The 115343-nt window shown below is 56.8% G+C and carries 97 protein-coding genes and 2 pseudogenes (1 of these 99 running past the window's edge); 83 read left to right on the top strand and 16 right to left on the bottom strand.

Translation table 11 applies throughout. From position 1 onward, the window contains the following. On the bottom strand, window positions 1-811 hold the 5' portion of the coding sequence (locus tag ACFO3S_RS21480) for an MBL fold metallo-hydrolase (RefSeq protein WP_378100267.1). It extends 269 nt beyond the left edge of the window; only the first 811 of its 1080 coding nucleotides appear in the window; it begins with the start codon at window positions 809-811; its stop codon lies off the left edge, out of view. A 64-nt stretch (window positions 812-875) separates the two neighbouring features. Next, the gene (locus ACFO3S_RS21475) at window positions 876-1571 is read right to left on the bottom strand and encodes an SDR family oxidoreductase (protein WP_378100266.1); all 696 of its coding nucleotides are present in this window, start codon (window positions 1569-1571) and stop codon (window positions 876-878) included. A 118-nt stretch (window positions 1572-1689) separates the two neighbouring features. On the opposite strand from ACFO3S_RS21475, the gene ACFO3S_RS21470 reads away from it, so the two are divergent. The 5 genes and pseudogenes from ACFO3S_RS21470 (at window position 1690) to ACFO3S_RS21450 (ending at window position 5620) form a co-directional block, all read left to right on the top strand. Further along, window positions 1690-2304: a TetR/AcrR family transcriptional regulator gene (locus ACFO3S_RS21470; protein ID WP_378100264.1), complete on the top strand. Its 615-nt coding sequence runs from the start codon at window positions 1690-1692 to the stop codon at window positions 2302-2304. A gap of 175 nt (window positions 2305-2479) precedes the next feature. Further along, window positions 2480-2767 carry a DUF1572 family protein gene (locus ACFO3S_RS21465; RefSeq protein WP_378100262.1) on the top strand — a complete coding sequence of 96 codons (288 nt, stop codon included), beginning with the start codon at window positions 2480-2482 and terminating at the stop codon, window positions 2765-2767. 109 nt (window positions 2768-2876) lie between these two features. After that, window positions 2877-3407, top strand: coding sequence for an AAA family ATPase (locus tag ACFO3S_RS21460; RefSeq protein WP_378100261.1), 531 nt, complete (start codon window positions 2877-2879; stop codon window positions 3405-3407). Window positions 3408-3686: 279 nt separating this feature from the next. After that, window positions 3687-4798 (top strand): annotated as a pseudogene (locus ACFO3S_RS21455) (DDE-type integrase/transposase/recombinase); the annotation flags it as partial. A 66-nt stretch (window positions 4799-4864) separates the two neighbouring features. Next, window positions 4865-5620: an ExeA family protein gene (locus ACFO3S_RS21450; RefSeq protein ID WP_378100257.1), complete on the top strand. Its 756-nt coding sequence runs from the start codon at window positions 4865-4867 to the stop codon at window positions 5618-5620. Window positions 5621-5719: 99 nt separating this feature from the next. Here the strand turns inward: ACFO3S_RS21450 and ACFO3S_RS21445 are convergent, their stop codons facing one another. After that, window positions 5720-6025, bottom strand: a complete 306-nt coding sequence (locus ACFO3S_RS21445; protein WP_378100255.1) for a type II toxin-antitoxin system RelE/ParE family toxin — start codon at window positions 6023-6025, stop codon at window positions 5720-5722. After that, the gene (locus ACFO3S_RS21440) at window positions 6009-6284 is read right to left on the bottom strand and encodes a type II toxin-antitoxin system prevent-host-death family antitoxin (RefSeq protein ID WP_378100253.1); all 276 of its coding nucleotides are present in this window, start codon (window positions 6282-6284) and stop codon (window positions 6009-6011) included. Before ACFO3S_RS21440 ends, ACFO3S_RS21445 begins: the two co-directional genes overlap by 17 nt. A gap of 384 nt (window positions 6285-6668) precedes the next feature. Between ACFO3S_RS21440 and ACFO3S_RS21435 the strand changes: the two genes are divergently transcribed. From ACFO3S_RS21435 to ACFO3S_RS21410, 6 genes and pseudogenes are all read left to right on the top strand, one after another. Next, window positions 6669-8063, top strand: a complete 1395-nt coding sequence (locus ACFO3S_RS21435; RefSeq protein WP_378100251.1) for a winged helix-turn-helix domain-containing protein — start codon at window positions 6669-6671, stop codon at window positions 8061-8063. Window positions 8064-8078: 15 nt separating this feature from the next. Further along, a pseudogene (locus ACFO3S_RS21430) lies at window positions 8079-8135 on the top strand (hypothetical protein); the annotation flags it as partial. 174 nt (window positions 8136-8309) lie between these two features. After that, window positions 8310-8624, top strand: coding sequence for an S-layer homology domain-containing protein (locus ACFO3S_RS21425; protein ID WP_378100249.1), 315 nt, complete (start codon window positions 8310-8312; stop codon window positions 8622-8624). 106 nt (window positions 8625-8730) lie between these two features. Further along, window positions 8731-9951: an S-layer homology domain-containing protein gene (locus ACFO3S_RS21420; protein WP_378100247.1), complete on the top strand. Its 1221-nt coding sequence runs from the start codon at window positions 8731-8733 to the stop codon at window positions 9949-9951. Window positions 9952-10355: 404 nt separating this feature from the next. After that, entirely contained in the window at window positions 10356-11015 is a 660-nt protein-coding gene (locus ACFO3S_RS21415) for an AAA family ATPase (protein WP_378100245.1), read from the top strand. A gap of 251 nt (window positions 11016-11266) precedes the next feature. Then, a complete protein-coding gene (locus ACFO3S_RS21410) occupies window positions 11267-11653 on the top strand; it encodes a hypothetical protein (protein WP_378100243.1) in 387 nt (128 codons plus the stop codon). Window positions 11654-11666: 13 nt separating this feature from the next. Here the strand turns inward: ACFO3S_RS21410 and ACFO3S_RS21405 are convergent, their stop codons facing one another. Next, window positions 11667-12377, bottom strand: a complete 711-nt coding sequence (locus ACFO3S_RS21405) for a MerR family transcriptional regulator (protein WP_378100242.1) — start codon at window positions 12375-12377, stop codon at window positions 11667-11669. Between the two features lie 188 nt (window positions 12378-12565). Between ACFO3S_RS21405 and ACFO3S_RS21400 the strand changes: the two genes are divergently transcribed. The 3 genes from ACFO3S_RS21400 to uvrA are packed head-to-tail and all read left to right on the top strand — an operon-like array spanning window position 12566 to window position 16889. After that, window positions 12566-13540, top strand: a complete 975-nt coding sequence (locus ACFO3S_RS21400) for an ATP-binding cassette domain-containing protein (protein WP_378100240.1) — start codon at window positions 12566-12568, stop codon at window positions 13538-13540. Next, the gene (locus tag ACFO3S_RS21395; RefSeq protein WP_378100238.1) at window positions 13537-14364 is read left to right on the top strand and encodes an ABC transporter permease; all 828 of its coding nucleotides are present in this window, start codon (window positions 13537-13539) and stop codon (window positions 14362-14364) included. Before ACFO3S_RS21400 ends, ACFO3S_RS21395 begins: the two co-directional genes overlap by 4 nt. Before the next feature lie 23 nt (window positions 14365-14387). Beyond that, entirely contained in the window at window positions 14388-16889 is a 2502-nt protein-coding gene (gene uvrA, locus ACFO3S_RS21390; protein WP_378100236.1) for an excinuclease ABC subunit UvrA, read from the top strand. 96 nt (window positions 16890-16985) lie between these two features. On the opposite strand, the gene ACFO3S_RS21385 is transcribed toward uvrA, so the two are convergent. Continuing rightward, window positions 16986-17285, bottom strand: a complete 300-nt coding sequence (locus ACFO3S_RS21385) for a hypothetical protein (RefSeq protein ID WP_378100234.1) — start codon at window positions 17283-17285, stop codon at window positions 16986-16988. Window positions 17286-17688: 403 nt separating this feature from the next. Between ACFO3S_RS21385 and ACFO3S_RS21380 the strand changes: the two genes are divergently transcribed. From ACFO3S_RS21380 to ACFO3S_RS21225, 32 genes are all read left to right on the top strand, one after another. After that, a complete protein-coding gene (locus tag ACFO3S_RS21380; protein WP_378100232.1) occupies window positions 17689-18138 on the top strand; it encodes a GNAT family N-acetyltransferase in 450 nt (149 codons plus the stop codon). 192 nt (window positions 18139-18330) lie between these two features. Next, a complete protein-coding gene (locus ACFO3S_RS21375; protein ID WP_378100230.1) occupies window positions 18331-18951 on the top strand; it encodes a histidine phosphatase family protein in 621 nt (206 codons plus the stop codon). A gap of 269 nt (window positions 18952-19220) precedes the next feature. After that, window positions 19221-20036, top strand: a complete 816-nt coding sequence (locus tag ACFO3S_RS21370; protein ID WP_378100229.1) for a DNA alkylation repair protein — start codon at window positions 19221-19223, stop codon at window positions 20034-20036. An 88-nt stretch (window positions 20037-20124) separates the two neighbouring features. Next, complete coding sequence (locus tag ACFO3S_RS21365; RefSeq protein WP_378100227.1) at window positions 20125-20604, top strand: SRPBCC family protein; 480 nt, start codon at window positions 20125-20127, stop codon at window positions 20602-20604. A gap of 160 nt (window positions 20605-20764) precedes the next feature. Next, window positions 20765-21352 (top strand): TetR/AcrR family transcriptional regulator, encoded by a 588-nt coding sequence (locus tag ACFO3S_RS21360; RefSeq protein ID WP_378100225.1) that lies wholly within the window; start codon window positions 20765-20767, stop codon window positions 21350-21352. A gap of 106 nt (window positions 21353-21458) precedes the next feature. After that, a complete protein-coding gene (locus tag ACFO3S_RS21355) occupies window positions 21459-21806 on the top strand; it encodes a DMT family transporter (protein WP_378100223.1) in 348 nt (115 codons plus the stop codon). A gap of 1 nt (window position 21807) precedes the next feature. Beyond that, window positions 21808-22122, top strand: coding sequence for a DMT family transporter (locus ACFO3S_RS21350; RefSeq protein ID WP_378100222.1), 315 nt, complete (start codon window positions 21808-21810; stop codon window positions 22120-22122). Window positions 22123-22522: 400 nt separating this feature from the next. After that, on the top strand, window positions 22523-24580 hold the full coding sequence (locus ACFO3S_RS21345) for a right-handed parallel beta-helix repeat-containing protein (protein ID WP_378100220.1): 2058 nt from the start codon (window positions 22523-22525) through the stop codon (window positions 24578-24580). Further along, on the top strand, window positions 24577-26460 hold the full coding sequence (locus tag ACFO3S_RS21340; RefSeq protein ID WP_378100218.1) for a glycoside hydrolase family 20 zincin-like fold domain-containing protein: 1884 nt from the start codon (window positions 24577-24579) through the stop codon (window positions 26458-26460). The genes ACFO3S_RS21345 and ACFO3S_RS21340 overlap by 4 nt, the downstream gene beginning before the upstream one ends. Further along, complete coding sequence (locus ACFO3S_RS21335; protein WP_378100216.1) at window positions 26457-27626, top strand: GNAT family N-acetyltransferase; 1170 nt, start codon at window positions 26457-26459, stop codon at window positions 27624-27626. The genes ACFO3S_RS21340 and ACFO3S_RS21335 overlap by 4 nt, the downstream gene beginning before the upstream one ends. An 11-nt stretch (window positions 27627-27637) precedes the next feature. Continuing rightward, a complete protein-coding gene (locus ACFO3S_RS21330) occupies window positions 27638-28786 on the top strand; it encodes a Gfo/Idh/MocA family protein (protein WP_378100214.1) in 1149 nt (382 codons plus the stop codon). 17 nt (window positions 28787-28803) lie between these two features. Then, window positions 28804-29802 carry an aldo/keto reductase gene (locus ACFO3S_RS21325; RefSeq protein ID WP_378100212.1) on the top strand — a complete coding sequence of 333 codons (999 nt, stop codon included), beginning with the start codon at window positions 28804-28806 and terminating at the stop codon, window positions 29800-29802. A gap of 46 nt (window positions 29803-29848) precedes the next feature. Next, window positions 29849-32206 (top strand): helix-turn-helix transcriptional regulator, encoded by a 2358-nt coding sequence (locus tag ACFO3S_RS21320; protein WP_378100210.1) that lies wholly within the window; start codon window positions 29849-29851, stop codon window positions 32204-32206. Window positions 32207-32366: 160 nt separating this feature from the next. Then, the gene (locus ACFO3S_RS21315; RefSeq protein WP_378100208.1) at window positions 32367-35609 is read left to right on the top strand and encodes a right-handed parallel beta-helix repeat-containing protein; all 3243 of its coding nucleotides are present in this window, start codon (window positions 32367-32369) and stop codon (window positions 35607-35609) included. Further along, window positions 35602-35799, top strand: a complete 198-nt coding sequence (locus ACFO3S_RS21310; RefSeq protein WP_378100206.1) for a hypothetical protein — start codon at window positions 35602-35604, stop codon at window positions 35797-35799. Before ACFO3S_RS21315 ends, ACFO3S_RS21310 begins: the two co-directional genes overlap by 8 nt. Before the next feature lie 6 nt (window positions 35800-35805). Then, window positions 35806-36723, top strand: a complete 918-nt coding sequence (locus ACFO3S_RS21305) for an ABC transporter permease subunit (protein WP_378100204.1) — start codon at window positions 35806-35808, stop codon at window positions 36721-36723. A gap of 15 nt (window positions 36724-36738) precedes the next feature. Next, the gene (locus tag ACFO3S_RS21300; RefSeq protein WP_378100202.1) at window positions 36739-37644 is read left to right on the top strand and encodes a carbohydrate ABC transporter permease; all 906 of its coding nucleotides are present in this window, start codon (window positions 36739-36741) and stop codon (window positions 37642-37644) included. Between the two features lie 102 nt (window positions 37645-37746). Beyond that, entirely contained in the window at window positions 37747-39282 is a 1536-nt protein-coding gene (locus ACFO3S_RS21295; protein ID WP_378100200.1) for an ABC transporter substrate-binding protein, read from the top strand. Window positions 39283-39399: 117 nt separating this feature from the next. After that, window positions 39400-43491 carry a fibronectin type III domain-containing protein gene (locus tag ACFO3S_RS21290; protein ID WP_378100198.1) on the top strand — a complete coding sequence of 1364 codons (4092 nt, stop codon included), beginning with the start codon at window positions 39400-39402 and terminating at the stop codon, window positions 43489-43491. Between the two features lie 462 nt (window positions 43492-43953). Then, window positions 43954-45900 carry an ABC transporter substrate-binding protein gene (locus ACFO3S_RS21285; protein WP_378100196.1) on the top strand — a complete coding sequence of 649 codons (1947 nt, stop codon included), beginning with the start codon at window positions 43954-43956 and terminating at the stop codon, window positions 45898-45900. A 236-nt stretch (window positions 45901-46136) separates the two neighbouring features. Continuing rightward, window positions 46137-47741: a helix-turn-helix domain-containing protein gene (locus ACFO3S_RS21280; protein ID WP_378100297.1), complete on the top strand. Its 1605-nt coding sequence runs from the start codon at window positions 46137-46139 to the stop codon at window positions 47739-47741. After that, on the top strand, window positions 47738-49549 hold the full coding sequence (locus tag ACFO3S_RS21275) for a cache domain-containing sensor histidine kinase (protein ID WP_378100194.1): 1812 nt from the start codon (window positions 47738-47740) through the stop codon (window positions 49547-49549). The genes ACFO3S_RS21280 and ACFO3S_RS21275 overlap by 4 nt, the downstream gene beginning before the upstream one ends. A 49-nt stretch (window positions 49550-49598) precedes the next feature. After that, window positions 49599-51362 carry an extracellular solute-binding protein gene (locus ACFO3S_RS21270; RefSeq protein WP_378100192.1) on the top strand — a complete coding sequence of 588 codons (1764 nt, stop codon included), beginning with the start codon at window positions 49599-49601 and terminating at the stop codon, window positions 51360-51362. Between the two features lie 248 nt (window positions 51363-51610). Further along, window positions 51611-53008 (top strand): ABC transporter substrate-binding protein, encoded by a 1398-nt coding sequence (locus ACFO3S_RS21265; protein WP_378100190.1) that lies wholly within the window; start codon window positions 51611-51613, stop codon window positions 53006-53008. An 86-nt stretch (window positions 53009-53094) separates the two neighbouring features. Next, on the top strand, window positions 53095-56001 hold the full coding sequence (locus tag ACFO3S_RS21260; protein WP_378100188.1) for an extracellular solute-binding protein: 2907 nt from the start codon (window positions 53095-53097) through the stop codon (window positions 55999-56001). A 104-nt stretch (window positions 56002-56105) separates the two neighbouring features. After that, window positions 56106-56978 carry a carbohydrate ABC transporter permease gene (locus ACFO3S_RS21255; RefSeq protein ID WP_378100295.1) on the top strand — a complete coding sequence of 291 codons (873 nt, stop codon included), beginning with the start codon at window positions 56106-56108 and terminating at the stop codon, window positions 56976-56978. Between the two features lie 3 nt (window positions 56979-56981). After that, on the top strand, window positions 56982-57851 hold the full coding sequence (locus tag ACFO3S_RS21250) for a carbohydrate ABC transporter permease (RefSeq protein ID WP_378100186.1): 870 nt from the start codon (window positions 56982-56984) through the stop codon (window positions 57849-57851). A gap of 14 nt (window positions 57852-57865) precedes the next feature. Beyond that, window positions 57866-59947: a YIP1 family protein gene (locus ACFO3S_RS21245; RefSeq protein WP_378100184.1), complete on the top strand. Its 2082-nt coding sequence runs from the start codon at window positions 57866-57868 to the stop codon at window positions 59945-59947. Between the two features lie 17 nt (window positions 59948-59964). Further along, window positions 59965-62565 (top strand): DUF5696 domain-containing protein, encoded by a 2601-nt coding sequence (locus ACFO3S_RS21240; RefSeq protein WP_378100182.1) that lies wholly within the window; start codon window positions 59965-59967, stop codon window positions 62563-62565. Then, window positions 62562-63467, top strand: coding sequence for a carbohydrate ABC transporter permease (locus tag ACFO3S_RS21235; protein WP_378100180.1), 906 nt, complete (start codon window positions 62562-62564; stop codon window positions 63465-63467). Before ACFO3S_RS21240 ends, ACFO3S_RS21235 begins: the two co-directional genes overlap by 4 nt. A gap of 17 nt (window positions 63468-63484) precedes the next feature. Then, window positions 63485-64435 carry a carbohydrate ABC transporter permease gene (locus ACFO3S_RS21230; protein ID WP_378100178.1) on the top strand — a complete coding sequence of 317 codons (951 nt, stop codon included), beginning with the start codon at window positions 63485-63487 and terminating at the stop codon, window positions 64433-64435. A gap of 78 nt (window positions 64436-64513) precedes the next feature. Further along, window positions 64514-65167: a helix-turn-helix transcriptional regulator gene (locus tag ACFO3S_RS21225; protein ID WP_378100176.1), complete on the top strand. Its 654-nt coding sequence runs from the start codon at window positions 64514-64516 to the stop codon at window positions 65165-65167. A gap of 76 nt (window positions 65168-65243) precedes the next feature. Here the strand turns inward: ACFO3S_RS21225 and ACFO3S_RS21220 are convergent, their stop codons facing one another. Continuing rightward, the gene (locus ACFO3S_RS21220; RefSeq protein WP_378100174.1) at window positions 65244-69698 is read right to left on the bottom strand and encodes an OmpL47-type beta-barrel domain-containing protein; all 4455 of its coding nucleotides are present in this window, start codon (window positions 69696-69698) and stop codon (window positions 65244-65246) included. 204 nt (window positions 69699-69902) lie between these two features. Next, the gene (locus ACFO3S_RS21215) at window positions 69903-72827 is read right to left on the bottom strand and encodes a carbohydrate-binding protein (RefSeq protein ID WP_378100172.1); all 2925 of its coding nucleotides are present in this window, start codon (window positions 72825-72827) and stop codon (window positions 69903-69905) included. A gap of 309 nt (window positions 72828-73136) precedes the next feature. On the opposite strand from ACFO3S_RS21215, the gene ACFO3S_RS21210 reads away from it, so the two are divergent. The 6 genes from ACFO3S_RS21210 (at window position 73137) to ACFO3S_RS21185 (ending at window position 79907) form a co-directional block, all read left to right on the top strand. Continuing rightward, complete coding sequence (locus ACFO3S_RS21210; protein ID WP_378100170.1) at window positions 73137-73820, top strand: Crp/Fnr family transcriptional regulator; 684 nt, start codon at window positions 73137-73139, stop codon at window positions 73818-73820. A gap of 100 nt (window positions 73821-73920) precedes the next feature. Next, window positions 73921-74742: a DNA alkylation repair protein gene (locus ACFO3S_RS21205; protein ID WP_378100168.1), complete on the top strand. Its 822-nt coding sequence runs from the start codon at window positions 73921-73923 to the stop codon at window positions 74740-74742. Window positions 74743-74901: 159 nt separating this feature from the next. Further along, the gene (locus ACFO3S_RS21200; RefSeq protein ID WP_378100166.1) at window positions 74902-75444 is read left to right on the top strand and encodes a hypothetical protein; all 543 of its coding nucleotides are present in this window, start codon (window positions 74902-74904) and stop codon (window positions 75442-75444) included. A gap of 284 nt (window positions 75445-75728) precedes the next feature. Next, the gene (helD, locus tag ACFO3S_RS21195; protein ID WP_378100164.1) at window positions 75729-78158 is read left to right on the top strand and encodes an RNA polymerase recycling motor HelD; all 2430 of its coding nucleotides are present in this window, start codon (window positions 75729-75731) and stop codon (window positions 78156-78158) included. A 322-nt stretch (window positions 78159-78480) separates the two neighbouring features. Then, entirely contained in the window at window positions 78481-78861 is a 381-nt protein-coding gene (locus ACFO3S_RS21190) for a BlaI/MecI/CopY family transcriptional regulator (RefSeq protein ID WP_378100162.1), read from the top strand. Continuing rightward, the gene (locus tag ACFO3S_RS21185) at window positions 78858-79907 is read left to right on the top strand and encodes a M56 family metallopeptidase (protein WP_378100161.1); all 1050 of its coding nucleotides are present in this window, start codon (window positions 78858-78860) and stop codon (window positions 79905-79907) included. Before ACFO3S_RS21190 ends, ACFO3S_RS21185 begins: the two co-directional genes overlap by 4 nt. A 133-nt stretch (window positions 79908-80040) precedes the next feature. Here ACFO3S_RS21185 and ACFO3S_RS21180 read toward each other — a convergent pair whose 3' ends face one another. Continuing rightward, a complete protein-coding gene (locus tag ACFO3S_RS21180; RefSeq protein ID WP_378100159.1) occupies window positions 80041-80289 on the bottom strand; it encodes a hypothetical protein in 249 nt (82 codons plus the stop codon). Window positions 80290-80495: 206 nt separating this feature from the next. Here ACFO3S_RS21180 and ACFO3S_RS21175 point away from each other — a divergent pair, with 206 nt between their 5' ends. Beyond that, window positions 80496-80954: an SRPBCC family protein gene (locus tag ACFO3S_RS21175; RefSeq protein ID WP_378100157.1), complete on the top strand. Its 459-nt coding sequence runs from the start codon at window positions 80496-80498 to the stop codon at window positions 80952-80954. 148 nt (window positions 80955-81102) lie between these two features. Then, window positions 81103-81303: a hypothetical protein gene (locus ACFO3S_RS21170; protein ID WP_378100155.1), complete on the top strand. Its 201-nt coding sequence runs from the start codon at window positions 81103-81105 to the stop codon at window positions 81301-81303. A 79-nt stretch (window positions 81304-81382) separates the two neighbouring features. Here the strand turns inward: ACFO3S_RS21170 and ACFO3S_RS21165 are convergent, their stop codons facing one another. Then, window positions 81383-82288, bottom strand: coding sequence for a LysR family transcriptional regulator (locus ACFO3S_RS21165; RefSeq protein WP_378100153.1), 906 nt, complete (start codon window positions 82286-82288; stop codon window positions 81383-81385). A 172-nt stretch (window positions 82289-82460) separates the two neighbouring features. Between ACFO3S_RS21165 and ACFO3S_RS21160 the strand changes: the two genes are divergently transcribed. The 16 genes from ACFO3S_RS21160 (at window position 82461) to ACFO3S_RS21085 (ending at window position 96245) form a co-directional block, all read left to right on the top strand. Further along, window positions 82461-83570, top strand: a complete 1110-nt coding sequence (locus ACFO3S_RS21160; protein WP_378100151.1) for an extracellular solute-binding protein — start codon at window positions 82461-82463, stop codon at window positions 83568-83570. A gap of 4 nt (window positions 83571-83574) precedes the next feature. Continuing rightward, a complete protein-coding gene (locus ACFO3S_RS21155; protein ID WP_378100149.1) occupies window positions 83575-85257 on the top strand; it encodes an ABC transporter permease in 1683 nt (560 codons plus the stop codon). Next, window positions 85254-86417: an ABC transporter ATP-binding protein gene (locus tag ACFO3S_RS21150; protein ID WP_378100148.1), complete on the top strand. Its 1164-nt coding sequence runs from the start codon at window positions 85254-85256 to the stop codon at window positions 86415-86417. The genes ACFO3S_RS21155 and ACFO3S_RS21150 overlap by 4 nt, the downstream gene beginning before the upstream one ends. After that, a complete protein-coding gene (locus ACFO3S_RS21145) occupies window positions 86414-87061 on the top strand; it encodes a metallophosphoesterase (RefSeq protein WP_378100146.1) in 648 nt (215 codons plus the stop codon). Before ACFO3S_RS21150 ends, ACFO3S_RS21145 begins: the two co-directional genes overlap by 4 nt. A 118-nt stretch (window positions 87062-87179) precedes the next feature. After that, complete coding sequence (locus tag ACFO3S_RS21140; RefSeq protein ID WP_378100144.1) at window positions 87180-87647, top strand: hypothetical protein; 468 nt, start codon at window positions 87180-87182, stop codon at window positions 87645-87647. A 118-nt stretch (window positions 87648-87765) separates the two neighbouring features. Further along, entirely contained in the window at window positions 87766-88287 is a 522-nt protein-coding gene (locus ACFO3S_RS21135) for a hypothetical protein (RefSeq protein WP_378100142.1), read from the top strand. 16 nt (window positions 88288-88303) lie between these two features. Further along, on the top strand, window positions 88304-88552 hold the full coding sequence (locus ACFO3S_RS21130) for a helix-hairpin-helix domain-containing protein (RefSeq protein ID WP_378100140.1): 249 nt from the start codon (window positions 88304-88306) through the stop codon (window positions 88550-88552). Further along, window positions 88540-89046 (top strand): hypothetical protein, encoded by a 507-nt coding sequence (locus tag ACFO3S_RS21125; protein WP_378100138.1) that lies wholly within the window; start codon window positions 88540-88542, stop codon window positions 89044-89046. The genes ACFO3S_RS21130 and ACFO3S_RS21125 overlap by 13 nt, the downstream gene beginning before the upstream one ends. Before the next feature lie 98 nt (window positions 89047-89144). Continuing rightward, window positions 89145-89570 (top strand): GNAT family N-acetyltransferase, encoded by a 426-nt coding sequence (locus ACFO3S_RS21120; RefSeq protein ID WP_378100136.1) that lies wholly within the window; start codon window positions 89145-89147, stop codon window positions 89568-89570. 191 nt (window positions 89571-89761) lie between these two features. Then, window positions 89762-91720 carry a heavy metal translocating P-type ATPase gene (locus ACFO3S_RS21115; protein ID WP_378100134.1) on the top strand — a complete coding sequence of 653 codons (1959 nt, stop codon included), beginning with the start codon at window positions 89762-89764 and terminating at the stop codon, window positions 91718-91720. A 107-nt stretch (window positions 91721-91827) separates the two neighbouring features. Continuing rightward, window positions 91828-92004 (top strand): hypothetical protein, encoded by a 177-nt coding sequence (locus tag ACFO3S_RS21110; protein ID WP_378100132.1) that lies wholly within the window; start codon window positions 91828-91830, stop codon window positions 92002-92004. Window positions 92005-92149: 145 nt separating this feature from the next. Next, window positions 92150-92449, top strand: coding sequence for an ATP-binding cassette domain-containing protein (locus ACFO3S_RS21105; RefSeq protein WP_378100130.1), 300 nt, complete (start codon window positions 92150-92152; stop codon window positions 92447-92449). A gap of 63 nt (window positions 92450-92512) precedes the next feature. Further along, the gene (locus ACFO3S_RS21100) at window positions 92513-92824 is read left to right on the top strand and encodes a DUF4870 domain-containing protein (RefSeq protein WP_378100128.1); all 312 of its coding nucleotides are present in this window, start codon (window positions 92513-92515) and stop codon (window positions 92822-92824) included. A 103-nt stretch (window positions 92825-92927) separates the two neighbouring features. Beyond that, complete coding sequence (locus ACFO3S_RS21095; protein WP_378100126.1) at window positions 92928-93743, top strand: GNAT family N-acetyltransferase; 816 nt, start codon at window positions 92928-92930, stop codon at window positions 93741-93743. A gap of 229 nt (window positions 93744-93972) precedes the next feature. Further along, on the top strand, window positions 93973-94485 hold the full coding sequence (locus ACFO3S_RS21090) for a hypothetical protein (RefSeq protein WP_378100124.1): 513 nt from the start codon (window positions 93973-93975) through the stop codon (window positions 94483-94485). 185 nt (window positions 94486-94670) lie between these two features. Beyond that, complete coding sequence (locus ACFO3S_RS21085; protein ID WP_378100122.1) at window positions 94671-96245, top strand: family 10 glycosylhydrolase; 1575 nt, start codon at window positions 94671-94673, stop codon at window positions 96243-96245. Window positions 96246-96614: 369 nt separating this feature from the next. Here the strand turns inward: ACFO3S_RS21085 and ACFO3S_RS21080 are convergent, their stop codons facing one another. Beyond that, a complete protein-coding gene (locus ACFO3S_RS21080) occupies window positions 96615-97460 on the bottom strand; it encodes an alpha/beta hydrolase (protein ID WP_378100120.1) in 846 nt (281 codons plus the stop codon). Between the two features lie 173 nt (window positions 97461-97633). Here ACFO3S_RS21080 and msrB point away from each other — a divergent pair, with 173 nt between their 5' ends. Beyond that, entirely contained in the window at window positions 97634-98611 is a 978-nt protein-coding gene (gene msrB / locus ACFO3S_RS21075) for a peptide-methionine (R)-S-oxide reductase MsrB (protein ID WP_378100118.1), read from the top strand. Window positions 98612-98640: 29 nt separating this feature from the next. Here msrB and ACFO3S_RS21070 read toward each other — a convergent pair whose 3' ends face one another. Further along, entirely contained in the window at window positions 98641-99531 is an 891-nt protein-coding gene (locus ACFO3S_RS21070) for a DNA-3-methyladenine glycosylase family protein (protein ID WP_378100116.1), read from the bottom strand. Window positions 99532-99726: 195 nt separating this feature from the next. Between ACFO3S_RS21070 and ACFO3S_RS21065 the strand changes: the two genes are divergently transcribed. Further along, window positions 99727-100659: a manganese-dependent inorganic pyrophosphatase gene (locus ACFO3S_RS21065; protein ID WP_378100114.1), complete on the top strand. Its 933-nt coding sequence runs from the start codon at window positions 99727-99729 to the stop codon at window positions 100657-100659. Window positions 100660-100833: 174 nt separating this feature from the next. Further along, entirely contained in the window at window positions 100834-101829 is a 996-nt protein-coding gene (locus tag ACFO3S_RS21060) for an LLM class flavin-dependent oxidoreductase (protein ID WP_378100112.1), read from the top strand. Between the two features lie 45 nt (window positions 101830-101874). On the opposite strand, the gene ACFO3S_RS21055 is transcribed toward ACFO3S_RS21060, so the two are convergent. Genes ACFO3S_RS21055 through ACFO3S_RS21045 form a run of 3 tightly spaced genes read right to left on the bottom strand, consistent with a single transcriptional unit; the run spans window position 101875 to window position 103770 of the window. Continuing rightward, entirely contained in the window at window positions 101875-102666 is a 792-nt protein-coding gene (locus ACFO3S_RS21055) for a GGDEF domain-containing protein (protein WP_378100110.1), read from the bottom strand. Further along, on the bottom strand, window positions 102663-103016 hold the full coding sequence (locus ACFO3S_RS21050) for a hypothetical protein (protein WP_378100108.1): 354 nt from the start codon (window positions 103014-103016) through the stop codon (window positions 102663-102665). Before ACFO3S_RS21050 ends, ACFO3S_RS21055 begins: the two co-directional genes overlap by 4 nt. A gap of 25 nt (window positions 103017-103041) precedes the next feature. Further along, window positions 103042-103770 carry an EAL domain-containing protein gene (locus tag ACFO3S_RS21045; RefSeq protein WP_378100106.1) on the bottom strand — a complete coding sequence of 243 codons (729 nt, stop codon included), beginning with the start codon at window positions 103768-103770 and terminating at the stop codon, window positions 103042-103044. A 389-nt stretch (window positions 103771-104159) separates the two neighbouring features. Between ACFO3S_RS21045 and pxpB the strand changes: the two genes are divergently transcribed. The 10 genes from pxpB to ACFO3S_RS20995 all read left to right on the top strand — a co-directional run bounded on the left by pxpB (window position 104160) and on the right by ACFO3S_RS20995 (window position 114103). After that, window positions 104160-104930: a 5-oxoprolinase subunit PxpB gene (gene pxpB, locus ACFO3S_RS21040; protein ID WP_378100104.1), complete on the top strand. Its 771-nt coding sequence runs from the start codon at window positions 104160-104162 to the stop codon at window positions 104928-104930. Next, complete coding sequence (locus ACFO3S_RS21035; protein WP_378100102.1) at window positions 104927-105952, top strand: 5-oxoprolinase subunit C family protein; 1026 nt, start codon at window positions 104927-104929, stop codon at window positions 105950-105952. The genes pxpB and ACFO3S_RS21035 overlap by 4 nt, the downstream gene beginning before the upstream one ends. Next, entirely contained in the window at window positions 105949-106749 is an 801-nt protein-coding gene (locus ACFO3S_RS21030; protein WP_378100100.1) for a LamB/YcsF family protein, read from the top strand. The genes ACFO3S_RS21035 and ACFO3S_RS21030 overlap by 4 nt, the downstream gene beginning before the upstream one ends. Beyond that, window positions 106742-106882 carry a hypothetical protein gene (locus ACFO3S_RS21025; RefSeq protein ID WP_378100098.1) on the top strand — a complete coding sequence of 47 codons (141 nt, stop codon included), beginning with the start codon at window positions 106742-106744 and terminating at the stop codon, window positions 106880-106882. The genes ACFO3S_RS21030 and ACFO3S_RS21025 overlap by 8 nt, the downstream gene beginning before the upstream one ends. Window positions 106883-107869: 987 nt before the next feature. Beyond that, entirely contained in the window at window positions 107870-108376 is a 507-nt protein-coding gene (locus ACFO3S_RS21020; protein WP_378100096.1) for a metallophosphoesterase family protein, read from the top strand. A 68-nt stretch (window positions 108377-108444) separates the two neighbouring features. Further along, window positions 108445-109323 (top strand): radical SAM/SPASM domain-containing protein, encoded by an 879-nt coding sequence (locus ACFO3S_RS21015; RefSeq protein WP_378100094.1) that lies wholly within the window; start codon window positions 108445-108447, stop codon window positions 109321-109323. Between the two features lie 55 nt (window positions 109324-109378). Further along, window positions 109379-110452 (top strand): M42 family metallopeptidase, encoded by a 1074-nt coding sequence (locus tag ACFO3S_RS21010; protein WP_378100093.1) that lies wholly within the window; start codon window positions 109379-109381, stop codon window positions 110450-110452. A gap of 8 nt (window positions 110453-110460) precedes the next feature. Further along, the gene (locus ACFO3S_RS21005; protein WP_378100293.1) at window positions 110461-110976 is read left to right on the top strand and encodes a DinB family protein; all 516 of its coding nucleotides are present in this window, start codon (window positions 110461-110463) and stop codon (window positions 110974-110976) included. Window positions 110977-111216: 240 nt separating this feature from the next. After that, window positions 111217-112698, top strand: a complete 1482-nt coding sequence (locus ACFO3S_RS21000) for an MDR family MFS transporter (RefSeq protein WP_378100091.1) — start codon at window positions 111217-111219, stop codon at window positions 112696-112698. 151 nt (window positions 112699-112849) lie between these two features. Then, window positions 112850-114103, top strand: a complete 1254-nt coding sequence (locus ACFO3S_RS20995; RefSeq protein WP_378100089.1) for a DUF445 domain-containing protein — start codon at window positions 112850-112852, stop codon at window positions 114101-114103. On the opposite strand, the gene ACFO3S_RS20990 is transcribed toward ACFO3S_RS20995, so the two are convergent. Continuing rightward, window positions 114088-114966 (bottom strand): alpha/beta fold hydrolase, encoded by an 879-nt coding sequence (locus ACFO3S_RS20990; protein WP_378100087.1) that lies wholly within the window; start codon window positions 114964-114966, stop codon window positions 114088-114090. The genes ACFO3S_RS20995 and ACFO3S_RS20990 overlap by 16 nt on opposite strands. Between the last annotated feature and the right edge of the window lie 377 nt (window positions 114967-115343).

The following is a 115343-nucleotide window of genomic DNA, read 5'->3' as shown; positions in this document are numbered from 1 at the left end:
AAAGAGTAAGTTGAAAGGGTCCGTATTTTTCCCCGATTTGACGAAAGTGAGGGCCATACCCGCTGTCTCCGCTAAAAAACACGCTTCCCGATAAGCCGATGATTGACCATGAACACCACAAAGTTCGATTTTTATGCAAGAAGCTCCGCCCCGACACGTGACGCGCAGGCGTGCAGGCGATCTTCAACCCTTCCCACTCTAGTTCATCCCACCAGTCCATCTGGGTGATATTGGAGCGGGGGACCCCCCAGCGTTCAAGATGGCCCGCAACTCCCAGCGGGACAAAAAAATGACCAACCTTATCTTTTAAATGTTTTATTGAATAATAATCCAGGTGATCATAGTGATCATGGGAAAGAAATACGGCATCAATGGCAGGCATATTTTTGACATCTATCGGCAGGTTGTCGTTAAATCGTTTGCTTCCCAGCTTGGGAAAAGGGAATGGAGACCGTCCAAACATCGGGTCGAATAGTAATCGCTCGCCGTCTAAATCAATGAGTACGCTTGAATGACCGAACCAGATCGCCTGATTGAAATCAGACAATGGTTTCGTATTCCCGATATCCGTCATAACCAGCTCAATTGGCGTGGAAGGCCTGCCATCGGCAGGCTTCCCGCGAGCAAAATCCCAAAGTACAGATAATTGGTTGTGCATAGACATTCTGGTTGAAGTAGGGATAGCATTGACAAACTTGTTATTTTTGTAATGAACAGATCCTTTTATGCGTGCTTGCGTTTTTCTGTCCGGCTTTCTGCCGAACGCCGGGTTAAAGAGCATCAGGAGCATTGCCGCAATAAAGCTACTCACATCATAGTCTCCTCTCCTAATACGAAAATACAGGGTACCTTTTCTATACATATAGGTTGATTATTTACCAAGGAACTATTCCATTCCGATCCATAAAAGTACCCGTAGGTCCATTGTCGTCAAGAGTTGCAAGCTTCACAATCACATCTGTACCCTCACTGACGGTTTGGTAGCCGCGATGTCCATTAAGGTCGGTTGCTGTCGGGCCGGGATCTGCGGCATTAATACGGAATTCGGGCAAAGCCTTGGCATATTGCACAGTCAGCATCGTGACGGCCGCTTTGGATGACGAGTAAATCAAATCGTTTACTCGGGACTCAATCTTTTCAGGATTCGTCACGCGAGCAAAGGAACCTAATCCACTGCTGACATTGACGATAACAGGCATCTTCGATTTGTGCAGCAGAGGAAGAAAGGCTTGTGTCACACGAACAATACCGAAGACATTGGTGTCATAAACGGTACGGAAGTCATCTGCGGCCACATCATGAGTGCCCAGGAGTCCCCTTGTTATTCCCGCATTATTGATAAGGACATCCAAATGCCCTTCATTTTGCTTCATTTCGGCAACTGCTTCATGTATGGATGCATGATCGGTCACATCAAGCCGTACAAACTTGGCGCCAAGCTTGTCAGCCGATTCTTTGCCGCGTTCTACACTGCGAGCACCAAGATACACAATGTGACCATATGCGATCAATCGTCGTGCCGTTTCGAAGCCCAGACCTTTGTTTCCACCTGTAATCAATGTAACGGTCAATTCAAACAACTCCTTCTTTGTTGATGTGATATACCTATCACATAATAACACGGCCAATGTGATATGTCTATCACATTTATCGATGTTGTGATACAATGATGAAAAAGGGGATGTAAACATGCAGAATGACAAGCGAAATTATCATCATGGAAACTTAAAAGAAACGCTAATTCGAACCTCGCTTGAAATGATCTCAGAACATGGCATTCAAGGTTTTTCAGTGGCCAAGGTCGCCAAAAAAGCAGGAGTTGCGATCAGTGCTCCCTATCGTCATTTCCCTAATCGAGAAAGTTTGCTTGCGGAAACGGGGATCGTTTTTCTTACGGAGCTCACATCGAGAATGCGGTCTGCAGCAACCGAAGCAGGTGATGATCGAATTGAGCGTGTGGCTTCTGTTGCTGGCGCCTATGTGCAGTATGCACTTGAACATAATGTCAGTTTTCATTTGTTTGCTGCAGCCAGAGAGTCCCAGCTAGCCGCATTCCATGAACGAAGTCGCGAGATGATCCATTTTCTTTTTACATTAATGCAGGAAGCCGTTCCGAATGCGACTTGGAATGAACTGCTCGAGCTTATGGAAGCGCTGCTCGCTCTCGTTCAGGGATTTGCGGATATGTTCTATGAAGGTTATTTTTCTCAGCTGAATTTGTCAAAGGAACAGATTTCCAAGCGTTCAGCCGCTGCTGCCAAACTGCTTATCAACGGGTGGAATCAATGCAGCAGAAGGGCATGAGTAAGCTCAATGCTGGGCCCGTGCAAAGGGAGGTATACTCCGGAGTAGAAACGCCAATGTGGGGACATATCGGGGAGCGAGCTGGCCTCCGCTCCATTTTATATTTGAACTGCTTATGGCAGAAATTGAATTGCCACAAATAATTGTTATCTAATCGCTAGCAGGAGGTTTGCCCATGGATATTGCAAATGAAGTAATCGAGAGTATGTTGACTAAGTTTAACTCCGAAAGGAAATGGACTCTTCAAGCGATTGCCCAATTGTCAGAAGAAGATCTAACATGGACGCCTGATCTTGAAAGTAATAGTATTACAAACCTAGTCGCTCATATAAGGGGTTGCGTTCATTCGAGAATAGAGACAATCTTTTTTGATATACCAGACACCAGGGACAGAGACAAGGAATTTGAACATGGACTTAAATACTCTAAATACCGGACAAATAATATATGCAGCAAAGATTAGAAGGGGGCAGCTTGTATGGAATTATGACTAATATTAATGTGCTTGAAAAAAATAATTGCATGCCAAAATTATGCTAATCGAGGACTAAATCCAAATCAAGAGGACCAATATGAAAAATACAGTATACATAATCTCAGGACCTGCCGGTGTTGGGAAATCTACAACATCTCAAAGACTGGTCAACGAATTGAGTAGAAGTGCTTATATATCAGGAGATGATGTAAGTCATATTCCAGTTAATGGACGAGGGAAACCTTGGCTTGACAAAGATACATTAGACTTGACATGGAAGAATATTCTGTGCATAACAAAGAATTTGTTAGACTATGAATATGATGTAGTGATCGACTATGTGGCGTTTCCCAAAGAAGTGCAGCGGCTATCACAGGAATTGATGGATCGAAATATCAGAATTGTATATGTCGTATTGTTGGCAGATAAAGAAACAATAATGTTCAGGGATCAATTAAGACCAGAAGAAGTTCGGATGGGAGAGCGAAGTTTGATTTTGTTAGCAGAGTTTGAGAACGAAGTAGAATTAATGGACAGATACAAGCTTTACACACATCTATTTAAAGAAGAACAAATACCAGAAATTATTGAGGAAATCATGAAGAACGAAAAGTACATTCTTAGGTAATTCGAAGAAGAGGTTCCGTGGGGATGTCTCAATGAAGAAAATAAAATCATATCTAATACGTTAGGAAGAATTTTAGCGATCCCTGCGATTGTAATTCTCAATTCATTAATTATTGTGGGTTCCTTCGTTATTCCTTATAAAGGATTACGGCGCTCCATCTTAAAAATAGAAAAGGAAAAGGAGGCCTCCCTTAGATATACACTTGCTGGAACAAGTGTACGGAAGCATCCCCCCTAACAACATGGTCATTGTGTCAGACTATGCGCTGGTTGAGAAGAAGTGCTGGAGCAGGCCATCCTACTTCGCCGAGAAGTGCCGGGACGTAGCGTCGCACAGCTTATCCGGATTCTCGAATGGGAAGGCCGCATTCAGCGCGGAGAAATATCAAGCGCAGTACACTGCAAGAGCGTCTTTCCGCCCGCGGCTACAGTACGCGCCATATGCGCATGTACGCGGAATCGGGCGTTGCCGCTAGACGCTTCCAGCAACGACATCGTAATCGCCTGTGGCATTCGGACATCAAGTATGGGCCGTACTTGCCCATCGGTCCCGGCGGCGCCATGAAGCAAGTGTTCCTGGTGACGTTCATCGACGACGCAACAAGGTATGTGCTGCATGGCGCGTTCTACCCCGTCATGGATCAGACCATCGTCGAGGATTGCTTTCGCCGGGCTATTCAGAAGTTCGGCTTGCCAGAGTCGGTGTACTTCGACAACGGCAAGCAATACCGTACGAAATGGATGACGAGGGCCTGTTCCAAGCTTGGTATTCGCCTCCTGTTCGCCAAGCCCTACTCGCCAGAGGCAACCGGGAAGATCGAGCGATTTAATCGTGTAGTGGATTCCTTCTTAAGCGAAGCTGCGCTCGAGAAACCAAAGACGGTCGAGCGGCTGAATGAATTATTCGAGGTGTGGCTCTCTGAATGTTATCAGATCAAAGCACACTCGGCACTGGCGGATCGCTGTAGTCCGGAAACCGCCTATCGCAGCGACAAGAAGGCACTCCGCTTCGTAGATCCGAACGATTTGGCCACGGCCTTCGTTCACTGCGAGACGCGCAAGGTGGACAAGTCCGGCTGCATCAGCTTCATGGATCGCAAGTACGAAGTGGGCCTGGCATTCATCGGCCGCACGGTCGGCGTCGTCTACGACCCCGTAGACATCGTCGAGCTTACCATTGAGTATGAGGGACATGCGCCATGGCGCGTTCGTGAGCTCATCATTGGTGAAAGAGCAGGCAAACGCCCGCCGTTGCCGGAGCATCTCGGCAAAGCACCGGCAGATGAATCGCGGTTGCTCGCGGCAGCTGAGGAACAAAGCGCTTCGCGCAGGGCACAGCAGGCGCAGGCCGTCGCCTATCGCCAGGTAAGCAGGGAGGGCGGCCATGTTTGAGACGTTCTATGGATTAAATCGTTCGCCCTCTCTAGAGACATGCCGACAGGCGAATTGTACGAATCGGTGATTCTGGAAGAGACGCTTGGGCGGTTGACCTACGCCGCACAGCGGCAGTGGTTCGCCGTCGTCACCGGCGATTGTGGAACAGGCAAGACGACAACCATCCGTCGTTTCGCAGATCGGCTGGACAGCGCGACGTACAAGGTGCTCTATCTATCGGACTCGAAGCTCACGCCGCGGCATTTCTACAAAGGACTGCTTGAGCAGTTGGGCTGCGAGTCGAAGTTCTACCGCGGTGATGCCAAACGTCAGTTGCACCGCGAGATTGAGCTCATGCGAGGCATTCATCGACTGCAGCCAGTTGTCGTCGTGGACGAAGCGCATTTACTGGATCGGGAGATGCTCGAGGAAGTCCGTTTCCTGCTCAACTTCAAGATGGACGCGCAAAGCCCAATGGCGCTCATTCTGGTTGGGCAGAGTGAGCTATGGGATCGCCTCGGGCTACAGGCATATGCGGCGATAAGGCAGCGAATTGACCTGCAATGCAAGCTGCCGCACTTTGATCGAGAACAGACCGGAGCCTATATTCAACGTCACATGGCATACGCCGGTGCTGATCATGATATCTTTTCAGAGGGCGCGATCGACGACATTTATCGCTTCTCAAGCGGTGCTGCAAGGTTGATCAATAAGGCATGTACGCACAGCTTGATCTACGTTGCGCAGAACAAACATCGCATTATCGACGATCATATGATCATAACACCGTATTTACGCATAGGGGCGTTGGCCACTCGGTCCGGCAGAAGTATGAAGTAGACTCGATGTTACAATTGGCAGTAACAGAGGGGGAGATTCAGCCAGACACATCCGCACCACTGGTGGGACGTTGTGAAAATGGGGGATTCTAACAAGAAGCTAAAACAGGAAGTTGTATTTTCGCTTTCCGTGAAGAATTCTGCGGATTTCCACAGTATCATTCAAAACTACATAAAAAACTAAATACGGATCAACAACTAACATTCTGTAATTCAAGGTTTGCAGTCTGATATCATTCGGAATAGCACCGCTATTTGGAAACATCTCTAATACAGAGATAGATTGATCTAACTTGTTTGCCATCGATAAAGCCGCATCCGGATTGTCAAGCATGATATAATGGATGATATTGGATAAGTCTTCTTCAGCAATTGGCAGGTATTCGATTTTATATTTCTTTTCCATGGATTTGTCTCCGCAGATTTTCCATTACTTCTTCATGGCTCTTTCTTGGAGCACCCTCGTTACTTTGTTTTTCAGCTACAGCGAGCTTCTGGTACAGTTCAATTAACGCCATTTGCTTTTCATATGTTGCATGACTCATCACGACAAGATCGCTTACCCCGTTTTTTGTGATAAAAATTGGTTCTCCATCTTGATGTGCAATTTCGGAAATCAAATTGAAGTTGTTTCTTAAATCAGAGATAGGACGAATCGTAGGCATGATCATCACCTCAATTGTTTTGTTGGTATTAATTATATCATAATTATGATAATTAATACATGAAGGAAGGGTACTTATGTAAGTTAATTCAGAAGCTCCTGACTTCATATATAATCGCATTAATGAAAGACAAAGGCTTCAAAGCCGTTTTTGGCCTTGCAGTCGAGAATAAAATATTGAAACAACTCGTCGAAGCTTCGTAAATACAAGAAACTCGGCGCCTGAAGTCCCTCCAAAAAGCAACTCCTCAGCGGCCGAGCGCCACTGGCGTTCCTTTCAAATCAGGGGAGAAAGAGCGAATGATGAGAGAAGAACATGCGACAATGCTTTAGCACAAACACCGGTAGTAGCCGCCAAACTCACCGTTCCCCGTATGGCTGCTCGATGCTTGACATCGATCGGATCCAAGAAGGCCTTCGGAACAAGGCCGTTTTGCTATGCGCTCCCGCCGGCTTCGGCAAGTCCGTCTTGTTGCAGCAGTGGGCGGAACAAGCCGCGGAGCAGCCGGCCTGGTTTTCCGTCGACCGATCGGATAACGATATCGCGCGGTTCTGGCATCATACGATTCGCGCGATCGATTTCGTTCATCCAGGCTTTAAGGAAAGAGCCGGCGACATCGTCCGGCCCATTCGGCTTCATCCTTCCCGGCCGGAAGCGGTATTATCACCGCTGCTAAGCGAGCTTCGGCAGTTGCAACGCCCGCTCGTATTCGTACTGGACGATTTCCACGCGATCACGGATTCCGCGCTGTTAACCTCCTTCGCTTATTTCCTTGAACATTTGCCCAACCGTGTGCGTCTCATTCTCTCCGGCAGGACGTGGCCTGCCATACCTTGCCTGCCCGACTGCGGAACGGTCGAACGGATCGGCGCCGAGGAACTCCGGTTCACCGCGCGGGAGAGCGGCGATTTCTTTTCGACAGTTATGGAGATTCAATTGTCTCGGGAAGAGAAGGACCGATGGGTTCGGCGCACGGAGGGTTGGGAGGCGACGATGAAGCTGGCTGCGCTGCACGTGCGGCTAGAACCGCCGGCCGCCGCTCCGCCGATTCGTCCGTTCTCCGGCGGTTCCCATCTGCTGGAGCAATATATCCTGGAGGAAGTGTTTGGCCCGCAAAGCGAGCCAATCCAACGATTTCTACTGGACTGTTCCATCCTGAAGCGAATGAATGCGTCGTTGTGCGAGGCAGTGAGCGGGAATGCGGCCAGCGGGGCAATTCTGGAGCAGTTGGAGCGTGGACAGCTTTTTATCATGGCGTTGGATCCGCGGAAGGAATGGTTTCGTTTCGGCCATTTGTTCGCGGAGTTTTTGCGTCAACGGCTGGAACGGCTGGAGCCGGAGCGGGCCTCCAAACTGCTTGAAGCCGCCGGCAGGTGGTGCGAACAGGAAGGCTGGAAGGAAGAGGCGCTGGACTATTATTTGGCCGGCAAGCATGATGATCGGGCGATTCGCTTGCTCGAAGGGATCTTACTGAACAACGGCAGAGTCATCGCTTGGGGAGCCAACGTGTCCGGGCAATCGATCGTGCCTCCCCAAGCGGAACACGGCGTCATCGCCATTGCTGCCGGGGAGGCTCAATCTCTGGCTCTGAAGGCCGATGGAAGCGTACTCGCGTGGGGATGGAACGATTCGGGGCAAACGATCGTTCCGGCAGAGGCGCAATCCGGGGTTACCGCTATCGCGGCAGGCAGGGAGCATTCGCTGGCTTTAAAAGACGGCGGCGTCATCGCTTGGGGAAGCAGTTCCGGCGGAAAAACCAGCGTTCCCGTCGCCGCGTAAAGCGGAGTAACCGCAATTGCGGCAGGCGACGCCCACTCCCTCGCTTTGAAAACGGACGGCACCGTTGTAGCCTGGGGGAATCGGGAGAGGCTGGTCAGCCGGGCCATTCGGCTTGTGACGGATCGGGAATCGGAGCTTCTGAAACAGATCACCGTAAGCTTGTTTCTTCATAACGGGACGATCGAACAGGAGCGATATCATCTCGGTTTGTATGGGTTCAACGATGAAACATCGGATTGGACAGAGATGAACAACATTACCGTTAATCGGGACGAAGGCGTCATTAGCGGTACGATCGGCCGATTTGCCGCAATTGCGGCAAATCGGCCGATAGAGGAAACGGAAGAAGAGCAACAAAACCCGCAGCCTGATGTTCGTCTGAACGATATCGCCGGTCATTGGGCGGAAGCCGGCATACGGCAGGCCGTGGAAAAAGGAAATGTTGCCGGCTATCCTGACGGCTCCTTCCGGCCGAATCGGACGGTGACGCGCGCAGAATTTGTGGTTATGCTAATGGGGGCGTTGAAATGGAATGGAGAAGAAGATGAGCTTGCTTATTGATAGAGGATGTTTCTTAAATAGCCGATATATATTTAGGGGGTGCAAAATTCGCGCTCCTTAGTTGAATTGGTTATGATAAAAAAAATCATCTTTAGGAGGAAAAAATATGAAAAAAGCATTATTGGTAGGTATGGCCGTATTAACTCTCATATCGGCTCAAGCGTCTATTGGGCCACAATCCGCAAAGGCTGCACTCTCCGACGATATCAAGAACACAACCGAAACAGGTAATGATGCGGTAAAAGGGGCGATCGATAAGGTCGTGCAGAAGTTCAAAGACATCACGGGGCACTGGGCAGAATCCAGTATCATTCAAGCCATAAAGCGGGGATACGTCGATGGTTTTCCAGACGGTAACTTCCTCCCTAACAACAACGTAACTCGAGCAGAATTCGTTAAAATGACAGTATCTGCTTTGGAGCTGAAGGTCGGATCAGCCTCAGGAAGTTGGTATACGCCGTATGTAACAGCTGCCGAAACAGCAGGTATCTATAAATCCGGAGACTTTAATGATGCGGATTGGACAAAGCCGATGACCCGTGAGGAAATGTCCAAAGTCGCGGTTCGAGCACTCGGAATCACAGGTGTTGAAGATAAGCAGTGGATGTACATGGCTACAAAGAATGGAATTATCTCCGGCACCGCTCCTGGCGTTATTTCCCCAGAGGGGACGACAACTCGCGCTCAGGCAATTACTGTTATTGAACGTGTTTTGTCAGTGAAAGATGGTAAGACACTAGAGGCCGATAAGTATGCTGTCGCGGCTGCTGAATTGTACTGGCACAAAACCAATATCTTTTCAGTTGCAGAAGAAATCTTTAATGGTCCGAAAAACACTAATAACAACTTTGGCATTCGTTCCTGGAAAGAATCAAATCTAACTGTTTCAGCACCGAATGGCTCTGTTCAAGGTCGTGTAAATAGCTTGATCGCAATTGATTGGAACGACCCTAAAGATCCAAACCGCAAGTTGCTTCCTGCTAAAGATAAATTGTTCTGGCCCTATGGTGGGGAAGAAGTACCATTCACAGACAACCTGGAAGTCTATATCTTGGTACTTGATTCCGAGCTAACAGTTAATAAGAATCCTCAAGGATATAGAACGAACAGACTCGCTCTCTCAGTTTACGGATACGATGGACCATCAAGCAAAGACAAACTCACCGAAGCAATGCCTATTCGCTCGAAGGATTCCAACAAGGAAGTATACGGCTTAGTGATACCAAAAAGCGGATTTTCCCATGATGGATCATTGCGGGTTGGGGTAGAAACAATTACTGCTGGAGCTCCTGTCTACCAAAGCAGATTAGCACAATCCAAGCTTTAATTAAGTAAGGAAGTGGTCCTATGAAAGAGATTATAGAATATAAAATGAAGGGGACTGGATATGAATACGGCGGACTTCTTTTCTCAGATAAGTCTTCACTATGACAAAACCAATTGAAATCCCCGAAAAACCGGGCAAAATCATAAAAAAACTTGAATGGTTGAATAAGTCTGGTGAGGTACTCCGAACAGCTGCAATTCCTTCTGGGAAACTGTGTCCGCACAGATGCAAAAAAACCGGTTTTGTTCACAATTAGCGGATTCTCTGTCCGAACAGTTCGGGGCGAAAGGGCAAGAGGATAGGCCTCACACTAGTTGTACGAAATACAATTATACGCCGATCTCCGTAAGCTTCTTCAGCAATAGAATGCCGAAGGCGTTTTTCTTATGGTTCAGGGGGAACTGGTGAATAAGAGAGCGATAGGCAAGACGGCGCTTGTCCGCCGCTTCGGGCATCTCATCCGCGGGGAAGGCGCATTCATCTCCAGCGGGTTCGGCCCGCATCGGTCGGATGAACCGTATGAGCCGCTCGTGCGGGCGCTCCGGCAGTTGGTTCAGCGAATGCTTGGAGAAAGCGAGCGGCAGCTGAACCGATGGAGGCGCAAGCTGCGAAGGACGCTAGGGGCAGGCAGCTCCTGGCTGCTGCAGCGTATTCCGGAGCTGCGCGTGCTCCTTGGCCAAGCCCGGACGTCTGCGGTCGGCACGGCCTTATCCGAAGCTGAGGGGGCGCGGCAGTTCAAGGCTGCTTTTCTCCAACTGATCCGCATTTGCTGCAGCGGCAAGCAGCCCCTGATTCTATTCTTCGACGATATTCATCGGGCGGATGCAGCCATGCGGGAGCTGCTCGCCGCCGTTGCAGCGGACCCGAGAGGGCGCGGACTGCTGATCATTGCCGCCTGGCGCGATGAGGAGCAGGACAACCAGCCGGATGATGACTCGTCGAACGCGATGCGGCTTGCCCCCGATACGGTTCTGATCGGGCTTGAGCCATTGTCGCCTGGTTTCCCTTACGCCAGAGATTATGATGTGAGCAGGTTTCGAGTGGAAAGGACGAGAGGCGAGTGAACGACCGCCGGGTACGAAAAGATTGAAATCGGAGATGTCGGATTCGTCGACTGGACGCAGAAAATGCTCGGTAACAAAAAAGAACGCTGTTTGATTAGCGGGATCGGCATCGACAGATTGTTGATGATGTAAGCAACAAACTCTTTCGGAAAGGAGCGTCTAGATGGGGAACATCGACAAAAGAAATAGGCTCGGCGACGAGAAGATGGCCAAGAGGAGTAACCTATGATCGAACTCGAGGAGGCAGCAGATTGAAGACATCGTTGAAGGTTGCGTTTCTTCTCCTTATCTGCGCGCTGCTCATGTTGGGCTGCCAGAACGGAAACAAGGAGCCGTTTTTGTTTTTCAATGACGATCAGGGCGAGACGATCTTAACGAATCGGGATCTGACCACGATGAAAGTGATTTCCCTTATACATGAGAAAGGAAGCCGCGGGTTCTATATCGTTTTTAAGGATGATAATCGATTGGAAGAACTGACGAGACAACAATTAAATCGAACGATCGATGCTTATTACCATGAGGAGTTGATTTTCTCTTCGGAAATTACACAGATTATTCGCGGAGATAATGTTACCTTTAATGAGTTATCGGATGAAGTATTGGCAACAATCGAAACCATCCTCCAAGAAATCTGAGGGAGCATCCCTGCTACGATTTCTCCGAAAGCTCGATCAGACGATAGAGATAGCCAACCCCGCGCATACGCAGCCGGTTGATCCCGTTGAGATACGACAGCGAATTCTTGGCGACCCGGCGCGCCTGCTCAAGATTGTTATGGTCCAGCTCCTCGATGACTTTTTTAATAATATCCAACGACCAGATCGCCGATCTTAACGTTCTGATGATCAGAATTTGCCGGATTTGCGTTGGACTGAACGTCCGGTATCCGTTGTCCGCGTTACGCCGAACCGTAATCAGTCCCATTTTCTCCCAATGTCGAATCGCGGACGTCGGAATCGACGTCTCCCTCGATACTTCTCCGATCGACATCCATCTCCGCCTTCCCCTGGCGTCCAAGTTTTCCAATTGCTTCGTGTCCAAGACGCTGATCGTTTTCTCGGCCATAAGCTTATCCTTCTGGAGCGAAGCCTGCGCTTCGTTGACCGTCCATAACGCTTCGTCGATTTCGTCGTTGATGATCTTGCGCAGCACGTTGCTCGTTAAGTCCATGCCGAAGCCTGGACTCATCGCCCGAATGCATTCGAAATACGCGACATGGCGCTCGGTATAGATCCGATAACCGTTCGCGCCTCGCTCCACGGGCGGGATGATTCCCCAGTCTTCGTAGTGTCTTAAAGCGCTCGTGCTGATGTTCAGTTTCTTGGCGATATCGATCGGTCTCAGGGCCAGACGGGACACCTCCGCGATAAAAGGATAAGATCACGCTAGCCTATTGTAGACGAAGTCGGAAACTTTGAGAAGATTCTTTAAACTGCACGTGGAAACCTTGAGACTATAGAATGTTGAAATTCAAGGCCGCATATTCCCCAACCTTCTCATTTGCATCAATGTAATAAGATGGAGTTATCTCAATTGGAGGTGGGGCAATGCCACAAGCCGGTTATGCCATTGAAGTGAAAGGTTTGAAAAAATCGTTCGGAAAGGTGGACGTGCTGAAAGGAATCGATCTGCAAGTCGAACGAGGGGCCGTCTATGCGATGCTGGGGCCTAACGGAGCAGGCAAGACGACGCTGGTCAACATCTTGTCCACTTTGCTGCGTCCCGATTCGGGCTGCGCTCGAGTGTTCGGGCTCGACGTTGTCGGAGACGCGGACACGGTCCGCAGCCGCGTCGGCTTGACCGGTCAATTCGCATCCGTAGACGAAGGACTAAGCGGACGCGACAATCTCATGCTGTTCGGACGATTATCGGGTTATTCCGTTAAACAAGCCAGAGCAAGAGCGTCCGAGCTGCTGGACGCCTTCGACTTGACGGAAGCGGGCGATCGGCCTGCAGGCCGATATTCCGGAGGCATGCGAAGAAGATTGGATATCGCTTCGGCCATGCTGACGACGCCCGATCTGCTGTTCCTGGACGAACCGACGACGGGCCTCGATCCTCGAAGCCGGAACGGCGTATGGGACATCGTCCGAACGTTGGCGTCGCGGGGAACGACCGTCCTGCTCACGACGCAGTATCTGGAAGAAGCGGATCAATTGGCCGATCGTCTCGCCGTCGTCGACGGGGGAACGGTCATCGCCGAAGGGACCGCGGGCGAACTGAAGGCATCGGTCGGCTCGGGCACGATTCACATCCGGCTCGCACGTCCCGATCAGCGCGCAGAGGCGGAACAAGTGCTTCATCGTACGGTTGCCGGCGCCGTTCGTCTGCATTCGGATCCGGCTGCCTTATCGGTTTCGATCTCGGACCCGGAGCTGGCGGCGAACGCGTTGACCGGACTGAACCGGGCCGGTATTCAGACGGTTCAATTCTCGCTGGGTCAGCCGAGCCTGGACGAAGTTTTCCTGGCCTTGACCGGCCATCCGGCAGAAGAAGGAAACGAGGGGGAGATCGAGCGATGAATACCGGCGCGAATTCGAAGCTGTTGCAGGCGCTGTCAATGGGCAATCGTCCGGACAGGCCGAGCGCGCTCCAAGCCGTTCGGACGTTTACGTGGCGGTCTATGCGCAGTACGGTCAATCAGCTTCCGTACCTGGCGATCGACGTGGTGATCTTTCCGGTCATCTTTTTGCTGATCTTCACTTTCATGTTCGGGGGCGCGATCTCCGGTTCGACCGGCAATTACTTGCAGTTCCTGCTGCCGGGCATGCTCGTCTACACGGTGACGACGATGACGGTCTATATCGGCATTACGATCAAGACCGATATGGAACGCGGCGTATTCAACCGGTTTCGCACGCTGCCGTTCTGGCAGCCCGCCGCGATCATCGGTTCGATGCTGACCAATCTGCTGTCCTATGCGGCGGCGCTGGCGACGACGATCGCCATCGGCCTCTTGCTCGGCTTTCGGCCGGAAGCGGGATGGCTCGGCTCGTTGCTGGCGATGCTGTTCGTTATGCTGTACGCGTTCAGCGTCAGCTGGATCTTCGCCTGCATCGGCATCGTCGCCAGGAAAACCGAATCGATCACGAGCATGACCTACATCGTGCTGTATCCGCTCATGTTCACGAGCAACGTGTTCGCCGATACGTCGACGATGCCGGAGTGGCTCGGACGAATCGTCGCGTACAATCCGATCAGCCTCGCATCCGCAGCCGCCCGGGGACTCATGCACGGCGCCGCATCGTTTCAAGACCTTTTCGCGGCGCTAGCGGGAATGCTCTTGATCGGCGTCGTATTCGCACCGCTCGCCTTCCATCTGTACCGGCGGAAGACCGCCCAATAAAACCCATTTCAAGGAGGCAACCATTGAACGATTATATCGAAATCCGGGGCGCCCGGGAAAACAATTTGCAGAACATTGCCCTTCGCATCCCCAAGCATAAGCTCGTCGTCCTGACCGGACCTTCCGGTTCGGGAAAGTCGACGCTTGCCATGGACACGCTGCAGCGCGAGTGCCAGCGGCAATATATGGAGTCGATGGGGATGACGTCGGAGGCATTGCCGAAGCCGAAGGTCGACGCGATCGTCGGCCTTTCCCCTTCGATCAGCGTCGGACAGCACGTCACGAACCGCAATCCGAGATCCACGGTCGGCACCATCACCGACATCCACACGTATTTGAGGGTGATCTACGAGAAGCTGGGCGAGCGGCCTTGCCCGCATTGCGGAACCCGTTTCGTGCCCGGACCGCTCACCGGGGAGGACGCCGCGCATGGCGACGAAGAGGATTCGGGGGGATCTGCCGTGCGCTGCCCTCATTGCCGTCAAGGGATGACGCGATGGACGCGCAGGCATTTCTCGTACAACACGCCCGATGGCGCGTGCGATACGTGCGGCGGTCTCGGCCACACCGTCAGTCTCAATGTCGAAGCCGTATTCGACGAAGAGAAGAGCTTGATGGAAGGATGCGTCACCTTCTGGTATGCGATGGTTAACCAATATCAGGCACCTGTACTGCAAGCCGCGGCGAAGCATTACGGCTTTGAATTCGATCCGAACAAGCCGCTCAAGGCATACGGCGAGGTCGAACGCGATTTGTTGTACTACGGCGTCGAGAGCGAGGCGTTCGGCAAGCATTTTCCGGATGTCAAGCCGCCCAAATCGGTGAACGGAGGCAAATTCGAAGGCGTCGTTACGGGAATTTGGCGAAGGTACAAGGAAAAGGGCGGAGAATCGGGAGAAGCGGCGTTATTTCAAGAGACGACCTGCGAATCGTGCCGGGGCGCCAGACTGAAAGAAGAAATCCGTCAAGTGACGGTAGGAGGCATGTCGATTACCGATTTGTCCGGGAGATCGCTGCAGGACGCGCACGACTGGCTGGAGCGGTTGATGGGCGAGCTGAGGGCGGACGAGAAGGAGCAGGTCGAGACGCTGCTGCACGACTTGACGGTTCGGATGAAACGGATCGTGGACGTCGGGCTGAGCTACCTTTCGCTGAATCGCCAGTCGGTGACGCTCTCCGGCGGAGAAGCCCAGCGTCTTCGGCTCGCCTCTATTCTCGGCTCCGGGCTTACCGGCGTGCTCTATATTCTCGACGAGCCGACCGCGGGGCTTCATCCCCGGGATACGGCGGGCTTGATCGAGGTATTGAAGCAGCTGCGGGATCTGGGCAATACGGTGCTCGTCATCGAGCACGACGTCGAGATGATGCGCGCGGCCGACCATGTAATCGACATGGGTCCCGGAGCGGGAAGCTTCGGCGGACGCGTCGTCGGAGAAGGAACCCTTGAAGATTTAATGAAGGACGAACGATCGGTGACCGGCGCATTTTTGCGGGAATCCGCCCAGGCGAGCCATCCTCGGTACAGGCGACCGGGCAACGGACAGCGGCTGACGATCCGGGACGCGCGCCACCGCAACTTGAAGCATATCGACGTCTCGTTCCCGCTCGGCTGTCTCATCGCGTTGACCGGCGTATCCGGCTCCGGCAAATCGACGCTGCTGTTCGATTTGTTGGCCGCGGGAGGTCAGGACGATCAGAAGCGAAGCGGCTGCGAGAGCATAGCCGGCTTCGGCAATATCGACAACATCGTCACGGTCGACCAGTCGCCGATCGGGAGAATGAGCCGTTCCAACGTCGCGACGTACACCGACGTATTCACCGCCATTCGCAACCTGTATGCGGGACTGCCTGAGGCGAAGCGAGCCGGGCTGACCTCGAAGCATTTCTCGTTCAACACGCCCGGCGGACGCTGCGAGCATTGCCAAGGGCTCGGGGTCGTGCCGATGGATATGTTTTTCCTGCCGGGTCTCGAAGTGCGGTGCCCGGTCTGCCGGGGCAAACGGTTCAAGGAAGAAGTGCTTCGCGTCGCTTACAAGGGGAAGACGATATCCGACATTCTCGATATGACCGTTCAAGAGAGCCTGCCGCTTCTCGACGGGCTGGGCAAGATGGACAGGCAGATCGCGCTGCTGAACGAGGTCGGACTTGGCTACTTGTATTGGGGGCAGTCGATTCCGACGCTGTCGGGAGGAGAAGGTCAACGAATCCAGCTTGCGAAGGAGTTAAGCGGGAAAACGAAACGCCACACGCTCTACCTGCTGGACGAGCCGTCGACCGGACTGCACCCCCGCGACACGCGCCAATTGGTGCTGCTGCTGAACAAGCTCGTCGATGCGGGCAATACCGTCATCGTCGTTGAGCATAACCTCGACGTCATTCGCGAATGCGACTGGATCGTCGATATCGGTCCCGAAGGCGGAGAGGAGGGAGGCCAAATCGTAGCAGAGGGCACGCCGGAAGCGGTTGCCGCGGTCGCCGCCTCCCATACCGGGCGATTTCTGCGAAGAGAGCTGGCGATGTCTTAAAGGATAGCGAAAGGGGGTGCGCGCGCTTCCTCCAGTGAAATGGGATGTCCCTCAAGGTCCGAGACGACCTGGGGGCATCCTTTTTTTTGGCATAAGCTATTCCAAGTCCTGAATTCTCATGATGTCTATCTGCTTTTTCCTTTTGTGGGTTATGCGACAAGCGATGTAGATGGCAAGTAAAATAAGGGTTGGAATATTGGATATTAAAAATATGGAAACAAGCTGCATAACAATGGAAGCAGTTGATCCATCGGGCACACTGTACAAAAGCAAAGTAAAGATAATGGATATTAGCAGGCTGATGGCAGGCAATATTAAGCCAAGCCGTTTGTTTTCCCGTCTACACAAATAGATTTGCAAGATAATTGCTGCTACTGTAATTAGAATGATCGTCATTTTTAATTTCACTCCTTATGAAGTTATGCGAACTAAAGCGGATATACGAAGTAGGAGGCAGGGATTCGTATAACAATGGGATATACGGTTTCATATAACTTTCACGAAAAACCAGGATATTTGCAGTCGGTTGGGACTTTTCTACAAATCTTGAATTCCTTGATACATAAGGGTTTGTCGGCAATTCAGAGGGCTGGATTCACCTCCTTCCGGCTCGTATAACAACTGATTCCCGCTGCGGGGTGACGCCATTGGTTGTTAGATGTATAATCATGGAAGGAGCTCAGTCAACACACGACCCGGCCTAGGATAAGAGCTATTTAAGGCTGGAACGCGTCGTGAATACGAGAGACGTAAGATGAATAACGGCAAGAGCTAGATGATAATCAAAGGTGTGATTTTCATGGAACTCAATTTTAAACATACTACTCAAGAATTAATAAACCACATTAAGATTTGGCATGAGGATGAGGAAACAAAAAAGAGAATTGCAATTGAGGATATTGACAAATTTTATTCATATGTGAAGAGTAGACTGGATTATTTTATCTGGATTGTAAACGAAGATGGTGAGCTAATCGGTGAACTCTGTGTGGAACTTATTAGTTATAGGAGAGCTGCTATCTCCTATATCATTAATCCAAGTAAGAGAAAACAGGGTTATTGTATAAGAATGTTGAAAGAAATGATAAATTTGAAAGAACTGTCGTATATAGAATACTTCGAGGCATGGGTTGATTCAGATAACCATCCTAGCATTAAGTGTTTGGAACAGTCAGGATTTACTAGACAAAATCAAGATCAGGAAGATAATAATTTACTTCATTATGTCCTTAAGATACCAAGTAACTAAAGAGAATTTGAAAGCATAGTCAAAGAAGGCAGAGACTCCACATAACACCATATTCAAGCATCGAGCCATTCGGCCCTCGGTCCGGCAGGAGTTAGAAGTGATCCAGAGGGGCATTTCAGGGAAGCGGGATCAGCCGGACACATCCGCACCACCTAACCGCATCGCGGCCTTAATAAAGGAGGAGGAAAATTCGTGAGCATAAATTTGTATATTGTAAGGCATGCAATAAAAGAAAGAGCCATCGGTGATGTGCCACTAACTAGTGATGGTATTTTACAAGCTAAATTAACTTCTCAATACTTTAGTAGAATCTCTTTATCCATGATTTTGTCTAGTCCACTTAGAAGAGCCCAGGAAACCGCAGAATATACTGCAAGTGTGCATAATCTTTCAATAAAAATTGATAATCGTTTACGTGAAAGAGCTAATTGGGGGGATTTACCTGGTCAAACATTTCAAGAATTCGTAGAGATGTGGGATAAATGTACTAAAGATCCTGACTACATCCCACCTTTTGGTGATTCAGCTCGTCAAGCATGTGAAAGAATGTCTTCGTTACTAAACGAATTAGTTAAGAATCTTACTTCAAACACGAATATATTAATTGTAACTCACGGAGGGTTAATTACTGATTATTTAGTGAATACGTTTCCAGAGAATGTTCTTAATAATCTTCATCCCCGATTTATTGCTGAACAGAGTAATCTGATTCCGGAATGTTCAATTACAAAACTGAGGTTTGATAAACAGAGTTTTATAATTGAACAATTTGCAGATATAGAACATTTAAAAACAAAGAATTTTAGGCGATGACTTCCTAATAACATCGCAATTCACGCATCGCAGCCTGAAGGCTGCTCGGTCCGCCCGAGGCATTTCGAGGAATTTGGATCAGGCGGACACACCTACGAACCAAACCACGTCGCGGTCGCCCCTGTGGAGCTTAAGGTTCTTGGGTTCGTGAATAAGAGAGACAATATCGGAAGGGCCGGCTCCTTTATGGGCCTTAAGTGGTGGGACGTCGTGAACACATGAACGTTAAGAGAAAGTCATGCAAAATCTTTTATTCGGAGGTATCCATATTGACCTGGGAAGAAAGATTTTTAAAATCATTAGATTCTCCAGATATTCAAGCTATGTTGAATATATTAGAAGGGCTATCCACAAGCCATGGAAGCACCCCTACTCAAGTAATCAAGAATAAAGCATTAAAGATGCTTCAAACAAAGTATAAAGGTTTACCAATTGATTTATATAAAACCGGAATAGGTTTAGCTAACTCTTCTAGTGTTGTGGGGGAAGAGCTAGGGGCTATATTAATTGCTCAGAATTATCATATTAATCCTAAAGAAGTTACCGAAGTACTCTATAGTTTAGCCGACAGTACAAATTGGGAAGTGCGGGAATGGGTTGCCAGTGCATGTAGTATTGTTTTGAATAATTACTTCGATCAGTTTTATTCTATTTTGTTAGACTGGACGGCAAGCCCATCTCCAAATGTCCGTAGAGCAGTAGCGGTGGCTGTAAAGTATTCAGGGAAATCGAAGGAGGATAATAAAGCGGAACAATTACTGGATTTAATTGAACCTCTATTGTTTGACCCAGATCCCTATGTTAAGAAAAATTTAGGGGCTTTTGCAATAGGAGACGGTTTGCTGAGGTACTTTCCATCTCATGTAATTGATCGAATCAAAACATGGATTAAAATTGACAATGAACATGTTAGATGGAACATAGCAAAAATATTTACATCAGCCGAGGGGACGAAGTATGTAGAGCAATTAAAAAAAGAAGTCATTGCTGTGCTAATTTCCGATCAAAGATCAACAGTAAAAAGGGCAGTCAAGAGTATGGAAAATAATATTAAGAAACGAAGACCGGATGTGAGTATTTCATAGTAGTCTTGTCTAAAGAAACCAAGTATGAGATATATTTACGTCTAGTGATCGAGAATTAGCTTTGACATGAAACTAGGAGAGAATAAAGATGAATGAATATGGAACTTTGTATGAAGTTGACGGCCGATATGCATTAAAGTTTGAGCGTGTTTTCACGCAGCATCCTGAACGTGTTTTCCGTGACATTACGAATCCTGACTACTTCTCTCAATGGTACCCGTTTGCGACAGGAGAAATGGAACTCAAACGGGGCGGTAAGATTGCTTTTGATGATGGTGAAGGTTCAGCCTACGAAGGAATCATTATTAAGTTTGAACCGCCTTTAGCCTTTGCTTTCCGTGAGTATGATGATTTGCTGAACATTGAATTGCAATTGGAAGGCGAAGGTTGCAGGATGCTTTTTACGCACACGTTCGATGATCGATCTATGGCTGTCATGACCGCTGCTGGGTGGCACAGATGCCTGGATGCACTTCGCCAGATCGTCAACGGGCATCCAGTTGAATGGAAAGATAATTCAGCTGAGTTAAGGGAGTTTTATAAGGAAGCATTCAATTTGAATGATTGAAAACGATGAAACAACATCTACAGAGGGCTCATGGATCCGTTCGACATCATCTAGCGCAGAAGTTACCGCCGTATTCATAAGGAGGGATTTCAGCTTGACAATAATATCGGACTTTCTTAGAATGAATGACAGTCATTCACGTTCGGGGAGGTCATTACGATTGGCAAACCTATCTGATGGGAAATACACTCTTATCCTAAAGGCAGCTATGGAAGTCATAACGGAAAAAGGTTACGATAATACGGTCGTTTCCGATATTGTTAAAAAGGCTGGCGTTGCCCAAGGTACGTTTTATTTGTACTTTCCTTCCAAAAAGGCGTTAATTCCTGCGATTGCCGATCATCTTCTGACCATTACTTTTGGCAAAATCAAAGAAGAAGCACAGGATAAAGAAAGCTTTTGGGAAGTGTTGGAGGTTGTCATCGATGAAACCTTCAGCATCACCGATTCCTACAAAGAAATTCTTGTCCTTTGTTACTCCGGTCTAGCGATCGAACATTCCATGGAAAAATGGGAAGCCATCTATTCGCCTTATTATGATTGGCTTGAGGATATTCTGGTGAAAGCAGCCGACAACAAAGAGATCGCTCATGATCTTCATGCCAGATGGACGGCCAGGCTGCTTATCAATATGATTGAAAATGCTGCCGAACGGTTTTATATTGGCCATGAACAGGAAGAACTTCTGGATGTATATAAGTCTCGGGTTTTTCATTTCATCCAAAGATCATTACGGGGAACAACGTGAAAAAAAACCGGAAAACCGGTATGTTTTTTAACCTTTTATAATGACTGACAATCATTCATTATTGACGCGATAATTTTTAAGAACATTCGGAAAGGAACAATGATCTATGAATAAGGGCTGGATTTTTGTCATTTTAACTTCTCTAACCGAATTGCTTTGGATCTTTGGCTTTAATGTTGCCGCCGCCTGGTGGCACTGGATTCTCATTACTGTCATTATTTTCGCCGATTTTCTGTTTCTCTCAAAGGCATGCGAGTTATTGCCGACAGGCACCGTTTACGCGATCTTTGCAGCAGCCGGTACTGTAGGGACGGCTCTTATGGACATTCTGATTTTCAATGCTGAATTTAACGTTGCCAAGGGGTTGTTTATGGGCATGTTAGTCGTCGGGGTTATTGCTTTAAAATTATTTGATCATAAACCAGAATCCGGGCCGGCGAAAGGAGTTCGTTAATATGGGCTGGCTATTCGTATTTATGGCTGCTCTATTCGAATTGATTGGTGTCATCGGTTTAAAAAAATTCAGTCAAAGGAAATCCTTTTTGAATAGGCTGATGTTCATGGGCGGATTTGGATGCTCGTTTGGACTTCTTTACGCATCCTTTAACTATCTTCAAGTCAGCATTGCCTATGCGGTTTGGATTGGAATGGGAACAGCGGCTGCCGTTCTGGTGAATATGATCTTTTTTAATGAATCCAGAAGCGTCTGGCGTATCATAAGTCTTACCATTATTGTCGTTGGAGTTATTGGGTTAAAGGCAGTTTCGTAACCTCAGAATGACAAAATTCTCGATTACAATGACAGGGGTTGTCCAGTAAGTCGGCGACCGGATTTCGAAGTCATGCGAAGGGCAGCGTTCAGGTGCATGCGTTCTTCCATCCCTTGGTTGACAGATGTATAATCATGGAAGAAACTCAGACAACACACGACCCAGCTTAAGATAGGAGCTATCTAAGGCTGGGTCGCGTCGTAATCGTGATCGTTTGACCTTATGATTTATGGGTCGCTCGTAATTCCTGTGATGTGGATGCCTGTCGAGTGCATAAAAATATAAATCGTGCAGTCGAGAATGGAGAAAAGTGCAACGATTGCAGTTTATATCGATTTCATATCTGTTAAAGTTTGGATAGAACGGCTCGGCGCGATCACGATACGGAAGGAGGCATTGCATGAAATTCTACATATCCACGGAAGGGTCCGACGCTTGGTCCGGCTTGATGGCGCAGCCGAATGCCGGATATACGGATGGTCCGTTCCGCTCGCTGGAGCGAGCTAAGCTGGCCGTGCGCGAATACAAGCGAAATGCCGCCATCTCAGCGCCCGTGACCGTGGAGCTGCGCGGCGGCACGTACCGGATCGGGAAGCCGATCGTATTCGAACCGGAAGATTCCGCCCCCGTGACCTACACATCCTATCCGGGAGAGACGGCCGCGCTGGACGGCGGCAGGCGCATCGAAGGCTGGCGCGAGGAACGGCTCGGCTCGCTGACGGTCTGGACGGTCGATGTGCCGGAGGCGGCCGACGGATCGTGGTACTTCCGGCAATTGTTCGTGAACGGGGAGCGCAGGCCGCGTCCCCGGCTCCCCAAGCGGGGGTATTATTGGATGGAGGACGTGCCGGGCATGACGTTCGAAGACGAGCTGTTCCAGGGAGGCCGTACGTTCCAATATGCGGAAGGCGATCTGCAAGGCGTTCACGCCTGGACTCAGCTGGCGGATATCGAAGTGATCGTGCCGCATTTCTGGACCGATGAGCATATGCCGATTCAATCGGTCGATCCGGAGAAGCGGCAGATAACGTCTACGCGCCGGAGCGTCTTCGTGCTGAAGGACGACTTCGTTCCCCGCTTCCCGAAGTATGCGGTGGATAATGTATTCGAAGCGCTGAGCGAGCCGGGCGAATGGTACTTGAACCGTGCGACGGGACGGCTGACCTACGTTCCGATGCCGGGGGAGACGATCGGCGAGTGCGAGATCGTCGCGCCGGTCGCCTGCCAGCTGCTGCAGCTAAGGGGTAATCCGCTCGCCGGTGCCTGCGTGGAAGGGTTGAAGTTCGTCAACCTTGTTTTCCAGCATACCGATTGGGAGTGGGTTGACCGCTACGAGGATTACCGGTGGATGGATTCTGCGGAAGCTTATGCGGCCGGTCCCCAGGGAGCCGTTCACTTGCCGGGCGTCATCGAGATGACGGGCGCCAGGCATTGCGCGATCGAAGGATGCACCGTCCGTCATATCGGCTGGTACGGCATCGAGCTCGGCGACGGCTGCAGGAACGTACAAATCGTCGGCAACGAATTGTACGATCTGGGCGCGGGCGGCATCAAGGTTCGGGGAGCCGATGCGGAAGGCGAACCGGCAAGCCGCAACGGCTGTCATCGGATCACCGACAACCTCATTCACGGCGGCGGACGCGTCTTCCTGAGCGGCATCGGCATCGTGCTGACCCACTCCTATGGCAACGAAGTGTCGCATAACCGCATCCACGACTTGTACTATTCGGGCATCTCTTGCGGCTGGGAATGGGGGTACGCGGACAGCGTCTCGCGGGACAACCGGTTCGAGAAAAACCATATTTACGATCTCGGCCACGGCGTCTTGAGCGATATGGGGGGCATCTATTTGCTCGGCGTGCAGCCGGGAACCGTCGTAACGGGCAATCTGATCTACGGTATCGAGAAGAGCAATTACGGAGGCTGGGCGATCTATACCGATGAGGGCAGCTCTCATATCGTGATCGAGAACAATATTTGCTCGGATACGAGCAGCCACGGATTCCATCAGCATTACGGCAGGGAGAATATCGTCCGGAACAACATTTTCGCAATGAATCGGGACGGCCAGATCGCGCTGACCCGTCCGGAGGAGCACGTGTCGTTCACGTTCATGCGCAACATCGTCGTCACGGACGGCCAGCCGATCTTCCAGATGGAAGCGGAGAAGGGCAAGCATCTGGTCAGCGACGCCAATCTTTATTGGGACATAAGCGGGAAAACCCGTATATTCAACGGCGACGGTCCGGACAGGGGCGGCGAGGCCGGCATGCTGGAGGCGTGGAGAAAGGCGACGGGCAACGATTGGAGCAGTCTGGTCGAGAACCCCGGATTCGAGCCTTTCGAACGGTATCCGCTGAAGCTCGCTCCCGATTCGCCGGCATTCCGGCTCGGCTTCCGGCCGATCGACATGAGCGACGTCGGTCCGAGAAAAGAAAGGAGCAATCCCGACCTATGACCCTACCGGTTATTCTTCCGCATCCGCTGCGATACGAGCGCGGCGAAGGAACGTTTGCACTTGCCGAAGGAGACGGCATCCGGATTACCCTTCGGGACAGGGACGAATTATTCGATACCGCCGGGAGATTGCAGGAGATCGTGCAGGAGGCATGCAATCTGAAGCTCTCGATTCTGGTCGAGCATTCCGGCATGCTCAAGGACACGATCCGTTTCGAACGGACGGCCGGACTCGCGCACGAGGCGTATCGGATCGGCATCGACGCAGATCGGATCCGCATCGAATACGGAAGCGGGACGGGCGCCTTCCACGCGGTCAGTACGCTGAAGCAGCTGTTCGTCCAATGCGGCAAGACGCTGCCTTGTCTGACGATCGAGGACGCGCCGGATTACCGGGCTCGAGGAGTGATGCTGGACATCAGCCGGAACAAAATCCCGACGATGGAGACGCTCTATGCATTCGTCGACAAGATGGCCGACCTGAAGATGAACGAACTGCAGCTGTATATCGAGGGTTTCTCGTTCGCCTACCCGAGCTACCCGGCCGTATGGCTCGACGGAACGCCGATCACCGGCGAAGAGATCGTGTCGCTGGACCGCTACTGCAAGCAGCGGCATATCGATCTGGTCCCGAACCAGAACAGCTTCGGACATATGGGAGACTGGCTGGCCAAAAAAGAATTCCAGGCGCTTGCAGAACGTCCGGAAGGCTATGAGTTCGACTGGCAGCCGGGCGTCCGTCACCGGGCGGACACGCTCGATCCGACGGATCCCGGCTCGCTTGCGCTCGTCGGCCGGATGACGGCGGATCTGCTCCCGTATTTCTCCTCGCCGTTTTTTAACGTAGGCTGTGACGAGACCGAGCTGGGCGGCGGGAAGTCCAAGGAAGCGTGCGAAGCGAGGGGGAAAGGCCAGGTTTACCTGGATTACTTGCTGGCCGTATACGACATCGTGAAAGCGCACGGCAAACGGATGATGTTCTGGGGCGATATCATTATCAAGAGTCCGGAGCTGATCGACCGGCTGCCGCGAGACGTCATCGCCCTGGAATGGGGGTACGAAGCGAATCACCGGTTCAAGGAAGACGGCGCCCGCTTCAGGGAGGTCGGCATCGACTTCTACGTCTGTCCGGGGACGAGCAGCTGGTGCTCGATTACCGGGCGGACCGACAACATGAAGGCGAACCTGCTGAACGCGGCCGCAAGTGGCAAGCAGCACGGCGCCGCCGGTTACCTGATTACCGACTGGGGCGACAACGGTCACTGGCAATATCCGCTGTTCAGCGACCCTGGGTTCGTCTACGGCGCGGCGCTAAGCTGGGGCGTCGAACGGAACGCCGATGCGGACGTCGCGGGTTATCTGGACCGGTACGTGTTCCAGGACAAGAGCGGGCGGATGGGCAAGCTGGTTATGAATCTGGGCAACTACTATTTGCTGGAGAAAGGCGGCAGGGACAACGGCACGGCCATCGCCAGGACGCTGTTCGCCGAGCTGGACGACGACAGCGTCGCGGAAGGGTTCTCGTTATCGGATTACGACGCGATCGAGCGCTGCTTGCTCGACTTGGAGGATGAGCTGAAGCTCGTGCGGATGGAGGGGGACCTGGCCGGTTTAATCGAAGCCGAGACTCGCCATGCGATCCGGTTCCTGCTGCACGGCTGCGAGCTCGGCAAGCTGAAGCTTCTGCACAGGGAAGGTGCCGAGGCAGATGCTCTCGCACTGGCGGAGCGGCTGTCGGACGATATCGCGTATGTCATTCGCAGGCACGAGCAGCTCTGGCTGGAGCGCAATCGGCACGGGGGGCTGACCGATAGCGTGAAGCGCCTTCGGCGCTTGCAAGAAAGCTACGAGCGGCTATGCGGAAGGGGGAGTGCGCCATGACAGTAGACATTCGCCGCATTCGTCCGGAGGAATACCCGGAAGCGGTCAAGCTCGCGGATGAAGTGTTCCGCGACGGCGGGGGCAAGTCGATGGGCGCGACGTACCCGATGGCGTTCAGCGGCGCTTACCGGCAGTCGTACGGCGCATTCGAGGCCGATCGGCTTGTCTCTTTCATCGGACTCGTGCCGAACATCATCCGGATCGGAGCCGCGGAGCTGCGCGTCTGCTCGATCGGAGCCGTCTGCACCCGCAGCGAAGACCGCGGCAGAGGGTATGCGAGCATGATTCTGGAACGGGTACTCGCGCATATGCGCGCCGCAGACGCTCCACTGCTGCTCGTATCCGGAGGGAGGCCGCTCTACCGGCGAATAGGCTGCGAGGAATTCGGCGTCTTCTACCGCTATCGCATCGGCATGTCTCAAGCCGGCCGATTGGCAGCGGCGGATACGTCTGGATCAGCCGTTACGATTCGCGAGCTGCAGCCCGAAGACGGGTTCGAGCTGCGGCGCTTGTCCCGCACGCGAGTGGCGCGGTACGAGCAGAGCCTATGGGACTTGGCCACGCTGATCGAAGCGGAAGCGCCGGCCGCCAATGCGGGGCTTCGCAATAAGGTGCTGGTGGCCGAGAGCGCTGCCGTCGCGCCGCATCGGCTTATCGGTTATATCGTGCTGGGGACCGACGACAAGTCCGCCGCAGCAGCTGGCCGCCGGGAATCGCTCGCCGTCGAATGGGCCGGATCGGCCGCCGCCGTCGCCGCGCTGTTCGCCGAAGGCGTCCGCACTTCCGGAGGCGCCGGCCTTCAGGCGAACGTTCCGTGGCAGGAGGCCGACTTGCTCGCGGTTTTGAATGCGCTATCATCTCCGCCGGAGCCGGTGCATAACGAAGGAACGGCGCTCATCACGGACGCGGAAGCGTTCGTCCGTCAGCTGCGCCCGTACTGGGAGGCGAGCGGCTTGTCCGGGAGCGAATCGATGCGCGTCGAACAGACCGGGGATCGGGTGGCGGTGAGCATCGGGGAGCGAAGCGCGCGAATGTCCCGCGTGCAGTTTCTGCAACTTGCGTTCGAAGGACACGTTCCCCCTGAAGCAGACCGCAGACTGGAAGAAGCGCTGCGGCGCCTGTTCCCGATTCCGTTCCCGTCGACGGCCGGCATCAACTTTGTATAGGAGGCTGCATCATGGATCAGGTACGAATCGGCGTCGTCGGCGTGCGCGGACGGGGGGAGCTGGCGCAATATTGGCACCGGCCGGAGGGCCGCTCGATCGTCGTCGGCGGCGCCGACGTCAACCCGAAGCAGCTGGAGGCGTTCCGAGCCCGGCTGAATCCCGAAGCGTTCGTGACGACGGATTACGAGGAACTGCTGGCACAGGGCGACATCGACGCAATCGCCGTCACTTCGCCCGACTTCACCCATGAAGCGTACGCGGTGGCGGCGCTGCGAGCCGGGAAGCACGTCTTCTGCGAGAAGCCGCTCGCGATTACGGTGGAAGGGTGCGACAACATTCTGAGAGCCTGGAAGGAATCCGGCAAGCAGCTGATGGTCGGCTTCAATATGAGATATCTGAACATGTACCGCACGATGAAGGGGATTGTCGAATCCGGGGCGATCGGCGAGATCAAGGCGGTGTGGGTGCGCCACTTCGTCGGCTTCGGCGGCGATTGGTATTACCACGACTGGCACGGCAGCTCGCGTCATTCCACTTCGCTGCTGCTGCAAAAAGGCTCGCACGACATCGACATTATCCATTGGATTACCGGTCAATACGCGAAGAAAGTGTCCGCGTTCGGCAGCCTCGACTTCTACGGCGGCGACAAGCCGGACGATCTGACCTGCCCCGCCTGCGCGGATAAGGAGACGTGCACGGAAGCCAGGTTCTCTCATATGGACCAATGCGCCTTCCGCCGGGAGATCGACGTCGAAGACAATAACGTCGTCATCATGGAACTGGGCGGCGGCATCAAGGCGTCGTACCTGCAGTGCCATTTTACCCCCGACTATCACCGGAACTACGTCTTCATCGGGACGGAAGGACGAATGGAAAACTCGGAACCGGACAACAAGGTATACGTGAAAACGAGGCGCTCGAACAAATGGCACGAAATGTACGACGCCGTCTACGACATTAAGGTGGCGGAAGGGACGCACGGCGGAGCGGATCCGGTCATCTGCCAAGATTTCATCGACGCGATCGTGCTCGGCAAAACGCCGGTGGCGACGCCCATGTCGGGCCGTATGAGCGTGGCGGCGGGAATCGCCGCAACGGAATCGATCCGTTCCGGCGGCCGCGTCACGGCGGTCCGTCCGGTACCGGACGACCTTATCTGAAGCGAAAGAGGTGCAGCATGTCTTACCAAGCCAACCCCCATCGTTACGATCGGATGGTCTATCATCGAACCGGCCTTTCCGGCTTGAAGCTCCCGGCGTTCTCGCTCGGGCTGTGGTACAACTTCGGCGGCGTCGACGCTTACGAGAAAGGACGGGCGCTCGTGCGAGGGGCGTTCGACCTCGGCATTACGCACTTCGATCTCGCCAACGTATACGGCCCGCCGCCCGGCAGCGCCGAAGAGATGTTCGGCCGGCTGCTGGCGACAGACCTGGCCCCGTACCGGGACGAACTGGTCGTCGCGACGAAGGCGTCGGGGCAAATGTTCGAAGGCCCTTACGGAGGCGGAGGTTCGAGGAAGACGTTCGTCGCCGCGCTCGACCGGAGCCTGCAGCGACTGGGCCTCGATTACGTCGACATCTTCTACGCGCACGGTCTCGACCCGGAAGTTCCGCTGGAAGAGACGATGGCGGCGCTCGACCACGCCGTGCGGCAGGGCAAAGCGCTCTATGTCGGCATCTGCAGCCACGACACGGCGCAGTCTGCCGAAGCGATCCGGATTCTCCGCGAGCTGGGCACGCCGATGCTCATCCATCAGCATGACTACTCGATGCTGAACCGGGGCAACGAAGGCGCGCTGCAGCAGATGCTGGCGGACAACGGCGTCGGCGCGATTGTGTTCAGCCCGCTTGCCCAAGGAATCTTGACCGGCAAATACGTCAGCGGCTTTCCCGACGATTCCCGGGCGAATTCGCCGACCGGCCACTTCGACAAAAACTGGGTGACGGACGCGACGATCCGCAAGCTGAAGCGTCTGGCCGAGATCGCCGAACGCCGCGGGCAGACGCTGCCGCAGATGGCGCTGGCCTGGCTGTTCCGGGACGGCAAGGTGACGTCGGCCATTCTGGGCGCGAGCCGGGTCGAACAGTTGGCGGAGAACGTCGCCGCTCTGAACGGCTTGCGCTTCGGCGACGACGAACGGCTGACGATCGAGCGCATCTTGTCCGGAGAGGAATAAGTCGGCGTCGGACGGTCGGACCTACTACCTGCGCGAGGTGATTCCGGTGAACCGATATTGGCGGAAATACAGAGGAAAAAAATATTTGCTTCGCCTCGTTCTGTCGATTAATCTGCTGCTCGTGACGTTCATGATCGTCTCGCTGCTGGCGGCGTTCCTGTACGCGGAGAAGATCAGTCTCGCCTCCCAACGCGAAGCGAACCAGAAGGTGCTGTCGCAGATGAACTACAACATCGCGTATATGAATGAAACGGTCAAAAACTTGGCGATCTCCATCTTCTACGATAACGACATGGCTCAGCTGCTCTACAGCGGCAAGCCCGACGAACACGAGGACTGGGTGAGGATCAACAAGCTGAACAAGACGATCGGCTACAACTCGTTCCTCCATTCGATCGTCATCTACAACAGCAAGCAGGACACGTATTTCATCAGCGGAGAAGTGCCGGAGAAGAGCAGCATGATCGGCATGGTCGGCGAATATTTGGACGGGAAGCGGACGATTCACAAGATGCAGCTGATGCCGGACCGCTTCGCGCCCGATCCGAAGCATCCGGAGCGCCAGCAGGACGTCTTCTCCCTCTATCTGTACGATTCGCTCGACGCCTACACCCGCACGGAGAGCGCGGTCATCGTCAACATCAGGCCGGAATGGCTGTTCCAGCAAGTCGAATTGATGAACAACCTGCCCGCCAACCGGTCGAGCACGATCGTCCTGTTCGATCAGAAGCAAGCGGCGTACAGCGCGGCCGAGCGGTCGGATCTGGATCTGTCCCATCTGAAGGGCGAGGTGTACCGGCATCTGGCCGCTTCGCACGATCCGGTGTCCCAGTTCACTTATACCTACGGGGACCAAAAGCAGATCGTCAACTACATGATCAATCCCTCGATCGATTGGGTGATCGTCGACATTCAGCCGTATGAGGCGGTAATGGCTTCGATCCGCGAGCTGAAGCTTGTGTTCACCGCGGTGGCGGCCGTCTGTCTGGCGCTGGCGCTGCTCGTGTCGCTGTTCGTGTCGAGGAAGCTGTACGCGCCGATCGACGTGTTAATGAAGCAGGCGAAACGAATGCCCGGCGGCGAAGCGGACAATGGGGCCGTCAAGGACGAGATCAGCTACATGTCCCATGTCTATGACCGGCTGGTCGACAAGCTGACGAGAGAGCATTCGAAACGGGAACGGAACGAAGAGATTTTAATCGCCTACTACTTGCGCAAGCTTGTGACGGACAGCACGGCGTTCTCGCCGGACGATTGGCGGCAGTTGCAGGAGGGACTGAACAGGAAAGGCATCAGGGCGAACCTGGAGAAGGACGTCGTCGTCGTCGTCTTCCAGATCGACAGGCAACTGAAGAAGGAAGGCGCGAAAGAAGGAGCGGAAGTAAGGCTCCTTCATTTTGCCGTTTCGAACATCGTGCTGGATATGATGGCGGAGCAAGCGGAAGGGCTGCGCGGCGAGGTGGCCGACATTCGCGGAGAGAACCTCGTCATGCTGTTCGATGCGGAGAGCGTCCGCGCGGATCGCCTGGACGCGATCGCGGAGCTGCTCCGGCGGGCCGGGCGCATCGTCCGGGATTACTATCGCGTGACGTTTACTTGCGCGCTCAGCGACGCGGCGCCGACGTACCGCGAGATAACGTATCAATTCCGCAACGCGCTCGATTCGCTCGCCTACCGGCGGAACTTCGGCGCGGGCGCCGTCATTACGCCGGAGATGGTGCGGCGCAACCTGAACAACGGCGAGACGCAGGTGCCGACCGAGCTGGAGCGGAAGCTGGTTGAAGCGATCAAGCTGAGCAGCAGGGATGCCGTCTATGATGGATTGAACCGCATTCGAGAAGCGTTAACCGCCATGAACGCCGACGCGACGATGCAGTCGGTCATCCAGCTGAGCCTGATCGTCAAGCAGACGCTCCGGGAGATGAACCGGAACAAGCTGGCGCCGCTGCCGATCGACTTGCGCGCGATCGACCGGGCCGTGTTCGAGCTGGAGACGCTGGACGAGATCTTCGCGGCGTTGTCCGCCTTGCTCGACGGCCTCTTCATCGATCACCGGCAAGTGGTGGAGAACAAGGACCATGTGCTGGTCGATACGATCAAGGACGTCATACACGCGAATTACGCCAACGTGAACTTGTGCCTGCAGGATATCGCCGAGATGCTCAAGATGTCTGCGGCCTACATCGGGCGGATCTTTAAGAAGTACGAAGCCGTATCGGTAGCCGAGTATATTAACGAATACCGGCTTCAGCAATCGCTCCATTATCTCGAGAAAAACAAAGTGCCGATCGCCGAAGTCGTCGAGAAGGTCGGGTTCAATTCCCAAAGCTACTTTTTCAAAATGTTCAAAAAGCGGTTCGGCGCGACTCCGAAAGAGTACCGGGTGAAAAAATCGCTCACCTGACCGCCGAAAGTGAAAAAAATACGGATCGATCAGTCCGGTTGGAAACAAAAGTGCAATCTTTGCACTAGTCTTGGCTTCCGTCTTGCGGCTATGGTGGAGGTGCAGCGGCATGTATGCGCTGCCATTCCATTCGAAGACGAAAAGATCGGAGGTATCGTTCATGGTATCCCAATCCGTAGGGGGCCTGGTTCTGGCCGCGATGCTTGTCCTCGGCTCGATCCCGGCCTCGCCCGAACCCGCGGCCGCGGCGAACGCGACCTATTACGTGGCCGTAACGGGCAGCGATTCTAACCCGGGCACGAGCGCCGAGCCGTTCCGCACCATTCAGCAGGCCGCCGACGTCATGCAGCCCGGCGACACGGCCGTCATTCGGGCCGGCACGTATCGGGAGACGGTGACGCCCGCGAGCAGCGGCGCGGAAGGCGCGCCCATCACGTTCCGGGCGGAAGCGGGCGCAACCGTCGTCGTCAGCGGCACCGAACCGCTCGGCGGCTGGACGCAGCACGCCGGCAACGTCTACAAGGCGGCTCTTGCGCCGCTGCAGAACCTCGGACACGAGAACCAGCTGTTCGTCGGGTCCGGCGGCACGGCGGCGCCGCTCTGGGAGGCGCGCTGGCCGAACGTCGACGCGTACTCGCTGCCGGGGCTTCGGGACGGCATGGCCGTCATGGACGCCGGATCGGCAGCGGGAACGGAGATCGTCGACGGCGATTTGACGCAGCCGGACGGCTTCTGGGACGGTGCGACGGTATGGGTGCGGGGAGGCCACGGCTACCTCGCGCAGACGACGACGGTGGAGGACTACGATGCGGCCAGCCATACGCTGCATCTGGCGCCGATCCCGGACAACGCCGACTACCTGTACCCGACAGCCGGCAACGACTATTATCTCAGCGGCGTGCTGGGCGCATTGGATGCGCCGGGCGAATGGCACATCGACGCGGCGGCGGGAACGGTCTATGTGTGGGCGCCGGGCGGCGGGATTCCGTCGGACGTGGAGATCAAGCAGCGGACGACGGCGTTCGACTTAAGCGGCAAGTCGCATATCCGGCTCGAAGGGATCGGCACGTTCGCCGCCACGATCTGGATGGACGATTCCCACCACAACGTGCTGGACGGCATCCGGGTTCTGTATCCGTACTTCTCGGACTTCAGCCAGGGCTACTATCCGGGCCACCAGGACAACAGCGGCATCAACTTGTCCGGAGACGGCAACGAGCTGCGCAACAGCACCGTCGCCTACTCCTCCGGCACCCTCGTCAAGGTGAACGGCAGCCATAACCGGGTCGTCAACAACGAGATTCACGACGGCGACTACATGGGCTCGTATGCGTCGCTTGTCGTACTGGAGAGCGGCGAGCAAAATTTGATCAGCCACAATACGCTCCGGGATGCAGGACGGGCAAGCATCTACTGGAAGCGGGGCAGCGCCAACGTGCAGTACAACGACATCTACAACGGAATGTGGCTGTCCCGGGACGGCGGCATGATCTATACGTACGGCGCCGATCTCGGCAACAGCGAAATTCACCACAACCGGATTCACGGCAACCATGCCTACTCCTCCGGCTTCAATCTGTACCTGGACAATTTCACCGAGAACGCGGTCGTTCACCACAATGTCATCTACGGGGGCGACACGGGCATCGTGCTGAATACGCCGGGCAATTTCAAGCTGATCTACAACAATACGGTCGTCAACAACGGCCAGAGCTTCTCCTACTGGGGCGAGGAGCCTTACGGCGCCGAGCTGTACGGGACGCGGATCTTCAACAACATCTTCACGGACGCGGCTTCTTTCACGCCGGATACGGTCGTCGGCAACAACGTGACGGACGCCGCGGGCATCGGATTCGCCGACCCGGGTGCCGGCGACTACCGGCTCACGGCCGGCTCCACGGCGGTTAACGCGGGAGCGATGGTGCCGGGCATCACCGACGGGTTCGCCGGCGTCGCGCCGGACGCAGGCGCATACGAATACGGCGGTGCCGATTGGACGGCGGGGCATGATTTCGCCAATCCGCCGGATCCCGCATTCGTGCCGGTCAACACGCCTTATATGAACCTGCTGCGCAACAGCGGCTTCGAGCTGGGCCTTGCGCAATGGGGGAATTCGTCCACCGGGACGACCATCGGCGTGGACGGCTCGACCGGCTGGGCCAAGCGCGGCCTGTTCCAGAAGCTAAGATTGGGCGGCGGCGCAGACGGCGTCGCGCAGACAGTGACCGGCTTGAAACCGAATACGGGCTACAAGCTCGTCGGCTGGCTGCATAACGATGCCGGCGAAGCGGTCAACATCGGGGTGAAGGAGTACGGCGGCGAAGAGCGCAGCGCGTATTCGGACGATACCGAGTACGTGCGGAGAGAGGTCGACTTCACGACGGGACCGACGCAGACGAGCGCGCTCGTCTACGTGTACAAATCGTCGGCCGGACCGGGTTATTCCTACGCCGACGACCTCGGGCTGATCGAGACGACGCCGTTCGACGGCGGAGACGGGCAGGCGCTGAAGGAAGTCGCGCTCGAAGCGTCGGCGTTCGTGTACACGATTCGCGACAGAGGCAGTCTCTCGCTCGTCGGGACGCTGAACGACGGGACGGCCGCCGATCTGTTCGCCGCCGATTCGATCGCGATCACGTCCAGCGACAGCGGCGTCGTCCGCATCGACCGGGTGGATGGCACGACCGCGCAGCTGACCGCGATCGGCGCGGGACAGGCGACGATTACCGCGACCGTGACGCTAGACGGCAGGACGAAGGCGGCCGCACGCACCGTCACTGTCTTCCCCAAGCAGACGAACGGCGCCGTACAGGGCTGGAAGGCGGACGCCTACGGAGAACATGCCCGAGGGTTCGCGCTGAAGGAAGACGGCAAGCTGTCACTCATCGGCCAAGGCGATAACGTGTGGGCGTCGGCGGACGACTTCGTCTTCCTGAACCGGAAGGTGAAGGCGAAAGCAAACGAAACCGTCACACTGACAGCGACGATCGACGCCTTCCATACGAAGGACCCGAACGCGGCTATCGGCCTTATGCTGCGGGATGACGATGCGGTCGACGCCAAGCACGTCCACTTCCGGGCGGACGGATTGGGCGCGCTGCGGTACGCGTACCGGAACGAGGAAAGCATCCAGCATCCGGAGAACTACTGGGGCTCCCAGTCCGGGGTGCTCATGATCTTCGACAAGAGCGTGACGTTCCCGGCGAAGCTGAAGCTGGTGATGGCCGGCCAGACCGTCACGGGTTACTACGAAACCGCGGACGGCTGGCAGGAGATGGGGACGGTCGCGTGCGAGTATACGGGCAAACACTTGCTCGCGGGCGTCGGCCTCTATTCCGGAACGGGGTCGGCGCCGGTGAAGGCGGTTATCTCGGACTTGAAGGTGGAAGCGGGAGTTGAATAAACGCATCTTGTTCATCGGCAACAGTCTCACGTACGAGAACGATCTTCCCGGCATGGTGCAGCGGACGGCGCGATCGGCTGGGGCTTCCATTGGCGCGAGGAGGAGGACGGCGCGTGTACGACCGGCGTGCCGGGAGAGAAGGCTTGGTTCGCCTTCCGGATCGCGAACGGACAACAGCAAGAGGAGATGATGACGGTTGAAAAAGAATCGAACGCTGCGCACGTTCAAGAAGAACGCTGAACTGTTCACGCTGTCGTTCCCCTCGATGCTCTACATTTTCATCATGGCTTACGTCCCGATGTTCGGCATTATTATTGCGTTCAAAAACTACCAGTACGACAAAGGGATGTTCGGGAGCGAGTGGATCGGCTGGAAAAACTTCGAGTTTCTGTTCGTCAGCGACACCGCTTACCGCATTACGCGCAACACGGTGCTGTACAACCTGGGCTACCTGGCGCTGACGACGCTGTGCGCCCTGGCGCTGGCGATTCTGCTGAACGAGATCGCGAAGAAATGGCTAAAAATCTATCAGACTGCGCTCATCCTGCCCTTCTTCCTGTCGTGGGTCGTCGTCGGCTACATCGCGCTGGCGTTCCTCGACCATGAGAACGGCTACTTGAACGAATGGCTGAGCGCGTTCGGGATGGAGCCGAAGGAATGGTATTTCAGCGCCGTCCATTGGCCGTATATTCTGGTCGCCGTCCATCTGTGGAAGAGCATCGGCTTGTCCGCCATGGTCTATTACGCGGGCATTCTCGGCATCGACGGCGAGATGTACGAGGCCGCGAAGATCGACGGCGCTTCGAAGCTGCAGATGATCGTCAAGATTACGCTCCCGCACTTGACTTCGTTGATCATCATCCTGTTCATCCTGGGGCTCGGCAACATCTTCCGCGGCGACTTCGGCCTTCATTATTTCATCCCGAACAACAGCGGGATGACGTACGCGACGACGGACGTGATCGATACGTACGTGTACCGGGCGCTCAGCAAGGTCGGCGATGTCGGCATGGCGTCGGCCGTCGGCTTGTACCAATCGATCGTCGGTCTCGTGACAGTTGTGCTCGCCAATTACGCGGTGCGCAAAATCAACGAGGAACACTCGCTGTACTAGAGGGGGGACTATACTTTGCGGGCGACGACAACGACGGGTAAGAAGTTCGTATGGTCTCCGTTGCTTATCCATCTGTTCTTCATTCTGCTTACTGTCGCGATGCTGCTGCCGTTCGTCATGGTGATCGTCATCTCGTTCACGGACGAGCAGTCTATCCTGCAAGACGGCTTCCGGCTCTGGCCGGAACGGTTCAGCACCCTTGCGTACGATTATTTCCTGAAAACGCCGGACGTCATCCTCCGCGCCTACGGGGTGACGATCGCGGTGTGCGCCATCGGCACGACGCTCAGCCTGCTGCTCACTTCGTCGCTGGGATACGCGCTGTCGAGAAGGGATTACGCTTATCACCGGGTGACGTCGTTCTATGTGTTTTTCACGATGCTGTTCAGCGGCGGTCTCGTTCCGTTCTATATTTTGATGACGCAGTGGCTTCAATTGAAGGACACGATCTGGGCGATGATCGTCCCGGGCTTGCTCAGCCCGTTCAACGTGCTGATTATGAAGAGCTTCCTGGCGAAAATTCCGACAGAGATCATCGAATCGGCGAAGATCGACGGCGGAAGGGAGTGGCGGATCTACGCGCAGATCATTCTGCCGCTCTCCAAGCCCGCGCTGGCAACGCTCGGCCTGTTCATTCTGTTCGGTTATTGGAACGAATGGTTCAACGCGATGCTGTTCATTAACGACAGCAACCTGATGCCGCTGCAGCTGCTGCTGGTCAATACGCTCAGCTCGATCGACTTCATTACGTCGCGGCCCGAGTTCATGCGTGCGATGATTACGATCAATACGTCGCAGCTGCCGAAGATGTCGGTGAAATTCGCTGTCGTTGTCCTGTCCGCGGGACCGATGCTGCTCGTGTTCCCGTTCTTCCAACGGTTCTTCGTGAAAGGCTTGACGATCGGCGCGATCAAGAGCTAATTGACGACGATGTCTACCTGGACCGGGAGCGAGCGCTCCTCCCGATCCGGTATGCATAGCATCACTGTTTTTCCATTATGTACAGGGGAGGATTCTGGCACGATGAGAAACGGGAAGACCCACAGGTTGAGAGGTCTGCTTGCGCTAAGTATCGTCTTGGCGATGGCGTTGGCGGGATGCAGCTCCGAATCGCCGGCGGCGAGCGAGTCGCAGGCGGGCAGTACGCCGCCCGCGTCAAGCGGGGCGTCCGCATCCGGGACCGCGTCCGGCAGCGAGGAGCTGGAGCCGGTCGAGCTGATCTGGTATTACCCGCAAGCGCCGGTGCCGGCCGACTTGCAGGCGGTGAACGACGCGCTCAACAAAATTACGCAGGAGAGAATCAACGCGACGATCAAGCTGCAGCCGGTCATCTACGACAACTATGCGACGAAGCTTAACACGATCGTCGCGGCGAACGAAGCGATCGACATTATCTGGACCGCCACCTGGCTGTTCGAGTGGGTGCCGAACCAGAAGAAGGGCGTGTTCCAGCCGCTGAACGAGCTGCTGGAGAGCCACGGCAAGAAGCTGTTCGACATTATGCCGGAGAAGTTCTGGAACGACGTGAAGCTCGACGGGCAAATCTACGGCGTGCCGGGCTACCAGATCGCCGCGAGACAGCCGAGCTTCGTCATTCAGAAGCGGTTCGCGGACAAATACAATCTGGATCCGTCCACGATCAAAAAGCCGGAGGATTTGGAGCCGTTCCTGAAACAGGTGAAAGCGGGCGAGCCGGACATCGTTCCGTTCGGCATCGCGCAGAGCTGGTACGACGAATTGCTGTGGGGATACGATCCGTTCATCTCCGTCAAGCAGAACGATCCGAACCATCAGGTCATCACCAGCGTCCAGTCGGAAGAATACAAGCAGTACGTGACGCTGATGCGCTCCTGGTATACGCAGGATCTGATCAACAAGGACGCGGCGACGGCCGGCGACATCACCGCCGTCATCAGCAAAGGCGACGTCGCGGCTTGGTACGATTATACGGGCAAGCCGGGCTCGGAGACGGACTTCAAAAACCGGACCGGCGGCCACGACGTCATTATGATTCCGCTGTCGCAGCCGTACTTCACCGGGTCCGCCAGCACGATGAACGCGATCAGCCGGACGTCCAAAAATCCGGAGCGCGCCATGATGTTCCTGGAGCTCGTGAACACCGACAAGGAAGTATACAACCTGCTCAGCTACGGTCTGGAAGGCAAGCACTACACGAAGCTGGACGGCGAGTTCATCAAGGTGAATCCGGAAGCCGGCTATACGATCGGGTCGGACTGGGTATTCGGCAATACGATGAACGGCTACCTGATGGAAGGGACGCCTGCGGACAAGTACGAACAGACGAAGAAAGTGAACGACGAGGCGATCGTGTCCCCGTATTACGGCTTCATCTTTAACACCGATCCGGTGAAGACGGAGCTGGCCAACGTCGAGGCGGTCAACGAAGAGTACAGCCCGGGCCTGGACAGCGGCACGGTCGATCCGGAGAAAATACTGCCGACCTATCTCGACAAGCAGTTGAAGGCCGGCGCCGACCGCATCGCAGCCGAGAAGCAGAAACAGCTGGACGAATGGCTGGAGGCAAACGGAAAAAAGTAGGGGGCATGAACGACTAAAAGTCGGGTGACCGCTTGCAGGTGGACCGGGTACTGCGAACCGGCAGTCCGGGTTCGCCTGCGGCTCACTATAAAAAATAGCATATGGGAGGAATGAATGATGAAGACGAAGTCGAAATCGAAGTGGAAGCTGCGGTCGATGGCCGGAATGGCGCTGGCGGTGATGCTGCTGCTGTCGTCCATACCCGCCATGCCGGCGGGCGCTGCGCCGACGACGTATTACGTGGCGACGAACGGGAACGACGCCAATGCGGGAACGAGCGGCGCTCCGTTCCGGACGATCCAGCGCGCGGCGAACGTCGCGCAAGCGGGCGATACGGTCGTCATCCGCTCCGGCACGTACCGGGAGACGGTCACCCCGGCGAACAGCGGCACGAGCGGGCAGCCGATCAAGTTCCAGGCGGAAGCCGGCGCGACCGTCGTCGTAAGCGGCACCGAGCCGGTCACCGGGTGGACCCGCGAAGGGACGTCCAACATCTACTACGCCAATCTCCCTTCCAGCTTGGGCGCAGCGGAGCCGAACCGGCCGGATGCGCGGGGGCATCAGAACCAGGTGTTCGTCGTTAACGGTTCCTCCGTATCCCTGATGTGGGAGGCGAGGTGGCCGAACCTGGACAGCGCCTACACGTTCCAGGATCTGAAGGACAATATGGCGTTCGCCGATGCCGGAACGAACGGCCAGACGATCGTCGACCAGGCGTTGACGCAGCCGAACGGCTTCTGGAACGGCGCCACCGTATGGGTGCGCGGCGGACATGCCTTCATGGCCCAGACCGGCGTCGTGAACAGCTACAACTCGGCGACGAAGACGTTCAGCTTCACCTCGAATCTGCCTGATTATTTGCAGCCCGTGCCCGGAGACACGTACTACTTGTCCGGCATCAAGGGCGCCTTGGACAGTCCGAACGAATGGTTCATCGATTCTGCGGCCGGCCGCATCTACTTGTGGGCGCCCGGCGGCGGGTCGCCGACCGGCGTCGAGGTCAAGCAGCGGCTGACGGCGTTCGATCTGAGCAACAAATCGCATATCCATCTGGAAGGAATCCGGACGTTCGCCGCGAACATCAAGATGAGCAACGCTCACAACAACGTGCTGGATCGCATTCACGCATCGTACTTGTACTTTTCCGACTATATGGAGGACTGGTACCCCGTTCACCAGGACAGCGGCGGCATCGCGATCTCCGGGGACAACAACGAAATCAAGAACAGCACCATCTTCCATTCGACGGGCACGCTGATCCGGATCAACGGCGACAATAACCGGATCGTCAACAACGAGATTTCCGAAGGCAACTATATGGCGTCTTACACGTCCCTGATCTCGTTCGACGGCGGCGAGCAGAACCTGATCAGCCACAACACGATCCGGGACTCGGGCCGGGCAAGCATCTATTGGAAGCCGGGCAGCAAAGGCACCTTAAACGTGCAGTACAACAACATCTACAACGGGATGTGGCTGTCCCGGGACGGCGGGATGATCTACAGCTATGGCGCGGATCTGGGCAACAGCGTTATCCATCATAACCTCATCCACGACAATCTCGCCTATGGCGCGGAAGGAACGCCGTACGAGAACACGCCTTCGGGCTTCAACCTGTATCTCGACAATTTCACCTCGAACGCCATTCTGCACCATAACGTCATCTATGCCGGCAACACGGGCATCGCGATGAATACGCCGGGCAACTTCAGGCTCGTCTACAACAATACCGTCGTCGACATGAAGCCCGGCGGCTACAGCTTCGATTATTGGGGCGAAGATCTGTATCACGACGAATTGTACGGCACCCGGATGTTCAACAACATTCTGATCGGCAACAGGGACGATTTCACGAGCGACATGGTTCAGGGCAACAATATTCTGACGACCAGCGGCCTGACCTTCGTAAACGCCGCGGCACGCAATTACCGGCTGGCGGCCGGGTCGTCGGCGATCAACGCGGGCACGGTCATTAACGGCATTACCGGCAGCTTCAGCGGGTCGGCCCCGGATGCGGGCGCCTACGAATACGGCGGCGCGGACTGGACGGCCGGCCACAACTTCGCGAATCCGCCGGCGAATGCGACGTTCGCGACGGTCAGCACGCCGGGGATGAACTTGCTGAAGAACGGCGGCTTCGAGCACGGGATGGACCACTGGACGGGATCGTCCACCGGGACGACAGTCGGCGTCGCTCAGTCTCCCGCTTGGGAGAAACGCGGCTTGTTCAACAAGCTGCGCATCGGCGGAGGGGTAGACGGCGTGTCCCAGACGATTACCGGTCTTACGCCAAATACGGGCTACCGGTTCGTCGGGTGGGTGTATAATGACGGCGGAGAAGCCGTCAACATCGGCGTGTCCAACTACGGGGGCAGCGAGATGAGCGCCTATTCCGACGCGACCAGCTACCAGCGGCTGGAAGTGAATTTCACGACCGGGCCTTCGAGCACGAGCGCGCAAGTGTATATTTACAAGTCGTCGACCGGTTCGGGCTACTCCTACGGGGACGACTTCGGCCTCATTCAAACGACGGCATCCCCTTCGGATACGCAGGCGCCTTCCGCGCCGACGAATCTGGCGATGACGGCGAAGACGGATACGACGGTCAGCTTGTCCTGGACGGCGTCGACCGACAACGTCGGTGTGACGGGTTATGACGTGTATCGAGGCGCAACGCTGGCCGGTTCGTCGACCGGGACGACGTTCACGGCGACCGGACTGTCGCCGAGCACCGCCTATACGTTCACGGTCAAGGCGCGCGACGCGGCGAACAACGAGTCGGCGGCGAGCAACGCGGTGAACGTGACGACGGATGCGGCCGCCGCGCTTCCGAGCCCGTGGCTGACGCAGGACGTCGGCAGCGTCGGCGTCGCAGGCAGCGCCGCGTATGCAGGCGGCGCGTTCACCGTGAACGGGGCGGGAGCCGACATCTTCGGGACGGCCGACAGCTTCCGCTACGTGTACCAGCCGCTCAGCGGCGACGGCGAGATCGTCGCCCGGGTCGCCTCGGTGCAGAACACGGACAGCAACGCGAAGGCCGGCGTCATGATCCGAGAAGCGCTGGCGGCAGGTTCCAAGCACGCGACGATCAACTTGACGCCCGGCGGGGAAGCGCAGCTGCTGTGGCGCGATACGACGAACGGCGCCACCTCGTACGCGCTCGGCTCGGCATCCGCTCCGTATTGGGTCAAGCTCGTTCGCAGCGGCAGCACGATGACCGCGTCGATCTCGCCGAACGGCACGTCCTGGACGGAAGTAGGCAGCGCGACGGTCGCGATGGGCACGAACGTCTATGCCGGCTTGGCGGTGCTCAGCAAGAACAACGCGGCGCTTAACACGTCGACGTTCGACAACGTGAGCGTCACCGGCAGCGGCGGACCGTCGGATACGGAGGCGCCGACCGCGCCGGCGGATCTGGCGATGACGGCGAAGACGGACACGACGGTCAGCTTGTCCTGGACGGCGTCGACCGACAATGTCGACGTGACCGGCTACGACGTGTACCGGGACTCGACGCTGGCCGGTTCGACGAACGGTTCGACGACCGAGTTCACGGCGACCGACCTGGCGCCGAACACTACGTACAGCTTCACGGTCAAAGCGCGCGACGCGGCAAACAACGAATCGACGGCCAGCAACGCGGTGAACGTCACGACGAACCCGCTGCCGAGCCCGTGGCAGACGCAGGATATCGGCAGCGTCGGCGCAGCGGGGAGCGCGTCCCACGCGAGCGGCACGTATACGGTGAACGGGGCGGGCATCGACATCTTCGGGGCGGCCGACAGCTTCCACTACCTGTACCAGCCGATGAGCGGAGACGGCGAGATCATCGCCCGCGTCGCCTCGGTCCAGAATACGGACACCAATGCGAAGGCGGGGGTCATGATCCGCGAATCGCTGACGGCCGGTTCCCGGCACGCGATCATGAACGTGACCCCCGGCGGGGAAGCGCAAATGCTGTGGCGCGCTTCGACGGACGGCGCCACGAACTATTACCTGGATACGGCCAGCGCGCCTTATTGGGTTCGGTTGGTGCGCAGCGGCGACACGATTGCCGGCTCCATATCGGCCGACGGGTCGACCTGGACAACGATCGGCAGCGAGACGGTCGCGATGGGTACGAACGTCTACGTCGGCTTGGCCGTCCTGAGCAAGAACAACGCCGTCCTGAACGCGTCGACGTTCGATAACGTGACGGTTACGCCTTAATCGGCGGGGAAGGAACCGTCAACGTCAGCAGGAGACCTCTCTTCATCCTGACGGACGACATCGACTGAGTATCGGACACAAGGAAGAAGCCGCTCCCGCGAGCGGCTTCTTTCCTTACGTCGCCCACCATGGGCGACGCCAATCAGATAGTTGACTTGGAAGCAACGACCATGGCGGTCCGTCAGGGAGTCGGTATAGCGCTATCGGGATGATCGGTCAAATTTTATTTATCCTTTGAAGATGATGGAACGCTGGTCGCGGAACTTGCAGAGAAATGACTTTTAATTAAGGTATAGCTGTAGATCGGATATTTATGAAGTGCGCGAACGGTACTCGCATGGACGCTCTCTACTGTAACGGATTCATGGGAAGGATGGGAAGATGAGCTTGATGTAGAAGGATAGACTTGATAAGCTGGAGGCAAGTCACGGACAGATCGGTTCGTCGGGAGGGCAATCCGCAATGGTAGAGCAGCAGATTGAGCTGTGGAATCGGGCATCGATCCATATTCTGGATGTCCGGCACGTGGTCGTCGATACGGTGCAAGCCGAATATAGCTACAAGTTTCCCGCTTCGGCATACGTGGTTGTCATGCGCGGCAAGGGAGATGCCCGATTGCTGCACAACAAGTACACGCTGCGGCCTCTGCAAGTTTTTCATGGGGCGAAGGGGGCAACCCTCACGATTCGCATCGAGGAGCCGCTGGAATTGGGTCTGATTTTGTACCGGGCATGGTTAACGCTGAGCGACCATTATCGGAGATTTCGGGTTCCCGATTTGGAGAACCCTTTTCGGCTATCCTATGCTTTAATTCCTCGCTACCCGCTGGACACTTACAGCAAAGTAAGAACGATGCTGGAGGAATGGCAGGCCGGCACGCCGCTCGCCCGATTCCATGTCAAGTCGATGTTTCTGTCGCTTGTGCATGAATGGATGGCGCAATTGCAACAACAGCCGCACGATACGCTCGAGCCCAATCTCGTGGAACAGGCCATTCGCTACATGTGCGACCACATTCAGGAACCGATCTCGCTGGATCAGCTTGCCAATCGGCTGTCCTGCAGCTCCCGTCACTTGGCCAAACGGTTCCAGCAGCAGCTGCAGGCAAGCCCGATTCAGGTGCTCACCCGTATTCGCTTGACGAAAGCGGTGCAATATCTGTGCGATACGGAGGTGTCTCTGCAGGAAATCGCAACGCGCATCGGGTATGTTCATGCCTTCACGCTGCATAAAGTGTTCAAGAAACATATTGGACTGTCTCCGGGACTGTTCAGGCAGAGGTGGCTGGAAGGAAAACCGCTTCCGAAATGGCCAATCGTTCGTTCCGATTCGGATATTGTTGAGCATTTTTCTTCTCCCTATAATGATAATGATTATCAAAATCATTTCATGGAAAGAAAGAGGGAAACCTACTTGAACAAAAATGCAACGCTATCCGTGTCGACCTTATTGTTATGTCTCGCATTGCTGACGGGCGCATGCGCCGGGAGCGGCCCCTCGAACGCAGGCGACGCGTCGCCGGCCGTGTCGTCGCTTGCCGCTTCCACCGAAGGAGCAACGCGCATCGTATCCACGATAAATGGCGAAATTGAGATTCCCGTAAAACCTGAACGAATCATCGGCGTACCGATCGAGTATCGCGAGCTGCTGCATGCTTTGGGGGTGAAGCCGGTAGCCGCGCAGAACAATAATGAGGATTTTCCTTCTTATTTGGCGGCCGATTTTCAGGATGTAATCAAGCTTGGCGGCGGCATCGAGCTGCCTTTCGAGGTGATGCTGAGCGCGAATCCCGATTTGATCGTGGCTTCCAGTTGGGCTGCCCGTGAATCGTTCGACTCCCTGAACAAGATTGCGCCGACAGTCGTATTGGAGGATACGGATTGGCGATCCACCTTGCCGATGATGGCGGAGGTTCTGAACAAGCAAGAGGAGGCCGATCGAGTGCTGGCCGAGTATGATGCGGCGGTATCGGCGGCCAGACAGCGGCTGCAAGAGATCGTCGGCAGCCAAACTGTCATGATGCTGCAGGTGAAAGGTAAAGATTATCAAGTGATCGGCATGAAAAATGGACGAGCTCAAATTTTATATCATGAATTGGGATTGCAGCCGCCGAACGGCGATTTGCAGGAAGAGTCCCAGCTGGTGGTGTCGATGGAAAAAATACCGGAATTTGATCCGGATTACATCTTGCTGCAGCTGTTCGATGAGGAGGAAGAGTCTCGCAAGGCGTTCGACGAGCTGATGAATCATCCTGTATTTCAAAACATGAAGGCGTTTAAAAACAATCATGTGTTTCCGGTCGGCCTGGACAACGGCGGGAGGGAGTGGCATCTGTTCAGCTTCTCGCCTCAAGCCAATCTGCACGGCATTCAGGAGATTGTCGCGGCGTTCGAAAATAGCAACAAGTAGCAGCAACCAGTAGCGGCGCCGATCGTTCCTTCCTTGAAGGTCTCTCGCTCAAGAGAGGCCTTCTCGATTGCGGAAAATGGTTGAAATTGAGCAATGATATTAAAAATGGGATATATCCTAGTCTCGGCGAAGCTCTATACTATAATTAGTCTGTATTCGTACACGGAATCCGAACGATGGAAGTCATCAGAATATTGTATACGCTTTCAGACGAGGAGGGATCCACTTTGTACAAGGTGATCCTCGTAGAGGACGAGATGCTCGTACGGATGGGCTTGCTCAATTCTGTCAATTGGGCAGCGTATCAAATGGAGGTCGCAGCGGATCTGACGAACGGGAGGGAGGCTTGGAATTACTGCGAACGGGAAGGATTTCCCGACCTGATCATAACCGATATCCGAATGCCGGAGATGGACGGAATGGAGCTGATCGTGAGGGTACGGGAACAAAACAAAAATACGAGAATCGTCGTACTGTCCTGCCTTGAGGAATTCGAATTGGTTCGCAAAGCGATGTCGCTTGGCGTGTCCAACTATATTCTGAAGCTGACCATGGCCAAAGACGAGATCGGCTCGGTGCTCGAGGGGGTGAAGGCAGAGCTGGACTCGAGGAGAACGGCTCTGCCGCAAGGCCCGTGGATTCCCGCGAACCTGGAGCTCATCAAGGAAAGGTACGTGAAGGATTTCCTGTTCTACGGGATTTACTCTGCCGAGGAGTTCGAGAAGTTCGCCGTCCAATGCGGGTTTCGGCTGTCGCCGGTTCGGATGGCGGTCTGCACGATGGAAGTGGATCGATACGCCTTGCTCCAAGAGCGGTTCCGCGACGAGCAAGGCCATCTCATCAAATTGACGCTGCTCAACATTCTCCAGGAGATCGCTGCGAGCTTCCGCGGCGAAGTCATCTATTTGGACGAGACGCGTTACCTGATCCTGCTCAGCTTCGAAGACCTCTTATCCGAGCAGGGGATCCGGCAAGAAATCAACGCGTGCACGAGCTCGATTCAAGAAGCGATCCGTTCCTGCTACGGCTCGTCGGTGTCATTCGGCATCAGCAGCGTGCAAAGCGGATACAGGACACTTCGCAAACTGTACTTTGAATCCTTGAGGGCGCTGGACAAAAAGATCGCGACCGGCCCGGGCTTCTGCCACAGGCTCGAAGACCCCCTAGATTTCAGCCGGGCTCTGCCCCATATGGAGACCCTTCGCGACGCCGCTTCGCTTCGCCAACTGCTCACTCCTTCCAAAGAAAAGGAATTCGACGATTATATCGAACGTCTGAACGCGGCTTTGCCGGGAGGCAGGAAGGCCGTTCTTGTCGTGCTGTATTCGTTCGTTCAATGGGTATGCGCAACAGTCTACGGACATCCGGAGCGCGAGAAATCGCTGCTGCTGCAAATGACGGACGTATTGAATCAATGCGAAACCATTCCCGAGCTGTTGGAACAGACACACGAATTCGTCTGTCGCATCGTGGAGCGATCCAGAATGACGATAACGGTAAAATCGGTCATTTCGAAAGCGATCCAATATATGAAGGATCATTATCACGAGGAAATCAGCCTTCAGCAGGTGGCCGACCATGTCAATCTGAGCTTGGGCTACTTAAGCCATCTGTTCAAGAAAGAGCTGGACATAACCTTCGTGGAATATTTGACGCAATACCGAATCGAGCGGGCTAAGGAACTGCTGAGTCAAACCCGGATGAAGTCGTATGACATTGCGGTGAAAGTCGGCTTCTCGCCGGAGTATACGTACTTCAGCAAGGTATTCAAAAAGATGACGGGATTGGGGCCCAATGAATACCGCAGAAAGGCGTTGGCAGAAGACAGGGGCGGGTCATGAGGATCAGAGGAAGGATTCAGCGGCTTGGCACGCAGCTGATTCTCTACTATATGATGATCAGCTTGATCGTGCTTTCTGGCGCATCGTACTTTATCTATTCCTTTATGTTGAACGTTTTCAAAGACAGCAACGAGCGTCTGCTGCTTCAACAATTTCAGCAGCTCGATCATCATGTGGACGGACTTGCGCGAGATGTCGATTCGTTGTCCAAGTTGTTTCTCGCGGACGCTAACGTTCAGCGATTTATTGCTTACACGCCGGATTTGGGCGTAAGCGAGTTTCTGGCATTAAAGCAGGCCGTGCTGTCAACGATCGAATCCTATGCGAGAAGCTACGATTTCATCGATTCGATCTATATTGTCGGAGAGGCGAGCGGTGCGGTGGGGGGCGATGATCACACGACGCTTGCCCATTGGACGCAAGAGTGGCAGAGGGAATTTCTGGCTTCAAGCCTGTTCGTGGGCGCGCGTCGGTCATTTCCGGAAATGGTAGTCCAAGGCGGGATTCGCAAAACGGTGTATAATCCCTACTTGTCCGACTCAGCCGGCGAGACGGTCATCAGCATGGCGCGGGGAGTCCGGCCGATCTATGAATCCTCAACAAGCGCAGTGCTGATCATGAACGTGGACGAGCGGTATTTATCCTCTATTTATTCAACCTCGATGGACGCGGACGACGGCAAAATGTATATCGTCGATGAGCATGGCATCGTCATATCGAGCAGCCAACCGCATGATATCGGAGCCAGGAGCGCCTACGAACTCTCGGCTGTTACGAATGGTTACGGAAGCCTGGATTTCGGGCAGAGCGACTCGTCCGTGCAGATCGTGTATTATCGATTGCATCAGACGGACTGGCACATGATCAAGGAGATTCCGCTCGGCTATTATTCGGCGCAGATCCGGTCGGCGCAGCTGCTGCTGGGGGGCGTGATTTGCTCCAGCTTGATCGTGATGCTCGTGATCTCGTATTTCTGGCTCCAACGTATGGTCCGGCCGCTGCGCATTCTTGCACACAAGATGAAAGACATGAGCCGGGGGGAGCTGGGCATCACCTATGCGAAGATCCCGAACAACGAATTCGGCATGGTCATTCGACGATTTAACGAGATGTCGCTGAGCATTGTCGAGTTGATTCGGAACAATAACGATATTCAGGAGAAACGGCGGCTGTTGGAGATAGAGACGCTGCGAAATCAGATTAATCCGCATTTTCTGTACAACACGCTCAATATGATTCGTTGGATGGCCGTCAGCTTTAAGGCGGAGCCGATCGAGAACAGCGTGGTGGCGCTCGGGAATATTCTTCGCCCCGCCTTCGCGAGCAAGGAAGCCTCCTGCACGCTGCGGGACGAGCTAACCTACCTCGATAACTATATCAAAATCATCAATTGGCGTTTCAACGATCATGTCAAATTTACGATTCATGTCGACGAGAACGACTTGGATCTGATGATCCCCAGGTTCATCCTGCAGCCGCTCATCGAGAACTGCGTCGCTTCCGACAAGCAGAAGGAAGGCAGCGAGCTCAACATTCTAGTCCGCGTGAGCGAGGAGGACGGCGATGCGATCATCTCGGTTATGGATTCGGGTGACGGAATCGACCCGGAACGGCTGAAGCGGCTGAACGAGCGGCTGCGCAGCGGCGAGGAGCACGCCGACCTGAAGGGGGACGGTCATGGCATCGGGCTTTACAACGTGAACAAGCGGATCAAGCTGAACTACGGCAACGAACCGTACGGCGTGAGCCTGGTCAGTCGAGGAAAGGGTACGGAAGTGCGGGTTCGGCTCCCCAGGCAGCATGGATGAGGACTCGCTGCGGGTTTCGGTTCATAAGGAGAGGAAGGGCGGGATCTGGATGATAAAGTCAGGCCTTGCAAGCTTGTCGATGCTGGCTGCCGTATTGCTGCTGCTGTTCGCCTGCACCGGAAGCCATCTTCATACCGGAGTCGAGCACGAGGCTCAAGGGACGAATCGGACGACAGCGTCTTCCGGAGCGGAGGACGAGACGGTCACGCTTAAAGTGCTGATCATCGAGCAGAGCGTGAAGTGGAACGAGTACCCCGATCATGCGGTAGCGAAAGCGATCGAAGAGAAGCTAGGCGTCCGGATCGAGTTCGTCACGGTCGACGAAGCCGGGTTCAACCTGCTTCTCGTCAGCGGGGACATGCCGGATATCGTCCGGACCGAGCCTGCCAAATACGGAAAGCAGCTGATCGAGGGCGGTCTGATCATCCCGATGGATCCGATGTTGAAGAAGTTCGGACCGGATATTACAGCCAACATTCCTTCCGTGGTCGAATATAGCAGAAACACGTGGAGCGCCGGCCGGGGACAGCTGTATTTCCTTCCTCCGCAGGTGCAGCCAGAGGCGAGTCCCGAGTATTCGCCTCTAACGATCGGCCCGACGATTCGGTGGGATTATTACAAGGAAGTAGGCGCGCCGGCGTTCCGTTCGCCGGACGAACTCCTCGACGTGCTGGAGCTCATCGTCAAGAGGCATCCGGAGACGCCGGAAGGCCTGCCTGTGTACGGCGTCTCCATGTGGCAGGATTGGGGCTTGTGGCCGTACATCATTCCGTTCTCCTGGTATACCATGCAATCTTACGGGAATAGCGAGCTTATGGTCAGAACGCTGGGCGAACCGCATTTCGAGAATATTCTGACCGAAGAGGACTCCACGTATTGGGTCGCGACGGATTTTTATTATAAAGCCCGGCGCCGCGGTCTGCTCGATCCGGATGCGCTCACGATGAAGCAGACGGACTATCTGGCGAAAGCGTCGGCAGGCCAGTTGACGATCGGTCCGGCCATCTGGGCGATGGGGGACTTCAATTCGAAGCATGCGAAGGAGGCCAAGGGCTATATCGTGCTTCCGGCAGGCAAACGCGCTTGGAGCGGAGGGGCGACGCCCTACGGATGGTCGGGCAAGAGCTATGCGATCACCCGCAGCTCCAAGCATCCCGAGGCGGCGATGCGGCTGCTGAATTATCTCTATTCCTATGAGGGCGTCAGGACGCTCTATAGCGGCATTGAAGGCGAACATTGGGAGGTGGTTGACGGGGAGCCTAAAATCAAGGCGAACACGTTCGAATTGAAGCATGAGGGCGGCAAAGCTTGGAGCATGACCGGAATCGCCATGGACCTGAACTTGATCGGACTAGGCGGAAGCGTGCTCGATCCCGATTCCGGCGCGCCTCTTGACTTGTTCCAGACGCGCGAAGCAATGGTCCTGTCGGCAAGCGAGCTGGAGAAGGACTTCAGCCGTTATTACGGCGGCAGGCACCCGGGCGACGTGCTTCGAAAGTATATCGAGGAAGGCAAGCTGGTCGATTCGAATACGGTCTGGGACCTTAGCGCGAAGGAGAATCTCGCTCAGCCTGTTGGGTCGGAGGCGGAAGCGGTACTCGTCGAGGAAGGGTCGGCGGAAATTCCCGCATCGATGCTGAAGATCGAAGCGCAGTTAATGGAGCTTGCTTCAGGTTATGCCATCAAGCTGATTCACGCGAAGGACGACGATGAATTCGGCCGCTTGAAGCGGGAAGCGCTGCAAGCGTTCAAGGAGGCAGGCGCGGAGGCCTTCACGTCGTTCTATACCGGCACCGGCAGCCAAGCGGAGTAGATTCATAGATGTTGTCAGGGGATCGGCGGAAGCCGGTCCCTTTCATTATCGCAATCGATGGCGCAGCTCCGCAAAATAAGGCAACCGACTGCAAAATATTTCAACCTCCCTTTCAACCGATGATTGAAAACGTTCAATTTTTCCGCAGATCGTTCATTCAATCCGATAGGACGCCCCCGCATAATAAAAGTGCAATTAAGTCTCGCTGAAACGGCAGCGTCATGATCTTGAAGATGGGGGAGATACAGTTGAAAAGTTGGAAAAGTATCAACATGCTGCTGGCGGTTTTTGTCATGGCTTTGGCATTGGCGGCTTGCAGCGGAGGAAACAACGCCGGTTCGAGTCCGAGCGCTGCGTCGCAGAGCGCGCAGGGGGATAACGGAGGGAATAGTCCGGCGGCGACGGCTCCGGCTAGCGAAGAGCCGGCGGCGGAAGACCCGATGGCGGACCTTGACCTCGGCGGGATGACGATTAAATTCGCCGCATGGTGGGACGCCACTCCGCAGCCTACGACGCCCGAGAACCAGCAGATCATCGAGAACATCGCGGAGCTGGAGAAGAAGCACAACTTCAAGGTGCAATTCGAAGCGGTCAACTACGATCAGATCGCCAAGACCTTTACCGATTCGACCTTAGCCGGCGATCCCTTCGCCCATTTCGTACGGCTCGAGCGCCGCTGGTTCGTGCCGACGGCGGTGAAGAAGGGGCTCGTGCTTCCCGTAAGCGACCATGTCGACGTGAACAGCTCCGAAGCGGCGTTCGGAGACGAAGCGGCGATTAACGGAGGCACGTTCGACGGCAAGGTGTACGGGATGGCCGCGGACGTAGGCGGCCTCGGCATGTACTACAACCGCGGATTGCTGAGCGATCTCGGATTGACCGACCCGCATGTCCTGATGGAACAAGGCAATTGGACATGGGAGACCTTTATGGACATGGCAAAAAAAGCAACCGTGGACAGCAACAATGACGGTACGCCGGACACATGGGGCGTCGTCGCGAAGGATGAGGATCTGCTCGGCATCCTTGTCGCCTCCAACGACAGCAAGCTGGTGGATTTGGCCGCCGGCAAGGAGATGCTTTCGGATCAGAAGACGGTAGAAGCGTTCGAGTTCTATCAATCCTTGTTCACGAACAAAGTGATACGCGCGAATGAAGCTTGGGACGATTACGTCCGTTTCTACGCCGAAGGCAACGTATTGTTCTTCCCCGGCGCGAACTGGGAAGCGACCCGCGTGAAGGAGCAGCTGGCGGAGAAGGACTTCGGTTACGTGCCGTTCCCAATTGGGCCGCAGGCGACGGATTATCGCTCGTTCAATGCGCAGATGAACATGTGGGTCATGCCGAGCAACGTGGAAAATCCGGAAGCGCTGCTCTATATTTTCAAGAAAATTTACGACGTGGAAAGCACGGAGGAGTTCCCGGGGCAAAATGCATACGAGCTCGCCTTCAACCACGAAGAGGATATTCAATCGGCGAAGCTGAACCGGGAGAACGTTCAAGTATTCGACCATAAAGCGGTACCGAACTATCCGGACTTCGGCATCATGGACGATTTGAGGAAAAACAACGTACCGCCGGCAACTGTGGTGGAAACGTATAAGGGGCAAGTGCAGGCAGCGATCGACGAACTGCTGAGCGAGTAAGGATTTGCCGGGATCATCCCCATCCTATCGATGGGGATGATCCTGTTTCAAGCGCAGCGGGATACGGACGGAAGGAGGCGGCGCTGTTGTTGAAACGCAACTTGGCGATATTGCTGTATTACTTGATCGGCGCTTCTCTCTTAGTGGTGGGCATCGTCGGGTTGAACGGCTCGGGAAACGCCGCGTTCATCCAGCCGCTGCCCACTTTGGAAGGAGCGGCGTCGTACAAGGAGGACGCCTACCAGAACTATATCGCATCGCACGCGGGAGCGGCGATGCCGCCAGCGGAAGTGATGATCGAAGGCGAAGACTACGAGAAGGCGGACGACGCGCCGCTTGAGATATGGGAAGGATATGCGGGCGCGGACGGCGCCGCGGTAAGCACCGGGGAGACCGGGTCGGTCCATTGGACGTTCCGCGTGGATCAGGCCGGCTTATACAACATCGCCATTCGCTATTATCCGATCGAAGGCAAGAGCTCGGAGATCGAGCGGGAGCTTCGAATCGACGGAGAAATCCCGTTCAGAGGCGCCGATTCGCTCATATTCGACCGGGTATGGGCCAATGAGCGGGAGGAGTTCAAGCAGGACAACCGGGGCAACGAGCTTCGTCCGAGGCAGGTGGAAGCCCCAAGGTGGATGACGGCGCCTCTGCGCGATCATGAAGGCTTCCACCCGGAACCGTACCGGTTTTATTTGACGGAGGGCGTCCATACGTTATCGCTCACCTCGCTGCGGGAGCCTATGCTGATCGACTACCTGAAGCTGTATCAAGAGCCGCAGGCGCCTGCCTACGCCGAGGTTCGTGCCGAATACGAACGGTTAGGGTATAAGCCGGGCAAGGACGCCTTCGTGAAGATTCAAGGCGAACAGGCGGCGATGAAGTCGTCGCCGATGCTCAGTCCGCTGACGGATCATACGAGCCCGAGCACCGAGCCTTACGATGCGGTCCGAATCCGGATGAACACGATCGGAGGCAACAACTGGCGTCTGCCGGGGCAGTGGATCGCTTGGGAGGTCGAAGTGCCGGAGGACGGCTTGTACAAGCTGGCGTTCAAGGTGAAGCAGAACCTGCTTCGAGGCGTCTATTCGAACCGAAAGCTGACCATCGACGGAGAAGTGCCCTTTGCCGAGGCCCGGAACATCTCCTTCGGCTACGGATCGGATTGGCAGATGAAGGTGCTCGGCGACGATCGGCAGCCGTACGACTTCTACCTGACCAAGGGCAAGCACGAGATCAAGCTCGAGGTTAACCTCGGGGATATGGCGGAGCTGGTCAGCACGGTAGAATCGAGCGTGCTGGAGTTGAATGCGATGTACCGCAAGATTCTGACGATTACTTCGGCGACGCCGGATCCGTTCCGCGATTACCGCCTGGAATCGCGAATACCGGACATGACGGAGGTGTTCGAGCGGCAAAGCCGCATCCTCTATACGGTTAGTTCGATCCTGCAGGAGAAGACGGGGGAGAAGAGCGATAAGACCGCCGTTCTTCGTACGATGGCGATCCAGCTTCAAGAGATGGCGGAGCGTCCCGAGACTGTAGCGAAGAGACTGAAGCAATACTTGACGAATACCGGCGCGTTAGGCACCTGGATTTTGTCCGTCCGGGAGATGCCGCTGGAGGTGGATTATCTGATCGTCGCCTCGCCGGATCAGGAGCTGCCGGAAGCAAAATCGTCGTGGTGGGCCAAGGCGGTTCACGAGGCCAAGGCTTACGCTTTTTCGTATGTCACGGATTACAATACGCTCGGCGACGTTACGGATGAAAACGAAAGCGTCACCGTGTGGATCGGAACCGGCCGGGACCAGGCGCAGGTGCTTAAAGCGATGATCGACGATACGTTCACTCCGGAGACGGGCATCGGGGTCAACCTGAAGCTGGTGAACATGGACGTGCTTCTGCCGGCGTCCCTCAGCGGTGAAGGACCGGATGTGGCCATGCAGATCGGCAACAATGTCCCGGTCAACTACGGCTTGCGCAATGCGGCCGCCGATCTGACGCAGTTCCCCGATTATGAGGAGGTGGTCGGCCGGTTCCGCGAAAGCGCGCTCGTACCGTACGCTTTCGATGGCCGTGTCTATGCGCTGCCAGAGCAACAAATCTTCAGCATGCTGTTCTATCGCAAGGATATTCTCGCGGAGCTTGGGCTCGAGGTGCCGAATACGTGGGAGGACGTCTACGCGATGATCCCCGAGCTGCAAAAAAAGCATATGCAGTTTGCCCTGCCGATTGAAGATCCGAATGCCCCGTCGGTCAGCCTCGCTCCGAATCCGGCCTACTCGATGCTGCTCTATCAGCAGGGTGGGGAATTTTACGAGGGAGAAGGCCTTGCTAGCGGCTTCGACAGCGAAGTGGCGATGAACGCCTTCAAGCAATGGACGGAGTTCTACACCAGCTATAAATTCCCGGTTCAGTTCGACTTCGCCAACCGGTTCCGCGTAGGCGAGATGCCGATTGGGATCGCGGACTATACCCTGTATAACCTGCTTAGCGTATTCGCGCCGGAAATTCGCGGACTATGGGGCTTCACGGTCGTCCCGGGCACGCCGCAGGAGGACGGAACGATCCAACGCGACGTTGCCGCCGATGGCACGGCGGTTCTGATGCTGGAAAGATCGGAACGCAAAGAGCAAGCGTGGGCATTCATGAAATGGTGGACGAGCAAAGAGACCCAGGTTCGCTTCGGCCGCGAGATGGAGGGCTTGATGGGCGCGGCTGCCCGTTATCCGACGGCGAACGCCGAGGCGCTTAAGGAGCTGCCTTGGCCGGTAGGCGATTACCGAAGCCTCGAGGAGCAGTGGAAGTGGGTGCGCGGAATTCCAGAGGTGCCCGGCGGGTACTTCACGGGCCGCCATCTGAACAATGCTTTCCGGACGGTCGTGAACGAAGGGCGTAACCCGCGCGAGACGTTGTTCGACTATGTGCTCAAGATCGATCAGGAGATCGACGTGAAACGAGAAGAATTCAATCTTTCCGACGGAAGGGGGTGAGCCGATTGCCTGCAACCAGCCCGATGGATACGACTTCCCGACCCCTGGAGTCCGCAAGCCCGGCGCGAAGGAGGACATCCAAGCTTCAGGAGCTGCAGCGGAGCATGGTTCGGCACAAACATGCCTACGTGCTGATGGCTCCGTTCATGCTGATCTTCGGTTTGTTCACCGTACTGCCTGTCGTTTTGTCTCTATTGATCAGCTTTACTTATTTTAATATGCTCGAATTTCCGCGTTGGGTCGGATGGAGCAATTACAGCCGCCTGTTTCTGAAGGACGACATCTTCCTGATCGCGGTCAAAAACACGTTGTTGTTCGCCGCGGTCACCGGCCCGCTCAGCTACTTGGCCTGCTTCGTGTTCGCTTGGGTGATCAACGAGCTGTCTCCCAGAATCCGGGCCTTGATGACCCTTGTCTTCTACGCCCCGTCGATTTCGGGCAGCGTATTTTTCATTTGGCTTATTATTTTCTCGGGGGACAGCTATGGTTATGCCAACGGCTTCCTGATGAAGCTCGGGTTTATCCTTGAACCGATCCAGTGGCTGCAGGATCAGCGTTACGTGCTGTGGATCGTCATTTTCGTCCAGCTGTGGCTGAGTCTCGGCACGGGCTTCCTCGCGTTCATCGCCGGCTTGCAGTCCATCGACCGGACGCTGTTCGAGGCCGGAGCCGTGGACGGCGTTAAAAATCGCTGGCAGGAGCTGTGGTATATTACGCTGCCCTCCATGCGCCCGCAGCTGATGTTCGGAGCCGTGATCCAGATCACGACTTCGTTCGCGGTGGCGGAAGTGTCCACGGCGATCGCCGGCTTCCCCAGCGTCAACTACGCGGCGCATACGATCGTCACGCACTTGCTCGATTACGGAACCATTCGTTTCGAGATGGGCTATGCCTCGGCGATTGCGACCGTGCTGTTCATCATGATGGTAGGGACGAATCTCTTGATCCAAAAACTGTTGCGGAAGGTAGGCGAGTAGACGATGGGTACAGGCTTATCATGGCGGCGCGAAAATAAAATCAACCGCTCGCTGCTCGGCGACCTATCCTTGTTCTTGCTGCTGGGGACTTTCGGGGCTTTCATGGCGCTGCCGCTCGTATTCGTGGTCAGCAATGCTTTCAAGCCGCTTGACGAGCTCTTCCTGTTCCCGCCGAGATTCTTCGTCAGCAACCCGACGCTGACGAATTTCTCGGACTTATTCCATCTGATGGCCGGCTCGTGGGTGCCGTTCTCGAGATATGTCTCGAACACGATCTTTATTACGCTTGTCGGCACGCTCGGACATGTGCTCTTCGCTTCCGCCGCGGCCTACCCGCTGGCCAAAATGCGTTTTCCCGGCTCGCGTCTTCTGTTCGCGGCGGTCGTCCTGTCGTTGATGTTCTCGCCGAAGGTAACGGCAATTCCGAACTACATGATCATGTCGTGGCTCGGCTGGATCGATTCCTTCTCCGCGATCATCGTTCCGGCATTCGCTTCCTCGCTGGGGCTTTATCTGATGAAGCAGTTCATGGAGCAAATCCCCGACTCGCTGCTTGAGGCGGCCAAGATCGACGGGGCCAGCGAATACCGCATCTTCTGGCAGATCGTCATGCCGCTCGTCAAGCCGGCCTGGCTTACGCTCATGATCCTGCTTTTCCAGATGCTCTGGGGCACGGACGGGGGCAACTTCATTTACAGCGAGCAGCTCAAGACGATGAACTACGCCTTGAGCCAGATTATACAAGGCGGGATCGCCCGCGCCGGCGCAGGCGCTGCCGTAGGAGCCCTGCTCTTGTCGGTGCCGATTACGCTGTTCGTCGTGACGCAGAGCAGGATCATCGAGACGATGGCGTCCTCCGGGATGAAGGATTAAGGGGGCGTAAATAGATGATACGTTATTCGATCGCTTGCTTGCTCTTTATCGTTCTATTGGTGTCCTTCGAAGTGCCGGAAGTCAAAGCCGAGGGGCCGTATAAGGGCTACAACTACTCCTACTGGGGAGAGCCTGCGCCTGCGCCGCTCGCGTACGTTCCCGAACGCGCGATCAGCGGCGAGCAGTTGGGCATCGGCGGATTCAAAAATCCGCAGGACGTTTTCGTCGCCGCCGACGGTTACGTTTACATTCTAGATTCGGGCAACGGCCGAATCGTCGTGCTCGATCCCGAACTGTCGTATGCCGAACAGTTCCAAGGCTTCATGCGAGAGGGGCGACACGAAAGCTTCAACAAGCCGCAGGGGCTGTTCGTCACGAGCGAAGGGGCCATCTATGTCGCGGATACGGAAAACGGGAGGGTCGTCGAGCTGGATGCGGACGGCGGCTTCGTTCGCGAGATCGGAGCGCCCGAAGCGGATGTGTTGACCGAGGGGTTCCGCTTCTTTCCGCAGAAGATCGTCCTGGATAAAGCCAAACGAATTTACGTAGCCGGACGCGGCGTATTCGACGGCATCATCCAGTTCAGCGCCGGCGGCGAATTCGAGACATTTCTCGGGGCGAACCGGGTTCGGTTCAATCCGATCGATTATTTCTGGAAGAGCGTCTCGACGAAGGCGCAAAGAGCGCAGATGGTACAGTTCGTGCCGATCGAATATAACAACTTCGACATCGACGATGCCGGGTTCATCTATGCGACCAGCGCCGGTGAGCGCTCGGACGCGCCGATCAAGCGCTTGAATCCGAGCGGGCAGGAGGTGCTGCGGCGCCAAGGATACTTCCCGATCTTAGGGGATCTGGCTTATCCGCCCGCAGGAGAACAGTCCGGACCCTCTCGATTTATCGATGTCGATGTTCCCGGCAACGGGATGTACAGCGTGCTCGACGGCAAGCGCGGAAGGGTATTTACTTACGACGAGGACGGGAATCTGCTGTATATCTACGGCTTGCTCGGCAATCAGGTCGGCACGTTCAAAAACCCCGTGGCCATCGAACACGCGGGCGACCGTCCGCTTGTGCTGGACGGATCGCTTAATCAACTGACGGTATTTCGCCCAACCCGATTCGGCACGCTGATCAATGAAGCGGCAGCCTTTCACTACGCCGGAGACGAGGTCCGCTCGGCCGAACGCTGGCAGGAGGTCGTTCAGCTCGACGCCAATTTTGAAATCGCTTATATCGGGATCGGCAAAGCTCTACTCCGTCAAGGGGAGAACAAGGAAGCCGCCCGCTATTTCAAGCTGGGCATGAGCCGAACGAATTATTCCAAAGCCTACCAGAGATATCGTCAGGAGGTGCTGGAGCGGAATTTCGGCAGCGTCATGGCTGGGCTGGTCGTTGCCGCCGCAGCGGCCATAGCCGTCTCGGCAACGGTGAAACGCAGACGACGGAGAAGCCCGGAGAGCCGCGAATATGTCCGCGAGCGAGGAGCGGTCGCTTTTGTCTTCCGTCTCATGTTCCATCCGTTCGAGGGCTTCTGGGAGTTGAAGTATGAACGGAAGGCAAAAATGTCCATCGCGATGGCGATTTTGTTTCTCGTCATCGTGGCGATGGCGCTGCAGGCCCAATACGCAGGCTTCGTCGTCAATGACAATAACCCGTTAAAGCTGAACAGTCTGGATCAGGTGCAGTACGTGCTGCTGCCGTTTTTCCTTTGGTGTATCGCGAATTGGTCGCTTACGACGCTAATGGACGGGGAAGGGAAGTTCAAGGAGATCGTACTCGCCGCTGCGTACGCATTGACCCCGATTGTGCTCATCTACGTCCCGACGACGATCTGGAGCCATTTCATGACGCTCGAGGAAAGCGCCTTCTACTATTTGCTTAATTCCATCGCGATCATTTGGTTCTTGTTTCTGTTCTTCGTGGGCACGATGACGGTTCATCAGTATACCGTGACGAAGACGATCGTGACCATTTTTCTCACGATCCTTGCGATGGGCTTCATCGTGTTTCTCGCGATGCTGTTCTTCAGCTTGCTTCAGCAGATCTACTCCTTCGCCCATACGATCTATATCGAATTTGTCTACAGAACCTAGAGGAGGTGACAACCAAGATGAGAAGATCCAGGATGACCTTGCTGATCGCTGCGGCGATCGGCGCGGCCGCGATTCTCGCCGTATACGGCGCAAGGCTGTTCAGCGGCGGATTAGCGGGCGTACCCGCGGCCGAGCTCGGGCTTCGCAGCGCGGAAGCGGCGAATATTCCGCGGGAAGAGGTCGCATCGATGCCGGCCGAGAAGGTCGAAGGGATGGAGGGCGTCGCGGCGAGCGGCGAGCTTGCTCTGTACGTCAACAAGGCGACAGCAGAGATCGCCGTGCGAGATCTGAGAAGCGGGCGCTTGTGGTATTCCAATCCTCCGGATCGCGATCAGGATCCGCTGGCGGCGGGCATCAACAAGGAGAAGCTGAACTCCCAGATGTCCATCGTGTACGAGAATCATACCCTGCAATCGTACAGCATGAACTCGTATTCGGACAGCGTCAAGAACGGTCAAGTCGGGTACGAGCCGATCCCGAACGGCATCAAAGTCACCTACACGTTCGGCAAAGCCGAAGGAAATCTCGATACGCTCCCGATAGCGATGAGCAAGGAACGCTACGAGGAGCTGATTCTGGCCAAAGCCGGCGACGATTACGGGCGTTACTTGAACCGGGCCTATAAGCTGAACGAGGAAAGAGGCGTATACGAGCGGCTCGACGTGGCGCTCTCCGGCATCGTCCTGGAGCGGGTCAAGGCGGCTTTCGAACTGGCGGGATACGCGGAAGAAGACCTCCGGATCGACAATCAAGAGAACGGCGGACCGGAGGCGGCAGCAGACCAGAAGGTGTTCAAGGCTTCGATCGAATACATCGTCGACGGGCCGGAGCTGGTCGTGCGGGTGCCGACTGCGGAAATCGAATACCCGGCATCCTACCCGATTACGCGCGTGACCGTCTTGGACTACTTCGGAGCCGGAGGAGCCGATGACGAAGGTTACATGCTGGTTCCGGACGGCTCCGGCAGCCTGATCCGATTCAACAACGGAAAGGTGGACAGCGACGCTTATTTCGAACCGGTCTACGGCCGCAATGAAGTCAAGGTGCAGCCAACCAAGTCCTCCTATGGTCAAGTTTCGCGGCTGCCGGTATACGGCATGCGAAATAACGAACAGGCCTTTTTGGCGATGATCGAGCAAGGAGATGCCGTCGCGACGATACGCGCGGACATCGGCGGGAAGGTGCATTCCTACAATTATGTCTTTTCCGAATTCGAGCTGCTCGCGCAAGATTATATCCAGGTCGCCGCATCCGCGAAATCGAACAACGTCGCCATCTCCTCGAACGTGCAGCTGCCGGTGTACCAGCAAGAAAGGATGAGTACGGATTTCGTCATCCGGTATGCTTTCCTGAACGGGGAGGATGCGGACTATGCGGGGATGGCCCGCTATTACCAGAAGCATCTTGTCCGGCAAGGCATACTCGACAAGCTGGAGCCGCAGGAGGCAATGCCGTTTTTCCTGGAGCTTGTGGGCGGCATTCCGAAGCGGAAATCGTTCATGGGCGTTCCGTATGAGGATTTGCAGCCGTTGACGACCTTCGGTCAAGCGCAGGAAATTCTCGAAGCGCTGCTGGACGGCGGCGTTCGCTCGATCCAGCTTCGCTACCTCGGCTGGTTCAATGGCGGCGTTAACCATGAACTCCCTACCGCAGTGAAGCCGGACGAAGAATTAGGCGGTCGAGAGGGGCTGGAGAAGCTGGCCGACTTCGCGAAGAAGAGGGGCGTCGCATTGTATCCGGACGTGGCCCTGACCCGCGTCTATCACGATTCCGACAGCTTCCGTCCGTCGAGACATGCCGCTCGTTATCTGACGAAGAAGCCGGCGCTCATCTATCCGTACAATCCGGCTACGTTCCGGCGCGATCCTTCGCTCCCGGCCGATTCGTATTATGTGCTGTCGAGTCGGTTCCTGCCGGAAGTGACGGATAAGTTCGCGAAAGCGTACCGCGCGTACGAACTGGACGGCGTCTCGCTTCGGGAGCTCGGCGATGCGCTGAATGCCGACTACCGCGACGGGCAGACGATCGATCGTGCGCAAGCCAAGCGGATCGTTCAGCAACAGCTCGGCGCACTGGCGGAATCGGGGCTGGATCTTATGGCGGCGGGGGGCAACGGATATGTTCTTCCGCATGTCGACAAGCTTGTCGATATTCCGATGTCGGATAGCGGTTATCATATCACGGACGAGAGCGTGCCCTTCTACCAGCTCGTGCTGCATGGCTATGCGGATTACGCCGGACAACCGATTAATTTGGCGGAGACCGCCGATCCGCGTCTGGCGATGCTGAAAGCGTTGGAGACCGGGGCGAGTCTGTATTTTACGTGGTCTTATGCGCCTTCCTCCGAGGTCAAGGAGACGGCTTTTAATCATCTGTATTCGATTCATTACGCGTATTGGCTGGAGCAGGCAACCCGCATGTATGCGGAGCTGAACGAGGCGGTTGGCCATGTCCGGCATGAAGCCATCGTCGACCGTCGGAAGTTGGAGAACGACGTCGTCCAGGTCACGTATGAAGGCGGCTTGCGGGTGATCGTGAACTATGGCGTCCGCGATGTTAACGTTCAAGGCTTGACGATTAAGGGCAGAGACTATGCCGTGGTTGGTGAGCGCTCATGAGGAAGAAGAAGCTGTCTTTCGAGCAAAGAAAACGAAGGTTAGGCGTTCTTTTCCTTCTGCCGTGGCTGATCGGATTCGTGCTTTTTTTCCTGGCTCCGCTGTTCCAATCGCTGCAATTCAGCTTCCAGGAGCTGGAGCCGACGCGATCGGGATATGAACTGCATTTCCTCGGCTTCGACAATTTCAGCAAAGCCGTTTACGTCCATCCGCTGTTTAACCAATACTTGACACGGTCGATCAGCCACATGGTCGTGAATGTGCCGCTTATCATCTTCTTCAGCTTGTTTGCCGCGACCTTGCTGAACCAAAGGTTTCGCGGTCGGGCGGTTGTCCGCGCGATCTTCTTCCTTCCGGTCATTCTGGCCTCGGGCGTAATCGTCAGCATCCAGGAGGCAAGCTTCATGAGCGAATTCATGAATCAGAGCACGGCGGGCGGGGTCGTGGAGGGAAGCGGCGGCATTCTTCGCGGCATTGCGTTCGAGCGCATGATGCTGAATTCCGGGGTCAGTCCGGGGATCGTCGATTACCTCGTAGGCGCGGTCAACCGAATCTATGAAATCGTCAGCAAGTCGGGCGTTCAGATTCTCATCTTCCTGGCAGGCTTGCAGTCGATTCCCTCCACCCTCTACGAAGCATCCAGGATGGAAGGGGCGACGGGCTACGAAGCGTTCTGGAAAATTACGTTCCCGATGATCAGCCCGCTGATTATGACCAACGTCGTCTATACGATCATCGATTCGTTCAGCCATAACGACGTGACCAAGCTCATCTCGGACGTCGCCTTCATCAACCTCGATTTCGGACTTAGCTCGGCCATGTCCTGGATCTATTTCGGCACCATTGCTTTGATTCTCGCGATAAGCTCGTATTTGATTTCGAAGAATGTATTTTATAACGAATGATAAGGGAGGTGGACTGAATGGATCGTTTTCTGGAATCATCCGTTTGGTCGCTGGATGCGTGGAAAAAATGGCTATGGATCGTCATCCGCTCGGCACTGCTCATCGGGCTGTCGTTTATCATTCTTTATCCGATCCTCGTGCGGATCTCCACGGCGTTCAAGCATCGCGCCGACATTTACGACCCGCTTGTCGTTTGGGTGCCGAGAACGTTCACCCTCGAAAATTTCAAGGTGGCCATGCAGATCATGGATTTCGCGCCGACTTTGTTTACGACGTTCGTGCTTGTCAGCCTGACGACGCTGCTGCAGGTGGCCTCCTGCGCTCTCGCAGGCTATGCCTTCGCCAAGCTGCGATTCAGGGGAAGCGGGATTCTGTTCGCCGCCGTGATTCTGACGATCCTGGTGCCTCCGCAGACCATCATGCTGCCGTTGTACCTGAACTTCAAGAACTTCGATCTGTTCGGGCTGTTCCCGCTCCTGACGGGCAAGGACAGCATTCAGCTGCTGAACTCCTGGTGGCCGTTCCTGCTTACCGCCGCTACGGCCAATTCGCTCAAGTCCGGGCTGTACATCTATATTTTCCGCCAATTTTTTCGCGGACTGCCGAAGGAGATCGAGGAGGCTTCTTTCGTAGACGGCGCGGGCGTATTCCGCACGTTTTATTCGATTATGCTGCCGAACGCAATCCCGGCGGCCGTAACGGTGCTGTTATTCTCATTCGTCTGGATGTGGAACGACAGCTTGTTCACGAGCATCTACATGCCGAGCGGCCAGATCATGTCTTCGGCGCTCACTCAATTGCCGAATAACGTGAAGATCTTTATGCAAACGCAGGAAGCCGATCCTTTCTATGCCTCGATGCTGTCGGACACGGGAGTGCTGCTTGCGATCATCCCGCTTATTGTCCTTTATCTGGTGTTTCAGCGCTACTTCGTCGAGAGCATCGAGCGCTCCGGGTTGGTCGGGTAGCTGAACATGGCGCTGTTGACCGTAGACGATCGAACGCCGGAGCCGGGTTTCAACACCAGGAGAGAGGACCCGACATTAATGACGCTTTATGAACGTCCCTACTTGTTCCAGCTGATGGAAGCCGGCAACTGGGGGGAGATGGATAAGCGGATGGAGTCGGTTTTCCGGGAATTGTCGCGCTTCGCCCATTCGGCCGAGCATCGGATGGAGGTATACGGCATGTTTTACAGCGCGTTCAGTCACTTCGCTCACCGCAGCGGGAGGCTGCTGCTCGATGTATTGGGAGAGGAGCTCTCGCCCGGCTGTTTCCCGTATGTAAGCGCGGAGCAGCTGCAGCGGTGGGTGCTGCATGCCGCCCAGCTGTTGAAGGAGGAACCCGATCGCGACCAGGAACGCTGTTGGGACGAGATCGTCAGTCAGGTACAGACCTACGTTCAGGAGCATTTGAGCGAGGACGTGTCGCTGCAGACGCTCGCCGACCTGGTTTACCTTCACCCCGTCTATCTGTCGAGGCTATACCGGGCAAGGACGGGAGAACGCCTCATCGACTATATTATCCGAATCAAGATGGAGCATGCTGCCGTTCGGTTGAAGCAGGGAGGAGGCAAAATCTATGAAGTGGCCAGAATGGTCGGTTACTTTAGCACCTCTTATTTCTGCAAGACGTTTAAAAAACAGTTCGGCTGCACGCCGATGGAATATCGCAAGCGCCAAACGAGCGTGTCCGTATAGGCATGAAAGTATGGCGGAGTTTCAGACGATGACGAGAGGACCGCAGGGATGAATCCCCGCGGTCCTTTCGTCATCGTTAAGGATTTCCCTGTTCCTCGGTCCAGGTCCGGACCAAGCCCTCGGCGATGCCGGCCAGCGTCGATTTCGCCTCAGCCGTGATGAAGGTTTGATTATAGGGCCTCTCTAACTGATTCAGATAACGTCTCAAATGGTGCGCGGCTTGACCCGAATCGCCCTTGCCCAGATGGAGCTTCACAATGTTTAACGACTGCGTCAGCTGGTTAAGCAGCGGTCCGTACAGCTCGCCGGTCTCGGCATAATGATCCATCCACCGTTCAAGGGACGCGATGCTGATTTCCGCTTCGACAGTGAAGGCGATGGCGCCTTGAGCCCGGTGCCCCGCATAATCGACGACTTCCACCGCAAGTGCATGCTCTCCTAATCGACCGGATAGATCGACGAGCTGGCCGGATTCATATTCGTCGCCGTCGAGCGCGAGTGTCGCGAATTGCACGCCCGATCCTGCATCTTCCGTTTGGAGGATTAAGGCAGTCGTCGGGGACTCCTGAAGCACCGCGCCATCCTGGAGCGGCTCGCCATTGACCGTAACGAACCATGTCGGCGCGGTCTTATCGATCTTGAACGACAACGTTTTGCTGTCCTCGAGATTGCCTGCGAGATCCGCCGAACGGTACTCTATCGCGTGTTCGCCCTCCTCCGCCCATACGAGGGGTTGTCCGTATACCTGCCACTCGCCGTTTTCCGTCAGGCGATATTCGATGCGATCCAGGCCGCTGCCGTTATCCGAGCCGCTCAGCGCGACCGTGACATCGCCGCGATACCACCCGCCAAGCAGATCGCCCTGCATGTCGACCGTCGTGACGGGGGCTTCCGTATCGGAAGCTTCCGGCGTCGTCGCGAACTTGAACACGGCGCCTGCCGGAGTCGAGCCGTTCGCATGATGAGCGGTCACGCTCCAATAGTAGGTTGTGTCGCTATTCAAGCCGCTTACCTCATAGGTCGTCTCCGTTACCGTCGTATTCACGAGCGCGTTGAGCAGTCCCGGATTGTCCGCAAGGATGACCGTGTATTCGTCTGCGCCATGCGGAGCGAACGGTCGGTCCGCGACGATCTGCGTCCAGTCCAGCGTCGTGCTGTCGCCTGCTACGGTAGCGTTGTCGGCAGGCGACATCAGGCTGAAGGGCCCCGGCGCCGCTCCGAAAATATCGATGTGGGCGATATCCACATTGTTGAAATTGATCGCGCTGTTGTTGTTGATTTCTACGATATGCGTGCCCGCCGAGACATAGCCGAGACTGCCCGTATAGTCCTCCCACGCGTTCGTGAGGTTATGGGCTGCGCCGGGCACGTTCGGACCGTCCAGCTTTAATTGGAACGAAGGCGCTTCACCTTCGCCGTAAGCGCGAATGCTGTATAGATACGTTCCCGAGACCGGGAAGTGGACGGTCCATTTGCCGGAGCCGGTCCGCCAAATTTTGCCCCAGCCTTCAGGCGTATCCGTCACGTTGCCGGGAATATCGGCTGCCGCCTTCCGTTCCTGGATCAAGTCGGCATATTGGCCTAAATAACGGGCGGCAGGCAGCGTCTCGGGAGCGGCGGCTGTCGTGAAGCTGAAAATGTCGTCCGCGACCGTCGAGCCGTTGCCGTTCATCGCGGTCACGCTCCAGTAGTAGGTCGTGTCGTACTGCAGGTTGTTGACGTACCGGAAAGTGGCTTGGGCCGTGCCTTGAAAAACCGGATCGATCAGTTCGGCGTTATGTGCGAGCGTAATCATGTACTGCTCGGATCCGAAAGGAGCGTATTCCTTCCCGTCGATCACTTGCGTCCAGTCCAGCGTTACGTCAGCTGAGCCGACCGCAGCTCCGTTCTCAGGCGAGCGAAGGGAGAAGGAACCCGGCGTCGGGCCATCGATGTCCATGTAAGCCAAATTGATGTTTCCTGGAACAGCGCTGGTATTGTGAATCGATACGATATGCGTCCCTTCGGACAGCGTTCCCAGGCTGCCTTGGTAATCCGTCCATGCGCCGGCAGCGCTCCAGGCGGCATCCGGCACAGGCTCGCCATCCACCAATACCCGGAAGGAAGCGGTCTCTCCCTCGCCGTAGGCGCGGATCGTGAAGGCATAGGAGTCGGTCTTCGGGACGTTCACCATCCAACCGGCCGTGCCTGTCGCCCAGATTTTGCCCCAACCGCCAGGGGTGTCCGCAGGGTTGCCGGGGTAGTCGCGGGCCGATTTGCGTTCGTTCGCTCCATCCGCATACTGACCGGAGAATCGGACGGGTTCCGCAGGCTTCTCCGGCGTCGTGAAGCGAAAGACGCCGTCGGAGGAGGTCGTGCCGTTCGCATTGTTGGCATACACTTGCCAATAATACTCCGTTTCGAAGTCGAGCTGATGGAGCGGGAACGTCGTTCCGCCGACCCGTTTGATCAAGAACGGATTCGTCAGCGACGGGTTGTCGGCGACGACTAACGTGTAATCGTCGGCGCCGAACGGCGCGTAGAGCCTGCCATCGATGCTCTGCGTCCAATCCAGCGTTACGGAGGTAGAAGCGGTGAGCGCTTGATCGGCCGGAGCGGCGAGCGTGAACGCTCCGGGCGCAGCGCCGACAACAACCAAGGACGCGATATCTACGTTGTTGCCCGGCGCCCCGCTGTCGTTATGGATCGTAATCACGTGCTTACCGGCAGCGATCGTGCCGAGGCTGACTGCGTAGTTCTCCCATGCGGCGCTTGGCGTCCGGGACGACCCGGCGACAGCTTGCCCGTCCACCTTCACCTGTAAGGAGGGGGCAGCGCCTTCTCCATAGGCGCGAACCGACATCTCATAGTCGCCCGTCTCCGGGAAGTTCACCGTCCAGCTTGCCGATCCGGTCGCCCAGAGCTTGCCGTAGCCGTCCGGCGTATCTGCCTGATTGCCCGGATAATCTCCAGCGGCTTTACGCTCGTTCATGCCGGCGGCGTATTGGCCGAGATAACGGGCAGACGCCGGCGACTCCGGCTTGGCTGTCAGCTCGATCATCGTCACCGAGTGAGCCGGGTACGTCGCCGTGAACGGCTCCGATACGCCGATCATCGTGCTGCCCTCGATGTCAGGAAGAGATCCGTCCTCCGCTACCTGAACGCCGTTAATGTTCGCCCCGGTCAACGCGTCGACAGAAGGCGCATTCAGCACCCAGACCGAAGCGGTAGACCGCGGGTTGAAGCCGGACAAATCGATCGTGGCATCCAACGCTTGGGTCTGGTTCTTGTTCACGACCATCAGATAGAGTTTATCGTCCGCACCGGTGCGCTTGCTGGCCCAGATCGTGAAATTCTGATTGTCGCTGGAGCTCGAGGCGAGGAGCTGATCGCCAAAATACCGCTCGATAAGCGGATAGACATAATAGGAAGGCCGGATTTCCTTATCCATGTTCATCAGCGAGTAGGTTTGATCGCCCTGCAGCAAAAACTGCGTGACATAGTCGACCTTGTGGTAAGCGAGTCTCGGCAGAACGTCCGCCAGCCATACCGCTCCGGCATGCGAATCGGCCACGCCTTCCCCGTAAGAGGTCACTTGCCCGAGCTCTGTAAGTCCGATTAAAGCGCCCGGCGCGTAGGCGTCCCTGTAATGAACCAGATTATGCACGGGGGTCGTCTCGGTGAATTTGGGAATCCAGTTGATATACGAAGGCTGCCAGTTGTCGCCCTCGTACTTGAGCAGATTTTCGATGCTCGGATACGCGGACGATGCCGGGTTGGTCTGATTGCCCGCCAGCGGATACCAGTGAACCGAGATTGCGTCCAACTGGCGATTCTGCTCCTGCATCGTCGTCATGATCGGTTGGACCCACTCCTCGAGCAGGCTGCTGCCGTTGGCGGGGCCGACGATCACGATCGACGGATCGACCGCTTTCATCGCGTCGGCATATTCCATAATCCGCTGCGCGTATTCCTCCGGCGTCACCTTGAACCCTTCTTCGAAGTATTCCGGCTCATTGCCGATTTCCCAGTATTTGATTTGATAGCCTTTCTCGATATTCGCATATCGAACCATGTCCGCGGCCATCTCTTTGTTGTCGATGCGGGCGTTCACCGTTACCATCGCCTCGGCTCCGACCTCGTCGAGCATCGCCATATAACTGTCGAACATATCGGCTGTCAGCGTCTTAACGTACGGGGCGGGGCCTTGATACCATTCATACGCATTCGTGCGATCCCAGTAGATAGTGTCCGCTTCATGCCCTGCCGGGAAGCGGATCAGGCTGATTCCGGCTTCCTTGATCAAGTTCACGTAACGCTCGGAGCGCTGGCTGTAGGGGTGGAATTCGCCGCTTGTCCATAAGCCGATATTCGTTCCGCGCATTTCCTTGCTCATCGGGGCGACGACCGTACCGGCGTCTACGGAGAGAGAGACTGCGGGGCCCTCAGCCTCCTGAGCCAGCGCCTTCCGAGTCACCCCTGGATACCCGCTCGTGATCAGCATTGCGGTCATGCACAACAAGACGAGCCATTTCTTCTTGCTTGCCGACATCATCACATTCCTCCTGTTCGTCGTTTACAGGATGATTTCACTCGCCTATCCGATCTCTCTACTCTTCCAGTCTAGCGGAATGCATCAGGGGCTTAAACGACAAATACCTGAGGATTTGATGCTATATTAAGCCGTTTTTCGGGAGAGAAAAAAAAGAAATGCACCCCCCACGGTACGGGGGGAGGGCGCATTCCATTCGCGCCGCTAAGGCGCAGTGAAGCTGAAGCTGGCGTTCGCCGCCGTCGTGCCGAAGGCGTTGATGGCCGTCACGTTCCAGTAATACGTTCCGCTCTGCAGATTGTTCAGGCTGTAGCTTGGCGTGTTTACCGTGGCCTGGACAATCGGGTTGCTGAAGGCGGGGTTATCGGCAACCGTCACGGTATACTGCTGCGCTCCGAACGGGGCGAACGTTCTGCCGTCGATCGTCTGGTTCCAATTCAGGGTAATGGAGCTGGAGCCGAGCGTCGCGTTGTTCGCCGGGGACGTCAAGCTGAACGGGCTTGGCGCCGCTCCGAGAATGTCCATATGGGCTAAGTTGATATTATTGCCTGCGGAGGCGCTGTTATTATGAATTCTGATCGTATGAGTGCCTGCCGTCAGGGTGCCGAAGCTGCCTTGATAATTCGTCCAAGCGGCGGTCGGGCTCCAGTTCGCGCCCGAGACAGGCTGCCCGTCCAGCAATACCCGGAACGAAGGGCTGCTTCCTTCGCCATAAGCCCGGACCGTGAAGTCGTAGCTGCCGGTTGTCGGCACCTTGACGGTCCATTCGGCAAATCCGGTCGCCCAGATTTTGCCCCAGCCTTCCGGGGTATCGGTCATATTGCCCGGATAGTCGGCCGCTGCCTTGCGTTCGTTGATGCTGGCCGCATATTGTCCCGAATAGCGGACCGGACTGGCAGGAGGAGGCGGCGTCGTAAAGCTGAATGTATCGTCCGAGACGGTCATACCGTTGGCGTTCAATGCGATAACCTTCCAATAGTAGGTCATGCCGTAATCCAGATGATCGAGCAAGTAAGTCGTTCCGGTCAGGTTATCGATGGCGGTTGGATTAATGAACGAAGCGTTATCCGCAACGTGTATCGAATATTCGTCCGCTCCGTGCGGAGCGAAGGAACGCCCGCCAACCTGTTGCGTCCAGTCCAGGGTTACCGAATTCGAGCCCAATGACGCGCTGTCCGCCGGGGCTGTCAGCGAGAAGGGCCCGGGAGCCGCTCCGGAAATTTCGATATGCGCCACGTCGATGTTGTTGCCGGCGGCGGGGCTGTTGTTATGAATCCGGATCTTATGCGTCCCGGCGGTGACGGTACCGAGACTGCCGCTGTAGTCGTTCCAGGAGGCGGTTGGGGAGGCGCCCGTGTTCGGCACGGGCATCCCGTCGATCTGGATTTGGAAAGATGGGGCGGTGCCTTCTCCATAAGCCCGGATTCCGTAATCGTATACTCCGGTCGACGGGAAATTCACCGTCCACTCCGCATGGCCCGTGGCCCAGATCTTGCCCCAGCCTTGCGGAGTGGCAGTCGTATTGCCCGGATAGTCGGCCGCTGCCTTGCGTTCGTTGATGGCATCCGCGTATTGGGCGAGATAACGCGCGTACGCCGTCTCGCCATTGCCTTGTTCAGCGCCTTCCGCCGTCAGCTCCATCATCGTAACGGAGTGGGCGGGAAATACTCTGGTGAACAGATTGGATACGCCGGTGACTTTGTTCGGCGCGATCGTTGGCAGCGTGCCATTAGCCGCCACCTCGACGCCGTTAATATTCGTTCCGGTTAAAGAGTCGATCGCCGGCGCGTTCAAGACCCATGACGAAGCCGTCGATTGGGGTTGAAATCCGGACAGATTGATCGTGGCGCTCAAATCCTGCGTTTGATGCTTGTTAATGACCATGAGGTACAGCTTGTCGTTGTCGCCGGCGCGCTTGCTGGCCCAAATCGTGAAGTTCTGGTTGTCGCTGGAGCTTGAAGCGACCATCGTATCGCCGAAGTATCGCTTGAGGAGAGGGTACACATAGTAAGTCGGCCGGACTTCCTTGTTCATGTTCATCAGGGAGTAGGTTTGGTTGCCCTGAAGAAGGAACTGCATGACGAAGTCGATTTGATGGTAAGCCAGCCTTCCTAACACATCCGCCATCCAAATCGCGCCGGCGTGCGAATCGGCGATGCCTTCCCCGAACCTGGTGACATGACCCAACTCGGTCAGGCCGATCATGGCGCCTGGCGCGTAGGTGTTGCGATAGTTGACCAGATTATGGGTAGGCGTGGTTTCCGTGAATTTGCCGATCCAATTGATATAGGCGGGCTGCCAATCGGTTCCTTCGTACCGAAGCAGATTGTCGATGCTCGGATAGGCCGCCGAAGCCGGGTTAGTCTGTTCGCCCGCAAGCGGGTACCAGTGTACGGTGATTCCCTCCAGTTGCTCGTTTGCGGCCTGCATCGTGGAGAGAATCGGCTGGACCCATTCCGCCAGCAGACTGCTGCCGTTGGCAGGGCCGATGATCTGGATGGAAGGATCGACGGCCTTCATTGCCGCCGTATATTCCATAATACGCTGCGCATATTGCTGAGGGGTGACCGCATACACGCCTTCATAGTATTCCGGTTCATTGCCGATCTCCCAATATTTGATATTCCATCCTTTCTCCACGTTAGCGTAATGAACCAGGTCCGCGGCCAAGTCCGGGTCGTTGATCCGGGCGTTGACCGTCACCATCGCTTCCGCTCCCACTTCGTCGAGCATGGCCATGTAGCTGTCGAACACTTCCGCCGTCAGCGTCGTGTCATAAGGTCCCGGACCTTCGTAATAATCGTAGGTATTCGTCCGGTCCCAATAGGTCGTATCGGCCTCGCTGCCGGCAGGAAAGCGAATGAGGCTGATGCCGGCCTCCTTGAGCAGATTGACGTAACGTTCCGAACGCGTGCTGATCGGATGAAATTCAGCCTGTGTCCACAAACCGATGTTCGTCCCGCGCATTTCCTTTTTCATCGGCGCAACGACTGTCGCTGCATCGACCGCCAATGTTGCGTTTGCCGCGTAAGCCTTAGGCGCAGGGGATAACCCCGTTAGACTGCCTGCGATCACGACGGCGGCCGAGCACAACCAGACGAGAAGCGTCCTGAACCTTTTCGTACTCATCATGTACCTCCCAATATGGATGATTCAGTATGCTTCCGCTCCCGCCTATCCTCTCTCTAGCTTTAGTGTAGGGAATGAAATTGTGCTCATAAATAATAAAAATTCAAGTTTATAGCGCTATATTAAGACATCTTCCTGTTCTCTCGCGGAAAAAAATCGCAGACTGCTGCCAAGATGTCTATGCTTTTTTGGTCTGTTCACGACGGAGGCGGTCGCCTATAATGAAGCCAGCCATAAGCGGAAGGCCGCTGATCAGGGGCTGAGAAGCTAATCTATATATAGGCGAAAAACCGAAGGGAGGAACAATCGTTGGACCGCATTTCCTATTTGTCTCAGTTTAATCTGCTGCGTTCACTCTCCAGGGAAGATTTGATCACAATGGACGAATTGACTTCGATCACCACTTTTCCAAAACACACGTTCATTCAAACGCCAGAAGCGTTTAATGAAAAGCTGTACTTTGTGAAAAGAGGCAAGGTGCGCCTGTATCAGCTAAATCATGAGGGGAAGCAGTTCACTTTGGATATATTGAGCGAAGGGAACATCTTTGGTGAGATGGGTGATATATCATTGGGTACGCGGGGGCTGTTTATTGAAACGATCGAAGAAAGCGACATTTGTGCAATGGACAAAGAGCGGTTCGAGAGCTACCTCATTCGACGTCCACGATTCATGATGAACATGATGAAAGCCATGAGTGAACGGCTGTCATACATGAGCGGCCTCGTCCAAAATCTGGCCATTGGAAAGCTGCACGATAAAATTATTCACGTTCTGGCAGAGCTTTCCGAACGGTTCGGAGTTCGGGACGAAGGGGACGACTACTGCCGAATCGACATGCTCATTTCCCATCAGGAAATGGCCTACATGGTTGGAGCGTCAAGAGAGGCCGTGTCCATGGCCCTAAAAGAGCTTGCGGAGTCCGGCATGATCCGTACCGGATTCCGCACAGTGGCCATTAGCCGCACCATTCTCGCGTCAGCGCATAAATGACTCAAATGACGGCGACTTGTAAACTGCATTACATCTTTTCTTGTCGTCCGCTTCGTATCATTAAGAAGATTTGAACGATAGGACGAAATGGAGTGACAAGATGCCGATTCCGGAATCCATTGTAAATCGGAAAGGAGCTCGCACGGCCGGCGAAATTCCTCCCGATGTGATCGAATTATTAAATAGTGGGCGAATAGAGTCTGTCAACCTGACCGAATGGTTGTCCGTAGACCACCTAAAGTTGCTTAGGCACGTTCTAGGTGAATTTGGGATGCTGAAGCATGCCGATACGATGCTGTCTTCGCTGGAGCGCATAGAGGGGCAACCGACGATGAAAGCAATCCCCGCCATTGCGGAAAAATGGCTCGAGCTTATCCGTCAACAGACGGACAAAGATCGAGGGGAACTGTTCGAACGATTAGCGGCTCACCGATCGGACAGTGTGCGCTGCTGGGCGGCTTTCGTTGTAGGGGCGGACAAGCTAGAGCTTGAACGGAAGCTGGCGCTCATTCGTCCGTTCGCTGCGGATTCCCACTTCGGGGTGCGCGAAATCGCTTGGATGGCCGTCCGGGATTCCGCTTCGCGACAGTTGCAGTTAGCTATTCGCCTGCTGGGCAGTTGGGTACGGGAATCGGATGCGAACCTCCGACGATTCGCCGTTGAATTGACCCGGCCGCGCGGCGTTTGGGCGAGACATATTGCGGAGCTGAAGATCAATCCGGAATGGGGGCGCCCCCTGCTGGAGCCCTTGAAAGCCGATCCCTCTAAATATGTTCAAGATTCCGTTGCCAATTGGTTGAATGACGCTGCCAAATCACAACCGGATTGGGTTACCCGTGTATGCCGCACATGGATGGAGGTGTCGGACAAAAAAGAAACGAAGCGGATTGTAGCGCGGGCGCAAAGAAATATGAAGCGATAAAGACGGAATTACCAAGCGGCATAGAAAATCAGCAAATCACGATTTGCATCAATCAGAAGGGGGAGATGGTGGAGTTCCTTTGTATAGACATCATGAATAGTGATAGGGTAGACTGGAAGAATGCAGAAAATTGAAGTTTGGCACAAGGAGGTGCGTTCTTTGAAGAATCTTCTCTTGGCCTTACTAACGGTCGTGTTTCTCATTTCTTGCAGCCACCCTTCTTCAGGTGTTCCGCCGAAGCTTAAGCCTCTAACCCATCAATTTGCAAATGAGGATGAACAGTTCAGACTCGTCTTACATATCGATAAACTAGAGTTTAGATCGGATGAAAAAATTCTGCTGCATTCTACCCTGGAGTATATCGGGACAGAGCAGGAAATGACCATATGGCACGGATTGCCTTATATTAATTACGTAATTACGAACGGCAAGGATTTTCGTGCAGGCGGAGTCGCCTCAACCATTCTTACATCGACAACTTTGAAGAAAGGCGAGGTCTATACCTTTCCTTACATAAAGAACGGCGCTTTTGCGGAGGAGGCTCCCGATGCGGATTTTTGGCGGGAATTCTATAAAGAGAAGGATCTATATCTTGCGCCCGGGAAATATACGGTGACGGTGTATTGCGCCTTCTCTCTTACAGACGATGTGGTGAACAGCAAATATCACAATCAAGTGGAGATTGAAATCACGGTCGAATAGCCGGCGCGACAGGCCGTTGAGGGTTGAAGATACCCAGGACGAACAGCAGAGGGGCAAAAAAAGCTGACCCTTGATCCAGCAAGGGTCAGCTTCCGGTGCAATCGGAAACAAAAAAATAAATTGCACAAATACGAGCGCTGTGATACAATCACTAGCGCATATTGACAATTCAATGGAAATGTGTATGCGATTTTATCCCTACTTTAATTGTACATCCGAGCCTTTGAATTGTCAATGCTCTTTTTTCATCCCGATTATCGGATAAAGGAGTGTGTTCAGAGACGATGGAGACGAAGGAATGGCAGCTGGAGCAGGAGCGGCTGGATGAGGTCAGGAGCAAGCTGCGGGCGCGAATCGCCAAGCTCGAACCGGAGGTAGCCGGACTGCGGGATCAGGCAGCGGAGCTTCGTAAGCGGTTCTGGGAGGAAGTGACGATCAACACGAGCACGACCGAGGATTTCGAAGATTCCTTCTACTCGGTTCAGCAGCAGTCCGCGATGTTAGCCGAACGAGAGCGCAGTCACAACCGGATGGTGCAGCAGTGGAAGGGGGTGCGGCGGCTGCTCCCTTCCCCTTACTTCGGTCGCGTTGACTTTCGGGAGGAGGGCTTGAAGGCCAGCGAGCGGATCTATATCGGAGTGGCCTCCTTTCTCGACGACGACGGACTCGATTTTCTCGTGTATGACTGGCGTTCCCCGATCGCGAGCCTGTACTACGATTATCCCCCCGGGCACGCCTCCTACGACACGCCAGAAGGACGGGTCGTAGGCGCGATGACGCTGAAGCGGCAATTCCAGATGGAGGACGGACAAATTCGCACGATGTTCGACGCGACCGAGACGATTGGAGACGAGCTGCTCCAGCAGGTGCTCGGCAAGGAAGCGGATTCGCAGATGAAGAATATCGTGGCGACGATCCAGAAGGAGCAGAATGCCATCATCCGGAACGACAAAAGCCGGCTGCTTGTCGTTCAGGGGGCGGCCGGCAGCGGCAAAACTTCCGCGGCCCTGCAGCGAGTGGCGTATTTGCTTTACAAGCATCGCCAGACGATCAGAGCCGATCAGATCGTGCTTTTTTCGCCCAATTCGATGTTCGGCAGCTACGTGTCCACCGTTCTTCCGGAGCTCGGCGAAGAGAACATGCAGCAGACGACGTTCCAGGAATGTCTGGATCACTGGCTCGGCTCCTCCTTGCGGTCGGAGGATCTCTTCGACCAGATCGAATACACGTTAACCGCTCGGGGGGAGCCGGGATACGAGGCCCGTCTCCAGGGGATCGCGTACAAATCCTCGGAAGCCTTTACGAAGGCGCTGCAGCATTACGGCAAGTGGTTGGGCGGGGAGGGCATGCGCTTTAAGGACATTCTGTTTCGCGGTCGCGTCCTGATTCCCGCGGAGCGTATGCGAGCGATATTTTACAACTATGACCGCTCTCTGCCGCTGAATAGTCGCGTCGTCCTTTTGCAGGAATGGCTGCTGGATGAGCTGGCTTCGCTTGAACGCGAGGAACGGAAGTCGGACTGGGCGCAGGAGGAACTGAGCTATCTCGATCGAGAGCAGTACGCCGAAGCTTTCGCCCGGCTGCATAAGGAAAGAGAACTGTTCGACCTCTCGGAGCATTACGCGGCGGCTCGAGAGCTGATGAACAACGAGCGCCGGGGAGATGAAGGAGACATGGACTTCGCCCGGCGGGAGGAAGAGCTGATGCTTCGGTCCGTCGTGAAGATCAGCTTTAAACCGTTAAGGAAAAGCGTGAAAAAATATGAATTCGTCGATATCATGGGCATATATGGCCAGCTTTTCGAAGACGAAGCCTCGTACCGGGAAAAAACAATGGAGAGCGACGTTCCTCCGCGCTGGCCTGAAATTTGCAGACAAACGAAGGATAGGCTCAGCCGCAACGAATTGTTTTACGAGGACGCAACCCCTTATTTGTTTGTTAAGGAGCTGGTCGAGGGCATTCGTACGAACACGGAGATCCGGCACGTATTCGTTGACGAAGGCCAGGATTATTCGGCGTTTCAATATGAATATATGAAAAAATTGTTTCCGCGCGCCCGAATGACCGTGCTGGGCGACTTCGGACAAGCGATCTTTACGCAGGCCACCAACCTGGAAGCTCCCGATTCGCCGCTGCTCCGGCTTTTTGGCGAAGCCGATACCGCTCTGATTCGGCTAGTTCGCAGCTACCGTTCAACCCGAGACATTGTAGAGTTTACGAAATCGCTGCTTCCGGACGGGGACGAGATCGTACCGTTCGAAAGAAGAGGCCGCAAGCCTCTTCTGGTCGGATCCGGCGGCAAGGAGGAGCGCGATGCGCAACTCGGCAAGGACATCGCCTCGCTTAAAGCCGAAGGCTTCGCTTCCATCGCCGTCGTTGCGAAGACGGCCGCCGAAAGCCGGGAGGCCTATGAATCGTTGCGAATGCATGGAGAAGAAGGGCTGAAGCTTATTACGAAGACGACCTTCGCTTTTGACAAGGGCGTGATGGTCATTCCTGTGTATCTTGCCAAAGGCATCGAATTCGACGCGGTGTGCATCTATAACGCTTCTCCGACAGCCTACAGCAGGGACAACGAGCGCAAGCTGCTGTACACGGCGTGTACGAGGGCGATGCACCGGCTTCATCTTTATACGGCGGACGAATGGTCGCCGTTCGTTCAGGCGCTGCCGAAGCATTTGTATGAGGCCGCTGCAGGCGGACCTATCGGTTGACGATAAGAAGCCGCTCACCGATTCGAGAGGCAAGAAGAGGAGATTGCGAATGTATTTAAGAAGCGTGCAATTACTGTGGGAAAGCATCGAGGATCGCAACCGGCACCCTTATAACATCCCTGCTATCCGTTCCATGAGAAGGTTGGACGAACCGGAAACGGCCTCTGCCGCTTCTGCAATATGCGTTCACGGAATGGGCGAATGTGTCTGATGAATGTTGAGAGTCCGCGCGCCTTTTTTCTACTGAACGTTGACATCTGCTACAACTTGTCGTATATTATTTACGACAAGTTGTCGCAATAAATCATCGAGGTGCGCGCGCATGGAAAGCTTAGGAAGATTGTCCGAGACTGAAATGGAAGTGATGGAGGCGATCTGGAGGGAAACGCCCCCTGTGACGGTTTCCCGGCTCTTGAATCTCTTTGAGGACAAGGATTGGAAAACTTCAACCGTGTCGACGATTTTGAAGCGATTGATCGAGAAAGGATTTTTGACCAAAGCGCTGGACGGGAAGGTGAACTATTACCGTCCGACACTGACCTTGGACCAGTACCGCAAGGCCGAGACGCACACCTTCTTAAGCCGTTTGTACAACGGAAGCGTCAAAAATTTCATAGCCGCGCTGGTCGACGACGACAAGCTCGGACGCGACGACATTGCGGAACTGAGAACCTGGTTTGAGAGCAAGGAAGGTGACCGATGACCTCCGTTATCTTCGCTCTTCTGACCGCAACGCTTGCAGGGTCATTCGTCTGGCTGCTGCAGATCTGCGCAAGACCGTTTACGCAGAAGCTTTTTTCACAAACCTGGCATTATTATTCGGGTCTGATTCCCGTCTTCTTCCTGCTGGGCGGTACGGAGGGGATCAACAGAGCCCTCTCCCGGGTTCGGGCGATGCTGCCCGACGCCCGCTTACAGCCGGCGGACGGATCGGCCGTAGAATGGGCGGGAGCCGTTGTTTCCGCAGAGAAGGGGCCGGCGACCGCTGCGTCCTTCCTGCAGTCTCTGCTGGACGCCTTGCTGCAGCTGGAGCACCGCCCGAGGCTGGCTGCCGCCGCGATTATCGTGTGGGTCGTCGGGATGGCCGCGTTCCTGGCCTTGAACGTGTATCGCTACTGGGTATTCAAGCGATCGATCCAAGTGGATAAGGTTGAAAAAAACGAAAGCATTCTGAGAATTGCGCAGGCCGGCTGTCAGGTCGGATTCGATTGGCTTCCAGTTGATATTCACGCGGTTGCGAAGCGGAACACGCCTTGGCGAGTTGACCGATTCGGGCATCGGCGGTATACTTTTCCCATATTTGGGAGCTGCTTTCTCAAGGGGGAGAATCCGCTGAAAAAAGGATGGATCGCATTAGGCCTTCTCCTCGCGCTTGCGGCCTGCGCCGCCAAGCCGGGAATGAACTCGGGCGCTGCAGGCCCTGAATATATCGAGGAGAGCGGGTATCGCGGGGACGAGCTGGAGATCATCCGGCTGGTGAATCAACGAATGCAATATATGTACGAAGAGGACGAAGAGAAGTATATGGCACTCTTCCAACCGGGAAGCCCGATTAGCGGCCTGGCGGGTCACCGCCTGAAGACCGTTAAGCTGTTGGACGAAATCCGCATCCAGGAGCAGAAGAACTGGTTCGTCGCCGTCGTTCACGCTGAGGACGTCGTCACGACGGGAGAATCGTTTTCTAATCATTACGTCTTCGTTAAAGCGAAGACCGGCGACAGCGGCTGGAAGATCGCGGATATCGATTAAGGAGACGGGTGTGCAAAGGCTAGAAAAAACACAGGCAGCGGGCTGCCTGTGTTTTTTCTAGGTGATTCGAACCGAGAATCGTCCCGGAGCCTTGTCGGATGTATTTCCCGGCCTTTGGCGGGTCCAGCTCGATTCATGCGGCGGGGTCGGTCGATTGGCTTGCCTTCAGATCGAGGCCGACGGTCGGTTCGTCGTCCTCGATTTTGTAGCGCTTCTCGTAGATTTGGAATGGAACGAGCAGACAGAAGCTGACGAACGCGAGGCAGAAAATAAAAAATCCGTAGATGCTGATCAAGTCCACAATTCCTTGTCCGCCTCCCGAAGCCAGCTTGGCGACACTTTCGCCGACAGGGGGCAGATTGGACAATAACGGCACATTCATGGCGGCTTCCTCCCATACAGAAGTCTTTTTCTGATTTCTATATTAAGGCGCCAGGAGCCGGTTGAATGTGACGAATGTCACAGGAGGCTTCTGACTTCCGTGAACGAGAAGCAGGAAAGACGGCCGGGAATGGACAAACGGGAGCAAAACCGTTAAGTTGGAACGAGGGAACGGTAAATCACGGGATGGGAAAGGGGAGCTTCGGCATGGTTGTCGTTCAAACGCGGATCGTGATCGAGGCGCCGATCCGGCGCTGCTTCGATCTGGCCAGAGATATCGATGCGCATACCCGAACCGTATGGAAGCATACGAAGGAAAAAGCGGTTGACGGCGTGACAAGCGGGCCGATCGGACTCGGACAGACGGTTACGTTCGAAGCGACCCATTTCGGCATGCGGCAGCGGCTGACGTCATTGATCACCGAATTTCGCGAGCCGAGCCTGTTCGTGGACGAAATGCAGCAAGGCGCGTTTAAGAAGCTGAGGCATGTGCATGAATTCGAAGAAGCGGACGGCCGAACGGTGATGACCGATACGCTCTATTTCGAAGCGCCGCTGGGGATGATCGGGAGAGCGGCCGAGATCCTTGTCCTTAAGACGTATATGCGCAGATTTCTAGAGCACCGGAACGCGCAGCTGAAGAAGCTGGCGGAACAACCGGCCTGATGCGAAGAGCGGGCACGCGCGCCAACTAGATGGTTCCAAAAAAGAATAAATGGCCGGTGGATTTCCAAGAGGCCTTCATTATAATGGAGGTGTGAAGGTTCAGGCGGTTGCACCTATTACTTCTACTCCACATGGGCAGGTGATGAACATGGAATGGCTGATGGCTATCGTCATCATCGTCATGCTGTCGGGATTGATCGCGACATGGATCATCGGGCAATCGAAGAGCAACAGAGAAGCCGATCCCCGCTATTCGCAGAACACGGGGAAGAAGTGGCTCCGTCTCGGCGGGATTTACGTGGTCGGCATCCTGGCGGTCGTCGTGATAGTCATGACGTTAAACAACTGAACGGCCCGACGAGCCGGCATTCGGCTTTCGAACCTGCCGAGTAGCCGGTCGGATTCTGGCCTGCCCGTCGAATCGACTTCTATTCCGGGAGCGCGGCCATATTCGAGCGGGCGAAGCTCAGAAACTTGCGCAAGTGGGGAGATAAAGTCTCCTCGTCGCGAAGGGCCAGACAGATGAACCGGTTGTTGCGATAGCGGGGCAGGGAGCGCTGGATCAGCTCGCCGGACTGCGTCTCCCGAATTGCGCTCCTCCACGGCAGCACCGCAATGCCCATATTGCATTTCAGCCCCGCCTTGATCGTCTCGATCGCTCCCATCTCCATGGCGGAATCCAGCCGCAGGCCAACCTGCTGCGCCCACTCGTCGGTGAGCTGACGTGAGGTGGTGCCGGATTCGTGCAGCAGGAAGGTTTCCTGGAGCAGCTGCTCCACCTCGATTTCGCGAGAGGCTGCCAGCGGATGCTCCGGACTCAGGAACAATCTAAGTCCGTCCTCCGCCAACCGATACAGGACAAGCCCCTCGTCCTCGCGCAGCTTCTCGGGCAGCGACACGATCGCCGCGTCGATCTCGTAGCTGCGCAGCATGGCCAGCGTGGAGCTGGCTTTTTTGACGGTCAGCAGAAGCTGCACATCGGGGTGCAGGCTGCGGAATTGCGCCAAGTGCCGCGGAATGAAATAAGTCGCAGGGGTGTGACTTGCGCCGATCCTCAGTCTTCCCCCTTGGCGGCTTCTCAGCTCGCTCATCCGCTCATCCGCTTCGTCCACCAGCATGACGATCCGGCGCGCATAGGGCAGGAGCTCGTAAGCGTCGCTTGTCGGCTGAAACCCTCGCGCGTTTCTGCGCCATAACGAGAGGCCGAGCGCCTCTTCCAGCTTGCGAAGATGGAAGCTGACCGTCGGCTGCTTCAGCCCGAGCTTGTCGGCCGTCTCGAGCAGCGTATGTCCGTCGCACACCGATAAGAACACCTTCAATTGCTGTACATTCACCCGTACCCCTCCCGGTTTTCGCATAGGCAAATTATAGATTTAATCTATATTAATATCAATATAAATAGATTTATTTAACAAAAGAAACCGACGGAATTAACATCGCTTGTACAAAGCAATGTTACTTTTTTGATAGACACTCAAAACCGAGATAAGATGGAGGGTACTTCAAATGATGAAAAACATGAAAACTAAGCGGACGGGGATCTCGCTGCTGCTGGCGTCGACGATGTTGGTGGCGTCGGCTTGCGGAGCAGGCGGCAATGCGTCGGGCGGGAGCGCGCCAACGGAATCGTCCCCGTCGGTCGCGCCGTCTTCCTCGAGCACGGAGCCGACTCCGGAGACGAAGGACGAAGGCACCTTAACCGTGTATTTGAACGATTTTGACACGATCATCGGTCCGATGTTCGAAGCTGCGACAGGCTACAAGGTTAACCTCGTGAAAGGCAACGGCGCGGAGATCATGTCCCGAATCCAGGCCGAGAAAGGCAACCCGCACTGGGATGTCGTCTGGCTCGACGCGATGCCGTCCATCTACGGCATGGGCCAGGAAGGCCACCTGCTGACTGGTTGGACGCCGGACAACGCAGCCAACCTGAAGGACACGTATCGGGCCTACGTCCCGGACAACCAATCGTTCTATCCGACCGGCGCGCATGCCGCAGGAATTATCGTCTACAACACGGATGCCTATACGGCCGATCAAGCGCCCAATTCGTGGGACGACTTCGCCAAGCAGGAGTTCAAGGATTCGGTCGGAATGGCCGACCCGGCCATCGCGGCGCCCGCTTTCCCGTTCGTTGCCCGCTTCTTCAGCGAGAAGCAGATGGATGGCGGCCAGGCTTTCTTCGACTCTCTGTTCGCCAACGGCCTGAAAGTCTATCCGAAAAACCCGAACGTCGCGGCAGCGCTCAGCTCCGGCGAGATTAAAGCGGCGGCTCTGCAGGAGTCGAACGCCTATGAATTGGTGAACAGCGGGGAACCGATCGGCATCCAATGGCCGGAAGACGGAGCGCCGGCCTCTGTGCGGGTGGCGGCCATTCAGAAAAACACGAAAAACCCGAACGCGGCCAAGGCGTTCGTCAACTTCCTGCTCGATCCGGCGACGCAGCAGCAGTTGATCGATCAAGGCGACGAGAGCTATTTCGAACCTTCCGTTCCGGGCGTCAACCCGAAAGAGGACCGCGCGGCCGATGCCGTCCTGGTTGCGGCCGATGCCGCTTGGGCGTTCGAGCATGAAGCCGAGATCAAGCAATGGTTTGCCGATAAAGCGGTGAAATAAGCGGATGCCGAGACTGAATCAGAACCGTCTCGGTTGGCTCGTGAGCCTTGCCCTGTGCGTTCTTGTCCTCTTTCCCTTGGCGGCAGTCATCATTCAGGTGCTGCTGCCGGGGGTTTTCTTCGGAGAGTGGAGGCTGGGGGATTTAAGGCTCCTGCTGGAGCTGTTTAACCGACCGCTATGGCTGAAGTCGTTGGAGAATTCCGTGCTGCTGGCCAGCGGCACGACGCTGCTCGCCACGCTCCTGGGCGGCACGCTGGCGATGGTGCGCTCGACCTGGCGCTTCCCGACAGCCCGGCTGCTCGACGCGGCCGTCTGGGGGCTGCTCATCACCCCGTCCTTCATACTGGCGCAGGGCTGGGTCATGTTCGCGGCGGGCGGCGGTCTCGCGGTCAAGCTGCTCGGCTGGAGCTGGGTCACGACGGCCGTTTTTCAGCCGGCCGGGCTGATCGTCGTCATGACGTTAAGCAAATTTCCGCTGGCCTACTTGAGCGTGCATGCGGCGATGGAGTGGAAGGTGGAGCAACTGGCGGAAGCCGCCCGGCTGTGCGGAGCGTCCGCCTGGCGCGTATGGCGCACCGTGCAAGCGCCGCTGCTGCTGCCCGCCTTCCTCGCGGGGGCTGCGCTGGTGTTCATGGATACGGTCGGAGACTTCGGTCTTCCGGCCTCGATCGCGGCCGTCTACCGCTTTCCGACGCTCCCGTATTCGATCTATACGGCGCTATATACGTCGCCGATTCGTTTCGATATGGCCGGCGTTCTGTCGTTCTATCTGGTTCTGCTCATTTCGCTGGCCATGCTGCTGCAATTTTACGTTATGCGCCGCTCGCGCTTCGATTTTCTCTCGGCGCGCGCCATTCCGGCCGAGCCCAAGCCGGCCGGACGCATGGCTCCCGTGCTGGCGCTCGGAAATTTGCTGTTCCTGCTCGTCGTTGTCGGCATTCCGATCGGCACGAACGTGCTGATGTCGGTATTCCGCACGCAGTCGGGCGGGCTGACGCTCGATAATCTGACGCTGTCGCACTATGCTTCGCTGTTCGCCGACCACAGCCAGCTGCTGGCGGGGCTGGGCCGTTCGCTGCTGATTGCGTCCGTCTCCGCACTGGCCGGCCTGGTTCTCGGCGTCGCGGTCGCTTTCGTGCTCACCTACTCGCAGTTCCGCTTCAAGCGATGGATCGAAGTCATGTCGCTCGTGACGCTGGCCGTTCCGGGCGTCGTGCTGGGCATCGGGTACATTTTCGTCTGGAATCAAGCCTGGCTCGAATCGATTGGCCTGCTTCTCTACGGCAAACCGGCCATCCTCGTTTTGGCGTCCGTCGCCGGAGCGGTTCCCGTCATTACTCGAATCATGGTAGGCGCGATGGCGAAGGTGCCGAACACGCTGCTGGATGCGGCGCAGATGCAGGGCGGCTCCCTGTTGAATCGGGTAAGGATCATTCTGGCCCCGCTCATCCGCGGCGCATTGCTGTCGGCTGCTCTGGCCGCTTTCGGCTCAAGCGTATTCGATCTGGCGGTGAATGCGATTCTGTTCCCGCCGAACTTCTTTACTTTGCCGGTTTCGATCAATAAAGCTTTCGAGGATTTGCAATTCGGCTATGCGTCCGCCGCTACGATGCTGGGCGGAGGCGCCGTTATTCTGATCATTCTGCTGCTGGAGATGCTCCTGCGGCGAAAGGTGGCCCGAACATGAACGGAGCTTCTAACGAACGACCGCTTCTGGAAATCAAAGACGTCGCCAAGCGATACGAGTCGCATCAAGCGCTGCGGGGCGTCTCGCTCGACATGCGCAAGGGCGAGATCATCAGCGTTCTGGGGCCGTCCGGCTGCGGCAAGTCGACGCTGCTCCAGCTCATCGCCGGACTTGCCTTGCCCGATGAGGGGGAAATTCGGCTGGACGGAGAGGTGATCGCCTCGCCGCGCGGCATGCGGCCGCCGGAGAAGCGCGGCGTGAATATGGTGTTTCAGGATTATGCGCTCTGGCCGCATCTGAGCGTCTTCGACAACATCGCTTACGGGCTTAAGAACCGGCGCGCGGATCGGGCCGACATCCGCCGCCGCGTCGACGAACTGCTGGAGATGCTGCAGCTGAGCGGTTTGGAGAAGCGGCTGCCTCCGCAGCTGTCCGGAGGCCAGCAGCAGCGGGTCGCCATCGCCCGATCGTTGGCGACGCAGCCCCGGCTTCTGCTGCTCGACGAGCCTTTGTCCAATCTGGACATGCGGCTGCGGATCGAGATGCGGACCGAGATGGCGTATCTGTTTCGCCAACTGGGCACGAGCGTGTTTCATGTCACGCACGATCCGGAGGAAGCGTTCGCCATGGCCGATCGGCTGTTGATTATGCGCAGCGGGGCCGTCGATCAGATCGGCACGCCTGCGGACTGCTACGCGCGGCCGGCCAGCCGCTGGGCCGCTTCTCTTCTCGGCGCGATCAACCGAATCGAAGGGACGATCGTTCGCACGGAGCGCGGCGTCGCGCTGAGAAGCGGCTCCGTGCTAATCGATGGCGTAGGCGCGGAAGGAGCAGCCGAGGGAAGCGAAGCGGAGGTGCTGTTCCGGCCGGAAGACGTCGCGGAGTTGGCGGTGATGCCGTCCGGTGCCGCCGCCGAGACGGCTGCGGCCCGTCCAGACGGCTCTGGCCCGAGCGAAGGGCGCACGAGCTTCGCGCTGTCCGTACTGCACAGCACCTTCGAAGGCAAGCGCTGGCGTATTGTCGCCAAGACGGACGCCGGGCATAAGCTGTATTTGATCGGGGACCGGCAGCTGCCTCCCGGCGCGCCGGTCGCCGTGTCGCTGCCGAAAGCCGCAGCCTACATTTACGCCAAGACGCAGGAAGGGAGCCGGCCTAGTTGAGCGTTTCGCAACATCCCCGTATATTCGCCATATCAGACATACACGGACATGAAGACGGGCTGCTTCTGCTGCTCGACGCCGCCGGCTACAAGGCGGGAGTGGACCGGCTAATGCTGCTGGGAGATTACGTCAACGAGGAGCCGGACTCCTGGGACACCCTGAGAACGATCAAGACGCTGGCCAACGAAGGAGCCGTCGCGCTTCCGGGCAATACCGATCTGACGGTCGCCGGTCTGAGCGAAGCGCCTGCGCGGCTGCTGCCGCTATTGAGCTGGCTGAAATCGCTCCCGTCCTATTGGATCGAGGGGGACTACCTGTTCGTGCATGCCGGCATTCGCCCGGGAGTTCCGCTGGAGCGGCAATCGCTTCGCGATCTGACCGAAATTCGCGAAGCTTTCTGGACAGAGCGTCCCTCGGTTCCGTATACCGTAATCTTCGGGCATACGCCCACCTACAAGCTCGGCGCCGAAGCCGGCCGAATCTGGTGCAAGGACCGGCGAATCGGCATCGACACCGGCGCGAAGCACGGCCAGCGTCTGACTCTGCTGGACGTCGCCGGCAGGCGAACCTACTCCTGCTCGACATCCCCTTTGAATCTGTATCGGGACATTCGGACCGATTTCGTGTATAATTTTGGGAGATAACTCGACTTGTGTGACTCCGCCTTGGAGAGCGATCTGGGGCGGAGTCTCGTCGTTGCGACTTCCCAAGTCGGATCTTGTTGAATCGATCGCTTTGACTCGAAGCGTTAGGTGAGCTGTCATGAGAAAGTTGAAACAAAGATTGAACCGTCTGGCATGGGGGGAGGCGGCGGCCTCCGTTTCTTTTTTGGCGGTCTATGGCTTCTATGTGAATCTTGGGGCCGCCAGCCTGACAGCGCTGCTGTTTCTCGTGTTTCAATTGCTGCAAGGAGCCGCCTATTGGGGGTACCGGTCGCGCAATGCGGGCCGCGAAGCGTCGGCCGCAGCCTACGGCGTCTTGACTCTTCTTAGAAGCGCCAATCTGATCGGCGCCATGCTGATCGTTCCCTGGCTGGTCGTGCTTGCTCAGAGCCGGAGCGATCTGGCGGTCGGGCTGGCGCTTCACGTTTTCGCCATTGTGGAGTACGTCAACTATTATTGGTATCGGCTCAGCTACGGCAAGTCGGGCTTTAATCTTCGAATGCTCTGGCGGGCGGGGCTTCGGCCGTCCAGCATTCACAAGCTGCTGAAGAGAAAGCCGGGCCGCTGAGCAGACGATCGCAAGCTAGCCGCCGTCCTTGTCTGCGTCGGATGGGAGAGGCCTATGCCGGACAGCAGCCGCATGGAGATCGGACATTAAGGGCGGATCGGCAAGGGGGCAGGAAACGGTGAACAGACGAGCCAGATGGTTGGCGGCGGTCGCCTGCTGCGCGCTGGCGATGGCGGTGATCGCGGCGGTCGTGAATGGCGGCTCCAAGCCGGTGGAGGCGTCCTTGGCGTTCGTCAATAGCGAGCTCCAGGCGGATGGGGTCCGAATCGGAATGCCGGAGCCTGAGCTCATCGAGTTATGGGGGCCGGGACGGTACCAGGAAGGGTTCGGCGGACATCTGCGGGACTATCCGGACAGAAAGTGCTACATCGGCATCCCCGGAGATCGGGATAACGACCTGTTCGGAGCTATAGGCCATATGGAGATCTCGAATCCGGGATATGCCGTGTTCGGCATTCGGCCGGGAGATTCCATCGAGTCGTCGAGAGAGACTCTGATCGCCAGAGGCTTCCGGCCGTTGGACCACGATGCCAGCTTCCACGTTTCGGGGGAGTTCACGATCGCACTGCGCGGCGAAACGGAGGTCCAGTCCATATTCGTCGGATTTAACGATAAGGACTTGGCGGACCGCCTGTATTGACAAGGAGGGGATGATGATGGAGACAAATGGCGGCCCTCTGCCGGCAGGATTGTCTCGTCCGGCCCAGCAGGCGCTGGAGGCGGCGGGAATCCGGTCGCTGGAGGAGGCGGCGCGGCGTACAGAGGGGGAATTGCTCAAGCTCCACGGCTTCGGTCCCGCATCGATCCGTCTGCTGCGGCCGGCGCTTGAGGAGAGGGGCTTAGCTTTTAAGGGACAGCAGGTTTCCCCGAAGAAGGGGAAGGGGGAATCCGGATGCCCGGAATAAAGCGCAGCTCGGCCAGCAAGGTGATCAGCATCTTCGGAGCGTCTCTGATCGTTGCCTTCTATCTCCCTTTGACGTTTTTCGAATCGGCGCAGGACTACGCAGTGACGCTCTTGCCGGCTTTCTTCATCGCTTTTGCCTTTCATACGATCGTGGCCTTCCCGATGTCCATGCTTGTCGACAGACTGGCGGCGCCCTTCCGGCAGCCCGTTCTGCGGACGACGAGCTACGCTCTGCTGGGAGGCGCCCTTCTTGCTCTTGCGGGAGGGGTGCTGGTTCTGCTCGGAGCAAGCTTCAACGGCGCGGTGGCAGGTCACGGCTTGGCCGCGCTGTACGTCTATTTCTTGCTCGATGCAGGCGTTTCCCGCATAGAGAGGAGGAAGTCCGGGCGCGGATTCGCGCACGAAGGCGCCCGATCGTACGGAATGCCCGTGTCCGGACGGGCCGCCCGGGCGCCGAGCCCGGCGCCGGAAGAGCCGCGGGAGCGGAGCCGCTAGCTTGCGGTGACCTCCGTCACAGGATTTCCGACGGCCAATCGCGTATAATGGAGACGGAGAAGCTGAAGATCATTCAAGGAACGGAAGTGAGCAGGGCCATGCTGATTGCATTGAAAGATCGATTGGACGATCCGGCCGTTCGCAGCATTGTCGAATGCAGCGTCTATCCCGACCCGGACAAGCTGGACGAGACGATCGCCGCCTACCGTTCGGAGGACGGGATGGAGATGTACGGCCTTGAGGCGGAGGGCGAATGCATCGCCATTATCGGTCTGCGAATGAGCGAGGAACGCGTATTGAAGATCGAGCACCTCGCGGTGTCTCCGGACTACCGGGGGCTGGGGTATGGTCGGGGAATCCTTCTCGAGACGATCGACAAAAAAAGACCCGCCGTTCTTATCGCGGAAACGGACGACGACGCGGTAGACTTCTATCGCGCCATCGGCTTCGAGATCGAAAGCCTGGGAGAAGCGTATCCCGGCGTGGAACGGTTCAATTGCGTCTACCTGGTGGAGCCCGAGTAACGAAAACTTTGGCTCCCCTCTTTATTTTTAATGATTCCTATATTATAATCATTCTAAACAAAGCATCTGTACTAACGAATCCATCGGGCGAGGCACGTTCTCGCCGACATGCTGCTCCCGCCGGGGCAGCATGTGTCGTTTTAAGGGATGTAAGAATGGGAGTCATTCTCAACGGAGAGGGAGAGATTCAGATGAGTCAAACGATACATTCGATAAAGGGGCATACCGATCCCGACCGGCTGCAGGCGGACAGCGCGGCAGGACCGGCCGAACGCGCCGGAATAGGGAGCCGGTACGGGGAAGGATTGGCCGCGCTGGCGAGCGGCTTGATCGTCGCGATCGCTTATATGCTGGAGGAAACCTCGTATTCCTGGTCGGTCGCTCTCTATGTGACGGCATTTCTGGTCGGCGGTTTCGTCAAAGCAAGGGAAGGCATTGAGACGCTCGTGCGGGAGCGCGATCTCGACGTGAATCTGCTGATGATTGTCGCTGCAATCGGTGCGGCAAGCATCGGCTATTGGACCGAGGGAGCCGTTCTGATCTTTATTTTCTCGCTAAGCGGCGCGCTGGAGACCTATACGATGGATCGCAGCAGCCGGGATATCTCGTCGCTGATGGATCAGAAGCCCGAGACGGCCGTCCGGATTCGCGACGGGGAGGAACGGATCGTTCCGATCGAGCAGCTGGCGCCGGGCGATCTCGTGCTCGTGAAGCCCGGCGAACGGGTTCCGGCCGACGGCGTCGTCGCCGACGGAGCGTCGGACGTGAATCAGGCGTCGATTACGGGAGAGTCGATCCCGGTCGACAAAGGTCCGGGAGACGTCGTGTACGCAGGGACGCTGAACGGCGAAGGCGCGCTGTACGTGCAGGTGAGCCAGACGAGCGAATCGACGCTGTTCGCCAAAATCATCCGCCTCGTGCAGGAAGCGCAGAGCGAGAAGCCGGCTTCCCAGCGATTCATGGAACGGTTCGAACGCATCTATGCCAGGGGGATTTTGCTCATCACGCTGCTTCTTGTCGCAGTCCCTCCGCTGGCTCTGCAGATGCCATGGGAGCAGGCGTTCTACAAGGCGATGGTGTTTCTGGTCGTCGCGTCGCCGTGCGCGCTCGTCGCTTCGATCATGCCCGCGACGCTGTCGGCGATCTCCAGCGGCGCCAGGAAAGGCGTTCTGTTCAAGGGCGGGGCGCATCTGGAACATCTTGCGAACGTCAAAGCCGTCGCCTTCGACAAGACCGGCACGCTGACGATGGGCAAGCCTGTTCTCACCGATATCGTCGCTTTCTCGGGTTACTCGGAGAACGAGGCGCTCAGGGTCGCGGCGTCGCTTGAAAGCTTGTCCGGACACCCGCTGGCCAAGGCGATCGTTAACGCCGCGCAGGAAAGGGAGCTGCCGCTGGGGCGGCCCTCCGAGTTCGCCGCTCTGACGGGCCGCGGCCTTCAGGCGAAGCTGGACGGCGAGCTGTGGACGATCGGCAAGGCCTCGATGCTGCAGCAGAGCGGACGTTATGAAGAGCTTGCCGAGACGATCGAACGGCTGGAGAGCGAGGGAAAGACCGTCTCCGTGCTGATGAACGAGCATGGCGCGGCCGCCGTCTTCGCTCTTCGCGATCGAATCCGACCGGAAGCCAAGCGCGCGATGGCCCGGCTGAAGAAGCTCGGCGTTCAAGTCGCGATGCTGACCGGCGATCAGGCGAGCACCGCACGCTCTATCGCCGAGGAACTGGGCGTCGACCGGGTGTACGCCGATCTGCTTCCCGAGGACAAGGTCGAGCGGATTCGGGAGCTGAAGCGGGAGTTCGGTTCGGTCGCCATGGTCGGAGACGGAGTGAACGACGCTCCCGCGTTGGCGACGGCGGGCGTCGGCATCGCGATGGGAGCGGCCGGGAGCGATGCCGCGCTTGAGACGGCAGACCTCGTGCTCATGAACGACGATATCGGCCGGATTGCGGACGCGATCGTGCTGGGCAAGCGCACAAGAACGATCATCAGGCAGAACATGGCGTTCGCGCTGAGCGTTATCGTTCTGCTCATCGCCGCCAATTTCGTTCAAGGAATCGCGCTGCCCCTGGGCGTCGTCGGGCATGAAGGCAGCACGATACTCGTCATTCTGAACGGACTCCGGCTGCTCGGCTTTCGGACCGGCGAATAAATAGGGCATGAAGGCTATGCGGACGTCCGCATAGCCTTTGCATTTGTCTTCGAATGGGCTATAATAATGATAATGATTATCGTTATTGTGCGCAGAGGAGAATGAGGATGAATCTGCTGTTTCCTGTCATGACCGTTCTGCTGATCGCGGTTGGGGCCTTCTGCCTGTTCATGGCGATGGATCACGCGGACCGACTTCGCCTGAAGCGGAAGACGGGCTTGTCCGACAACCGTTCTCCCCGCGAGCTGGCCGCTTCGGGGCTGATCTGGAAGTCGAGAGAGTAGAAGCTTAGCTTATCGGCATTCTTCGCGGGTGCAGCAAGTCGTCAGGCGTCGTCCTGCCGGCTTTTTTGCTTTGTCCCGCCGGCGAATCCGCTCATTGCTCCCTGTTATCGCTCATGGTATGATGCGAATAAGGAGAAGTCTCCCATTGAATTCTGGACGAGGCGACGAACGGATTCGGGAAAAATTGCTTGCGAGCATGGGCGATCTGGCCAGGCGGCCGGATGCGCCTGCGATGCTGTTCGTGACGCATCCTATCGGGGAGGTGCTGCCCGTCTTCGGGAAATCCTTGCTTATTAGGCGGGGACGCATATTCGAGCAAGGCGCGCTGCGCCAGGCGCCGACGACCGGGACGCAGTCCCCATTCTGCGAGACGGGAGTCCGGAGCGATTGGCGAAACGATTTTCGCGCGGTTGTCGGTTCTGCGACCGTTATGCGACTAAAGTAACTGGCGCGCGGGGTGTGAATCGTTTACTTTTAATACAGATTCATCCAACGGGAGGTTAGAACGATGGTTCCTACGGAATCGGACATTCAACAGAACAAGGTTATGGCCATAATCGCTTACCTATTGTTTTTCGTTCCGCTGCTTGCGGCCAAAGATTCTCCCTTCGCCCAGTATCATGCGCGACAAGGCTTGAACCTGTTCCTGCTCGCGCTGGCGACGAACATCGTGCTGGGAATTATCCCGTTCATCGGCTGGCTGCTGCTTCCTCTGGCCAATCTGGTCATTCTCGGGCTCGTCATTATCGGCATTCTGGCGGCGGCGAACGGCCAGGTGAAACCGCTGCCTCTCATCGGGAAGTACGAAATTCTGAAATGATCGGACGATGCGACAGCTCCCGGCCCTTGCGGAAACCCGGGGGCTGTTTCTATTCCGTGCAAACAATCGAATCGCCGACGGCGGCAGAAGAAGGAGCGGAAGGATGGGAACGAACCGTATCGAGGAACGGACGGAAGCGATAGAAAGCTCGGAAATCGGCTACATGCTGGATCGCATGGAGGCGATCCGGGACAGGCCGGGCAATCCGGAAGGGGTGGAGATCGCACGGTTCGGCGAAGCGGTGTGCTTCTACAGCAAGACGATGCCATGGCCGGGCTTCAACACGGTCAAGGGGTTAAGAAGCGGGGATGCGGATCTGCTTGCGGCGATAGGCGATTTCTACCGCGCCCGAGGACGCAAGCCGCAGTTCGAGCTTGTGCCGGGGCTGGCCGATCCGGAGCTGATGAAGCGGTTGTCCGGGCTGGGCTTCTATCAGTCGGGCTTCCATACGTCGATGGCGCTGACGCCGTCCGAGGCGGCGCCCGGTCCGGCTAAGCCGTCGGACAAACTGGACATCCGGCTGCTGCGGGAAGACGAATTCGAGCTGTACGCGACGATTCATTGCCGGGGAACCGGTCTGCCGGACGACGGCATAGCGCCGGTGGCGGCCAACAACCGGGTGCTGTACGGACGCCCGGGGTGGACGTTTTATCTCGCTCTGTGGGAGGGACGTCCGGCCGGTGTCGGGGTCGCGTACGCGAGCCGGGGGACAGCTTCGCTTACGTTCGCGGCTACGCTGCCGGATTACCGCTGTCGGGGCGTTCAGACGGCGCTGCTGCGAAGAAGGGTGGCGGCTGCACGCGAAGAGGGCTGCGCCCTCGTCGTCGGCCAATGCGCGTTCCTGTCGCAGAGTCACCGCAACATGGAGCGGATCGGCATGCGCATCGGCTATGTGCGCGCCTCGTGGCAACAACGCTGAGCGGATGGGACAGGTACAACCCGAACGCCATTTTCTTGCGCAACAACGAGTCCATGCAGACTAAAAACCGATTCTCCGCAATAACCTGACGTATAGCCGTATTTTGGGATGAGAAAATTTTAATTTTTCTTGCGAAAACCTGTAACCTTCTGTGCGGCCGATCCGTTTATTAGGTATAGGAAATGCAAGGGCCGCTCAAGGGCGAGCCCCTGAAGGAGAGAATGCGGTAATGGTCAACAAAATGCTTGTCACCTTAGTTGCCGTGTTGTTAGGGTACATGTCTTTCAGTCCCATTCAGGCGAATATCAACGACTATACGCCGGTCCCTCGGAACGAGAACACGCGCGTCGCGTATTTGGGCTCGATCTATCACCAGAACGGCGGCTATTATGCGGATGCGGATTTCATAGAGTGGTACGAAGGCGAGGAGGCGGACCGGATTTTCCGCGAGAGAGAAGCGGATTCCGGCATGGATCAGGCGCCGGACGGCTATTATATCGTCAATGACGATCCGGCTGCGGAGAGGCTGCGGCTCGCCCCCGACGCGCGCGTATTCATGCAGCTATACAATCGTACGGGAAACCTCGTGGAAGCGGACGTCGTATGGAACGAAGAAATCTCTCTCGACCGTTTTCTGGCTTTGCTGGCGGACGGATCGGGGATGAATCTGCGGGATTATCCGTACCATCTGACGATCGAGAACGGGGTCGTCGTGCGAATCACGCAGCAGTTTATTCCTTAAATTTCAGGTCGGAATAACCCTCCCGGGTCGAATGGGCGGAGGGTTTTTTGCTGTGATCGAGGGCGGACGTTTTTTTTGCGGCTGCTCTATCATTTGGACTGCAACTCCGGGGGCGATCTTTCGTCTAATGATTGTACCGTCCTGCGGCGGAAAATTAGATTAAGAGATTCGGAGGCATTGCAGTCATGAGCTTGTGGAGAAATCGAGGTACGAAGCTGCTGTGCGCCGCGCTATGCATCGCCCTGCTGGCGCCGCTGTTCAGCCAGTCGACTGCCCGCGCGGCGTCGCCGCCGCCGATCGGCATCTATCTGGACGGCAAGAAGATCGTGTCGGACGTTCCGCCTTATATGATTCCGAAGGAGAACGTAACGATGGTGCCGCTGAGCGTCATCAGCAAAAGTCTGGGAGCTCGCGTCGACTGGTCGCAACCGGCGAAAACGGTCACAATACGTCATGAAGGGCTTGTGCTGCAGATGACAATGGGACAGAAGCATGCGCTCGTCAACGGGCAGCGCACAGAGCTGGAGACGACCGTACAGGTCGTGAACGGGCGCGTCATGGTGCCGCTTCGCTTCGTCGGCACGCAGCTGAAGCTGCTTGTCACCTGGCAGCAGGCTTCGCGCACGATTCTGCTGCAGTCGGAGAATGGCGAAAGCGAAAACGAGGAGTCGCTTCGGGGCGCATGGGTGTCCACCGTCTACAATCTGGACTGGCCGTCGGACAAATCCTACGGGCAAGCGGAGAAACAGAAGCAGGAGTACGTTCAGCTGCTGGACGAATTGCAGGGGATGGGGATGAACGCCGTCTTCGTTCAGGTACGTCCGTCCGCCGACAGCCTCTACCCGTCTAAGCTGGTGCCGTGGTCTCGTTATTTGCAAGGCAAGCAGGGCGCCGATCCGGGGTACGATCCGCTGGCGTTCATGATCGAGGAGACGCATGGCAGGGGAATGGAATTTCATGCCTGGTTCAACCCGTTCCGGGCGACGGTCGACGGGAAGTCCGACGCCTTGGCTCCGAATCACGTCGCGCTCGCGCATCCCGAGTGGATCGTTCTGGCCGGCGGCAAGCATTATCTGAACCCGGGAATCCCGGAGGCGCGGCAGCATATTATCGACGCCGTTATGGAGGTTGTGGAAGGCTACGACATCGACGGCGTTCATCTGGACGATTATTTCTATCCGTCCGGCACGGCGTTCCCGGACGACACCGCTTATGCCGCCTATAATCCGGGCAAGCTGAATAACAAGGCCGACTGGCGCCGGGACAACATCAACCGGTTCGTCAAGGAGCTGGGAGAAGCGATCCGCAGGGCGAAGCCGCAGCTGAAGTTCGGCATTAGCCCGTTCGGCGTCTGGCGCAACATCGCCGACGACCCGACCGGATCGGATACGCGCGCGGGCGTCACGACGTACGACAGCATGTATGCCGACGTTCGCACCTGGATCCGGCAAGGCTGGATCGATTACGTCGCTCCGCAAATTTACTGGAGCCTGTCGTTCGAGGCGGCCAGGTACGACAAGCTGGTCGACTGGTGGGCGAACGAGGTGCGGGGAACGGGCGTCGAGCTGCTGATCGGCCATGCGCCCTACAAGATCGGCACGAAGGAAGCCGGATGGAACACGGCCCAGGAGATTATCGACCAGCTGAATTACAATCGCGGGGTCATCGAGGTGCAAGGCGACATCTTCTTCAGCGCCAAAGATTTGCGAAGAAATCCGCTCGGTCTTATTCCGCTCCTGCAGCAGTATTACCAACGGTAGGCGGATACGGGCGACCGTTCGCTTGCGCGGACCGGCCCATCGCTTGCTTGAGAAGAGGACAGCAGATCCAACAAGTCGAAATGGCGGTGAAGGGGGCCCCCCCTCACCGCCATTTTTCAAAGCTGCCGCCTTCTTCTGTGATTCAGAAATTAAAACTCGCTATTTTCTGAAGCACCTCCGACAAAAACGCGATGCTGCGTCTGGAGGACGCCGAAGGCGTTTTGGCTTGGTGATTCAGAAAGTATAAAATTCGTTATCCTTATCTGAAGCACCTCCGACAAAAACGTTATCCCGCCGATCCTAAGGACGGCGTAAGCCGTTTATGCTTGCATGCGCGCTGCTTTCAAGCGATCCAACCGCTTTGGACCGTTAGTCGGCCAGTTGTTTCGCCAGCCATCCGCGGATGACGGCGAACACCTCCTCCCGCCGCGACTCGTTGTGCAGCTCGTGCTTAAACCCCGGCCATTCCCGCCATTCGACGCGGCTGCCGGCTTTGCCGGCGAACTCCTTGCTCGCCTGAAGCGAGGTGACTCTGTCATCGCCGCCGTGCATGAGCAGCAGCGGAACCTGGAGCATGAACGCATGCCTCAGCGCCCACAGTCCGGCTCTCTGCACGCTGAAGAAGAAGCGGGCCGTAATCTGTCCGTGTCCGAGCGGATCGCTCACGTAGCGCTCGATCATCGCCGGATCGGACGTCAAGTTCTCGGCGACCATCGGCCGGTTGTTCGTATAGGACGGATAGAATCGCTCGACAACTTTGCCGACAATCGATTGCAGCGATGGAGGCTTAAAAGCAAGCTTCAACCACGGTCCCGTCACGATCGCTCCGCGAAGGGCCGGCTGCCGCCGCAGCAAGTAGTTCAGCGTGATGTTGCCGCCCATGCTGTGGCCGAGCAGAAAAGCCGGCGCGCCGGGATATTTTCGACGGGCCGCGTCCAGCATGAGATCGATGCCTTCAAGCAGCGCTTCGTATTGCGGCGTATGGCCTCGTTTGCCTTCCGTGCGGCCGTGGCCCCTCTGGTCGAATCCGATGACGGCATAGCCCTCGGCGTTCAGCATCTCCGCCAAGTGGGCGTACCTCCCCATATGCTCGCCCATGCCGTGGACGAGACCGATGACCGCGCGGGGACTGCCGTCGACGGAATCCGGACGCCATTCGCAGGCGTGCATCCGGGTTCGATCCGCGCAGCGCCATTCCATTGTGCTCATGCCCATCGCCAGTCCTCCTCGTTCGGGAACATTTTCCTGCCTTTAGCCTTATCATAGCCGAAATTCGCCGCCTGGGCGAGAGGGTCGGCGCCGACAGCCGATTAGGGGGGATTGGAATCGCCAGCCGATATTGATTACAATAGAAGCAGAATACAAGGAAAGCGGGAAGGAGATTCGACATGGACAATCGCGAACAAACGACGCTGCATAAAGCGACTTTCGCCGGCGGATGCTTCTGGTGCATGGTCACGCCGTTCGAGGAGCTGCCGGGCATTCACGGCATCGTATCCGGCTACACCGGAGGCCATACCGCCGATCCGACGTATGAGGAGGTGTGCTCGGAGACGACCGGGCACGCGGAAGCGGTGCAGATTACGTTCGATCCGGAGCTGTTCCCGTATCGCAAGCTGCTCGACATCTACTGGCGCTCGGTCGATCCGACCGATGCGGAAGGCCAATTTCACGACCGCGGGTCTTCCTATCGCCCCGTCATTTTCTATCATGACGAGCAGCAGCGCCGGGAGGCGGAGGAGTCCAAGGCGGAGCTGGAGCGGAGCGGCCGCTTCGACAAGCCGATCGCGGTCGCGATCGAACCGGCGGCCGAGTTCTACCCGGCCGAGGAGTATCATCAGGATTACCATCGGAAAAACCCGCTCAGGTACAAGTACTATCGTCACGGCTCGGGAAGGGACGCGTTCATCGAGCGGCACTGGAATACGGATCGGGACAAGGAGGAGCTTCGCAGAGAGCTGCGCCGGAGGCTCACGCCGATGCAGTACGAAGTGACGCAGAACAACGCCACCGAGCCTCCGTTCCGCAACGAATATTACAATAATACCGAGCCGGGCATCTATGTCGACATCGTCTCCGGCGAGCCGCTGTTCAGCTCGCGGGACCAGTACGACGCGGGCTGCGGCTGGCCGAGCTTCTCGAAGCCGCTGCACGGGGGCAACATCCAGGAGCGTCAGGATTTCTCTCACGGCATGTACCGCATTGAGGTGAGAAGCCGGGAAGCCGACTCCCATCTCGGCCACGTGTTCGACGACGGGCCGATGCCCGGCGGATTGCGCTACTGCATTAACTCGGCCTCGCTCCGTTTTATTCCCAAGGACAAGATGGAGGAGGAAGGGTACGGCCGGTATTTGTCCGAGCTGTAAGCTCACGGGGGCGGCCGGCGAGCGAACGCTTAATAGAGCACGCGCCACAAGTAGAACGTCGCATACGCTTCCCAGCCCTGCCAGCCGGCCGACAGCTCCCTGATTCGGGCTGCGGTCGGCTTTTGTGCCATGCCCAGCACCGATTTGATCGCGTTGTGCAGGCCGACGTCGCCGATTGGAAAGGCGGACGGATACCTCAAGCATCTCATCAATACGTAGTTGGCCGTCCAGGGGCCGATGCCGCGGATCGAGACGAGCCGTTTTTCCGCGGAGCGGATGCCGCCCTCCAGCAGCGCTTCTCTCCCGAGCTCTCCGTCCGCGATCAGGCGCGCGACGCCGATCAGATACTCGGCTTTTTTCGCCGTCGTCTTCAGCGCCGCAATGTCGCCAACGTCCAGAGCGGCAACGTCGCGCGGCTCGGGGAACAGCCAGCAGTCGACGTCTCCGCGCCGAAGCTGCCGCCCGAACGTCTCGACGAACCGGCGCTTGAGCGTATAAGCGAACGCCAGATGGATCTGCTGCCCGATTATGCCCCAGCAGAGCGCCTCGAACAGGTCGGGGATGCCCATATTGCGGAGGCCGTACAGTCTCGGAACGACGCCTCGCAAGAGGGGATCGCGGCTCGCCAAGTCGTAGAAGGGGGACAGGTCGTTGTCGAGGTCGAACCAGTCTCTCGTATAGGCGACGACTTCCCGTTCGACCTCGGCGCTCCAAGCCTCTTCGTCCATCGGGCGAACGAGCAGGAAGCCCGGCTCGGCGTCGACCTCGAAGAAAGCCGCGCCCGAACCGGCGGGAATGGCCTTGTACAGCCGGCCGCCGCGAATGCGGTACAAGCATTCGTCGGGAGAGCGCGACAGGTAATCGAGATTGACGGCAAAGTCGAATTCGGCGGGGACGGGAATGCGAATCGTTCGGTTCATAGTCGGCTCTCCTTGTTCTTTAAGTTCGGCTTCTCTAGTTGTACCATAAATCGGGCTCGGGCGAATTTCGGGATGTTGCGGTTTTATTCGGAGAAAGGCAAGGTAATCTATCGGAATAGAGCGAGCTTATCTTGATTCCGACGCTGCTTTTGGGGTATACTTTTCTCGCCAATATCATAGATGAGGAGCCAGAAAATGAGCAAAGTATTGATTTTCGGCCACAAAAATCCGGACACGGACACGATTTGTTCTGCCATTGCTTACGCGGATTTGAAAACCCAGCTCGGAGAAGAAGTCGAAGCGGTTCGCCTGGGCGATGTCAGCGGCGAAACCCAATATGCGCTGGACAAGTTCGGCTTCGCGGCTCCGCGCCTAGTGGAGAAGGTTGCGGGCGAAGCCAAGGGCGTCATTCTCGTCGATCATAACGAACGTCAGCAAAGCGCCTCCGACATCGATCAGGCGACGGTGCTCGAGGTGATCGACCACCACCGGATCGCCAACTTCGAGACGAGCGCTCCTCTGTACTACCGCGCCGAGCCGGTCGGCTGCACCGCGACGATTCTGCTTAAGCTGTACAAGGAGAACGGCAAGACCGTTCCCGCGAACGTCGCCGGCCTGATGCTGTCCGCGATCATCTCGGATTCTCTGCTGTTCAAATCTCCGACCTGCACTCCGCAGGACGTCGCCGCGGCCAAGGAGCTTGCCGCAATCGCGGGCGTCGATGCGGAAAGCTACGGCCTCGACATGCTGAAGGCCGGCGCCGACCTGAGCGACAAGACGATCGCGCAGCTCATCTCTCTGGACGCCAAGGAGTTCCAGATGGGTCAAGCGAAAGTCGAAATCGCGCAAGTCAACGCCGTCGACGTGAACGACGTTCTGTCCAAGCAGGCCGAGCTGGAAGCCGCGCTGACGAGCATCGTCAGCGAGAAGGGACTCGATCTGTTCCTGTTTGTCGTCACCGACATCCTGAACAACGATTCCGTCGGCCTTGCGCTCGGCCAGGCGGCGGACGCGGTCGAAGAGGCGTACGGCGTCAAGATCGAGAACAACCGCGCATTCTTGAAGGGCGTCGTCTCCCGCAAGTCGCAGATCGTTCCCGTTCTGACGGACATCTTCAACAAGCGCTAACGGCTGCGAGCAGAGCCCGCGAGAATCGCGGGCTCTTTGTGCGTGATTCAGAAAGGATCAAATGCGCTATCCTTTTCTGAATCACCTCCGACAAAAACGCGATTCTGAGTCTAGAGGACGCCGAAGGCGTTTTGGCTTGATGGAAGCACGATTAAAGAAGCATGGAGGCTTCGGATGATGAAATTAAGCGTACTCGATCATTCCCATGTGAACGAAGGCAGGTCCGTGAGGGACGCGCTGGACGAGACGGTGGCTCTGGCTCAGGAGACCGAGAAGCTCGGTTATTCCCGCTTCTGGGTGTCCGAGCATCACGGGAGCGCGGCGCTGGCCTCCTCGAGTCCGGAGATTCTGATGGCGCACCTCGCCGCGCATACGAAGTCGATCCGCATCGGATCGGGAGGCATCATGCTGCTTCACTACAGCGCCTACAAGGTGGCGGAGAATTTCAAGCTGCTGGAGGCGCTTCACCCGGGCCGGATCGACATCGGCCTGGGGCGAGCGCCCGGAGGATCGCCGCTCTCGACCCGGGCGCTGCAGGAGCATAAGCGGTACGAGGTGGATCCGTATCCGCAGCAGATCGTCGATCTGTACCACTACTTGCGGGACGACAATCCGGCCCATCATCGCTTTTCGGGCTTGCGGGCGTTCCCCGAGACGGAGGGCATGCCGGAGCTGTGGCTGCTCGGCTCCAGCGAAGGCACCGCCAAGATCGCGGCCCAGCTCGGCACGCCCTATGCGTTCGCGCAGTTTTTCGGCGCGGCCGGAGACGAGCCGCTGCAGCACTATCATTCCTATTTTCAATCCTCGTCCTACTGCGCTCAGCCCAAGGCGCTTGCCGCCGTCATGGCAATCTGCGCCGACACGGAGGAGGAGGCGAGGCAGCTGGCGCGCAGCAACGAGCTGTTCTTTCTCAAGCTGCTGACCGGACAGGAGCTGGGCTTCATGCCCTCCGTGAAGACGGCTTCGGAATATCCGTATTCGCTGGCCGAGCAGCAGCTGCTCGAGCAGATGAGAACCCGCCGCTTTATCGGTACGCCCGGACAAGTGAAGGAGGCGCTGAAGCGCTACGCGGACCGAATGCATCTGGGCGAGCTGATGATCGTCTCGCACATTCACGATTACGAGAAGCGGGTCCGCTCCTATCGGTATATCGCGGAGGCGTTCTCCTGAGCGGCGAGCCTTGAGGCTCGCCGTACGGCTTGGAAGGACCGGCGGTCAGCGGGGCACGGGCTTGGCCGACGTGGACAGCAGGCTGGCTTCGCTCAGAAGGTCCCTGAACGGTCTGGAGAAGGCGCGCTCGCCGCTGACGGCGATGTGGCCGACGGCCGCCGACACCTTCACGCCTCCGATCGCGACCGGCTGGGACAGCCAGGAGATCAGCCGATCCTCCTCCGTCTCGTCCGCCATCGTGATGAGTACGAATTCATCTCCCGCATAGCGGCACAGGCTGTCGCGATCCTTGACCGCAATCGAAGAAATTCTTTCCGCATATTCCCGAATGACGTCGTCCCCGAACGGATGGCCGTAGCGCTTGTTAATTTCCCCGAATCCGTTCAAGTCGACGAACAGCAGCCGGAAAGGCTGCTTCTTCTTGAGCAGCGCTTCGCCGACGGCGTGGATGTAGGGCGACCGGTACAGCCCGCACAGCGGATCGCGAAGCTCCGACAGCTTCAACTGCACGTTCTCCCTCGTTAGCAGGCCGGACAGCTTGTCCGCCTCCATGACGAGCAGATGGTCGGTCCGCTGCTTGTCCATAATCTTCAAGGCATCCCAGATCAACGTGTCCGGAGACACCTCCGAAGGCGTCGTCGACATGGCGTCGGCCACGATCCGATTCGGATGGGAGGAGCGGACAAGCGGGGTCGTGACTAGGCCGGAGATTCTCCCGTAGTCGACTACGACCAGCGAGTTCACGTTCCATTCGTTCATTCGCTCCGACGCATAGGACACGCTCTTGTCGGACGAGATGGTGCGGACGGAGCGGATCATAGCTTCGCTGACCTTCAACCCAACTCGACCTCCCGCTGAACGGACAGCGCGATTTTTAACTCGGAGCGCAGCACCATCGTATCGATAATCAACCGTTCCACTTCCTCCATCACAATTTTCATCAGAATGGTCTGGTCCAGCATTTGCAGCACTGTGCTGCGAACGAGCACGGCCTCGATTTTGGGATGATCGATTTTTAGCAGAGTGAACTGCTCGGGGGACAGCGCCTCCGCCATTCTGCGCACCGCTTCCGGCCCGATCGGAGCCTTCTTCCCGATGATGAGCAAATCCTGCATGGGCGGAACTTCGAATTCCGTAATTTTGAGCGATAGCGTCGCTTTGCGCGAGTGTACGGTAGTGTACTCCATCTTGCTTGGTTCCCCCAATATTTGATTAACTTCCTGGAAGCTTTGCCGGCTTTCCCAGGTGATAGCCTTGGCCGACAGGCACGCCGAGCCGGACGGCCAGGGCGAGATCCTCTTCCCGCTCGATGCCCTCCAACACGAGGGTGCTTCCCGTTTCTCCGCAAAAATCGACGAAAAGCCGCACCACCTGCTGCTTTTTAACGGCGGCGGCCAGGTCGTTTGAGAAGAAGCGGTCGATTTTAATGAAGTCGGGAGCGATCTCGACGATTTTGCGGAACGAAGCGGTGCCTTCTCCGACGTCGTCCAGCGCGATTTGGCCTCCGCTGCTGCGGATGAGGTCGATTCTCTCGAGAAACAGCGGAGCGTTCCATATTTTCTCCTCGGTAACGGTCTCGTTCAGCTCGAACACGATGCGATGGAGCCGGGAAGGATACAGCTTGCGCAAGCGGTCCATGAACGCCGGAAAGCCGTCCGCCACGAGCGTGGACGGGAATATGTTGACGAACAGCAGCTTGGTCTCGTCCTGCGCCGGCTCGGACTGCAAGAACACCGAGAGGGCATGAACGATGGACCAGGTATCGAGCGAGAAAAGCTGATTTTGCTCCAGAGCGCTCTGGAACAGCCTGCCCGGATCCAAGCTGGACGTGCAGCGAAGCAGAGCCTCGTAGCCGAATTCGCTGTGGCCGGGGAGTCGACGCAAGGGCTGGAACGCATGGTAGAATTGACGGGTTTCGATAAGGGCTGCAACATTGAGCATCGACAGAATCTTCCTTTCAAATGAAAAAGCTACCTCTGAAGCTGAAGTAGCTCTCTTGCATTCATAACGGTGATCCGGTTGCTGCGAAGAGAACGTTCAATTTGGGAAAATGCAACCCCGCGCCGCAGAAATGAAGAGACAGCGTTTGGTGTGTGGATTCTGAAATGCGTCTATGTACCTATATCAATCATTTCGTCAAATTCCAGCAAAATCCTTCATGAGTCGATGATCTTTTTTTATTCTCCGAATGGGCGGCCGATGCGGCCGGCAGGAGGCTGGGTCTATGTGCCTACGGGAGCGATGCTATCCGTTTCTCTCGTTACCCACTATAATGAAATGTATACCGGACTTGGAGGTCCGAATGAACAATCGACAAGGCGTTGAGAGATGTGAGCACGTTCGCGGATAAAGTTAAAAAATACGATTCGGCCGGGATCGGGATCTCCCCGCTGGGAGATGCGGCCGTCACGATCCGACTGGGCGAGGCGATCTGTCCCCAGACGCACGAACGGGTCAGACAGCTGGCGGATTATCTCGATCGGCATCCTTTTGCCGGCATGGTGGAATATGTCCCTTCCTTTCTGTCGGTGGCCGTCTATTACGATCCTTGCGTGCTGCTCGACGCTCACGGGGGCAGCTCCGCTTCGGGGGACGCCCGGGATCCCTATGCCCTCGCAGTCGGGTTGATGAAGGGAGTATTGGCCGAGCTGGAGCAGGGCGAACGCAAGCCTCCCCGCATCGTCGAGATTCCCGTCTGCTACGGAGGGGAGCTGGGGCCCGACTTGCCGGAGGTCGCCGCCTATCACGGGCTGTCGGAGCAGGAGGTGGCGGACATTCATTCGTCGGCGGACTATCTCGTCTACATGCTCGGCTTCGCGCCCGGATTCGCCTATCTGGGCGGACTGCCGGAACGCATCGCCACGCCGCGCCGGTCGACGCCGAGACTGTCCGTCCCCGCAGGTACGGTCGGCATTGGGGGAGACCAGACCGGAGTGTACCCGATCTCCACGCCCGGCGGCTGGCAGCTGATCGGGAAGACGCCGGAGCCGCTGTTTCTGCCCGCGGCGAATCCGCCGACGCTGCTGAGGGCGGGAGATATCGTCAGGTTTCGCCCGATCTCCCGCTCCGAATACGATAGACGGGAGGGGGCGAGAGCATGATGATGACGATCCTCAAGCCGGGGCTGCTGACGACCGTTCAGGATGCGGGACGATACGGCGCGCAGAGGTATGGCGTCATCGTCGGCGGGGCGATGGACGCTTTCGCGCTTCGCGTCGCCAATCTGCTCGTCGGCAACGAGGAGGGCGAGGCCGGCCTGGAGATGACGACGATCGGCCCGGAGATCGACTTCCCTCAGCCGGCGCTGATCTCTATCGGCGGCGGAGATTTATCCCCCGTCTTGAATGGCCGGGAGGCGCCTCTATGGAGAACGATCTACGTGCCGGCGCGAAGCCGCCTCGTCTTCGGATCGGCAAAGCGGGGCTGCCGCGCGTATTTGGCGGTGGCCGGAGGGGTGGACGTACCCGTGCGGATGAACAGCCGCTCCACCTGCTTTCGGGCCGGATTCGGCGGCTTCGAGGGCCGGGCTTTGCAGGCGGGCGACCGCATCCCGATCGGCCTCTCCTCCGAGCGGAGCCGACGCCTGGCCGAGCGGCTCTCGCTCGAAGAGCGGGAGGGAGCGGCGATCAGCGGCTGGTCGGTCGCTCCGGAGCTGCTGCCGTCTTATTCGGACGCTCCGACGGTTCGGGCGATTGCCGATCCGGAGCTCGAGCGGTTCGAGCCTGCCGATGCGGAGCGCTTCTTCCGTGAAGCGTACCTCGTCCGGAGCGAGTCCGACCGGATGGGCTACCGGTTGTCGGGAGCCGAACTGCGGCTGAAGGAGAAGCGGGAGCGGGCATCGTCGGCTGTCACGTTCGGCACCGTCCAGGTGCCGCCCGACGGACAGCCGATCGTGCTGATGGCGGATCGCCAGACGACCGGCGGCTATCCGATCGCCGCGCACGTCGCGTCCGTGGATCTGCCCTTGCTGGCCCAGACCCGGCTCGGCGGCCGCATCCGGTTCCGCCTAGTCGCTCTTCAGGAGGCCCAAAGGCAGATCTTGATCCGCGAGAACGGCATTCGCACGCTTCGCCGCGGACTCGAACGCATACAGTCGGCAGAAACGGGAGGCAGACAGGCATGAAAGCTGTAGATTTGAACTGCGACTTGGGAGAAGGCTTCGGCGCTTACAAGCTGGGGCGGGACGAGGACCTGCTCCGGCTGGTGTCGTCGGCGAACATCGCCTGCGGGTTTCACGCCGGCGATCCGGCGACCATGCGCCGGACGGTGAAGCTGGCGCTGGATCGCGGCGTGGCGATCGGCGCCCATCCGGGGCTTCCGGATTTGACCGGCTTCGGCCGCAGAGAGATGGACATCAGCCCGGAGGAGGCCTACGAGCTGCTCGTCTATCAGGTCGGGGCGCTATGGGGCTTCGTCCGGGCGGAAGGGGCCTCTCTTCAGCACGTGAAGGCGCACGGCGCGCTGTACCATATGGCGGCCCGCCATGCCGGGCTGGCTCAGGCGATGGCCGAGGCGGTCTGCCGGATCGATCCTTCGCTTGTCCTGTTCGGCCCTGCGGGCAGCGAGCTGCTCGCGGCCGGCGAAAGGGTCGGGCTGCGCACGGCGTCCGAGGCGTTCGCCGACCGGACATACCAGGCCGACGGCTCGCTGACTCCGAGACGGCTGCCGGATGCCGTGCTGACGGACGAAGAGCGCGCGGCGGAGCAGGCGGTCCGAATGGTGACGGAGGGTAAAGTTCGGACGCAGCAGCAGACGGAGCTCGCCATCCGGGCGGATACGATCTGCGTTCACGGGGACGGCGCCCGAGCCGTCGAATTCGCCGCAAGGATCAGAGCGTCGTTGAGCGAGGCCGGCATCGCCGTGCAAGCGGTCGGCGCGACTCTGGCTGCGGGGAGACAGGGGAGCTCGCATCATGGGTGACGATCGGCAAACTGATTATGCGTTCCGGTCGATGGAGCGAATCGTCGGCAGCCGGCTTCAGCCGAGCCGAACGCTGCACACGCCGTTTGTCTGGATGCTCGTCGCCGTGGCCGGGGAGAGCAGACAACCGTAAACGGCGTCTGCCGAGTGATCGGCGCTGCGCCGCTGCCGCAGCCCGAGGGGCAGTCCCGGAGTCGTGTTCGACTTCGCGGGCTGCCCTTTCTGTTAGGTTCCCGGCTGTAAGCAGGGCGGGATTCGCCGCAATGTTGTCAGGTTAAGCAAACGGTCAACAAGCGGCCTTGCAGGAATCTTCCCAGTTGCCGGCGGAGCCCCGACGGTCATCGCGAACAAAGGCCAACTCGCGCCAACCCACGCCAGTCTATACCAGCCTACGCACTCCGCTAACTCCGGCAGTCCAGGCCAACCCACGCCAACCTATGCCAGCTGGCGCCAACTACCGCGCCAACCACCACACCAGCCCACGCCAACCTATGCCAACTCGCGCCAACCACCACGCCAACCCACGCCAACCTATGCCAGCTCGCGCCAACCACCACGTCAACCCACGCCAGTCCAGACCAACCTACGCACTCCGCGAACCCCCGCCAGCCCACTAACGTAACGGTTGCCAGCGCCGCTAATTGTGCCATTTTCGCAGTACGGAGGTTGTAACGGTTGCAGCAGCGGCTATTTCAGCCGAAAACGCCCGTTTCGCTCGATAACCCCAAAATAAGCGCGGTGGCAACCGTTAGCTTTTCCTTTTTCGGGAAAACGATCGATTAAGCGCCACTGCAACCGTTAGACGTTGCCGGCAGGATGCGCGCCTTCGATCGCATACTATCGATCGCATACTATCGGTCGCATACCATCGACCGTATGCCATCGATCGCATACGATCGGTCGCATACCATCGACCGTATGCCGTCGATCGCATACGACAACGGCTTAACCTGACAACATTGGGATTCGCCGGCCGTCACGCCGGCTCGCCTAACGGGCTTCCGGACAGCCTCCGCGCGGGCGCGTCCGCAGGACGGCCCCTTCCTGTTGCATGTTGCTCCGGGCCGCTTCGCCCGTTATGATGAAGCTATAACATTGCCAGCGAAGAGAGGTCGTGCGGATGAAGATCGTCGTCGTATCCGATACCCATATGCCGAGGATGGGCAAGAAGCTGCCGGACCGCTTGCTGAAGGAATTGAACGGAGCGGACGCGATCGTGCATGCCGGGGATTGGACGAAGCTGTCCGTATTCGAGCAGCTCGCCGCTTTCGGTCCGGTCTACGGAGTGGCGGGCAACAACGACGGCTCCGAGCTTCAGGTAAAATTCGGTCGACGCAAGCTGCTCCAGTTCGAGGGCTGCCGGATCGGCGTCGTGCACGGCCACGGCGCGCCAGGCCGCTCGTCGACGGAAGCTCATGCGCTTGAAGCTTTCAGAGGGGTGAAGCTGGACGCGCTCGTCTACGGGCATTCGCACCTTCCCGTTCACAGAACCGAAGGGGAGATGCTCGTATTCAATCCCGGCTCTCCTACCGACAAGAGGCGGCAGCCGCTGTACTCTTTCGGCCTGTTTCACGTCGACGGGACCTCGCTAAGAGCCCGTCACGTTTTCTATGAAGACAAATCCTGAAAGCGGCGACGGACGTATGCTATAATCAAGACGAATCGAAACGGCAAACCGGAACGGAGCATCGAATCTTGAAGAAATTCAAAAAATTCTACATCGAAATCACGAGCATCTGCAATCTGGCCTGCAGCTTCTGTCCCCCGACGAAAAGGCAGGCGAATTTTATTTCAATCGAAGCCTTCAAGCATACGCTGGATCAGATCAAAGGGCATGCCGATCATATTTATTTTCATGTGAAGGGCGAGCCGCTGCTGCATCCGAAGCTTGACCAACTGCTGGACATCAGTCATGAGAAAGGGTTCAAGGTCAATCTGACGACGAACGGGACGCTGCTCGCCAAGAACAGGCACAAGCTGCTGGGCAAGCCGGCGCTCAGGCAGATGAACTTCTCCCTGCACAGCTTCGACGGGCACGAAGGCTCGGTCGACAAGGAAGGCTACGTCGCCGGCGTGCTCGATTTCGCCAAGGAGGCTGTCGCTTCCTCCGAGATGATCGTGTCGTTGCGCTTATGGAATTTGACGCCGGATAACGAGACGAATCTGAAGAACGACCGCAACCGCGCGATTCTCGAGCAGATCCAGCGAGCGTTTCGGCTGGATCATCGGATCGAGGAGCGCTTCGTAAGAGGCCAAGGCGTCAAAATTGCCGACCGCATCTACTTGAATCACGAGGAAGAGTTCAAGTGGCCCGATCTGAAGGAGAAGGAGGACGAGGGCCGGGGCTTCTGCCACGCGCTGCGCAATCAGGCCGGCGTCCTGGTCGACGGCACCGTTATCCCTTGCTGTCTGGACGGAGAAGGCGTCATTAATCTGGGCAATCTGCACGCCAAGCCGTTTGCGGAAATCATCAAGGGAGAGCGCGCAACCCGGCTTTACGAGGGCTTCTCTCGCCGGGAGGTCGTCGAAGAGCTGTGCCGCAAGTGCGGTTATCGTCAACGATTCGGCCATTAAACAACGGCTGAAGTCGCGGAAACGCTGCTTTTTACACATTTAGAGGTGGAAAAACATGACAAAAGCACTACAGCCGGCTCCAGACAGGGATTATATAATGAAGATACTCGAAGCTCATCTGGCTACGCCAAGCCCGAGCGGCTTCTGCATGGAAATAATGAAGCGCGTTCGAGCCGAGACGGAGAAGCTGGGCGTTCCGCTGGAGACGACGCCGAAGGGCAATGCCGTCATTACGCTGGCGGGAGCGGACGACGGAGCGGGAGGTACGCTGGCTCTGACCGCGCATGTGGACACGCTCGGGGCGATGGTTCGCTCGATCAAGCCGAACGGCATGCTCAGATTTACGCCGGTGGGCGGCTACGCCATGCAGACGGTGGAAGGCGAGTATTGTCTCGTTCATACCCGCAGCGGCCAAACGTACGAAGGCACGGTGCTGTCCACTCAGCCTTCCGTACACGTCTATCCCGACGCCCGCGATCAGAAGCGCGAAGAAGCGAACCTGGAGATCCGGATCGACGAACACGTCGGCACGAAAGAAGAGACCGAGAAGCTCGGCATCGCGCCCGGAGACTTTATCTCTTGGGATCCTCGCACCCGGATTTTGCCGAACGGATGGATCAAGTCCCGCCATCTGGACGACAAGGCAGGCGTGGCCGCGCTGTTCGGCGTAATGGAATGGCTGAAGCGCAAAGGCGTTCGCCCGGCCCGCACCGTTAAAATCGTGCTGTCGACCTACGAGGAAGTCGGACACGGCAGCGCCTACGTCCCGCCGGACGTCACGGAGCTGATCGCCGTCGATATGGGAGCGATCGGGGACGACTTGTCGACGACGGAGCGGGACGTCTCGATTTGCGCCAAGGATTCGTCAGGGCCTTACGATTACGCCATGACTTCCAGGCTGATCGAGCTGGCCCGCCGGGAGCGCCTTCCGCATGCCGTCGACATCTACCCGCATTACGGCTCCGACGCGTCGGCCGCTTTGCGCGGGGGCGGCAACCTTCGCGCCGCGCTTGTCGGTCCCGGCGTGCACGCTTCTCACGGAATGGAGCGGACCCATGCCGACGCTATCGTGAACACGGCCTCTCTGCTCATTGCCTATATGATGGACAAAGGAGAAGATGATCGATGACTCACCCTCTGACTCGACGCCCGACGAAGGAAGAATACGGCGGACATTTCGGCACCTACATCGAAATCGTCCCCGATGGCTCCATTGTCGATATTCTGGCGGACAGCTTGAAGTCGACTTCCGAATTTCTATCCGATCTCCCGGCGGACAAAGCGGAGTCCCGCTATGCGCCGGGCAAGTGGAGCATTAAAGAGGTCATCGGGCACATCGCCGACACCGAACGCATTATGAGCTACCGGCTGCTCCGCATTTCGCGGGGAGACCGGACGCCGCTGCCCGGCTTCGATCAGGACGATTATATGAAGCACGTCGATTTCGACGCCTGCTCCTTGTCCGATCTGATCGACAACTACATATCCGTCCGAAAGGCGACGCTCGCTCTCGTGCGCGGACTTGCGGACGAAGCCTGGGCCAGGACGGGAACGGCCAGCGATATCGTCATGAGCGCCAAGGCGCTCGCCTATGTCATTGCCGGGCATGAACTGCACCATCTTCGCCTCGTCAAAACCAAGTATTTGACCTAGCAGCACGCAGCCGCTCGATGCACGCCGATCTATAGAGACGTCGATGCTTGTACGGCCGCCGATCCGCTCTCCGCGGAAGGCGGCCGTTTGTATTTTGAAGCTCCGGCGGTCGGCTGCTCCGGGCAGGCCGACGAGCCAGTCCGAGGCGTCAAAAGAGGGTTTGAAGATTTGCTTTCCGGATGGTATAGTATGAAAGCTGGGCATCTTAAAGACATTATTGGATACGGAGGAAACCTAGAAGTGAATACCGCAGACCACGGAGCGGGAACGCAGTACAAGGAATTGGAGAACGTCAAGAGATTGCCGATCCTGATCACGCTGATCGTCGGCGCGTTCTTTTCCATCCTGAACGAAACCTTGCTCAATATCGCATTTGTAGACCTGACGATCGATCTTAACGTGCCGTATACGACCGTGCAGTGGCTGTCCACCAGCTATATGCTCGTTGTCGGCATCCTGATTCCGGTATCCGCCCTGCTGGTCCAATGGTTTACGACCCGGCAGATGTTTATCGGCGCAATGGTTCTCTTCTCCATTGGAACGCTCGTATGCGCCATCGCGCCGGGATTCCCGGTGCTGCTTGCCGGCCGAATCATCCAGGCGTTCGGCACCGGCCTGATGCTGCCGGTTATGATGAACACGATCCTCGTTCTGTATCCGCCCGATAAGCGCGGCGCGGCGATGGGGAGCATGGGACTCGTCATTATGTTCGCCCCGGCGATCGGACCGACGCTGTCGGGACTCATTCTGGAATCGTTAGACTGGCGCTGGCTGTTTTACCTGGTGCTGCCTTTCGCCATTCTGTCCGTCGTCATCGCCTCGGTCTATTTGAAGAACGTGACGACGGTCACGAAGCCCAAAGTCGATATTTTATCGATTATTTTGTCTACAATCGGCTTCGGGGGCATCGTCTTCGGATTCAGCAGCGCCGGCGAAGGCGGCGGCGGCTGGTCTGAGCCGAAGGTATACTGGACGCTGATCGTCGGAGGCATCGCCCTTATTCTGTTCGTCTGGAGGCAGCTCGTGTCCAGGCAGCCGATGCTCGACCTGCGCGCCTTCCTGTCGCCGATGTTCTCGCTCAGCACCGTTCTGCTCATCATCGTCATGATGTCGCTGTTCTCGACGCTGATGCTGCTGCCGATCTTCCTGAGGGAAGGGCTGCTTATGACCGCTTTCGCGGCGGGCCTCGTGCTGCTGCCCGGCGGCATTCTGAACGGCTTCCTGTCCCCGGTGACCGGCAAGCTGTTCGATAAGTTCGGTCCGCGGGTGCTGGCCATCCCGGGAGCGATCATCCTTGTCGTCGTCATGTACCTGTTCACGCAGATCGATCTGGAGACGTCGAAGGGTATGATCATCTTCTATCACTGCATCATGATGGTCGCCATCTCGATGATCATGATGCCGGTCCAGACGAACGGTCTGAACCAGCTGCCTCGCGCCTACTATCCTCACGGAACGGCGATTCTCAACACGCTTCAGCAAGTGTCCGGAGCGATCGGCGTGGCGTTCTTCATCAGCATCATGACCAACGGGGCGAACCGATATGCGTCCAACCCGCCGGCCGATGCCGCGCTTGAGCAGCTGCCGACGCTTGCGCTGAATGCCGGTATACACAATTCGTTCAGAGTCGGCATGATCTTCGCCATTGTGGCCGTCGTTCTGGCGCTGTTCGTGAGAAAGTCGAAGGCGCCGGATGCCGAGCCGCAGCAGAAAGCCGCATAAACGAGATCGGCGTTTTATCGCCTTCAGCTAAAGCCGCGCGGAATGCGCGGTTTTTTCTTTCGAGGCCCGTTCGACAGCGCGGGTTTCAGGTCGGACGGCGCTTCGGTTATACTATCCATAACGTCTAATCTTTCCCTAAGAGGTATTCTCCATGAAAACCACGAGAACGAGGTATATCGCCGCTCTGTCGTTAATCGGGATGGGGGTCGGCTTCGTCGTGACCCTGCTGCTGCCGTATCATCCGGTCACCGAGCTGCTTAAGGGCGGCTTCGAGGCGGGATTGGTCGGAGGCTTCGCCGACTGGTTTGCCGTGACGGCGCTGTTCCGCCATCCGCTCGGCATTCCGATCCCGCATACGTCGCTGCTGCTTAAAAATCGGGACAAAATCGCCCGATCGCTCGTCTCCGCGCTGGAGAACGAGCTGCTCAACAAGGACAGCATCAAGGAGAAGCTGAAGCACTTCCAGTTGATGAAGTCGGTCGGCTCGGCGGTCGTCCGGCTTGCGGCCAAGAGAAGCCATCGCGTCGGCGCGCTTAAGCTGCTCCATGCTCTGATCGCCCGGATCCCTCTGGAGTCGTTCGCGCCTTCTATCCGGCGCGCCATAGCGGAAGCGATCAAGCAGGCCGACGTCCAGCCTCTGGCCGGCAAGGCGGTGCAGGCCGTCGTCCGGGAACGAATGGACGAGCGGGCGCTCGACTACGCGCTCAGACAGGGCGGGGAGTGGGCGAGCAGGCCCGAGACGGCCCGAATGCTCGGGACCATCGCCATGCAGAAGGTGTCCGAAGCCAAGGTAGGCGGCTTTATGGGCTTCGCGGTGCAAGCGTTCGCCGGATTTATGAGCGAGGACAAGCTTGGCGCGATGATTCAGCAGCTGCTGCTGTCGGGCATCCGCGACCTGCTGCTGCCCGGCAACCCGAACCGGGAGAAGCTGCTGGCGGAGATTCGCCGTCAGCTGAGCCAGGCTGCGGGCAACGAGGCGCTGCTGGAGCGCGGCAAAGCGTGGATCCTGGACCAGGTCGAGCATCCGGACAGCGAGCGGCTGCTGCTGGATCGAATGGAGTCGCTGCGGCGTTCGGCGCTCTCCGCGATCGAGCGCGAGATGGAGCGGGGAGGACGCAAGGTCGTTTCCGCGCTCCGTTACGTCGTGCGCAAGCTTCAGTCCGAGCCAGAGACGATCGAAGGCATAGAACGCAGAGTGCTGGCCTTCGTCGCGGATGCCGTAGAAGCCAATCACTATCGAATCGGATTGCTGATCAAGGACAACATCGACAAGATGAACGACAAAGAGCTCGTTCGCATGCTGGAGGAGAAAATCGGCGGAGATCTCCAATGGATTCGCGTCAACGGCGCTCTGTGCGGGTTCCTTATCGGTCTCGTATTGTCGGGCATTCAGTTATTAGGCTGATCGAGCATGCGCACAATTTCCCGCACGATCAAGCCGGGCTCGGTGAAGGGGATCAGATGAGCGGAATTCGCCGCCTCGACCCAACGGGCTCTCTTTAGCGAGGCGACCGTTTTTTTGTGGGCTTCGACGATGGCCGGGCGAATTTTACGCTCCTGTCGGTTGACTTGCGTTCCCGAGACGACGCTGACTTCGAGGCTGCCCAGCTCGGGCGGTCGAGCGCGAAGCGCGGCCAGATCGTCCAGGAACGGCTTCATCTCGGCGGCTGCGGTGCGGGCTGCCCTTACCGTGAAGTCTTCTTGACGATGATCGCGGAAGACGTCGGCCGGAAGAACGCTGCCCGACTTGCTTCCCAGCAGGCGGTACAGCCCGGTTCGCGCCAGCATCGGATAGAGAAACCGCGATATTTTGAACCATCTGACCGAACGGGGTTCGAAATATAGGTCGGCGTTCTCGTCGCTCTGGTCCACAAGCACGAGGCCGCGAATCCGGGAAGGCGCGGCGGCCGCTGCCGTGCGGACGATCGGGCCTCCCCAGCTGTGGCCGACCAGAACGAACGGCCCGGAGCCCAACTCGTCCAGCAGCAGAAGCAAGTCTTCGACTATTCGCTGCAGCGTTCTCGGCTGCGTATCGTCGTCGCTGCGCCCCGTGCCGGCCCGGTCGTAGACGACGGCGCGGACACGCTTGGCGACCTCGGGCTGCACCAGCCCCCAAGTGGAACGGGAGAACCCCATGCCCGATTCGAAGACGACGGTCGGTTCTCCCGACCCTTTCGTCATATAGTGCAATTTTCGGCCGTCCGGCACGGTCAGGAAGCGCGATTCTCCGAAGGAATGGGAAGACGGGAACGCGTTGGCATTCGTCATGGACAGCAGCTCCTGCTCAAAATGTAGACATATGATTGATAATTATTCTCAATCGTTATTATGAACGAGCGGCGAAAAAATGGCAATGACGGATTCATTTCCGAGCAGTGAAAATTTAGCGTCAGATGAGCTGCACGGAGCGCGGCCCTTGTCCCGGCGGTCAAAAGCAAATTTCCGGTCAAGCCTGCTAAGATAACAAGGGCCATTCCCTAAGTGTCGGCTTCGACGACTTGAGGAATGGCTTTATGATTGTGTACGGTAAAATAAAAATACCCAAAATGATCAAACGGATTTCCCCAAAAAAATCGTGCAAAATTCCCCACTTTGATCGTGGGGAAATCGACCGAATCTAGCAACTCCGCTACCCTATACGTAGA

Origin of the sequence: Cohnella hongkongensis, from assembly GCF_042654645.1 — a bacterium.
GTDB classification, from domain to species: Bacteria; Bacillota; Bacilli; order Paenibacillales; family Paenibacillaceae; genus Cohnella; species Cohnella hongkongensis.
Note: the sequence above shows the minus strand (reverse complement) of the source record. Positions and strands in the feature narration are given on the sequence as shown.

Coding starts and splice junctions, on each gene's coding strand:
- ACFO3S_RS21215 (WP_378100172.1), bottom strand. CDS start 72,827: ATGAGTACGAAAAGGTTCAGGACGCTTCTCGTCTGGTTGTGCTCGGCC.
- ACFO3S_RS21095 (WP_378100126.1), top strand. CDS start 92,928: ATGGGAACGAACCGTATCGAGGAACGGACGGAAGCGATAGAAAGCTCG.
- ACFO3S_RS21425 (WP_378100249.1), top strand. CDS start 8,310: ATGAACAACATTACCGTTAATCGGGACGAAGGCGTCATTAGCGGTACG.
- ACFO3S_RS21115 (WP_378100134.1), top strand. CDS start 89,762: ATGAGTCAAACGATACATTCGATAAAGGGGCATACCGATCCCGACCGG.
- ACFO3S_RS21235 (WP_378100180.1), top strand. CDS start 62,562: ATGAGGAAGAAGAAGCTGTCTTTCGAGCAAAGAAAACGAAGGTTAGGC.
- msrB (WP_378100118.1), top strand. CDS start 97,634: ATGGACAATCGCGAACAAACGACGCTGCATAAAGCGACTTTCGCCGGC.
- ACFO3S_RS21335 (WP_378100216.1), top strand. CDS start 26,457: ATGACAGTAGACATTCGCCGCATTCGTCCGGAGGAATACCCGGAAGCG.
- ACFO3S_RS21340 (WP_378100218.1), top strand. CDS start 24,577: ATGACCCTACCGGTTATTCTTCCGCATCCGCTGCGATACGAGCGCGGC.
- ACFO3S_RS21030 (WP_378100100.1), top strand. CDS start 105,949: ATGAAAGCTGTAGATTTGAACTGCGACTTGGGAGAAGGCTTCGGCGCT.
- ACFO3S_RS21035 (WP_378100102.1), top strand. CDS start 104,927: ATGATGATGACGATCCTCAAGCCGGGGCTGCTGACGACCGTTCAGGAT.
- ACFO3S_RS21270 (WP_378100192.1), top strand. CDS start 49,599: ATGATAAAGTCAGGCCTTGCAAGCTTGTCGATGCTGGCTGCCGTATTG.
- ACFO3S_RS21010 (WP_378100093.1), top strand. CDS start 109,379: ATGACAAAAGCACTACAGCCGGCTCCAGACAGGGATTATATAATGAAG.
- ACFO3S_RS21090 (WP_378100124.1), top strand. CDS start 93,973: ATGGTCAACAAAATGCTTGTCACCTTAGTTGCCGTGTTGTTAGGGTAC.
- ACFO3S_RS21255 (WP_378100295.1), top strand. CDS start 56,106: ATGGTTCGGCACAAACATGCCTACGTGCTGATGGCTCCGTTCATGCTG.
- ACFO3S_RS21330 (WP_378100214.1), top strand. CDS start 27,638: ATGGATCAGGTACGAATCGGCGTCGTCGGCGTGCGCGGACGGGGGGAG.
- ACFO3S_RS21190 (WP_378100162.1), top strand. CDS start 78,481: ATGGAAAGCTTAGGAAGATTGTCCGAGACTGAAATGGAAGTGATGGAG.
- ACFO3S_RS21465 (WP_378100262.1), top strand. CDS start 2,480: ATGGATATTGCAAATGAAGTAATCGAGAGTATGTTGACTAAGTTTAAC.
- ACFO3S_RS21245 (WP_378100184.1), top strand. CDS start 57,866: ATGATACGTTATTCGATCGCTTGCTTGCTCTTTATCGTTCTATTGGTG.
- ACFO3S_RS21160 (WP_378100151.1), top strand. CDS start 82,461: ATGATGAAAAACATGAAAACTAAGCGGACGGGGATCTCGCTGCTGCTG.
- ACFO3S_RS21355 (WP_378100223.1), top strand. CDS start 21,459: ATGAATAAGGGCTGGATTTTTGTCATTTTAACTTCTCTAACCGAATTG.
- ACFO3S_RS21380 (WP_378100232.1), top strand. CDS start 17,689: ATGGAACTCAATTTTAAACATACTACTCAAGAATTAATAAACCACATT.
- ACFO3S_RS21175 (WP_378100157.1), top strand. CDS start 80,496: ATGGTTGTCGTTCAAACGCGGATCGTGATCGAGGCGCCGATCCGGCGC.
- ACFO3S_RS21365 (WP_378100227.1), top strand. CDS start 20,125: ATGAATGAATATGGAACTTTGTATGAAGTTGACGGCCGATATGCATTA.
- ACFO3S_RS21325 (WP_378100212.1), top strand. CDS start 28,804: ATGTCTTACCAAGCCAACCCCCATCGTTACGATCGGATGGTCTATCAT.
- ACFO3S_RS21125 (WP_378100138.1), top strand. CDS start 88,540: ATGCCCGGAATAAAGCGCAGCTCGGCCAGCAAGGTGATCAGCATCTTC.
- ACFO3S_RS21435 (WP_378100251.1), top strand. CDS start 6,669: ATGCTTGACATCGATCGGATCCAAGAAGGCCTTCGGAACAAGGCCGTT.
- ACFO3S_RS21155 (WP_378100149.1), top strand. CDS start 83,575: ATGCCGAGACTGAATCAGAACCGTCTCGGTTGGCTCGTGAGCCTTGCC.
- ACFO3S_RS21065 (WP_378100114.1), top strand. CDS start 99,727: ATGAGCAAAGTATTGATTTTCGGCCACAAAAATCCGGACACGGACACG.
- ACFO3S_RS21220 (WP_378100174.1), bottom strand. CDS start 69,698: ATGTCGGCAAGCAAGAAGAAATGGCTCGTCTTGTTGTGCATGACCGCA.
- ACFO3S_RS21085 (WP_378100122.1), top strand. CDS start 94,671: ATGAGCTTGTGGAGAAATCGAGGTACGAAGCTGCTGTGCGCCGCGCTA.
- ACFO3S_RS21290 (WP_378100198.1), top strand. CDS start 39,400: ATGAAGACGAAGTCGAAATCGAAGTGGAAGCTGCGGTCGATGGCCGGA.
- ACFO3S_RS20995 (WP_378100089.1), top strand. CDS start 112,850: ATGAAAACCACGAGAACGAGGTATATCGCCGCTCTGTCGTTAATCGGG.
- helD (WP_378100164.1), top strand. CDS start 75,729: ATGGAGACGAAGGAATGGCAGCTGGAGCAGGAGCGGCTGGATGAGGTC.
- ACFO3S_RS21020 (WP_378100096.1), top strand. CDS start 107,870: ATGAAGATCGTCGTCGTATCCGATACCCATATGCCGAGGATGGGCAAG.
- ACFO3S_RS21070 (WP_378100116.1), bottom strand. CDS start 99,531: ATGAACCGAACGATTCGCATTCCCGTCCCCGCCGAATTCGACTTTGCC.
- ACFO3S_RS21400 (WP_378100240.1), top strand. CDS start 12,566: ATGCCACAAGCCGGTTATGCCATTGAAGTGAAAGGTTTGAAAAAATCG.
- ACFO3S_RS21025 (WP_378100098.1), top strand. CDS start 106,742: ATGGGTGACGATCGGCAAACTGATTATGCGTTCCGGTCGATGGAGCGA.
- ACFO3S_RS21440 (WP_378100253.1), bottom strand. CDS start 6,284: ATGCCTACGATTCGTCCTATCTCTGATTTAAGAAACAACTTCAATTTG.
- ACFO3S_RS21150 (WP_378100148.1), top strand. CDS start 85,254: ATGAACGGAGCTTCTAACGAACGACCGCTTCTGGAAATCAAAGACGTC.
- ACFO3S_RS21240 (WP_378100182.1), top strand. CDS start 59,965: ATGAGAAGATCCAGGATGACCTTGCTGATCGCTGCGGCGATCGGCGCG.
- ACFO3S_RS21180 (WP_378100159.1), bottom strand. CDS start 80,289: ATGAATGTGCCGTTATTGTCCAATCTGCCCCCTGTCGGCGAAAGTGTC.
- ACFO3S_RS21110 (WP_378100132.1), top strand. CDS start 91,828: ATGAATCTGCTGTTTCCTGTCATGACCGTTCTGCTGATCGCGGTTGGG.
- ACFO3S_RS21445 (WP_378100255.1), bottom strand. CDS start 6,025: ATGGAAAAGAAATATAAAATCGAATACCTGCCAATTGCTGAAGAAGAC.
- ACFO3S_RS21080 (WP_378100120.1), bottom strand. CDS start 97,460: ATGGGCATGAGCACAATGGAATGGCGCTGCGCGGATCGAACCCGGATG.
- ACFO3S_RS21295 (WP_378100200.1), top strand. CDS start 37,747: ATGAGAAACGGGAAGACCCACAGGTTGAGAGGTCTGCTTGCGCTAAGT.
- ACFO3S_RS21100 (WP_378100128.1), top strand. CDS start 92,513: ATGGTTCCTACGGAATCGGACATTCAACAGAACAAGGTTATGGCCATA.
- ACFO3S_RS21185 (WP_378100161.1), top strand. CDS start 78,858: ATGACCTCCGTTATCTTCGCTCTTCTGACCGCAACGCTTGCAGGGTCA.
- ACFO3S_RS21140 (WP_378100144.1), top strand. CDS start 87,180: ATGAGAAAGTTGAAACAAAGATTGAACCGTCTGGCATGGGGGGAGGCG.
- ACFO3S_RS21385 (WP_378100234.1), bottom strand. CDS start 17,285: ATGACGATCATTCTAATTACAGTAGCAGCAATTATCTTGCAAATCTAT.
- ACFO3S_RS21050 (WP_378100108.1), bottom strand. CDS start 103,016: ATGGAGTACACTACCGTACACTCGCGCAAAGCGACGCTATCGCTCAAA.
- ACFO3S_RS21395 (WP_378100238.1), top strand. CDS start 13,537: ATGAATACCGGCGCGAATTCGAAGCTGTTGCAGGCGCTGTCAATGGGC.
- ACFO3S_RS21285 (WP_378100196.1), top strand. CDS start 43,954: ATGGTAGAGCAGCAGATTGAGCTGTGGAATCGGGCATCGATCCATATT.
- ACFO3S_RS21130 (WP_378100140.1), top strand. CDS start 88,304: ATGGAGACAAATGGCGGCCCTCTGCCGGCAGGATTGTCTCGTCCGGCC.
- ACFO3S_RS21350 (WP_378100222.1), top strand. CDS start 21,808: ATGGGCTGGCTATTCGTATTTATGGCTGCTCTATTCGAATTGATTGGT.
- ACFO3S_RS20990 (WP_378100087.1), bottom strand. CDS start 114,966: ATGACGAATGCCAACGCGTTCCCGTCTTCCCATTCCTTCGGAGAATCG.
- ACFO3S_RS21345 (WP_378100220.1), top strand. CDS start 22,523: ATGAAATTCTACATATCCACGGAAGGGTCCGACGCTTGGTCCGGCTTG.
- ACFO3S_RS21230 (WP_378100178.1), top strand. CDS start 63,485: ATGGATCGTTTTCTGGAATCATCCGTTTGGTCGCTGGATGCGTGGAAA.
- ACFO3S_RS21205 (WP_378100168.1), top strand. CDS start 73,921: ATGCCGATTCCGGAATCCATTGTAAATCGGAAAGGAGCTCGCACGGCC.
- ACFO3S_RS21275 (WP_378100194.1), top strand. CDS start 47,738: ATGAGGATCAGAGGAAGGATTCAGCGGCTTGGCACGCAGCTGATTCTC.
- ACFO3S_RS21225 (WP_378100176.1), top strand. CDS start 64,514: ATGACGCTTTATGAACGTCCCTACTTGTTCCAGCTGATGGAAGCCGGC.
- ACFO3S_RS21460 (WP_378100261.1), top strand. CDS start 2,877: ATGAAAAATACAGTATACATAATCTCAGGACCTGCCGGTGTTGGGAAA.
- ACFO3S_RS21120 (WP_378100136.1), top strand. CDS start 89,145: ATGCTGATTGCATTGAAAGATCGATTGGACGATCCGGCCGTTCGCAGC.
- ACFO3S_RS21250 (WP_378100186.1), top strand. CDS start 56,982: ATGGGTACAGGCTTATCATGGCGGCGCGAAAATAAAATCAACCGCTCG.
- ACFO3S_RS21420 (WP_378100247.1), top strand. CDS start 8,731: ATGAAAAAAGCATTATTGGTAGGTATGGCCGTATTAACTCTCATATCG.
- ACFO3S_RS21170 (WP_378100155.1), top strand. CDS start 81,103: ATGGAATGGCTGATGGCTATCGTCATCATCGTCATGCTGTCGGGATTG.
- ACFO3S_RS21470 (WP_378100264.1), top strand. CDS start 1,690: ATGCAGAATGACAAGCGAAATTATCATCATGGAAACTTAAAAGAAACG.
- ACFO3S_RS21315 (WP_378100208.1), top strand. CDS start 32,367: ATGGTATCCCAATCCGTAGGGGGCCTGGTTCTGGCCGCGATGCTTGTC.
- ACFO3S_RS21060 (WP_378100112.1), top strand. CDS start 100,834: ATGATGAAATTAAGCGTACTCGATCATTCCCATGTGAACGAAGGCAGG.
- ACFO3S_RS21045 (WP_378100106.1), bottom strand. CDS start 103,770: ATGCTCAATGTTGCAGCCCTTATCGAAACCCGTCAATTCTACCATGCG.